The 115,343-nt window shown below is 55.1% G+C and carries 108 protein-coding genes, 1 other RNA gene and 1 other annotated feature; of the genes, 15 read left to right on the top strand and 94 right to left on the bottom strand.

Annotated elements, in window-relative coordinates; genetic code table 11:
• The first annotated feature begins 38 nt into the window (after positions 1-38).
• From QMG93_RS22165 to mtnB, 5 genes are read left to right on the top strand one after another with little or no spacing between them, the layout of a single operon-like run.
• Positions 39-1,286 (top strand): glutamate-5-semialdehyde dehydrogenase, encoded by a 1,248-nt coding sequence (locus tag QMG93_RS22165; protein ID WP_281940322.1) that lies wholly within the window; start codon positions 39-41, stop codon positions 1,284-1,286.
• Positions 1,287-1,332: 46 nt separating this feature from the next.
• Positions 1,333-2,199 carry a pyrroline-5-carboxylate reductase gene (gene proC / locus QMG93_RS22160; protein ID WP_281940305.1) on the top strand — a complete coding sequence of 289 codons (867 nt, stop codon included), beginning with the start codon at positions 1,333-1,335 and terminating at the stop codon, positions 2,197-2,199.
• A gap of 15 nt (positions 2,200-2,214) precedes the next feature.
• On the top strand, positions 2,215-3,513 hold the full coding sequence (locus tag QMG93_RS22155) for a 2,3-diketo-5-methylthiopentyl-1-phosphate enolase (RefSeq protein ID WP_281940303.1): 1,299 nt from the start codon (positions 2,215-2,217) through the stop codon (positions 3,511-3,513).
• Positions 3,510-4,178 (top strand): 2-hydroxy-3-keto-5-methylthiopentenyl-1-phosphate phosphatase, encoded by a 669-nt coding sequence (locus tag QMG93_RS22150; protein ID WP_281940301.1) that lies wholly within the window; start codon positions 3,510-3,512, stop codon positions 4,176-4,178. The genes QMG93_RS22155 and QMG93_RS22150 overlap by 4 nt, the downstream gene beginning before the upstream one ends.
• The gene (mtnB, locus tag QMG93_RS22145) at positions 4,168-4,812 is read left to right on the top strand and encodes a methylthioribulose 1-phosphate dehydratase (protein ID WP_036677417.1); all 645 of its coding nucleotides are present in this window, start codon (positions 4,168-4,170) and stop codon (positions 4,810-4,812) included. The genes QMG93_RS22150 and mtnB overlap by 11 nt, the downstream gene beginning before the upstream one ends.
• A gap of 107 nt (positions 4,813-4,919) precedes the next feature.
• Here mtnB and QMG93_RS22140 read toward each other — a convergent pair whose 3' ends face one another.
• From QMG93_RS22140 to pyrR, 11 genes are all read right to left on the bottom strand, one after another.
• Positions 4,920-5,804 carry an ABC transporter permease gene (locus QMG93_RS22140; RefSeq protein WP_281940298.1) on the bottom strand — a complete coding sequence of 295 codons (885 nt, stop codon included), beginning with the start codon at positions 5,802-5,804 and terminating at the stop codon, positions 4,920-4,922.
• Positions 5,801-6,754 (bottom strand): ABC transporter ATP-binding protein, encoded by a 954-nt coding sequence (locus QMG93_RS22135; protein WP_281940296.1) that lies wholly within the window; start codon positions 6,752-6,754, stop codon positions 5,801-5,803. Before QMG93_RS22135 ends, QMG93_RS22140 begins: the two co-directional genes overlap by 4 nt.
• A complete protein-coding gene (locus tag QMG93_RS22130; protein ID WP_281940294.1) occupies positions 6,751-7,875 on the bottom strand; it encodes a hypothetical protein in 1,125 nt (374 codons plus the stop codon). The genes QMG93_RS22135 and QMG93_RS22130 overlap by 4 nt, the downstream gene beginning before the upstream one ends.
• A gap of 14 nt (positions 7,876-7,889) precedes the next feature.
• Positions 7,890-8,408 carry a sigma-70 family RNA polymerase sigma factor gene (locus QMG93_RS22125; RefSeq protein ID WP_281940292.1) on the bottom strand — a complete coding sequence of 173 codons (519 nt, stop codon included), beginning with the start codon at positions 8,406-8,408 and terminating at the stop codon, positions 7,890-7,892.
• A 136-nt stretch (positions 8,409-8,544) separates the two neighbouring features.
• A complete protein-coding gene (gene pyrE, locus QMG93_RS22120; RefSeq protein ID WP_281940290.1) occupies positions 8,545-9,204 on the bottom strand; it encodes an orotate phosphoribosyltransferase in 660 nt (219 codons plus the stop codon).
• A 50-nt stretch (positions 9,205-9,254) separates the two neighbouring features.
• On the bottom strand, positions 9,255-9,977 hold the full coding sequence (gene pyrF, locus QMG93_RS22115) for an orotidine-5'-phosphate decarboxylase (RefSeq protein ID WP_281940288.1): 723 nt from the start codon (positions 9,975-9,977) through the stop codon (positions 9,255-9,257).
• Positions 9,978-10,094: 117 nt separating this feature from the next.
• Complete coding sequence (carB, locus tag QMG93_RS22110) at positions 10,095-13,310, bottom strand: carbamoyl-phosphate synthase large subunit (protein WP_281940286.1); 3,216 nt, start codon at positions 13,308-13,310, stop codon at positions 10,095-10,097.
• Positions 13,297-14,472: a glutamine-hydrolyzing carbamoyl-phosphate synthase small subunit gene (carA, locus tag QMG93_RS22105; protein WP_281940284.1), complete on the bottom strand. Its 1,176-nt coding sequence runs from the start codon at positions 14,470-14,472 to the stop codon at positions 13,297-13,299. Before carA ends, carB begins: the two co-directional genes overlap by 14 nt.
• 320 nt (positions 14,473-14,792) lie before the next feature.
• The gene (locus tag QMG93_RS22100; protein ID WP_281940282.1) at positions 14,793-16,076 is read right to left on the bottom strand and encodes a dihydroorotase; all 1,284 of its coding nucleotides are present in this window, start codon (positions 16,074-16,076) and stop codon (positions 14,793-14,795) included.
• 46 nt (positions 16,077-16,122) lie between these two features.
• On the bottom strand, positions 16,123-17,031 hold the full coding sequence (locus tag QMG93_RS22095; RefSeq protein WP_281940280.1) for an aspartate carbamoyltransferase catalytic subunit: 909 nt from the start codon (positions 17,029-17,031) through the stop codon (positions 16,123-16,125).
• Positions 17,028-17,609 (bottom strand): bifunctional pyr operon transcriptional regulator/uracil phosphoribosyltransferase PyrR, encoded by a 582-nt coding sequence (pyrR, locus tag QMG93_RS22090; RefSeq protein ID WP_281940278.1) that lies wholly within the window; start codon positions 17,607-17,609, stop codon positions 17,028-17,030. Before pyrR ends, QMG93_RS22095 begins: the two co-directional genes overlap by 4 nt.
• 402 nt (positions 17,610-18,011) lie before the next feature.
• Between pyrR and dapD the strand changes: the two genes are divergently transcribed.
• Entirely contained in the window at positions 18,012-18,725 is a 714-nt protein-coding gene (dapD, locus tag QMG93_RS22085) for a 2,3,4,5-tetrahydropyridine-2,6-dicarboxylate N-acetyltransferase (RefSeq protein WP_025853391.1), read from the top strand.
• Positions 18,726-18,801: 76 nt separating this feature from the next.
• On the top strand, positions 18,802-19,950 hold the full coding sequence (locus QMG93_RS22080; protein ID WP_281940276.1) for an N-acetyldiaminopimelate deacetylase: 1,149 nt from the start codon (positions 18,802-18,804) through the stop codon (positions 19,948-19,950).
• A 58-nt stretch (positions 19,951-20,008) separates the two neighbouring features.
• Here QMG93_RS22080 and QMG93_RS22075 read toward each other — a convergent pair whose 3' ends face one another.
• The 3 genes from QMG93_RS22075 to lspA are packed head-to-tail and all read right to left on the bottom strand — an operon-like array spanning position 20,009 to position 22,676.
• A complete protein-coding gene (locus tag QMG93_RS22075) occupies positions 20,009-21,172 on the bottom strand; it encodes an aminotransferase A (protein WP_281940274.1) in 1,164 nt (387 codons plus the stop codon).
• Between the two features lie 26 nt (positions 21,173-21,198).
• Entirely contained in the window at positions 21,199-22,152 is a 954-nt protein-coding gene (locus tag QMG93_RS22070; protein WP_281940320.1) for an RluA family pseudouridine synthase, read from the bottom strand.
• A 2-nt stretch (positions 22,153-22,154) separates the two neighbouring features.
• Positions 22,155-22,676 carry a signal peptidase II gene (lspA, locus tag QMG93_RS22065; RefSeq protein WP_281940272.1) on the bottom strand — a complete coding sequence of 174 codons (522 nt, stop codon included), beginning with the start codon at positions 22,674-22,676 and terminating at the stop codon, positions 22,155-22,157.
• 117 nt (positions 22,677-22,793) lie between these two features.
• On the opposite strand from lspA, the gene QMG93_RS22060 reads away from it, so the two are divergent.
• Complete coding sequence (locus QMG93_RS22060) at positions 22,794-23,564, top strand: TraR/DksA C4-type zinc finger protein (protein WP_281940270.1); 771 nt, start codon at positions 22,794-22,796, stop codon at positions 23,562-23,564.
• A gap of 7 nt (positions 23,565-23,571) precedes the next feature.
• Here QMG93_RS22060 and QMG93_RS22055 read toward each other — a convergent pair whose 3' ends face one another.
• The 39 genes from QMG93_RS22055 to QMG93_RS21865 all read right to left on the bottom strand — a co-directional run bounded on the left by QMG93_RS22055 (position 23,572) and on the right by QMG93_RS21865 (position 67,947).
• Entirely contained in the window at positions 23,572-23,898 is a 327-nt protein-coding gene (locus tag QMG93_RS22055) for a DUF5665 domain-containing protein (RefSeq protein WP_281940268.1), read from the bottom strand.
• 78 nt (positions 23,899-23,976) lie between these two features.
• On the bottom strand, positions 23,977-26,745 hold the full coding sequence (gene ileS / locus QMG93_RS22050; protein WP_281940266.1) for an isoleucine--tRNA ligase: 2,769 nt from the start codon (positions 26,743-26,745) through the stop codon (positions 23,977-23,979).
• 50 nt (positions 26,746-26,795) lie between these two features.
• Positions 26,796-27,065, bottom strand: a binding site (T-box leader).
• A 59-nt stretch (positions 27,066-27,124) separates the two neighbouring features.
• Positions 27,125-27,604 (bottom strand): DivIVA domain-containing protein, encoded by a 480-nt coding sequence (locus QMG93_RS22045; protein WP_253412881.1) that lies wholly within the window; start codon positions 27,602-27,604, stop codon positions 27,125-27,127.
• A 120-nt stretch (positions 27,605-27,724) separates the two neighbouring features.
• On the bottom strand, positions 27,725-28,507 hold the full coding sequence (locus tag QMG93_RS22040; RefSeq protein ID WP_281940263.1) for an RNA-binding protein: 783 nt from the start codon (positions 28,505-28,507) through the stop codon (positions 27,725-27,727).
• Positions 28,508-28,533: 26 nt separating this feature from the next.
• Complete coding sequence (locus QMG93_RS22035; protein WP_010491958.1) at positions 28,534-28,803, bottom strand: YggT family protein; 270 nt, start codon at positions 28,801-28,803, stop codon at positions 28,534-28,536.
• A 28-nt stretch (positions 28,804-28,831) separates the two neighbouring features.
• Positions 28,832-29,257, bottom strand: coding sequence for a cell division protein SepF (locus QMG93_RS22030; RefSeq protein ID WP_281940261.1), 426 nt, complete (start codon positions 29,255-29,257; stop codon positions 28,832-28,834).
• A gap of 29 nt (positions 29,258-29,286) precedes the next feature.
• Positions 29,287-29,976: a YggS family pyridoxal phosphate-dependent enzyme gene (locus QMG93_RS22025; RefSeq protein WP_281940259.1), complete on the bottom strand. Its 690-nt coding sequence runs from the start codon at positions 29,974-29,976 to the stop codon at positions 29,287-29,289.
• 78 nt (positions 29,977-30,054) lie between these two features.
• The gene (gene pgeF / locus QMG93_RS22020) at positions 30,055-30,915 is read right to left on the bottom strand and encodes a peptidoglycan editing factor PgeF (RefSeq protein ID WP_281940258.1); all 861 of its coding nucleotides are present in this window, start codon (positions 30,913-30,915) and stop codon (positions 30,055-30,057) included.
• Between the two features lie 98 nt (positions 30,916-31,013).
• Complete coding sequence (locus tag QMG93_RS22015) at positions 31,014-31,313, bottom strand: YlmC/YmxH family sporulation protein (protein WP_010491952.1); 300 nt, start codon at positions 31,311-31,313, stop codon at positions 31,014-31,016.
• Between the two features lie 417 nt (positions 31,314-31,730).
• A complete protein-coding gene (gene sigG, locus QMG93_RS22010; protein WP_010491950.1) occupies positions 31,731-32,513 on the bottom strand; it encodes an RNA polymerase sporulation sigma factor SigG in 783 nt (260 codons plus the stop codon).
• Between the two features lie 171 nt (positions 32,514-32,684).
• On the bottom strand, positions 32,685-33,407 hold the full coding sequence (gene sigE / locus QMG93_RS22005) for an RNA polymerase sporulation sigma factor SigE (protein ID WP_025853411.1): 723 nt from the start codon (positions 33,405-33,407) through the stop codon (positions 32,685-32,687).
• 148 nt (positions 33,408-33,555) lie between these two features.
• Positions 33,556-34,455: a sigma-E processing peptidase SpoIIGA gene (gene spoIIGA / locus QMG93_RS22000; RefSeq protein ID WP_281940253.1), complete on the bottom strand. Its 900-nt coding sequence runs from the start codon at positions 34,453-34,455 to the stop codon at positions 33,556-33,558.
• A 480-nt stretch (positions 34,456-34,935) separates the two neighbouring features.
• Positions 34,936-36,072, bottom strand: a complete 1,137-nt coding sequence (gene ftsZ, locus QMG93_RS21995; protein ID WP_281940251.1) for a cell division protein FtsZ — start codon at positions 36,070-36,072, stop codon at positions 34,936-34,938.
• Positions 36,073-36,121: 49 nt separating this feature from the next.
• Positions 36,122-37,369: a cell division protein FtsA gene (gene ftsA / locus QMG93_RS21990; RefSeq protein WP_281940250.1), complete on the bottom strand. Its 1,248-nt coding sequence runs from the start codon at positions 37,367-37,369 to the stop codon at positions 36,122-36,124.
• Positions 37,370-37,550: 181 nt separating this feature from the next.
• Entirely contained in the window at positions 37,551-38,492 is a 942-nt protein-coding gene (locus QMG93_RS21985) for a cell division protein FtsQ/DivIB (RefSeq protein ID WP_281940247.1), read from the bottom strand.
• Between the two features lie 249 nt (positions 38,493-38,741).
• Complete coding sequence (murA, locus tag QMG93_RS21980) at positions 38,742-40,010, bottom strand: UDP-N-acetylglucosamine 1-carboxyvinyltransferase (RefSeq protein WP_281940245.1); 1,269 nt, start codon at positions 40,008-40,010, stop codon at positions 38,742-38,744.
• 15 nt (positions 40,011-40,025) lie between these two features.
• Positions 40,026-40,931: a UDP-N-acetylmuramate dehydrogenase gene (gene murB, locus QMG93_RS21975; RefSeq protein WP_281940243.1), complete on the bottom strand. Its 906-nt coding sequence runs from the start codon at positions 40,929-40,931 to the stop codon at positions 40,026-40,028.
• Between the two features lie 197 nt (positions 40,932-41,128).
• Positions 41,129-42,202 (bottom strand): undecaprenyldiphospho-muramoylpentapeptide beta-N-acetylglucosaminyltransferase, encoded by a 1,074-nt coding sequence (locus QMG93_RS21970; protein WP_281940241.1) that lies wholly within the window; start codon positions 42,200-42,202, stop codon positions 41,129-41,131.
• A 9-nt stretch (positions 42,203-42,211) separates the two neighbouring features.
• Complete coding sequence (gene spoVE, locus QMG93_RS21965) at positions 42,212-43,309, bottom strand: stage V sporulation protein E (protein ID WP_281940239.1); 1,098 nt, start codon at positions 43,307-43,309, stop codon at positions 42,212-42,214.
• Positions 43,310-43,399: 90 nt separating this feature from the next.
• The gene (gene murD, locus QMG93_RS21960; protein ID WP_281940237.1) at positions 43,400-44,821 is read right to left on the bottom strand and encodes a UDP-N-acetylmuramoyl-L-alanine--D-glutamate ligase; all 1,422 of its coding nucleotides are present in this window, start codon (positions 44,819-44,821) and stop codon (positions 43,400-43,402) included.
• Positions 44,822-44,824: 3 nt separating this feature from the next.
• On the bottom strand, positions 44,825-45,787 hold the full coding sequence (gene mraY / locus QMG93_RS21955; protein WP_281940235.1) for a phospho-N-acetylmuramoyl-pentapeptide-transferase: 963 nt from the start codon (positions 45,785-45,787) through the stop codon (positions 44,825-44,827).
• A gap of 4 nt (positions 45,788-45,791) precedes the next feature.
• Positions 45,792-47,201, bottom strand: a complete 1,410-nt coding sequence (locus tag QMG93_RS21950; RefSeq protein ID WP_281940233.1) for a UDP-N-acetylmuramoyl-tripeptide--D-alanyl-D-alanine ligase — start codon at positions 47,199-47,201, stop codon at positions 45,792-45,794.
• Entirely contained in the window at positions 47,198-48,691 is a 1,494-nt protein-coding gene (locus tag QMG93_RS21945; protein ID WP_281940231.1) for a UDP-N-acetylmuramoyl-L-alanyl-D-glutamate--2,6-diaminopimelate ligase, read from the bottom strand. Before QMG93_RS21945 ends, QMG93_RS21950 begins: the two co-directional genes overlap by 4 nt.
• A 109-nt stretch (positions 48,692-48,800) precedes the next feature.
• On the bottom strand, positions 48,801-50,750 hold the full coding sequence (locus QMG93_RS21940) for a stage V sporulation protein D (RefSeq protein ID WP_281940229.1): 1,950 nt from the start codon (positions 50,748-50,750) through the stop codon (positions 48,801-48,803).
• A 75-nt stretch (positions 50,751-50,825) separates the two neighbouring features.
• Positions 50,826-53,219 (bottom strand): penicillin-binding transpeptidase domain-containing protein, encoded by a 2,394-nt coding sequence (locus QMG93_RS21935; protein WP_281940227.1) that lies wholly within the window; start codon positions 53,217-53,219, stop codon positions 50,826-50,828.
• 29 nt (positions 53,220-53,248) lie between these two features.
• Positions 53,249-53,674, bottom strand: a complete 426-nt coding sequence (gene ftsL, locus QMG93_RS21930; protein ID WP_281940225.1) for a cell division protein FtsL — start codon at positions 53,672-53,674, stop codon at positions 53,249-53,251.
• A 13-nt stretch (positions 53,675-53,687) separates the two neighbouring features.
• Positions 53,688-54,644, bottom strand: coding sequence for a 16S rRNA (cytosine(1402)-N(4))-methyltransferase RsmH (rsmH, locus tag QMG93_RS21925; protein WP_281940223.1), 957 nt, complete (start codon positions 54,642-54,644; stop codon positions 53,688-53,690).
• A 33-nt stretch (positions 54,645-54,677) separates the two neighbouring features.
• Entirely contained in the window at positions 54,678-55,115 is a 438-nt protein-coding gene (mraZ, locus tag QMG93_RS21920) for a division/cell wall cluster transcriptional repressor MraZ (protein WP_010491914.1), read from the bottom strand.
• A 119-nt stretch (positions 55,116-55,234) separates the two neighbouring features.
• Entirely contained in the window at positions 55,235-56,311 is a 1,077-nt protein-coding gene (locus QMG93_RS21915; RefSeq protein WP_281940220.1) for a DUF4349 domain-containing protein, read from the bottom strand.
• Positions 56,312-56,476: 165 nt separating this feature from the next.
• Positions 56,477-57,742, bottom strand: a complete 1,266-nt coding sequence (locus QMG93_RS21910; RefSeq protein ID WP_108531678.1) for an adenosylhomocysteinase — start codon at positions 57,740-57,742, stop codon at positions 56,477-56,479.
• 37 nt (positions 57,743-57,779) lie between these two features.
• The gene (bshC, locus tag QMG93_RS21905; RefSeq protein WP_281940216.1) at positions 57,780-59,417 is read right to left on the bottom strand and encodes a bacillithiol biosynthesis cysteine-adding enzyme BshC; all 1,638 of its coding nucleotides are present in this window, start codon (positions 59,415-59,417) and stop codon (positions 57,780-57,782) included.
• 166 nt (positions 59,418-59,583) lie between these two features.
• Positions 59,584-60,540, bottom strand: a complete 957-nt coding sequence (locus QMG93_RS21900; protein ID WP_054976806.1) for an ABC transporter ATP-binding protein — start codon at positions 60,538-60,540, stop codon at positions 59,584-59,586.
• A complete protein-coding gene (locus QMG93_RS21895) occupies positions 60,537-61,562 on the bottom strand; it encodes an ABC transporter ATP-binding protein (RefSeq protein WP_063184254.1) in 1,026 nt (341 codons plus the stop codon). The genes QMG93_RS21900 and QMG93_RS21895 overlap by 4 nt, the downstream gene beginning before the upstream one ends.
• A 16-nt stretch (positions 61,563-61,578) precedes the next feature.
• The gene (locus QMG93_RS21890; protein WP_216797439.1) at positions 61,579-62,493 is read right to left on the bottom strand and encodes an ABC transporter permease; all 915 of its coding nucleotides are present in this window, start codon (positions 62,491-62,493) and stop codon (positions 61,579-61,581) included.
• A complete protein-coding gene (locus QMG93_RS21885) occupies positions 62,493-63,428 on the bottom strand; it encodes an ABC transporter permease (protein WP_281940209.1) in 936 nt (311 codons plus the stop codon). The genes QMG93_RS21890 and QMG93_RS21885 overlap by 1 nt, the downstream gene beginning before the upstream one ends.
• 247 nt (positions 63,429-63,675) lie before the next feature.
• Positions 63,676-65,337, bottom strand: a complete 1,662-nt coding sequence (locus tag QMG93_RS21880; RefSeq protein WP_281940207.1) for a peptide ABC transporter substrate-binding protein — start codon at positions 65,335-65,337, stop codon at positions 63,676-63,678.
• A 403-nt stretch (positions 65,338-65,740) separates the two neighbouring features.
• Positions 65,741-66,136, bottom strand: a complete 396-nt coding sequence (locus QMG93_RS21875; protein WP_281940205.1) for a DUF3397 domain-containing protein — start codon at positions 66,134-66,136, stop codon at positions 65,741-65,743.
• Between the two features lie 37 nt (positions 66,137-66,173).
• Positions 66,174-67,157 carry a ketopantoate reductase family protein gene (locus QMG93_RS21870; RefSeq protein ID WP_281940203.1) on the bottom strand — a complete coding sequence of 328 codons (984 nt, stop codon included), beginning with the start codon at positions 67,155-67,157 and terminating at the stop codon, positions 66,174-66,176.
• A gap of 139 nt (positions 67,158-67,296) precedes the next feature.
• Positions 67,297-67,947 carry an RsfA family transcriptional regulator gene (locus tag QMG93_RS21865; protein ID WP_281940201.1) on the bottom strand — a complete coding sequence of 217 codons (651 nt, stop codon included), beginning with the start codon at positions 67,945-67,947 and terminating at the stop codon, positions 67,297-67,299.
• 302 nt (positions 67,948-68,249) lie between these two features.
• Between QMG93_RS21865 and QMG93_RS21860 the strand changes: the two genes are divergently transcribed.
• On the top strand, positions 68,250-68,480 hold the full coding sequence (locus tag QMG93_RS21860; protein ID WP_010491888.1) for a DUF2626 domain-containing protein: 231 nt from the start codon (positions 68,250-68,252) through the stop codon (positions 68,478-68,480).
• A gap of 59 nt (positions 68,481-68,539) precedes the next feature.
• Here the strand turns inward: QMG93_RS21860 and QMG93_RS21855 are convergent, their stop codons facing one another.
• Positions 68,540-69,667: a class I SAM-dependent methyltransferase gene (locus QMG93_RS21855; RefSeq protein WP_281940198.1), complete on the bottom strand. Its 1,128-nt coding sequence runs from the start codon at positions 69,665-69,667 to the stop codon at positions 68,540-68,542.
• Positions 69,668-69,756: 89 nt separating this feature from the next.
• Between QMG93_RS21855 and QMG93_RS21850 the strand changes: the two genes are divergently transcribed.
• The 3 genes from QMG93_RS21850 (at position 69,757) to QMG93_RS21840 (ending at position 72,490) form a co-directional block, all read left to right on the top strand.
• Entirely contained in the window at positions 69,757-70,701 is a 945-nt protein-coding gene (locus QMG93_RS21850) for a hypothetical protein (RefSeq protein ID WP_281940196.1), read from the top strand.
• A gap of 97 nt (positions 70,702-70,798) precedes the next feature.
• Positions 70,799-71,914 (top strand): hypothetical protein, encoded by a 1,116-nt coding sequence (locus QMG93_RS21845; RefSeq protein WP_281940194.1) that lies wholly within the window; start codon positions 70,799-70,801, stop codon positions 71,912-71,914.
• Between the two features lie 33 nt (positions 71,915-71,947).
• Positions 71,948-72,490 carry a hypothetical protein gene (locus tag QMG93_RS21840; protein WP_281940192.1) on the top strand — a complete coding sequence of 181 codons (543 nt, stop codon included), beginning with the start codon at positions 71,948-71,950 and terminating at the stop codon, positions 72,488-72,490.
• Between the two features lie 84 nt (positions 72,491-72,574).
• Here QMG93_RS21840 and QMG93_RS21835 read toward each other — a convergent pair whose 3' ends face one another.
• Complete coding sequence (locus QMG93_RS21835; protein WP_281940315.1) at positions 72,575-73,909, bottom strand: PhoH family protein; 1,335 nt, start codon at positions 73,907-73,909, stop codon at positions 72,575-72,577.
• 106 nt (positions 73,910-74,015) lie between these two features.
• Between QMG93_RS21835 and QMG93_RS21830 the strand changes: the two genes are divergently transcribed.
• Positions 74,016-74,543, top strand: coding sequence for a YhcN/YlaJ family sporulation lipoprotein (locus tag QMG93_RS21830; protein ID WP_281940190.1), 528 nt, complete (start codon positions 74,016-74,018; stop codon positions 74,541-74,543).
• A gap of 70 nt (positions 74,544-74,613) precedes the next feature.
• Here the strand turns inward: QMG93_RS21830 and QMG93_RS21825 are convergent, their stop codons facing one another.
• From QMG93_RS21825 to QMG93_RS21765, 13 genes are all read right to left on the bottom strand, one after another.
• On the bottom strand, positions 74,614-75,066 hold the full coding sequence (locus QMG93_RS21825; protein WP_281940188.1) for a pyridoxamine 5'-phosphate oxidase family protein: 453 nt from the start codon (positions 75,064-75,066) through the stop codon (positions 74,614-74,616).
• Positions 75,067-75,206: 140 nt separating this feature from the next.
• Positions 75,207-75,482 (bottom strand): hypothetical protein, encoded by a 276-nt coding sequence (locus tag QMG93_RS21820; RefSeq protein ID WP_281940186.1) that lies wholly within the window; start codon positions 75,480-75,482, stop codon positions 75,207-75,209.
• A 6-nt stretch (positions 75,483-75,488) separates the two neighbouring features.
• Positions 75,489-75,956, bottom strand: a complete 468-nt coding sequence (locus QMG93_RS21815; protein WP_281940184.1) for a hypothetical protein — start codon at positions 75,954-75,956, stop codon at positions 75,489-75,491.
• 27 nt (positions 75,957-75,983) lie between these two features.
• On the bottom strand, positions 75,984-76,256 hold the full coding sequence (locus QMG93_RS21810; RefSeq protein WP_036677256.1) for a YlaH-like family protein: 273 nt from the start codon (positions 76,254-76,256) through the stop codon (positions 75,984-75,986).
• Positions 76,257-76,334: 78 nt separating this feature from the next.
• On the bottom strand, positions 76,335-78,176 hold the full coding sequence (typA, locus tag QMG93_RS21805; RefSeq protein WP_281940180.1) for a translational GTPase TypA: 1,842 nt from the start codon (positions 78,174-78,176) through the stop codon (positions 76,335-76,337).
• 225 nt (positions 78,177-78,401) lie between these two features.
• Entirely contained in the window at positions 78,402-79,070 is a 669-nt protein-coding gene (locus QMG93_RS21800) for a TerC family protein (protein ID WP_281940178.1), read from the bottom strand.
• A 63-nt stretch (positions 79,071-79,133) separates the two neighbouring features.
• Positions 79,134-80,348: a tRNA uracil 4-sulfurtransferase ThiI gene (gene thiI / locus QMG93_RS21795; protein WP_281940176.1), complete on the bottom strand. Its 1,215-nt coding sequence runs from the start codon at positions 80,346-80,348 to the stop codon at positions 79,134-79,136.
• Positions 80,349-80,351: 3 nt separating this feature from the next.
• A complete protein-coding gene (locus QMG93_RS21790; protein WP_281940174.1) occupies positions 80,352-81,518 on the bottom strand; it encodes a cysteine desulfurase family protein in 1,167 nt (388 codons plus the stop codon).
• A gap of 101 nt (positions 81,519-81,619) precedes the next feature.
• A complete protein-coding gene (locus QMG93_RS21785; protein ID WP_281940172.1) occupies positions 81,620-82,348 on the bottom strand; it encodes a lytic transglycosylase domain-containing protein in 729 nt (242 codons plus the stop codon).
• A gap of 122 nt (positions 82,349-82,470) precedes the next feature.
• Complete coding sequence (locus QMG93_RS21780; RefSeq protein ID WP_281940171.1) at positions 82,471-82,890, bottom strand: hypothetical protein; 420 nt, start codon at positions 82,888-82,890, stop codon at positions 82,471-82,473.
• Positions 82,891-82,949: 59 nt separating this feature from the next.
• Complete coding sequence (locus tag QMG93_RS21775) at positions 82,950-83,159, bottom strand: DUF1540 domain-containing protein (protein ID WP_281940169.1); 210 nt, start codon at positions 83,157-83,159, stop codon at positions 82,950-82,952.
• Positions 83,160-83,207: 48 nt separating this feature from the next.
• Positions 83,208-84,350, bottom strand: a complete 1,143-nt coding sequence (locus tag QMG93_RS21770; RefSeq protein ID WP_281940167.1) for a glycoside hydrolase family 15 protein — start codon at positions 84,348-84,350, stop codon at positions 83,208-83,210.
• An 87-nt stretch (positions 84,351-84,437) separates the two neighbouring features.
• The gene (locus QMG93_RS21765) at positions 84,438-84,938 is read right to left on the bottom strand and encodes a YpuI family protein (protein WP_010491849.1); all 501 of its coding nucleotides are present in this window, start codon (positions 84,936-84,938) and stop codon (positions 84,438-84,440) included.
• 219 nt (positions 84,939-85,157) lie between these two features.
• On the opposite strand from QMG93_RS21765, the gene QMG93_RS21760 reads away from it, so the two are divergent.
• Complete coding sequence (locus tag QMG93_RS21760; protein WP_281940163.1) at positions 85,158-87,023, top strand: S8 family peptidase; 1,866 nt, start codon at positions 85,158-85,160, stop codon at positions 87,021-87,023.
• 76 nt (positions 87,024-87,099) lie between these two features.
• Here QMG93_RS21760 and rnpB read toward each other — a convergent pair.
• From rnpB to QMG93_RS21640, 24 genes are all read right to left on the bottom strand, one after another.
• An RNA gene (gene rnpB, locus QMG93_RS21755) (RNase P RNA component class A) lies at positions 87,100-87,519 on the bottom strand.
• 70 nt (positions 87,520-87,589) lie between these two features.
• The gene (locus QMG93_RS21750; protein WP_281940161.1) at positions 87,590-88,705 is read right to left on the bottom strand and encodes a Nif3-like dinuclear metal center hexameric protein; all 1,116 of its coding nucleotides are present in this window, start codon (positions 88,703-88,705) and stop codon (positions 87,590-87,592) included.
• Positions 88,681-89,445 (bottom strand): tRNA (adenine(22)-N(1))-methyltransferase, encoded by a 765-nt coding sequence (locus QMG93_RS21745; RefSeq protein WP_281940159.1) that lies wholly within the window; start codon positions 89,443-89,445, stop codon positions 88,681-88,683. Before QMG93_RS21745 ends, QMG93_RS21750 begins: the two co-directional genes overlap by 25 nt.
• Before the next feature lies 1 nt (position 89,446).
• Complete coding sequence (locus QMG93_RS21740; protein ID WP_281940157.1) at positions 89,447-90,004, bottom strand: hypothetical protein; 558 nt, start codon at positions 90,002-90,004, stop codon at positions 89,447-89,449.
• A 413-nt stretch (positions 90,005-90,417) separates the two neighbouring features.
• Complete coding sequence (gene rpoD / locus QMG93_RS21735) at positions 90,418-91,536, bottom strand: RNA polymerase sigma factor RpoD (protein WP_063184282.1); 1,119 nt, start codon at positions 91,534-91,536, stop codon at positions 90,418-90,420.
• Between the two features lie 51 nt (positions 91,537-91,587).
• Entirely contained in the window at positions 91,588-93,423 is a 1,836-nt protein-coding gene (dnaG, locus tag QMG93_RS21730) for a DNA primase (protein ID WP_281940153.1), read from the bottom strand.
• Between the two features lie 40 nt (positions 93,424-93,463).
• Complete coding sequence (locus QMG93_RS21725; protein ID WP_281940151.1) at positions 93,464-93,925, bottom strand: YaiI/YqxD family protein; 462 nt, start codon at positions 93,923-93,925, stop codon at positions 93,464-93,466.
• Positions 93,926-94,025: 100 nt separating this feature from the next.
• Entirely contained in the window at positions 94,026-94,838 is an 813-nt protein-coding gene (locus tag QMG93_RS21720) for a pyruvate, water dikinase regulatory protein (protein ID WP_281940149.1), read from the bottom strand.
• A 393-nt stretch (positions 94,839-95,231) separates the two neighbouring features.
• Positions 95,232-95,978 (bottom strand): DNA repair protein RecO, encoded by a 747-nt coding sequence (gene recO / locus QMG93_RS21715; RefSeq protein ID WP_281940147.1) that lies wholly within the window; start codon positions 95,976-95,978, stop codon positions 95,232-95,234.
• A gap of 52 nt (positions 95,979-96,030) precedes the next feature.
• Positions 96,031-96,174 (bottom strand): YqzL family protein, encoded by a 144-nt coding sequence (locus tag QMG93_RS21710; protein ID WP_082420751.1) that lies wholly within the window; start codon positions 96,172-96,174, stop codon positions 96,031-96,033.
• A 161-nt stretch (positions 96,175-96,335) separates the two neighbouring features.
• Positions 96,336-97,250 carry a GTPase Era gene (era, locus tag QMG93_RS21705; RefSeq protein WP_010491832.1) on the bottom strand — a complete coding sequence of 305 codons (915 nt, stop codon included), beginning with the start codon at positions 97,248-97,250 and terminating at the stop codon, positions 96,336-96,338.
• Entirely contained in the window at positions 97,250-97,666 is a 417-nt protein-coding gene (locus QMG93_RS21700) for a cytidine deaminase (RefSeq protein WP_216797376.1), read from the bottom strand. Before QMG93_RS21700 ends, era begins: the two co-directional genes overlap by 1 nt.
• A 21-nt stretch (positions 97,667-97,687) precedes the next feature.
• On the bottom strand, positions 97,688-98,386 hold the full coding sequence (locus QMG93_RS21695; protein ID WP_281940139.1) for a diacylglycerol kinase family protein: 699 nt from the start codon (positions 98,384-98,386) through the stop codon (positions 97,688-97,690).
• The gene (gene ybeY / locus QMG93_RS21690; protein ID WP_281940137.1) at positions 98,383-98,943 is read right to left on the bottom strand and encodes an rRNA maturation RNase YbeY; all 561 of its coding nucleotides are present in this window, start codon (positions 98,941-98,943) and stop codon (positions 98,383-98,385) included. Before ybeY ends, QMG93_RS21695 begins: the two co-directional genes overlap by 4 nt.
• The gene (locus QMG93_RS21685) at positions 98,940-101,225 is read right to left on the bottom strand and encodes an HD family phosphohydrolase (RefSeq protein WP_281940135.1); all 2,286 of its coding nucleotides are present in this window, start codon (positions 101,223-101,225) and stop codon (positions 98,940-98,942) included. The genes ybeY and QMG93_RS21685 overlap by 4 nt, the downstream gene beginning before the upstream one ends.
• A 20-nt stretch (positions 101,226-101,245) precedes the next feature.
• Positions 101,246-102,208 (bottom strand): PhoH family protein, encoded by a 963-nt coding sequence (locus QMG93_RS21680; RefSeq protein WP_281940133.1) that lies wholly within the window; start codon positions 102,206-102,208, stop codon positions 101,246-101,248.
• A gap of 255 nt (positions 102,209-102,463) precedes the next feature.
• Positions 102,464-103,645, bottom strand: a complete 1,182-nt coding sequence (gene yqfD, locus QMG93_RS21675; protein WP_281940132.1) for a sporulation protein YqfD — start codon at positions 103,643-103,645, stop codon at positions 102,464-102,466.
• 21 nt (positions 103,646-103,666) lie between these two features.
• On the bottom strand, positions 103,667-103,945 hold the full coding sequence (gene yqfC, locus QMG93_RS21670; protein ID WP_281940130.1) for a sporulation protein YqfC: 279 nt from the start codon (positions 103,943-103,945) through the stop codon (positions 103,667-103,669).
• A gap of 171 nt (positions 103,946-104,116) precedes the next feature.
• Positions 104,117-104,593, bottom strand: a complete 477-nt coding sequence (locus tag QMG93_RS21665) for a hypothetical protein (RefSeq protein WP_281940128.1) — start codon at positions 104,591-104,593, stop codon at positions 104,117-104,119.
• Positions 104,594-104,624: 31 nt separating this feature from the next.
• Positions 104,625-105,620 carry a flotillin-like protein FloA gene (gene floA / locus QMG93_RS21660; protein WP_281940126.1) on the bottom strand — a complete coding sequence of 332 codons (996 nt, stop codon included), beginning with the start codon at positions 105,618-105,620 and terminating at the stop codon, positions 104,625-104,627.
• Positions 105,621-105,677: 57 nt separating this feature from the next.
• Positions 105,678-107,075 (bottom strand): NfeD family protein, encoded by a 1,398-nt coding sequence (locus tag QMG93_RS21655; protein ID WP_281940124.1) that lies wholly within the window; start codon positions 107,073-107,075, stop codon positions 105,678-105,680.
• 130 nt (positions 107,076-107,205) lie between these two features.
• Positions 107,206-107,649 carry a GatB/YqeY domain-containing protein gene (locus QMG93_RS21650; RefSeq protein WP_010491814.1) on the bottom strand — a complete coding sequence of 148 codons (444 nt, stop codon included), beginning with the start codon at positions 107,647-107,649 and terminating at the stop codon, positions 107,206-107,208.
• A 12-nt stretch (positions 107,650-107,661) separates the two neighbouring features.
• Positions 107,662-107,835, bottom strand: coding sequence for a 30S ribosomal protein S21 (gene rpsU, locus QMG93_RS21645; protein WP_010491812.1), 174 nt, complete (start codon positions 107,833-107,835; stop codon positions 107,662-107,664).
• A gap of 129 nt (positions 107,836-107,964) precedes the next feature.
• Positions 107,965-108,309, bottom strand: a complete 345-nt coding sequence (locus tag QMG93_RS21640) for a histidine triad nucleotide-binding protein (protein ID WP_010491808.1) — start codon at positions 108,307-108,309, stop codon at positions 107,965-107,967.
• 345 nt (positions 108,310-108,654) lie between these two features.
• Here QMG93_RS21640 and QMG93_RS21635 point away from each other — a divergent pair, with 345 nt between their 5' ends.
• Positions 108,655-110,565 carry an FAD-dependent oxidoreductase gene (locus QMG93_RS21635; RefSeq protein ID WP_281940119.1) on the top strand — a complete coding sequence of 637 codons (1,911 nt, stop codon included), beginning with the start codon at positions 108,655-108,657 and terminating at the stop codon, positions 110,563-110,565.
• 86 nt (positions 110,566-110,651) lie between these two features.
• On the opposite strand, the gene QMG93_RS21630 is transcribed toward QMG93_RS21635, so the two are convergent.
• Complete coding sequence (locus QMG93_RS21630) at positions 110,652-112,823, bottom strand: stalk domain-containing protein (protein ID WP_281940117.1); 2,172 nt, start codon at positions 112,821-112,823, stop codon at positions 110,652-110,654.
• A gap of 73 nt (positions 112,824-112,896) precedes the next feature.
• Positions 112,897-114,768 (bottom strand): SbcC/MukB-like Walker B domain-containing protein, encoded by a 1,872-nt coding sequence (locus QMG93_RS21625; RefSeq protein WP_413789319.1) that lies wholly within the window; start codon positions 114,766-114,768, stop codon positions 112,897-112,899.
• Positions 114,769-115,343 lie beyond the last annotated feature (575 nt).

Here is a 115,343-nt window from a genome sequence, read left to right as displayed (position 1 = left end):
GGAGGAAGTTGAACATGACAACGGATCAAGCTCTAAACCTGAGCGAAGTGGTGCAAAAAGCGAAGCTGGCCAAGCAAGCCGCGCCGAAGCTCGGTTTGCTCAGCACCGGGCAAAAGAACGATGCGCTGCTGCGCATGGCGGACGCCCTCGTAGCGGAGGCCGAATCGATCATCGCGGCCAACGCCGAGGATCTACAGCGCGGACGCGAGAGCGGCATCAGCACCTCACTGCTCGATCGGCTGGCCCTGAACCGCCAGCGGATCGAAGCGATGGCCGACGGATTGCGGCAGGTCGTCGCGTTGCCCGATCCGATCGGCGATACGCTGGAGGCGTTCGACCGCCCGAACGGCCTGCAAATCCGCAAGGTCCGCGTGCCGCTCGGCGTCATCGGCATCATCTACGAAGCGCGCCCGAACGTAACGGTGGATGCGGCCGGACTCTGCCTGAAAACCGGCAATGCCGTCGTCTTGCGCGGCGGCTCCTCGGCGCTCCAGTCCAATAAACGGATCGTCGAAGTGCTCCACGAGGCGCTGAAATCGACCGACGTTCCGGCAGACGCGCTGCAGCTCGTCATGGACCCGAGCCGTGCATCGGTGGACGAAATGCTCAAGCTGAACGGCCTGCTCGACGTGCTTATTCCGCGCGGCGGCGCTTCATTGATTCAGAACGTCGTCAAAAACGCAACCGTACCGGTGATTGAGACTGGGGCCGGTATTTGCCATACTTATATCGACGCCAGCGCGCAGCCGGATATGGCACTGAAGATCGCCATCAACGCGAAAGTACAGCGGCCTTCCGTATGCAACTCGATGGAAACGCTGCTGGTGCATCGTGATTTCGCGGAACGACATCTGGCGAGCATCGCCGAGCAATTCGTGCAGCAAATGGTCGAGCTGCGGGGAGATGAGGAAGCGCAGCGGCTTGTGCCGACGGTGAAAGCGGCCTCGGAAGCCGACTGGGATACCGAGTATAATGACTATATTTTGAACGTTCGTGTCGTAAACGGACTGGATGAGGCGCTAGAGCATATACGCCGCCACGGGACGATGCACTCGGAATGCATCGTGACGGAAGACGAGGCGAACGCTGTGCGTTTCCTGCAGGAAGTCGATGCCGCAGCGGTGTATCATAACGCCTCCACCCGTTTCACGGACGGCTTCGAATTCGGCTTCGGCGCCGAAATCGGCATCAGCACGCAAAAGCTGCACGCTCGCGGTCCTATGGGCTTGCCGGCGCTGACGTCGAGCAAATACTGCATTGTCGGAGACGGGCAAATTCGCGGTTAACCCAGAAGATCGTATACACTTGCAAAGTTCGAAAGGAGCAGCCAATATGTCACAGATTTTATCCAAAAACATCACGTTCGTCGGCGCCGGCTCCATGGCGGAAGCGATCATCCGGGGACTCATCTCCGAGGCGGGCATGCAGCCGGAACAGCTTGTAGCCGTCAACCGGTCGAATGAAGCCCGTCTGCAAGAACTGAAGAAGCAGTACGGCATTCGATACGCCGCGGGAGCTGCCGAGCGAAACGATGCTATCGCTTCAGCCGATATCATCGTCTTGGCCTTTAAGCCGAGCGACGCCGCTCAGGGCTTGCTCGATTTGAAGCCGATGCTCCGCAAAGAGCAACTGCTCGTATCGGTAATTGCCGGACTTTCCATCGACATGATGGAAGCGATTCTCGGCGGCACCGGCTGGGCCATTGTCCGCACGATGCCCAACACATCCAGCACCATCGGGCTTGGCGCAACCGGGCTCAGCTTTTCCCGGGGCGTCTCGGACGCGCAGCGGCAGCTGGGCGAAGAGATGTTCCGCTCCGTCGGCATCGTATCGATCGTCGAAGAATCGCTGATGGAAACGATTGTAGGGCTATCCGGCTGCGGCCCGGCCTATATTTATTATATGATGGAAGCCATGATCGAAGGCGGGATGAGCGGAGGGCTAACGCATGAGGAGGCCAAGCGTCTGACCGTGCAAACGGTGATGGGTGCGGCCCGCATGGTCGAGCTGAGCGGAGAAGAGCCGGCCGAGCTGCGCCGCAAGGTGACGTCTCCGAACGGCGCTACGCATGCGGCCATCGAGACGATGGACCACTGCGGCTTCACCGATACGGTTTCCAAAGCGATACGCCGCGCCACGGAACGTTCGGCCGAAATGGGCGCGGCGATCAGCGCTTCCATCGCTTCCCATACCAAGTAAAGAAGGTGTCCGTTTGTGAGTCTTGCTATATCCTCAGCGTATTGCGTAGCCACCTACCGTTGTTATGACGAGAAAGCCGATTTTCATAAAAAAGCGACCGGCATCGCCGTCGGTCTGACCGTCGGAAGCTGGACCGAGCTGCCGGAAGCGCGCAAGGCGGAAATGGAAAAGCATCTCGGCCGTGTCGTCAGCGTGGACGTACACGAACCGTCGGCAGGCGAGCCCGCTTCCGCAAGATATGCAGATATTCGTATCGCTTATCCCGATATTAATTTCAGCCGCGATATCCCTGCCCTGCTTGTCACTGTTTTCGGGAAGCTGTCAATGGACGGCCGGATCAAGCTGATCGACCTGGCATTCTCCGAGTCGTTCTTATCCGCCTTTCCGGGACCGCGCTTCGGCATCGAGGGCGTGCGCAAGCTGCTTGGCATCCACGACCGTCCGCTGCTCATGAGCATTTTCAAATCGGTGATCGGCCACGATCTGCCCGCGCTGCGGGAGCAGTTTTATCAGCAGGCGCTCGGCGGCGTCGACCTGATCAAGGACGACGAGATTTTGTTTGAGAATCCGCTGACTCCGATCGAGAAGCGGGTCGAGCTGTGCATGCAGGCGGCGGCAGAAGCCGAGCGGGAAACCGGCCAGAAGCTGCTGTACGCGGCCAATTTGACCGGACCGACCTTCGGGCTCGTCGAACAAGCCAAAAAAGCGATCGACGCCGGAGCCAACGCGCTGCTCTTCAATGTGCTCGCTTACGGCTTTGACGCTCTCAGCGAGCTGAGCCGTCACCCTGACGTCAACGTGCCGCTGATGGCTCACCCGTCACTCGCCGGGGCCTTGTATCCGTCACCGTATCACGGCATCGCTGCGAACGTGCTGCTTGGCAAGCTCATGCGGCTCGCCGGGGCCGATCTGGTGCTGTTCCCTTCGCCGTACGGTTCCGTCGTTATGCCGAAGGAAGAGAACATGGCGATCAAGGAAGCGCTGCTGACAACCGAACGCGCCGATTATATTTACGGCGGGGACGGAGCACCAACGTCCGCGAACGGACAAGTTCCGCTTGCAGCGAGCTTCCCGGTTCCTTCGGCCGGCATTCATCCCGGACTTGTACCGCTCATCCTGCGGGATTTTGGCGGAGAAGTAGTGGTCAATGCGGGAGGCGGAGTACATGGCCATCCTATGGGCGCTGCTGCCGGTGGGCAAGCCTTCCGGCAGGCAATTGACGGCTGCCAGGCGAGTGTTCCGCTGCGGGAGTATGCCGCGGATGGGCATCCTGAGCTGCAAGCCGCAATTGACGCTTGGGGGATTAAAGAATGAGCAAGCAGCGGGTTATTTTTTGCGATTTCGACGGGACGATTACCGTCAACGACAATATCGTGGCGATTATGAAGCATTTTCAGCCCGAGGGCTGGGATACGTTGGTTAATCAAGTCATCTCCAAGGAAATCACGATCCGTGAAGGCGTCGGACGCATGTTTGCGCTTCTTCCGACCTCCCGCCGGCAGGAAGTCGTCGATTACGCGATCGGCAACGTGACGATTCGCAGCGGGTTCCGCGAGCTGCTGGATTACTGTAAGCGAGAGGACATCCTCTTCTTGGTGACAAGCGGCGGAATCGACTTTTTCGTCTATCCCGTTCTGTCGTCGTTTGCGATTCTAAAGGAGAACATTTATTGCAACGCGAGCGATTTCAGCGGCACGCATATCCGCATTCTGTGGCCGCATTCGTGCGACGCCGAATGTGACAACGACTGCGGTATGTGCAAAACGAGAATCATTCGCTCCTACCCGCGGGAGACGTATGAACGTATCATGATCGGCGACAGCGTAACCGATTTTGCCGGGGCGAAGCTGGCCGATACGGTATTCGCCCGCTCCCATCTGATCGAGCTGTGCCAAGAGCTCGGGTTGAATTACTATCCTTTTGAAGATTTTCACGACGTGATCAAGCGGTTAGAGGAGATGAAAGTGCGTGAGCTTTAGCGCTATTCGTTTGGAAGAGAAGCAGCAGGCGTTCGCCGAGCTGCGTGAGATTAAAACTCTGCTGGCCGCACGCGGCTGGTTTCCGGGAACAAGCGGCAATCTGTCGATCCGGACGGGGGAATTTTCTCCCGAGCAGTTTGCGTTTGCCATTACGGCAAGCGGCAAGGACAAGTCGGTCAACACGCCTTCCGACTACTTGCTGGTCGACCAATCGGGTCAACCGATCGAAACGACCGGCCTGAAGCCGTCCGCGGAAACGCTGATCCACTGCGAGATCTACCGTTTGACGGGCTGCGGCGCGATTTTTCATGTGCACACCGTGTTCAACAATCTCGTCTCCGAGTTGTATGCGGAACGGGGCAGCGTGCCGGTGGACGGCGTCGAGCTGATCAAAGCATTTAACATATGGGAAGAAGAAGCGCATATCGATATCCCGATTCTCCCGAACTACGCGGAAATTCCGCGGATCGCCGAATTGGTCGAAGGCGCGATCGTGCCCCGCATTCCCGGCATTCTGCTGCGCAAGCACGGCATTTACGCCTGGGGCGCCAATGCCTTCGAGGCGAAGCGCCACCTCGAAGCGTTCGAGTTTCTATTCGAGTATGCGTATCGCTGGGCTCTGCTGAAGAAGTAGACCGTTTCAATAACAACGCGGTTCTTCTCGGCTTAATCGCAAAAGCCCGTCTATTCCCCATCGCATTGCGTTGAGGTATAGACGGGCTTTTTTTATCGAAAAAGCATTCATAGGTCCTTTCTCCGAAACGACCACAAGCCGAGCAGCAGCATAACAAGCATATATCCGGCACTATACATTAGAAAGGCGTTTGACGGCACTTGGCCGACACCGAAAAAACCGAAAAGACTTCTAATATTCACCAGTCCTTGAAGCTCATTCACGGCAAACAGCTCCGCTTGCATCCGGTTTTGCAGCGAATCGGCCGGCATGACAAGCGACATAATTCCTGCGATGGTCAGCAGCGGCTTAATGGCTATATTTTGGTCAATTTGGACTGAGCCTGCCACTTTTTCGATCATGCCTCCGAGCCATCCCGCCCCGTAAAGCATCGTCATCAGCACGCCGTTCCCGGTGGAGGAAAAATGGCAGGAACCCAGCATCGATAAAGATACAAGCAATGGCACAACGAAAATAAACAAAGCGAACGAACGCGCTAGCGACACGATATCCCCGGGAATACCGGCATGAGCCCAAGCCACCAGCAGAATCGATATAAAAAGCAGCGCCGCGTAACCGATTCCCCAACTGACAAATCCGATCCATCGACCCATGTACCAGGATAAACGGGATAATGGCCGAGTCATTAAGGCCTGCAGTACGCCCTGCTCGGCTTCCCCTGCAATCACGGAGAACGAGCTGAAAATGGACAAAAAAGCAATGACGAACGAACCGAAAAAAAAGCCGAGCGACAAGATCATCGCGCTTCGTTCGTAAACGGCAATTATATATTGCACGTCCGACGGATTATAGGTGCCGTCATGCAAGCTTGCTCCGATGGTTTTGGCAACAAACCAGAAGGCGAACAAGAAAATGACGGTCATCAGCAGCGTCAGCAGCATGACGCGTTTGCGCAGCAGCTCCTTCCAAGTTGAGCCGATGATGGTAATCATTCGCGTTCCCCCCTGTGGCTCCGTCCGGCAACGGAGCTGACGAACCATTCGTCCAGCTTCGTTTTTGCCTTCTTTACTTCGTAGAGCGTCATCCCCTGTTCGATAACAAGCGCGTTCAACCAGCCGACCTGTTCGTCATCTTCCAGCTCCGCTTCCAGCCAGACCGAATCTTCTTCCGCTCCTATCTCAAGAAGACGTACGGTCAGGCCCGAGGCTTCCTGAAGCCAGGCCAGCAAAAACGGCGCAAACCCGCCGACACGAAGGTGCCAGCGGGATGTCTCGTGCAGCACGTCGGCCACGGAACCAACCTGCAGAATTTGACCGTTATTCAGCAAGGCCACGCGATCGCAAAGCAGCTCCACGTCCTCCAACAGGTGCGAGTTGAGAAAAATCGTTTTTCCTTGCGCCTTCATCAGCCGGAGCAATTCTCGTACGTCTCTCCGGCCCAATGGATCAAGCGCGGAGGCCGGCTCGTCCAAAAAAACGATAGGCGGGTCGTTTACCAAGGCGCAAGCCAAGCCGAGCCGCTGCTGCATTCCTTTGGAATACATCTTCACCCGGTCTTTGCCCCTCAGCCCGAGCCCGACGAGATCGAGCAGCTCCGGAATGCGTCGCTTCACCTCGGAAGCTTCGACGCCGCATAGCCGGGCATGCAGTTGCAGCACTTCTTCGCCGTTGAGCCAATCCTGGTACCGGTACAGCTCCGGCAAGTAGCCGAAATGCCTTCTCGCTTCCAACGAGCCGATCGGATGGCCGCAAATCGCACCGTGGCCCTGCGTCGGCCGGATCAAGCCGACGAGCATTTTCACAAAGGTGCTCTTGCCAGCTCCGTTCGGGCCGAGGAAGCCAAAGGCTTCCCCTTCCCCTACGGTAATCGTAATGCTGCGGCAACCGCGGCCGTTGCCGTAATCTTTCGTCAGCTCATGCGCTGTAATGGCTAGCCCGGTCAAGAGCCGATCAGCTCCTTCACTTTGCCAAGCAGTGCTTCGCGATCCGTGAGATATTCATAGCCATAAAGTTTGAAGAGTTGACCTTGCTTCACCCACATGGCATTGTAATAATTATGATTTTTCGTAGATTCTGTCATGATCAGCACATCCGTGCTTCCCACTTTGACCTTCTCGGTAGGCTGATTCGTGATGATAGGCAGCGGCACGTTTCCGGTAGTAAGCAGGTCCACGTTCTGCAAGTTCTGCTTCAAATTCTCCGGTAGCAGCGGGAACTGCAGAACCGCTTGCAGCGCTTCGGCCACTGGAATCGACGGATCGACTGATACGACCGGAATCGGCTCCTGGGTCAGAGAGTAGCTTCGTTCGCCGTTTTTCACGTTCAGATGGACTTTTTCGCCCGTTTCAAGCGTAATCGGTTTCCCGTCCACGGATTCAGGCAGCATCTGCTTCGCGCCAAGTCTGGACATTGCCCGGTTTACTTCGTCAACGTTCAACTTTAACGTCAGCGTATTGGAGGGGCTAACGTAAGGCTTATCTTGCTTCGCGTTGTAATCCTGAGGAAAGACGATACTGCGTCCCAGCATCTGCGAAAGCTCATTGGCCTCAAAAGATCCTCTTATTTTGCCGGATGTATTCGTGAATGCTCCAAGTTTGTTGATGTTTTCTTTCGTTTGTCCTTCCGGAAAAGCGCTGTTCAGCAAATACGTCAGATCGTTTTCCTGAACGACCGTCATTTCCTGCATCCGAAATTTATTCAATATGGAAGCCAGCGCTTCGTTGCCGATTGGCGTGCTCAGGAAAGCGGCCAGTACCAGCACCGCGGCCGAAACAGCCACCCGCTTCCTGCGCCGTTTGATCCAACGAACGAACGGATAAGTTTTAGTCGTCTCCGTTGTCCTGTTCGGTTCCAAAACAGGCAATGGACGACTATCGTCGGAAACAGCGATTGATTGTAACGATTCTGTCTCCCCGGCTTCTGCCAACGACGGATTTAATTTATCAGCTTCCTTTGCCCACTCCTCCCAACGAAGCGATTTCGGTTCGGAAGCAAGCCGCTGCTGAAGCTTCTCCCAAGCCGCATTCGTGGGGTCGGAATTTTTCCTTACAAATGACTCAGTCATATGCCGTGGTCCTCCTATTCAACTTGTGTTTGCAATTTCGCATGCCGTTTCAATCGGGCGGTCGCCCGGTTGATAAGCGTGCCTACAAGCGGTGCGCGAATTTGAAGCTTCTCGGCGATCTCCGCGTAACTGTAGCCGGAGAATCGAAGGAGCAATACTTGCCGGTCGCGTTCCGAAAGTTGGTCCAGCCAACCGCGCAATTCCTCGTGCTCAAACTGCTCCAAAACCGTCTCCTCGTTCGACTTGCCTTCCTGCTCCGTTACCCGGAGATGGAGCTCCTGCTTCTCCTGAAGCGCCCGTTCGCGAGCTCGCTTGGACATATGGTCGTAGGCGATCCGGGTCAGTACCCGATGAAGCCAAGCGCCGATCAATTGCGGATCGTCCGGCGGATTGCGGTATAACCGCAGAAATACTTCCTGGGCCAAGTCCTCGGCGGCTGCCTCGTCGCGGACTAACGCGATTAATTTTCGGCGCACCGACGGGTAATGCTTATAAAATATATGACGGAAATAATCGGAATCCGGATGTTCCAATGTGATGTCCTCCTTTCAGCTGCAGCTATACATAAGACAGGGGTCAGCTTTATTTTGTATCACCCGGTGAAAAAAGAAAAGCATCCAAACTCTTCCCTTTACCGTATCGGAAGAATTCGAATGCCATAAATTTTGTTTAGACTTTGCCGTATTCGCTCGGATTTTCACGCCATGCTTTCAGCGCTTGCAAATCCTGCTCTTGGATGCTGCCGTTCCGAAGAGCGACATCGAGCAGTATCGAGTAATTCGTCAGCGTCTCGAAAGGAATGCCCGATCCCGAAAAGGCCTCTTTCGCTTTCTCGAACTGATACGAGAAGATGCCAAGCACCCCAAGAGCCTGCGCCCCGGCTTCATTGACGGCCAAGGCCACCTTGAGCGAGCTGCCGCCCGTCGAGATCAAGTCCTCGATGACCACCGTCTTCTGGCCGGGCTTGATCAAGCCTTCGATCAAGTTTTCCTTCCCGTGGCCCTTGGCCTTGTCACGCACGTAAACCATTGGCAGACCGAGATTTTGAGCTACCCAAGCCGCATGAGGAATTCCTCCGGTTGCCGCTCCCGCAATGACTTCGGCATCCGGGAAATTGTCGCGGATGAGCGCAACGAAGCCTTCGGCGATCCGTTCGCGGATCTCAGGGAACGAAATGGTCAGCCGGTTATCGCAGTAGATCGGCGATTTCAGACCGGATGTCCAAGTAAACGGCTGCTGCGGACGAAGCGCCACGGCGCCGATCGCGAGCAGGTCGCCGGCAATTTGCCCGGCCAACTCCGGATTTATACGAATCGATGGGGTTGTCATTTGATTTCATCTCCTTAAAGGTGTTGATCTTCGTAAAAACTTCTCCGTCGCTAGATAGAGGCGATAATCGCTTCCAGCGCCGCTCTCGGGTCCGGCGCGGCAGTGATCGGACGGCCAACGACGATATAGTCTGACCCTTGGGCGAACGCTTGCTCCGGCGTCATGACGCGGGATTGATCGCCGATGTCCGCTCCCGCCGGACGGATGCCCGGCGTTACGGTCACAAAGCCGCTTCCGCACGTTTCTTTGATTCGAACGACCTCCAGTGGAGAAGCGACGACACCTTGCAAGCCGGCGGCTTGGGCCAATCGGGCATATCGGATCACCGCATCCTCTACAGTCCCTACGATGCCGATTTCTTCGTTCATGACCGCCTGGCTTGTGCTGGTAAGCTGCGTAACGCCGATGACGATCGGCTTAGGACCGGATGCGGCTTGGAGCGCTTTGTCCACGCCTTCCATCGCCGCCTCCATCATCTGCCTGCCGCCAGCCGCATGCACGTTGAACATGTCTACGCCAAGCTTCGTGATGCTTTCCGCGCCGCCTTTGACAGTATTCGGAATATCGTGCATTTTGAGATCGAGAAAGACGCTATAGCCCTTCTCTTTGAGCATCCGCACGAACGCCGGACCGGCGCTGTAAAACAGCTGCATTCCTACCTTTAAATAACACGGAATGCCTTCCAGCGACCGGACGAGCGACTCCGCCTGCTTCGCCTCGGCATAATCGAGCGCGACCATGATGCGCTTCGCCGCCGCTAAGTTTGTAGACACAAGTTACCGCCCCTTTTCTTTAAAATCGGGTGAATCTGAGACTCGTAGAAGGGCCTAATCAAGGGATTAGCACAGCATTTCCGCAAGAAGCGGAACGCTGTGCTAATGCAATTGTTGTTATGCGTGATTCGCAGGCATGGCCGTGGATTGGAAGTAGATGGACTCCAACACGTGCAGCAGCGCGCTAACCGTATCCAGCGATGTCATACAGACGACGCCGTTCTCCACCGCCTCGCGGCGAATCCGGAAGCCGTCGCGTTCCGGCGTTTTGCCCTTCGTCAGCGTATTGACGACAAAGTGCGCTTCGCCGTTGCGGATCAGGTCGAGAATGTTCGGCGAGCCTTCGCTCAGCTTGTTGACACGGTTCACCTGGAGACCGGCGTCCTCCAAAGCCTGTGCCGTTCCGCCCGTAGCGACGATGCGGTAGCCCAATCTTTCGAAGCCGCGGAAGATATCAATCGCTTCGGCTTTGTCTTTATCGGCAATCGTAGCGATAATCGCGCCTGTCGGCGGAATCTTCATGCCGGAGCCGATCAGGCCTTTATACAGCGCTTTGGCAAACGTTTTGTCGCGGCCCATGACCTCGCCCGTCGATTTCATTTCTGGTCCGAGCGTCGTATCGACACGGCGCAGCTTCGCGAAGGAGAAGACCGGTACTTTGACGGATACGAAATCGTCTTCCGGCCACAAACCAGTTTCGTAGCCCATATCGGCCAGCTTTTCGCCCATAATCACACGGGTTGCGACGTTGGCCATCGGAATTTTCGTTACTTTGCTGAGGAAAGGAACCGTACGCGAGGAGCGCGGATTCACTTCGATTACGTACACTTCGTTTTGATAGATGACGAACTGGATGTTGACGAGACCGACGACCTGCAGCCCTCTGGCGATTTTAGTCGTAATGTCGATAATTTTTTGTTTCAGCTCGGCGGATACCGTCTGCGGCGGGTATACCGCGATGGAGTCGCCCGAGTGAACGCCGGCCCGCTCCACGTGCTCCATGATACCCGGGATCAGGACCGTTTCTTTGTCGCAGATCGCGTCGACTTCAACTTCTTTACCAAGCATGTATCGGTCGATGAGTACCGGATGCTCCGGGTTGATTTTGACCGCGTATTCCATGTAGCTGAGCAATTCTTCGTCAGAGTAGACGATTTCCATCGCGCGGCCGCCAAGAACATACGACGGACGAACGAGCACCGGATACCCGAAGCGGGAAGCCATGCCGACAGCCTCGTTCACCGAGGTTACCGTACCGCCCGGCGGCTGTGCGATGTCAAGCTGACGCAGCAGCGCTTCGAATTTTTTGCGGTCCTCGGCCGCGTCGATGTTCTCCAAATCCGTGCCGAGGATGCGTACGCCCGCTTTCGAGAGCGGCGCCGCGAGGTTGATCGCCGTTTGTCCGCCAAATTGGACGATAACGCCGATCGGCTGCTCGCGCTCGATGACGTTCATGACGTCCTCGAAGAATAGCGGCTCGAAGTACAGCCGGTCCGATGTATTAAAGTCCGTAGACACCGTCTCCGGGTTGTTATTGATAATGACCGCTTCATAGCCGGCCTTTTGGATCGCCCATACCGCATGTACGGTCGAGTAGTCGAACTCGATCCCTTGACCGATCCGGATCGGACCGGAGCCGAGCACGACAACCTTTTGCTTCGTCGTTTCCTTGACTTCGTCTTCCGTCTCGTAAGTCGAGTAGTAGTAAGGCGTTGTCGCTTCGAATTCCGCGGCGCAGGTGTCGACCATTTTGTAGACCGGTTTCAGCCCCAGGTCGATCCGGTATGCGCGAACGTCCGCTTCCTGCGTCAAGCTCAGCCCTTTGTCAGCCTCACGACGCAGCTCGGCAACAGCGCGATCGGTGAAGCCTTTGCGCTTCGCTTCGCGGAGCAGCTCTTCGCTCAGCTCCGGCGCAAGCAGCTCGGCTTCGAAAGCGATCAAGCCTTCGAGCTTGTGCAGGAACCACCAATCTACCTTGGTCAAATCCTGTAATTGCTGCACGCTGTATCCACGGCGGAGCGCTTCGGCGATCAGGAAGATGCGCTCGTCGTCCGGCTTCACAAGCCGCTGCTCAAGCGTCTCTTGGTCCAATGTCTCCGCATCTTTCAAATGCAGGCGGTGCACGCCGATTTCAAGGGAGCGGACCGCTTTGTGAATCGACTCTTCGAACGTGCGACCGATGGCCATGACTTCGCCCGTCGCTTTCATTTGCGTGCCGAGCTTGCGGTTTGCCGCGGTAAATTTATCGAACGGCCAACGCGGAATTTTGGATACGATATAGTCCAGCGTCGGCTCGAAGCAAGCGTACGTCTGACCCGTTACCGGGTTGACGATTTCGTCGAGCGTGTAACCGATCGCGATTTTCGCTGCCATTTTGGCAATCGGGTAGCCGGTTGCTTTGGAAGCGAGTGCCGACGAGCGGCTAACCCGCGGGTTCACTTCGATGACGTAATATTGATAGCTGTGCGGGTCCAGCGCAAACTGCACGTTGCATCCGCCTTCGATATTCAAGGCGCGGATGATTTTAAGCGATGCGGAACGCAGCATTTGGTATTCGCGGTCCGACAGCGTCTGACTCGGCGCTACAACGATACTGTCGCCCGTATGAACGCCGACCGGATCGAAGTTTTCCATGTTGCACACGACGATACAGTTATCGTTCGCGTCGCGCATTACCTCGTACTCGACTTCCTTCATGCCGGCGATGCTTTTCTCGATCAGACATTGGCCGATCGGGCTGTAACGAATACCGGAGGAAACAGTTTCCAGCAGTTCTTCCTCAGTGGCGCAGATGCCGCCGCCCGTACCGCCGAGCGTGTAAGCCGGACGTACGATAATCGGGTACCCGATTTCATTTGCAAAATCGAGCGCTTCTTGCACGGTCGTTACGATTGTGCTTTCCGGTACCGGCTGCTCCAATTCGCGCATCAGATCGCGGAACAAATCACGATCTTCCGCTTTCTCGATTGCCGTCAGCTGGGTACCGAGCAGCTTCACGTTTTCGCGCTCCAGCACGCCGGCACGCGCCAGCTCAACCGCCATGTTGAGGCCGGTCTGTCCGCCGAGGGTCGGCAGCAAGCCGTCCGGACGCTCTTGGCGGATGATTTGGGTGACGAAGTCGAGCGTAATCGGCTCGATGTATACTTTGTCGGCCATGTTCGTGTCGGTCATGATCGTCGCCGGATTGCTGTTGATCAGAACAACTTCGAAGCCTTCTTCTTTCAGAGCTTGGCAAGCTTGCGTACCGGCATAGTCGAATTCCGCCGCTTGTCCGATGACGATCGGACCGGAGCCGATCACGAGAATTTTTTTGAGGTTATTATTTTTCGGCATAGTGGAGCTCCCCTTTCGATGCGGATACGGCCGTGCTGCCCGCTTTGTATGCCGCTGCGATCTGCGCCTGACGCGGAAGCTGCGGGTTGTTTTGCTTATGATCGCGGATCAGCTGCAGGAAGTCATCGAACAAGTAGCTCGAATCGAACGGTCCCGGTGCTGCCTCCGGATGGTACTGAACGGAGAAGGCCGGATATTTTTTGTGGCGCAGCCCTTCGATCGTCTTGTCGTTGTTGTTGATATGAGTCACTTCCAAATCCGTGCCCGCGATCGACTCTTCATTTACGGTGTAGCCATGGTTTTGCGATGTGATGTAGCAGCGGCCCGTAGCCAAATCTTTTACCGGGTGGTTACCGCCGCGATGACCGAACTTCAGCTTTTCCGTATCGGCGCCGCTCGCCAGCGCGAACAATTGATGGCCGAGGCAGATGCCGAAGATCGGGAATTCGCCGAGCAGCTCGGCGATCATTTTCGCTGCATGCGGCACGTCTTTCGGGTCCCCAGGGCCGTTGGACAGCAGAATGCCGTCCGGCGCGAGGCGGCGGATTTGCTCCGCGGTCGTGTCCTGTGGCACGACGACGACGTCGCAACCGCGCTTGGTCAAGTCGCGCAAAATGCCGCTCTTGGAGCCGAAATCGACGAGCACAACGCGTTCTTTCGTTCCCGGTGCGCTGAACACGCTCTTCGTGGAAACGCGAGACACTTGGTCGGTCATAAGCGGTGATGCTTTAAGCTGCTCCAGCAGCTCTTCCACACGCTTCTCGGAGGTGGTCAGGATGCCTTTCATGACGCCATGGTGACGGATACGGCGGGTCAGCATCCGGGTATCGATACCGCTGATGCCGATAATTCCGTATTCTTTAAGCAAGCTATCCAGCGAGTACTCGGCTCTCCAGTTGCTAGGCACCATTTCATGCTCGCGAACGACAAACCCGTGAATGAACGGGCGGATCGATTCGAAATCGTCGCGCGTGATACCATAGTTTCCGATCAGCGGGTACGTCATTGTCACGATTTGTCCGCAATAGGACGGGTCGGACAATACCTCTTGGTATCCTGTAATGCCTGTATTGAACACGACTTCGCCAACCGAGTCGCCGGTGCTTCCGAATGCTTTGCCGGTAAACAGCGTACCGTCTTCCAACAACAATCTTGCTTGCATCTGCTGTCATCTCCTTATGTGGTATTCATCCCCCTAAATCCCCCTTTTCAAAGGGGGACCCCAAGGGAGCTGCCCCTGGACCCCTCAAGTTGTCGCACAAGGGGGTATGTAGCTTTGAAAGAGCTGCGACGGGGGATCGCGTTTGTCCGGACGCGCGGAGGCTGACGCCCCCGAGGCCAGCCGGACACGCTTTACGGTGCTGCGCGCAGCGATGTGCGACCCAATCAAGCTGTTCTTTCAACTTCTATAAATAAGGAACTCTGTTCCTTTATTTCCCTAACTATAGGTTCCCCTCGCAGTGGAGGTCTACTCGCCTTTTCCTACTCGGACCAGACGACGTTTCCGCCAACGATGGTCAAGGTCGGCCAGCCTTTCAGGCCCCAGCCCGTGAACGGCGTGTTGCGTCCCTTGGAGAGGAATTCCGCCGGATCGACCTTCTTTTCCGTTTCGAGGTCGATCAGCGTCAGATCGGCAGTTTTGCCGACCTCGATCGTTCCCCAAGGAAGTCCGAATACTTGCGCCGGCAGCTTGGTCATTTTATCGAGCAGAAACTCCAGTGTCCATTGTCCCGTAGCGACGAACTTCGTGTACAAGAGCGGGAAGGCCGTCTCGAAGCCGACGATTCCGAACGGGGCAAGCTGCATGCCGCGCGCTTTCTCTTCCTCACTGTGCGGAGCGTGGTCGGTGACCACGATGTCGATCGTGCCGTCGATCAGGCCCTCGATGCAGGCCTGCACGTCGCGCGGAGTGCGCAGCGGCGGGTTCATTTTCCAATTCGCATCCATCCCCGGAATGTCTTCGTCGGACAGCAGCAGATGGTGCGGGCACACTTCGGCGGTTACTTTAATGCCGATCTGCTTCGCTTGACGGATCAGGCGGACCGACTGCTCCGTGCTGACGTGGCATACATGGTAGTGAACCCCTGTCGCTTCGGCGAGCAGAATGTCGCGGCCGACATGAATCGCTTCGGATTCGTTCGGAATCCCTTTGAGTCCGTGCTTGCGGGCAAACGCTCCTTCGCTAACGGCAGCGCCTTCGACCAGTGTGTTGTCCTCGCAGTGCGCAATAACCGGCATACCGATCGAGGCCGCTTTGGCCATCGCATCCTTCATCATTTGCGCGCTTTGCACGCCTACGCCATCATCCGTGTAGCCGATGACTCCGGCTTCCTTCAAGGCATCGAAGTCCGTGAGCTCGCGGCCAAGCTCGTTTTTCGTGATGCAGCCGTAAGGCAGGACGCGCACGATGCCTTCGGTCTGAGCCTTATTCAGCACGTACTGCACCGTTTCTACCGTATCGATGACCGGCCGCGTGTTCGGCATGCAGGCAATCGTTGTGAAACCGCCGCGCGCCGCGGAGCGAGTACCCGACGCGATATCTTCCTTATATTCGAAGCCCGGTTCGCGCAGATGCACGTGCATGTCGATGAGTCCCGGTGCCAGCAGCTTACCTTGGGCGTCGATAACCTGATGTCCGGCCGTATCCGGCAAGGCTTCCCCTGCGTCGACGATTTGCTCGATGCGCTCGCCATTCGCGAACACATGCTTTTTCTTTAATTCATTGCCTCCAGCCGACACGCTGGCATTCAGTATCCAAATTCCCATGGGAACCTCCGCTTCGTTTCATCTTCGTAGTAGGTTAGGATTCGGTTTAGCTTAGCGCCCGCTCGATGACCGCCATCCGGATCGGCACGCCATGGCTCATTTGCGTAAAAATTTTCGATTTTTCGCATTCCACCAGCTCATCGTCGATTTCCACATTCCGGTTGAACGGAGCCGGATGCATGATGACCGCGTGCGGCAGCATGCGGGCGGCGCGTTCTGCTGTCAACCCGTAGGCGGCGCGATACTCCTCCGCCGATCCGAACAGCGAGCCTTCATGCCGTTCGAGCTGCACGCGCAGCATCATAACCACGTCGGCCTTCAGCGCCTCGTCGATCGAGACGTAAGGCGCATGCTCCGCAAGCTCGGCGGCCTGCATGACCGGCGGCGCGCAGAAGCTTACTTTGGCTCCCAGCGTTTGCAGCGCCCACAAGTTTGAACGCGCCACGCGGCTGTGCTGGATGTCTCCGACGATCGCCACATGAAGGCCGCGGATCTCGCCGAACTGCTTGCGCATCGTATACAGATCAAGCAGCGCCTGCGTCGGATGCTCGTTATTGCCGTCACCCGCGTTGATCAGCGGGACTTTGATTTTTTGCGCCAGCTCGGCCAGCAGCCCGTTGGGCTTCATGCGGATGACGCCGGCGTCGATGCCCATCGATTCGAGCGTTCGCACCGTATCGTAGATCGATTCACCCTTCTGTACGCTGGAGACGGCTGCCGCGAAGTTGAGTACTTCCGTGCCGAGCCTTTTCTCCGCAACCTCGAAGGAGAATCTCGTTCTTGTGCTGTTCTCAAAAAACATGTTGGCGACAAAGCGCCCTTGCAGCTGGTTCGTCACTTTTACCGGATGCTGTTCCCAGTGGGCCGCACGATCGAGGATCGCGTTCAGCTCTCCGGCGCTAAGTCCTTTGGTGCCTAGCAAATGTTTTTCCGACTGTACTTGAAGCTGTGTCATTCGTTTGGCCTCCTCTGTCCTGTGATGACGACTTGATCCACCCCATCCACTTCATTCACCTGTACTTCGATGCTTTCGAGCCGGGACGTCGGAATGTTCTTCCCTACGAAGTCCGGACGAATCGGCAATTCCCTGTGCCCCCGATCCACCAGCACCGCCAATTGAATCATTTGCGGCCGGCCGAGATCCATCAGCGCATCCATGGCTGCCCTTACCGTGCGTCCCGTGAACAGCACGTCATCGAACAAAATGAGCTTTTTGTTGTGAACCTCCAGACGATCGTTCACCTGTTCGCTTCCCGGCGCATCTTCCCGGGTTCCCGATACGGTCGCTTCCAGCACGCCGCTCCGGTCGTCCCGGTATTTGGTCACATCCACTTCGCCGATGGGAGCAGGTATGCCCTCGATCTCCCGGATTCGGTCGGCCACCCGCTTTGCAAGGTAAATCCCCCGTGTCCGGATGCCGATTAACATGCAGTTTTCGAAGCCCTTGTTTTTCTCCAAAATCTCATGGGCGATACGAGTCAAAGCCCGCCGTATCGCGGTTTCATCCATTAACACATGCTCAGCAGACTCCAACGGTCAGGCAACCTCCTTCACCAAAGCTTTCGCGATTTTGACCATAAAAAAACCTTGCCGTATCGGCAAGGTTTGCGCGCACAAGAACAGAACAGGTCACACCGGGACGGACACACCTCACCGGCATCTATGCCGTCGGCGCATCCGCTTGGACCGTTCGATTCGTCGTTCACCTTGCCAGCCTCACGGGACTGTTTTTAAAGGTGCTATTCAGTTACAAGCATTATGCCATGTTCGACACCCGATGTCAATACTCTCCGAATAGCATCCGATTCGACCGGCCAAGGATTGCTAGGGCATGCGTTTTATGCTATAAAAGATGTAGTTCGTGATCTTCGGGACAACGGATCATGCCCGTTTTTCGTTCACGGTATCACTACATAAGGAGCTGGAATCCCGTTTATGTCGATCGAAATGAATACGGAAGATGTCATTAATCTCATTAAAACAAGCAAGAAAAAGACTCCGGTTAAAGTATATGTTAAAGGCGACCTGGAATCCATCTCCTTCGGAGACAATATTCAAGCGTTCATCTCCGGTAAGAGCGGCGTGCTGTTCGGCGATTGGGCGGAAGTAAAAAGCGTGCTGGATGCGGAAGCTGGCAAAATCGAAGACTATGTCGTCGAAAATGACCGCCGCAACTCCGCAGTACCGCTGCTGGACCTCAAAAATATCAATGCCCGCATCGAGCCGGGCGCGATTATCCGCGACATGGTCGGCATCGGCGACAACGCAATTATCATGATGGGAGCCGTGATCAACATCGGCGTAACCATCGGCGAAGGCACGATGATCGATATGAACGCCATTCTCGGCGGCCGCGTGAAAGTCGGCAAAATGTGCCACATCGGAGCAGGCGCCGTTCTCGCGGGCGTAATCGAGCCGCCTTCCGCTCAACCGGTCGTGATCGAAGACGACGTGCTCGTCGGAGCTAATGCCGTTATTCTCGAAGGCGTACGTGTCGGACAAGGTTCCGTCGTCGCTGCAGGCGCGGTCGTCGTGGAAGACGTACCAGAATTCAGCGTCGTTGCCGGTACTCCTGCCCGCGTCATCAAAAAAGTGGACGACAAAACGAAGTCGAAAACGGAAATTTTGAAAGACCTGCGCAACCTGTAATTCAGCGCATTCAAGGCTCGGCGATCAGACGCCGGGCCTTTCTCTTCATTCCCTCATCAAAGGAGGCACCAGCACCATGTCCGTAGCCGTCAACCCGAGCCGCTTTGTCCAAATTCGCAGAGATTTGCATAAAATCCCGGAGCTCGGGTTTCAAGAGTTTAAGACCCAGCGGTATTTGCTCGATTATATCGCATCCTTGCCGCAAGAGCGGATCGAAGTCCGGACTTGGCGAACCGGCATTATCGTGAATGTAAAAGGAACCGCACCCAAGCGCCGGTTCGGCTACCGCGCCGACATCGACGCATTGCCGATTACGGAAGACACCGGGTACGACTTCCGCTCGGAGCATCCCGGCTTTATGCACGCCTGCGGGCACGACCTTCATATGTCCATCGGCCTCGGCATCCTGACGCATTTTGCACAGCAGCCGATCCATGATAATCTGACCTTTATTTTTCAGCCCGCGGAAGAAGGTCCCGGGGGCGCCAAGCCGATGCTCGAATGCGAGGAGCTTCGGGACTGGATGCCTGACGAAATTTTCGCCTTGCATATCGCCCCGGAATATCCGGTAGGCACCGTGGCTACCAAACCGGGCATCTTGTTTGCCAATACGTCCGAGCTGTTCATCACCCTCACGGGCAAAGGCGGACATGCGGCTTTCCCGCACAACGCGAACGATATGGTAATTGCCGCGTGCCAGCTTGTGGGACAACTGCAGACCGTCATTTCCCGCAATGTGAATCCCCTTGATTCGGCGGTTATTACGATCGGCAAAATCGACGGCGGCACGAAGCAAAATATTATCGCCGAGACAGCCCGCCTGGAAGGAACGATCCGGACACTCTCGGCCGAAACGATGTCGCTCGTTAAGTCCCGCATCGAGGCGCTCGTCGCCGGAATGGAGACGGCTTTCGCCTGCAAGGCCGAGATCGACTACGGGGCCAATTACCGGCAGGTGTTTAACGAAGCGGAGGTGACGGGCCAATTTATGAACTGGGTTCGAGATACGAACCATTCGGTGCCGCTTCAATTGATCGAATGTACCGAAGCCATGACCGGGGAAGATTTCGGTTATTTTCTCGAAGCGATTCCCGGATTCATGTTCTGGCTCGGCGTCGGGACCCCTTACGGGCTGCATCATGCGAAGCTGGAGCCGGACGAACACGCCATCGACCTGGCCATCGACCTGATGAGTCGCTTCCTGACTTGGAAAAGCGAACATTAACAAAAAAGCTTCACGTCACCGTCTCTGTCACAGAGAACGGGATGAGAAGCTTTTTTTCCTATAGTCGGCTTACGAATACCTTCAACCGCTCCATCGCCCGCTCCAAAACGTCCATGGAATAAGCGTACGATAGGCGGATATAGCCTTCCCCAAGCGTGGAAAACGCATCTCCCGGCACAACGGCCACCCGCTGTTCGTCCAGCAGTTTCATGGCAAAATCCATGGAAGACAAGCCAAAGCGCTCAATTGAAGGGAACAAATAAAACGCTCCCTCCGGCTTCGCCAGCTCGAAGCCCATCTCGACGAGCCGGTCATAGACGAAGTCCCGCCGCTTCACATACTCGGCTCTCATCGGCAGCGCATCGTCGAGTCCCGCCGTCAGCGCTTCGATGGCTGCATACTGGCTGATCGAGCTCGCACAGGTGACGTTGTATTGGTGAACCTTAACCATGTGCTGCGTCAAATAAGCCGGGGCAAACGTAAAGCCGATTCGCCACCCCGTCATCGAATGCGATTTCGACAATCCGTTAATGACGATGGTACGCTCCCGCATCCCAGGCAGGGAGGCAATGGAACGATGAGGCCCGTCGTAGATCAGCTCGCTATAGATTTCGTCGGAAATGACGAACAGCTCTCGCGATTCAAGCAGCCGCGCGATATCGGCAAGCTCCTCCGCACTCATGACCCGGCCGGTCGGATTGGACGGATAAGCCAAAATGACACACCGCGTCTTATCGGTCAAGTACGGCTCCAGCACTTCCGCCGTCAGCTTGAACCCAGTGCCGCGGGTATCCGCATAAACCGGCACGCCACCGCATAAACGAATGAGCGGCTCATAGCCCGGGTAGATCGGACCTGGCAGGATCACTTCGCTTCCCGGCTCCAATATCGTGCGAAGCGTAATATCCAGCGCTTGGCTCGCGCCTACGGTAACGAGCACTTCCTCCAGCCCTGAATAGCTGAGCCCGTATTTGCGTTCGAGGAACGCCGCTGCGGCCTTCCGGAGCTCCGGTAGACCCGGATTCGGCGTATAGGTCGTCCGATGCTCTTCGATGGCCCGCTCGGCCGCACGCATAATGTGATCCGGCGTCGGCAAATCGGGCTGGCCGATCGTCAGCGTGAGGGCGTCTTTATAATTCGCAACCAAATTGGAAATTTTTCGGATGCCGGAGATTTGAATCTCCTTGACACCCGGGTTAATTAAGCGCTCAAGCTGTTCCATAACGTTCCCCCATGTCCCTGACCTTGTTACCTTGTACGCAGCACTTCCAGAAGCCGCTGCATATCGTCCGGAATCGGCGCTTCGAACTGCAGCTCCGCTCCCGAGCGCGGATGCTCGAATCCGAGCACGGCCGCGTGAAGCGCTTGTCCCTCCATCAGGACCCCTTTGCTCTTGGAAGGACCGTACGCCGGATCTCCCACAAGCGGATGTCCGATGAATTTCATATGCACCCGAATCTGATGCGTACGCCCCGTCTCCAGCTTCAGCTCCAGCAGCGTGTAATCGCCGAATCTCTCCAATACGAGAAAATGCGTCACCGCATGCTTGCTGTTCCGTTCGGTGACGGTATAAAGCTTCCGGTCCTTCGGATCGCGCCCGATCGGCGCATCGACGGTGCCGTTCTCGTGCGGAACGTTGCCATGCACAAGGGCAAAATATTTGCGATTGACCGTATGCGCCTTCAGTTGGGCAGCCAGCCCCGAATGAGCCAGATCGTTTTTTGCTGCCATCAGCAGACCCGACGTATCCTTATCGATACGATGAACGATGCCGGGCCGAACGACGCCGTTAATCCCGGACAAATCCTTGCAATGATACAAAAGCGCGTTGACGAGCGTTCCGCTGTAATGTCCGGGCGCCGGGTGCACGACCATGCCCCGTGGTTTATTTACGACGATAACGTCTGAATCTTCATATACAACGTCCAGCGGGATCGGTTCCGGGGTAAGCACCAGCTCTTCCGGCTCGGGCATGACCAGAGTCATGGCATCCCCTTCGGATAGCTTATAGTTCGGCTTTACCGCGCGGCCGCCAACCTTCACGCAGCCGTCCTTGATCCACTGCTGCACTTGCGTGCGGGACACTTCTTCCTCCAGCGCTTCCGTAATGAACTTATCGATGCGTTCTCCGGCGTCTTCCGGTTCTGCCGTCCATTCGAATCGCTGATCCTGCTCCGACCATCCTTGCTCGGTCACATTCATCATTACGCGTCCCCGCTTTCCAGCTTGTTGGCGGCGTTTTGCTTCGCTTCCTGGCGCCAGCTGATCAACGAATCAACGAAGATCAAGGCGACTCCGACGACGATGGCGGAATCGGCAACGTTAAAGATCGGGAACGGATAGTTCACCGGGATGCCGAAGAAACTGAAGCGGAAGTGAAAATCGAGAAAATCCACAACTTCGCCGAACAGCGCACGGTCGATAAAATTGCCGAGCGCCCCTCCGAGCAGCAAGCTCAGAGCAAAAGGCAGCAGCTTCTTTCCTTCTTTTCGCGTCTTCTGCAAATACCAGATTACCCCAACCGCTACAAGAACCGTAATCGCCAGGAAAAACCAACGCTGATTTTGCAAAATGCCGAAGGCCGCTCCGGCGTTCCGATGGGAGGTGATTTGGAAAAATTCGCCGATAACCGATCGCGATTCCCCTAGCTCCAACCGGCTTACGATAAGCCATTTGGTAGCCTGGTCCAACAGGAGAACGATGAAAGCGTAAATGTAATATCTCAAAATAACAACTCCTTATTGGGCTTGCTGACAACCTGCATACATTTACCTAGCTAAAAACAACGGGCGGCGCGAAACATAACGATACATGCTTGCTTTAATCAAAAGGAGGCGCTTTTCTTGACTAACCTTCCGTTCGAATCCGGTTCATCCGGTCCGCTTACCGGGCAGCAGCTGCAAGCGCTCAAAGCCAAGCTGACGGAAGAAAAGCAATGGCTGGAGCGGCACTTGGAATCGCGTGAGCATATGGGACTCGGCGATTCCATGCGCGTCCAGACCGGAGAGCTTTCCAACTATGACAACCATCCCGGCGATTTGGGCACCGAGATGTACGAACGCGGCAAAGATATCGCCCTTCACGAAAATGCCGAGCACCAGCTTACCGACATCAACGAGGCTCTGGCGCGTATGGAATCGGGAAAATACGGCATTTGCCGGGTATGCGGGCAGCCGATTCCGCACGAACGACTGGAAGCCGTCCCTACAACGGCCTACTGTGTGGAGCATGTACCCGACCCCGATATGTCCCAACGCCGGCCCGCGGAAGAAAAATTTCTTGACCCGCCGTTCGGAAGAACAAGTCTCGACGAACGCGAAGGGCAAACGCAGTTCGACGGCGAAGACGCCTGGCAAATCGTCGAAAGCTGGGGAACGTCCAATACGCCGGCGATGGCCGACGATCCGAACGAGTCTGACAGCTACAACGAGATGCAGATCGAAGCCGACGAATCCGAAGGATATGTCGAACCGTTAGAAAGCTTCCTGGCTACCGACATATACGGCCGTCAGGTTACGGTTGTCCGCAATAAGGCGTACCAACACTATATGCGCAGCGGCGAAGGAGACGGCTTGCTCGAACCCGAGGAAGAGGCTGAAGATCGTTTTTCGTAAGGCTGAGTTAGAATGTCCTTCTTCCTTCCAACTGGTACTGCACATGCTTGACAATATCGGCAATATAATTCCCGATAATAGGCAAATTTAGCACGTTAAGCGCCTGAAGTAGATACAGGATGGTCGAAGCGAATATGGTAAAACCGATCGCAATGCCTACGCCGCGCGAAATCCCGGCAAGCAGGTTGGTCCAAATTAAGCGAATCGGACTGTTCATCAGCAGAACGTAGTCGGCAATTTGCGTCCGTTCGATGTTCGCAGCAATGTCACTCACTTTGTTGTGGACCTGCTCAAGCAGCTTTTCCTGGTCGTCCTTTTTCGTCGTCTGTTCCATTGCGCAACCCTCCCGGGGTTCAAGTAACGAGCTTTCCATGGGAAGAGCTTCACTTCCCATGGATGGCTCGCTAGCCCCTCAGCCTGCAGCGCCGGCTTTCAACACTTCCGAGCAGCGTTTGCACAGCGTCGGGTGCTCGGAGTCATGACCGACCTCCGGCGTAACGATCCAACAGCGTTCACACTTCTCCCCATCGGCCACAGCGACTTTTACGGCAAGCCCCTTGAACGTTTGAGCTCCCTCTGGTGCTGTCTCCTCCGGATGATGTACTGTCACCGCCGAAACGATAAACAGCAGATCCAACCGTTCGAAGCCGCCGAGCAGTTCGTACGTCTCCGCACTAGGGTACAGATGTACCGAGGCGCTGAGCGAATTGCCGATCAGCTTCTCCTTCCGAGCTTCCTCCAGTGCTTTCAGCACATCGTCGCGCACGCCGTTAAATTTTTCCCATTTTTGTTCCAGATTCGCATCAAACAAGCTTGCATCGACCGTCGGCAGCTCCGCTAGCTGTACACTCGGCAGTGTCGTGCCCGGAATGTATTTCCATACTTCGTCAGCCGTATGCGGCAAAATCGGAGCAATCAACTTAGTTATTGCCGTCAGCGCATCGTATAATACAGTTTGCGCCGCTCTGCGTGCCGGATCGGACGGAAGGCTGGCATACAACCGGTCTTTCAAAATATCGAGATAGAACGCGCTCATATCGACCGCGCAGAAATGGTTCACGGTCTGATACACCACGTGGAAATCGTAATTGTCGTAAGCCTTGATGACACGATCCGTCATCCGATGCAGACGCAGCAGCGCGAACCGGTCCAGCTCGCTCATTTGTGCTACGGCTACGCGGTCTTTGGCCGGATCGAAATCCGACAGGTTGCCAAGCAAAAAGCGCAGCGTATTGCGGATTTTCCGGTAGCTCTCGGCAATCTGGTTCAAAATGTTGTCCGAGATACGCTGATCCGCTTGGAAATCGGTCGAAGATACCCACAAGCGCAAAATATCGGCGCCCAGCTTGTTGCACATCTGGTTCGGATCGATCGTGTTGCCGAGCGATTTGGACATTTTGCGACCTTCGCCGTCCAGCGTAAAGCCGTGGCTCAAAATGCCTTTATACGGCGCTTGTCCTTTGACCGCAACGCCGGTAATTAAGGACGAGTTGTACCAGCCGCGGTATTGGTCCGAGCCTTCCAAATACAGATCGGCCGGCCATTGCAGCTCCTCCCGCGCTTCGAGCACCGCCGAATGGCTGGAGCCGGAATCGAACCATACGTCCATAATATCCGTTTCTTTGCGGAAATGGTCATGACCGCATTTCGGACAGACGGTGCCCGCCGGAAGCAACTCCTTCTCTTCACGCAGGAACCACGCGTTGGAGCCTTCCTTCTCAAAAATCGAAGCGACATGCTCAATCGTCGTCTCATTGACCAGCGGCTCGTTGCAGCTGCGGCAGTAAAAGATCGGAATCGGCACGCCCCACGCCCGCTGACGGGAGATACACCAGTCGCCGCGGTCGGCGATCATATTATGAAGTCGAATCTCGCCCCACTCCGGCGTCCACTTCACCCGTTTGATTTCGTCCAGCATCGCTTGGCGGAACTTATCTACCGATGCGAACCACTGCTCAGTCGCCCGGAAAATAACCGGCTTCTTCGTCCGCCAGTCATGCGGATATTGATGCTGAATAAAGCTCATTTTCAGCAGATGGCCGCTTTCCTGAAGCTTTTCCGTGATTGCTTTATTGGCTTTATCGTAAAACAACCCTTCGAAGCCCGGCGCTTCCGCGGTCATATGCCCTTGGTCATCCACCGGACACAAGACGCCCAGACCGTATTTTTGCCCGATTACGAAGTCGTCTTCCCCGTGCCCCGGAGCGGTGTGTACGCAGCCCGTCCCGGCTTCCAGCGTCACGTGCTCGCCTGTCATCACGAGCGACGTCCGATCGTAGAACGGATGGCGGCAGAGCACATGCTCAATCTCGCTGCCCTTGAACGTCTGCAGAACGTTCACATCGGTCCAACCGATTTCCTTCGACGCCGCTTCGAGCAGTCCTTGCGCCAGTACGAACTTCCGGCCTCCCGTTTCCACCAGAACGTAGTCGAAATCCGGATGGACGCTGATCCCAAGGTTCGCCGGTATCGTCCAAGGCGTCGTCGTCCAGATGACGATGGCGGCGTCCGCAGGCAGCTTGCCTTTGCCGTCCTGTATGTCGAAAGCTACGTAAATCGAAGCCGACGTCTTATCACGGTATTCGATCTCGGCTTCCGCCAGCGCGCTTTCCGAAGAAGGCGACCAGTAAACCGGCTTCAATCCTTTGTAGATATAGCCTTTCGTCACCATCCCGCCGAAAACGCGGATTTGCTGCGCTTCGTACTCAGGCAGCAGCGTAATATACGGGCGATCCCAATCGCCGCGGATGCCGAGACGCTTGAACTGCGCTTTTTGCTTCTCCACCCACTGCAAAGCGTAGTCTTTGCAGTAGTCGCGGAATTCCGGCACGCTCATTTTTTTCCGGTCGACTTTGCCGCTGTTGGTGATGGCCTGCTCGATCGGCAAGCCGTGCGTATCCCAGCCCGGCACGTAAGGTGCATCGTAGCCCTGCATCGTTTTGAAACGGACGATAATGTCCTTTAAAATTTTGTTCAGCGCGTGGCCGATATGAATGTCGCCGTTCGCATACGGCGGTCCGTCGTGCAATACAAACTTCGGTTTGCCCTTGCGGCTCTCCTGCACTTGACGGTAGATGTCCATCTCGTCCCAGTGCTGCTGCATTTTCGGTTCAGCCTGCGGAAGGTTGCCGCGCATCGGAAAGTCCGTTTGCAGCAGGTTTAGCGTTTTTCCATAATCCATTGAATGTCTCACTCCTAACTGAATTTACAACAAAAAAAGACCTCACATCCCTAAGGGACGAGAAGTCTCGCGGTACCACCCTGATTAAGACGACCAAGCGTCAAAGCAAATCGCCGTGATCTTCACGGTCGCTGCCCTGCTCGAAGTCTTCGCTCCATTGATCGATAACGGGATCAGCCGATGCTCTTTACTTCCGGAACGAGGTTCAAGAGATGCTCCTGGGGGATATTCCTTGACCGCCGAAGTCCGGGCTCGCACCATCCCCCCGGTTCGCTGGCCTCCGCTGGACGTCAAGTACTCGTCCCAGTCATCGCTTTGATTCATGTTAACTTATACAGGGAGTATAGCGGAAATGAGCTTCCACGTCAACTTGGGCCAATCAAGGCTGCTCGATCTCCATCCGGTCGAGCGAGCTCCAATCTTCCTTGCTAAGAAGCTCCAGCTGCGCCTCGATGAGCGTGCGGAACCGGGTCCGGTAAATCGACGCCTGCTTTTTCAGCTCCTCGATTTCTACCGATACTTTACGCGCTTTGGTCAGCGATTCGTTAATGATGCGGTCGGCGTTTTTCTCCGCTTCTTTAATAATCAGCTGCGCTTCTTTCTTCGCGTTATTTTTCACTTCATCTGCAGCTTCCTGCGCGATAATGATCGTTTTGCTAAGCGTTTCTTCGATATTGGCAAAATGGTCCAGACGCTCTTGAATCGCGGCCAACTGATTTTGCAGCTCTTTATTTTCACGGATCAGCGATTCGTAATCTTTAATGACCTGATCCAGAAATTCGTTTACCTGATCTTCGTCATATCCCCGAAACGAGCGGCTGAACTCCTTGTTATGTATATCGAGCGGTGTTAAAGCCATTGCTGCACCTCCTGCAAATTTGGCAAAAAAGCTTTGGTCCTATGTTGTCCGCGCATGCGTAATCCTATATTCGACAGTTGCTGGCATATTCCTGCATTGGCAAACAAAAAAAATCGGCGTTCACGCATATTTGCCGATTTTTAAACGGTATCTCCCTTTTTTGCTTACCCCTTCGACTTCCAGCACTTTGAAGCGTCCGAACCCTTGAAGCGATACGACGTCCCCCTGCTTCAGCGGCTTGCTCGGATCTTCCTCCTGCTTCCAGTTCACTTTGCACCGCCCGGCTTTAATCGGAACAAGCACTTTGGCCCGGCTCAGCCGGTATACGTCGCTTGCGATGCCGTCCAGACGAAGCGAAGCGACCGATAAAAACATCTCGTCCAGCTTCGTTTCCGTCGCCTTTAGCCTATCCAGCGGCAGCTGCTCCGTGCGCACGTGCAGCCGGTGCACCTGACTCAGATTGAGCCGGATATAATCGGCAATTTCCGAAGCCACGAGAAAATGACAGCCATCTTCCCGCACATAAATATCGCCGATTTTATCGCGCTTGATGCCAAGTCCGAGGATCGCTCCCATGAAATCGCCGTGGTCCAGCTCCTTCAGTTTCTCGTCCTCGGAGGTAATTTCAATGAGGTTGATCCCCATCTCTTCATCGTCCAGCACGCGATAATCCGGAGCGACCAATGCCCGCTTCCGTTCCGCGCCCGGATGGCCGCCGTCGAATCGCACCTGCACGTCCGGGTTCCGGTTGGCAAGCGTGGTCAGGATGAAAATCTGCCGCGGGTCCAAAAAATCGGTCAGCTTGACCGTATGCTGCTCGGCCCGCTCTACCCATTCCGCCGCCTTATCGACAAAGCGGTGTTCGTCCGGATGGAAGTGGGCATATAGTTGTTCCTGCATCATCGGTTTAAGTCTCCTGCAACTTTAAACTAGGGAATAATGAAACGGAGAACCGCAACGATTCCTTCTCCTACGAAACGCAGCGCAATCAACGCGATAATCGGCGAAATATCGATCATCCCGCCGATCGGAGGAATGAACCGGCGGAATACGGACAAATACGGCTCACAAAGCTTCCCCAGTATTTCCCCAATAAAGCTTTCTCGCGCGCTCGGCAGCCAGGAGAGCAGAACGTAGGCGATGAGCACGTACTGATAAATCGAAATTAAAGTGCGAATGTAATCTTCAATGTAGTACAAGCCGTTCACCTCGTTCTTTCTAAGTACGCTATTCTTCGTTATGGTTCATCATTTCCGAAATCGAACCGTGAATTTCCACGGTATCCGGAGTGCACAAAAAAATGTTCGGTCCGATCTTCGAGATGGAACCGCTGAGCGCATACACAGTACCGCTCAGGAAGTCGACGATCCGCGTTGCCTGATCAGGCCGGACCCGGTGCAGATTGACGACGACAGGCCGGCGTGAGCGCAAATGGTCGGCAATTTCCTGGGTTTCCTCGTAAGACCGTGGCTCGTTCAAGATGACCCGCACGTTTTTTTGCGAATGGATGCTGACGATGTTCCCCTTATTTTTACGCAATTCCTGCGCCGGGGTTTCAGCTTCTTCGTGATGCTCTACGACGCGCTCGCGCTCCACGACTTCTTCTTCTTCCTGCAAGCCCAGAAAGTTCATGAATTTATTCATTACGCCCATATCCTTTCCTCCTCGGAGTTTCATCTCTGTCACTCTTTACCTACCAAGACCGAACCAAGACGCACCCAAGTCGCTCCTTCTTCAATGGCCACTTCAAAATCGTTCGACATTCCCATCGATAAACCGGTCACCTCGTAGTCGAGCACGGCCTCCCGGTTCAGACGGTCCCGCCATTCGCGCAACCCGCGAAACACCGGGCGGGTCGCCTCGGGCTCCGCTTCGTAAGGCGCCATAGTCATCAGACCGGCCACACGGATATGCTTCATGCTCCGCAGCTCCGCCGCGAAATCAAACAGCTCGCCGGGCTCCAAACCGTATTTCGTCTCTTCTCCCGACACGTTCAGCTGAATAAAGCACGGAACCTCGATTCCGAGGGCCGACGCCTTCTTCTCGATTTCTTTGGCCAGCGACAGCCTGTCCAGCGAATGAATATACGCGAATCGTCCGACGACGTCCTTTACTTTGTTCGTTTGCAGATGTCCGATGAAATGCCACACGCCTTCGCTGCCGAATGCTTCCCATTTGGCAGCAGCGTCCTGCCAGCGATTCTCGCCGACATCCGTCAGTCCGCTCCGCAGCGCTTGCCCCGTCGTTTCCAGAGAAACGTACTTCGTCACGGCGATGACTTGCACCTCCTCGGGGCTTCGTCCCGCGCGGGCGCAAGTCGCGGCAATGCGCTTGCGGACTTCTTCGATTCGTTCCTTCAGTTCTACAGTCATAACGTCAATTCACCTCGCTTTCGGCCTGCCTGGCTATGGGACGGCCCCCGGTGTTATCAAGCCGGAGTCCCCCAGCCTCTATTCCCGCAGTCCGATCCATGCCGCCATTCTACCAGTCTTTCCGCCTTCCTTGCGGTGCGAGAAAAACAAGTCGGTACGGCAGCTTGTGCATAAACCACTTATTTCGATATGAGACGGCATAATTCCTGCTTTTATCATAATTTGTCGGTTTATTTGTTGCAAGTTCAACTTGTATTTGCCGTTGGGCTTTTTCTCGTAGAACGGCGAACGCCCGGATTCGTCCGCGCCGCCGCCCGGTGCAACCTGCTCCAGCACCTTGTCCATTCGCGCAATAACGGCATCGTCCACCTCGTAACAGCATGCGCCGATGGAAGGGCCGATGGCGGCCTTCACGTCCCGGGACTTGGTGCCGTATGCCGCGCTCATCGTCTCCAGCGTCGCCTTGGCGATTTGCAATGCGGTCCCCTTCCATCCTGCATGCGCCAACCCTACCGCCTTGCGGACCGGATCGTAAAAATACAGCGGCACACAGTCCGCAAACAACGCGTGCAAAAAGACCCCCGGTTCGTTCGTGACAAAACCGTCTTTGCCCTGCAGCGCCTTCTCCCGGGAATCGTTGCCCGCACCGCGTTGCCCTTTGCCGACAACCTGAATTTCCTTCCCGTGCACCTGCTCCGCGTATGTGCACGATTCGAACGGCAGCTCGAGCGATTCGGCCAGCAATTTTCGGTTCGCAACCACATCTGCGGGCGCATCCTCCACGTGAAGCCCGCAGTTCAAGCTGCCGAAAGCTTCGCGGCTAACCCCGCCGCGTCTTGTCGTAAACCCGGCCGTAACGGCCGGACAGGCGTTCATGAAACGCTCCAGCATAAGCAATTCACAGCCGTTTTCGGCTTGTCGGATTACAAAAGGTTCCATGGGTCCGCCTCCCGTCTTTTTACTACTCAGTATACACGAAGCGAAAAAAAAGAACACCCTTGTTCGTCAGGGTGAATGCACGCCTCTCTTCGTTTGCCTTATCCGCGGGACTGGCGGTTGTACTCATACACGTTATCCGCCGGCTCCTGCTGCCGGAAAGCCCGAACGTCCTCCAGCTTGACCAGGACGACGTCCATACCGATTTTGACGATGTTGCTCCAAGGGATAATCACATCGGTTCCGCCGCCGAACAATCCGAAAAAACGGGAGGAATTCGGGACGACGATCGCCTCGATTCGTCCTTGCCGGAGATCGAGCTCCAAGTCGCTGATTTGGCCCAGCTTTTTGCCATCGACGATATTGATCACGTCTTTGGTCTGGAAATCGGATATTTTCACGCTGTCACCACCGGGGGAGACATATTGCTGAACGATTTTGGAAGCTTCGTTGGCGGCACGTCTGCGAGTGAAACGTAATCCGCTTCGGCTCAAACACAGCCTGAAAAAAACTCCCTGCGGATCACTTTTCACCCTACCGCAACAAGCAACGAAAGTTTTAAAAAGACGTCTCAGCAAATGCCCTTTTTTATACTATATGAGCAACTTGGGCAAAATGTCCTCGCCAGGCTATAAAAAAAGCTTTTTATCGAAGCCTTTTCGAGGAAGATACATTCGTGTTTTAACGGAAGCTTTTCTTGCGATATAGAATTCAATCAGCTCCGCTGATAACTTATAAATTCTATATCTATAAAAAAAGACCGTGCCCGCAGCGTTATAGCGAGTCGGTCGGATCTTCGCAGGTCGGGCAAGCCCCCGTCAGTTTTTCACATGCTTCTGCATCTGGGATATGGCCGATTTCTCGAGCCGGGATACTTGCGCTTGGGAAATGCCGATTTCGTCGGCCACTTCCATCTGGGTCTTTCCGTCGAAAAAGCGCATGGACAAAATCATTTTCTCGCGGTCGTTCAGCTTTCGCATCGCTTCCCGGAGGGCAATGCCCTCGATCCACGATACGTCTTTGTTCCGGTCGTCGCTGATCTGATCCATCACATAGATCGGATCGCCGCCGTCATGATAGATCGGTTCGAAAAGCGACACCGGGTCCTGTATGGCATCGAGCGCAAACACGACATCTTCCTTCGGTACGCCGAGCGCTTCCGAAATTTCGTAAATGGTGGGCTCCCGCGAATTTTGATTCGTCAGCTGATCACGCACCTGAAGCGCCTTATAAGCGATATCGCGCAAGGAGCGGGACACGCGGATCGGGTTGTTGTCCCGAAGGTAACGGCGGATCTCTCCAATAATCATCGGAACCGCGTAGGTGGAAAACTTGACGTTCTGGCTTAAATCGAAATTATCAATGGCTTTCATCAGTCCGATACAGCCTACTTGGAACAGGTCGTCGACAAATTCCCCCCGGTTGTTGAACCGCTGGATCACGCTCAGCACGAGCCGGAGGTTGCCGTTGACTAATTTCTCTCTTGCAGATCGTTCGTTATTCGTTTGCAGGTCCACGAATAGTTCACGCATTTCCGCATTGGTCAAAACCGGTAGCTTTGCCGTATCGACGCCGCATATTTCGACTTTGTTTCGGGTCACCGTGATTACCTCCCAAGGAGAAACATTACTGTTAATTATCTCCTCGGAATGCTTTTTTATGCGGCTCCTTCGGGCTCTCTACCCGCCCCATCGCCACCCGAAAATCGTTCAAAACCAGTTCCGGCAAGGACGGTTTCGCTTTCATTGCCGATAAAAAAAACTTTTTCCAGTTTACACCATCTTGTTGAATTCTTTGCGGAGCCGTTTGATGATGCGCTTTTCAAGCCGCGATATATACGACTGGGAGATGCCGAGCATGTCCGCGACGTCCTTTTGCGTCTTCTCTTCACCGTCCTGCAGACCAAAGCGCAGCTCCATGATGATCCGTTCGCGCTCCGACAGCTTGTCAAGCGCCTTATGGAGAAGCTTGCGGTCGACCTGCTCCTCGATATTGCGGTAGATGGTGTCGTTTTCCGTCCCAAGCACATCCGACAGCAAAAGCTCGTTGCCGTCCCAATCGATATTGAGCGGCTCGTCGAACGAAACTTCGGTCCGAATTTTACTGTTACGCCGCAAATACATCAAAATTTCGTTCTCGATGCATCGCGAGGCGTACGTGGCGAGCTTGATTTTTTTCTCGGGATCGAACGTATTGACCGCTTTGATCAAGCCGATTGCACCGATCGATACGAGGTCTTCGATATTGATGCCTGTGTTCTCGAATTTACGCGCGATGTAAACGACGAGCCGCAGATTTCGTTCGATCAGCATGCCACGGATGGCCGCATCTCCTGAAGGAAGCTTTTCCAGTAAATATTCTTCCTCTTCGCGTGTGAGCGGGGGCGGCAGCGCTTCGCTTCCACCGATGTAGTAGATTTCGTCCGACTTGAGCCCCAGCACCAGCAGCAGGCGAAAATACATAATTTGCAGCATCAGCTTCCACTTGACCATCATGTTTACGCTTCCTCCCATTCGTACCGTTTTAATAGCCGGACATCCCCAGTCTGAAAACAACTTTCTTGCGGTCAAGCTTCGTTCTTCCTTTACAAGCACGGCCTTGAGCTGCGGCAAGCCAGGCGGTTGATATCGGGTCCTGCTCGTGTTACATGTTGATTAACGAAGGATGAATGATGGCCTGATAAGCGTTATCCGAACTGAGGCGGCCGCCGTCCAGTCCGATCAGCACTTTGTTCGCCTCGATCTGCTCGCTTCCCGTTGTGATAACGACCCGGTCCGGCTTGAGCGCCAGCATAAACTGCGTATTCCGGTTCACCCCCCGATACGGCACCAAGCGCAAGCGGTCCTGCCAGACAAAGGGCTCGGTACCGATCGACGTCACGAGCTGATCCACTTCGGCCCGGCGGATTTTGACCAGCCAAGCTTCGGGAATGCGCTCCCCCCACTGTGCCGCTTCCATGACCATGACCGGCGTTTTCGTCAGCGGATCGTATAGCTGGTTGCCCGTATCGATAAGTCCGGTGCAACTGGAAGCGAATTCGTCGATATGGACCTCCACCTTGGCCAAGAATGAGGTCAGCTCCTGCTTGCGCCTTAAGGCTTGCAGGACATGCCGGCATAGCCATAACGCCAAAGGAAAGGAAAAGGCCAGCATCGTCAGCGTGACTCCCAGATCATGGCTGAACAAGATGCCATTAACGATTTCGCTCGAGGATTGCCAAAAGTAGGCGCACCCGAAAACGGCACCGGCTGCCATGAAATTGATGACGTAAAATGCGCCAAGGTTCCGCAAAAAATGCTGCAATCCCCCGAATCCGAAGGCGGTCAGCAGCATCAGCAGAGAAAGCGCAAATTTTAGCGCAAACGTAAACAGAAACGATAACGGCGGAAAAAACAGCATCACCGCATAGCTGCCTCCGATGGCTGCGGAAAGCCCCAACCGCCACGGGCGGTAACGGAGCTTGCGCGACCAGGCCGTCGTCCAGAGCAGCGCGCCGTCGATCAGCACGTTCATGAGGAAAATGACATCGATGTACACGACCATCTTCGTTACCTCCCGCCCAGCTTGCCGCCCGCTTGCCGCGAATGAGACAAGTATATCCCAATCGTATTTCAAAGTCTGTCTAAACATGCCGAGGGGGTGATACTATTTTTGTCGAGAGGAGGGGGTTGGGAGGAGTGAGTTTGAGGGAGCGGAGTTGATGAAGGGAGAGGGTGATCAGCGGTCGTGTGGCTGCGAGCAGTCGTATGTGCCTTCGGCCGCTGTTGAACTCGGGTTCTATTCAACTTACCTTTCGGTAAGAACCCGAGTTCAAAGGCGGCACGTAAACTCTACGGCACATACGCTGCTCTCCGCCACACAAGCTGATCTAGTGAGGATCCACTCCTCCCAACCAAAGGAGAAGTAGATATGTATGCCTCCCGGTCGGTGAGGAGGCAAAAAGACAAAACAAAAAAAACAGCCGCCTCTAGGGATAGAGGCGGCTGTGCATTAAACAATATAGTAACAATATGGATTAGTTCATTATTTGTCGAAGCCGTTGCGGTTGCGGTTGCGAAGGAAAGCCGGGATGTCGAGCTGGTCGTTCGACGATTGGCCTCCGAACGGACGGAGGTTGCCAAGACGGTTGTCTACAGGCTCCTGCGATTGGCTGGCAGACGCCGTTGTACCGGTTGCTGCCGGCTTCTTGGCTGGTGATGCCGCTTCGCGATGCTCGAAACCGGTGGCGATAACGGTCACCCGAATCTCGTCTTTCAAGGTTTCGTCAATAACCGCACCGAAAATCATATTAACTTCCGGGTCGGCAGCATCCGCCACAATATCAGCCGCTTCGTTGACTTCGTAAAGCGACAGGTTGTTGCCGCCTGTGATGTTGAGCAGCACGCCGCGTGCGCCGTCAATTGACGTTTCAAGCAGCGGGGAGCTGATCGCTTTCTTGGCGGCTTCTGCCGCACGGCTTTCTCCCGAAGCGTAGCCGATTCCCATCAACGCCGAGCCGCGCTCGGTCATGATCGTCTTTACGTCGGCAAAGTCGAGGTTGATCAAGCCGGGAACGGCGATCAAGTCGGAAACCCCTTGAACCCCTTGACGCAAAACGTTGTCCGCCGCAAGGAACGCTTCCAGCATCGGCGTTTTCTTGTCTACGATCTCAAGCAAACGGTCGTTCGGAATAATAATGAGCGTATCGACTTTTTCTTTCAGAGCGGCAATCCCCTGCTCTGCTTGCCGAGCACGCTTCAATCCTTCAAAACGGAACGGACGCGTCACGACGCCGACGGTCAGCGCGCCGCACTCTTTGGCGATTTCGGCGATAACCGGCGCAGCGCCTGTTCCTGTACCCCCGCCCATACCGGCGGTAACAAAGACGAGGTCGGAGCCTTTAAGCGCATTGGCGATTAGCTCGCGAGACTCCTCGGCCGCCTTCTTCCCGACCTCGGGATTTGCCCCGGCCCCGAGACCGCGCGTGAGCTTGTCCCCGATCTGCAGCTTCATCTCCGATTTGGCGAGATGCAGAGCCTGCGCGTCGGTGTTTACCGTTATAAATTCGACTCCTTTCACGCCGGTGTCAATCATTCGGTTAACAGCGTTGCTTCCGCCGCCGCCGCAGCCGATTACCTTTATCTTGGCAAACCCTTCCATGTCCATATCAAATTCAAACATACTAGCGTCTTCCCCCTCATTAGGCTTTCATCGTGCAAGCTACCCGAGTTTAAATAAATTCGCTTAACCAATTTTTGAAACGTTCCATGGCCGAGGGCTTTTGCTCTTGACCGGAAGACGCTTTTTTTGTCGTGACCAGCTTCTTGACGCCGGAGCTTTGTTTGGAATGCCGCAAATATTTGGAGGCGTACTGGATAATCCCTACGCCGCTCGTGAAAGCAGGGTCGCGCACGCCAATAAACTCGGGAACGGCAATACGAACGGAAGAGGCCAGCTCCACTTGGGCGATATTCAACACGCCGGGCAGAGAAACCGTCCCGCCGGAAAGCACATAACCGCCCGGCAGATCGGTGAAGCCAAGCCGCTGAACTTCCAAGAGGATCAGGTGAAATATTTCTTGTACCCGGGGCTCGATGATATTCGCCAGATCGACCTGCGAAAATTCCTTGTCCACATTGCTGCCGATCCGGTTAACCTTGAACACTTGATCAGGCGCTGCATGCTCTACGATGGCGCATCCGAATTTCAGCTTGATCTTCTCGGCGATGTCCGCTTGCGTCCGCAAGCCGTAAGCGATATCGTTCGTAATGAACTCCCCGCCGATCGGAAGCGTCGATGTCGCAACCAGATTGTTCTCGTTAAAAATGGCGATCGTCGTAGCGCCCGCCCCGATATCGACCAGTACGGTTCCGACCGCCTTTTCGTCCTTCGACAAAGCCAGATGGCCTGCGGCCAGGGACATCAAGATAAGTCCGGCTACTTTGAGTCCGGATTTCTCCACGACACGGAGCAAGTTATGTATCGCCGTTTTCGTACCGGTAACGATGGTCGCTTCGACTTCCAGTCGAACTCCGATCATGCTCCGGGGATCGTGAATCTGATCCGTTCCATCCACTACGTATTGGTTCGGCACAACGCCGATAATCTCGCGTTCGGGAGCCAAAGGAATCACTTTCGCCGCCTGAATGACCCGTTCGATGTCATCGTCGCCGATTTCGCGGTCTTCGTTCGAAACCGCCACGACCCCGTGACTCGATTGCAGCGCAATATGATTGCCGGAAATTCCAACGTACACTTCCGATATTTGCACTCCGACCATTCGCTCGGCATGATCCACTGCGCTCCGGATCGACTGGACCGTTTGATCGATATCCACGATCGCTCCTTTGCGAATTCCCTGCGAGTCGGCAGATCCAACTCCAATTATATTAATGGCGCCGTTAACGACTTCCCCAATAATAGCACGAACTTTGGATGTACCGATGTCCAAACTAACAATGATGTCATTGCTGCTCAACCCGTGGCACCTCCTGTAACATAATTTCGATATGAGCCTTGGTCAGCAAAACCTCCTGTAGATATTCCACACGGCTCGGCAATTCCCTCTTTTTTAGCTCATTTTTTTTCACGGCCAGGCTTAAATTATACCATAATTTCAATTCTAGCACTATTCTAGCAGGTTGAGTAGAGTATTTTGCTTAGTTACGGGCTTTTTCCTGACCCTCCTGCCTCTTTTCGTCAGCGGACGACGATGCGGTATCACGCTTGTCCGTCTCTTTGGAAGCAGAGGTTTCATCATTCTTGCCGTCCTTGCCTTCCTTACTATCCTTGTTGTCTTTACTATCCTTGTTTACTTTTCCATCTGTGCCGTCTTTCGTATCCTTGGCGTTCGTTTTGCCCGAATCCTTTTCAAAAGGTGCATGCGTATCCGCTTCGAGCATTGTAATCACGCCCCCCGATATTTTACTACTTTGCAGGCTGGCGATGTAAGAATCCAAATATTTCATCTTTTCGGGCAAATACCCGATCGTCGTCTGCACTTCATATTGGGAGCGGGTGTACATTTTGATTTTGTCCGGATAGGAATCCGTGGGAGATGGCTTGATCTCGGACACGTCGGAGAAGTACGAGGCCGGCAGCTTGGACATGACCAGACAGAGCTTAACCTTGAGCGGATCGTCCTTCGGCCATCCCGTCAAGATCGGCTTGTCCAGCGCAACGCCCTGTACCGTTACGGGCACAACGCTGGCATCGGCGAGCAGCGCCTCGATCTGGCTGTTTTCCCCAACTTGATAGGCTACCTTCGGGTACTCGTGCACCTGAATGATCAGGCGACCCGGGAACTTTTTGGACACATCGACCGATTCGACCATCTTTAGCGCTTTGACCTGCGATTCGACTTTGGAGGATGAGACGGAAAAGAAATGGTCCCCCACTTTGACGGCGGCCGCTTGGGCGATTTCCTCCTTGGATACCAACTGCTGACCTTGTATCTCAATCTCCGTTATTTTGCTGAGCGACGATTGGAAGAAGAGAATCAACAGAAGCGTAATAAAAAAGATAAATAAAAACAGCAGAAGCTTCTTGCTGCTCCGGCTTTTCGGATTCGGTTTCTTGATCACTGGGAGTCTGTCTTCCATAGGTGCCTCCTCTTCTGAACGCAACAAAGCCCGCATGGCAGGCTCTGTACGCTTTCGTGCCGGGCAGCTTGTCCCGGACAGGACGAGAGCCTCCGCTGGCTGGGCCGGAACGGCCGTTTCGCCCGCATTTGCCGCTATCGCCCGCACTATAATGCAAATCAAATACGGAATATGTAAACCGCAGGGTATCCCTTCTCCCATGGAAAAAGGGATATTCCAGCGGCTGTGGTCATATGGATGTATAAAGTGCTACTCCGTAGGCACCGGCGTCGTACGATGAATGCCCGCCCCAAGGGACGCGAGCATCAGTTCAATCCGGTCGTACCCCCGGTCGATATGATGGATTTGTTCGATGACGGTTGATCCCTGAGCCGCCAATCCGGCGATGACGAGCGCAGCGCCGGCGCGAAGGTCGGTCGCTTCCACGGTGGCGCCATATAGCCTAGGCACCCCCCGAATATAGGCCGAGTTCAAATCTACCCGGATATCCGCTCCCATGCGTGACAGTTCGTCTACGTGCTTGAATCGTCCTTCAAATACGGTTTCCTTTACGATGCTTACCCCGTCGGCAAGGCTGAGCAGTACCATGATCTGAGATTGCAGGTCCGTGGGGAACGACGGGTAAGGCGAGGTAACGATCCTCTCCACCGATTTCGGCCGGCCGAGAGCGCACACGCTCATTATATCACCGTTAATTGTGATTTGAACACCTGCCCGCTTGAGCACATGAATGGCGGAGGTCAGATGCGCCGGACAAACCTTCTCCAGCGTCACATTTCCTCTTGTAACCGCAGCGGCAATCATCAGCGTGCCGGCTACGATGCGATCGGGAATGATCCGGTAAGTACAGGGGGTTAGTTCCGATACGCCTTCGATGGTGATCGTATCCGTACCGGCTCCGATAATACGAGCGCCCATGGCGTTCAAAAAGTTTTGCAAATCCTGAATCTCGGGCTCTCGTGCCGCATTGGTAATCGTCGTCATCCCCCGGGCCATTGCGGCAGCCATCATGATGTTTTCGGTCGCGCCCACGCTCGGATAATCGAGCACGATTTCCGCACCCTGCAGTTCATTGGCCGTACATACGATCTGGCTGCCGCTTTCCTCGATATGCGCTCCCAGAGCTGCCAGCCCTTGCAAGTGCAAATCGATTTTTCGCTCGCCGATCGCGCAGCCGCCCGGTTGATACAGCTCCACGCGTCCGAGACGGGAAAGCAGCGGGCCCATCAAAAAAATGGAGGATCGCATTTGGCTCATCAGGCTTTCGGGAATATGAAACTGATGAACGGCGTTCGTACTCACGGTTACATTATCCCCGACCAACTCCGCCCTGCATCCCAGCGCCCGCAAAATGCCGAGCATCACGTGAATGTCCGACAAATCCGGCACATTCTCAATGGTGATCGTTCCTTCCGCCATGATGCTGGCTGCCAGAATGGGCAAAGCGGCGTTTTTCGCACCGTGAATTCTGATGGCTCCCGAGAGAGGTTTCCCGCCTTCGATAACCAACTTTTCCAAAGTCCCACCTCCGATTTACCGCTCACCCACCACCAATACTTCAGGTACAAGGCAGACGCCGAACTTCTCATTCACGGCAGTCTTGACTTGTTCGATCAGGGTGAGCACGTCGTGGGCCGTCGCCTGCCCGGCGTTGACAATGAAGTTGGCGTGCAGCGGCGATACTTCGGCTCCGCCGACCCGAAGGCCTTTAAGTCCGGCTTCCTCGATCAGCTTGGCGGCGAAGTGTCCTTGAGGATTGCGAAAGACGCTTCCGGCGCAAGCAAGCTGCAGCGGCTGCGTCCGCAGCCTCCGGTCTTTGTAAGACGCGAGTGTAGCGGCAATCTCCTTGCGGTCCCCATACCGCAGCTGGAATACCGCCTCAGTCACAATCCCCGGCTTCGTCTGCAGAATCGAATGTCGGTAGGCATAAGCCAAATCCTCATTGTTCAGCGTCACCAACTCCCCTGTCGGGAGCAGTACTTCAGCCCGCAATAAGATGCGTGACACATCAGACCCGTGCGCCCCGGCGTTCATGTAGACGGCGCCTCCCACAGTTCCCGGAATGCCCCCCGCGAACTCCAGGCCGGTCAATCCTTCCTTGCCCGCCATCACCGACAGCTTAATGAACGAATAGGCTCCGCCGGCATAGACGAGTTCCCCTTCGAACCTTACGGTTTCCAGAGCATCCCCGAGCTTTATGACTACACCCCGTACCCCTTTGTCGGTTACAAGCATGTTGGAGCCCCGCCCCAGCGCCATCCATGGAGTCTGGTGCCGGTTCAGCAGCTTTACCGCATCGATAAGCTGCGATTGTGTACGTGGAATGAGCAGAATGTCGGCCGGACCTCCGATTTTCCATGTGGTGTAAGGGGCAAGCGGTTCGTTCAGCCGCAACTCGCCGCAGGACCCGTTCAGCAATTCCGTTATGACCTGTTGCATGGGAAAACCTCCTTCACAGAACGACGCGGCGTCCGGCTTTCCGGGAAACAAGCTCCGGAATCAAGGATTGGCGGCGCGCGCAGAGCTTCTGCTTTCTTGCGCCCGGACGGCGCGCCGCTTCGCCAAGTGTCTGTCACGGTATAGTGTAGTTTATGTGAAACGTATCAGAGTGTGACAATCGCCTAGTGTAAAATTCACTAGGCGCGAGGTAAACAATAGGCTTCTATCAGCTTCACGACGTGATCCGTGCCGTTGCCGTACGGATTCAATTCCATCCGCTGCCGAATTTCATCCTGCTCCGCAGACAGGCCGCAGAGATTGGAGATCAGCGACTCCGGATTCAGCTCCTCTTCAAACAATACTTTACCGTAGCCCATGCCCCGGAACGATTCCGCGTTAAGAATCTGGTCTCCTCGGCTCGCCTGGCGGGTCAAGGGGATGAGCAGCATCGGCTTGCGCAGCGCAAGAAATTCGAAGATGGAGGTGGAGCCTGCCCGCGAGACGACCAGATCGGCGCAGGCGAGCAGATCCGGCAGCTCGTCCTTTACGTACGCATACTGCCGGTAGCCCCGGATGCGGTCGAAGGAGGGATCGGTATTTCCTTTCCCGCAAATATGAATGACCTGAAACCGCTCCAGCAGCCCCTCCAGCGATTCGCGAACCGTTTGGTTGATCCGCTGGGCGCCCAGGCTGCCGCCCATAATAAACAGGACCGGCTTTTGAGAATGAAAGTCGTTCATTTGCAGACCACGGGACGCCTTCCCTCCCAAGATCTGCTCGCGGATCGGAAGACCGGTGCGTTCCGCTTTGTCTCCGCGGACATACTTCAACGTTTCGGGAAAAGTCACGCAAATACGGGAGACGAGGGGCGTCGTGATCTTGTTGGCAAGGCCCGGGGTATAATCGGACTCATGCGAAATGACGGGAATCCCCCTCAGTTTGCTGGCAACGATAACCGGCACGGTCACGAAGCCGCCCTTGGAAAATACGATATGGGGCTTAATTTTGCCCAGCAGCCGGTAAGCCTGGCCGACGCCTTTCAGCACTTTGAACGGGTCTTTAAAATTTTTGGCGTCAAAGTAACGCCTTAGCTTGCCCGAAGAGATATGATGAAACGGAACCCCTTCGTGCTCGATAATTTCTCTCTCGATTCCATCCTTGGAACCGATATATTCCATGTCCCAGCCGAGCTGGCGCAGCCTGGCCATGACCGCCAAATTCGGCGTCACATGACCGGCCGTACCGCCGCCGGTGAAGACGATTTTTTTCATAAAGGAAGGTCACCTCGAATACCGGGAAATGTTCAATAGCACGCCGATCGAGGTCAGCATCAGCGTTAGCGACGAGCCGCCGGCGCTGATTAGCGGCAAAGTAATGCCTGTGACGGGAAACATGCCGATCACGACGCCGATGTTGATGATGACCTGCACGGCGATCATGCCGACGATGCCCGTCGCAAGCAGACTGCCGAACGTATCCGGCGCGGTAATCGCCGTACGCAGCCCCCGCCAGATCAGCAGGGTGAACAGCAACAGCACGAAGGAACCGCCTATAAAGCCGAGCTCCTCTGCAATAATCGAAAAGATAAAGTCCGTTTGCGGCTCGGGCAAATAACTGTACTTTTGCCTGCTCATGCCCAGACCGAGGCCGACCAGTCCCCCGGGACCGATCGCGTAAAGCGATTGAATCGCTTGATAGCCCGCGCCAAGCGGATCCTGCCACGGGTCGAGAAAAGCGGTAATCCGCTTCAGCCGATAGGGCGCCGCAATGATCAAGCCGACGAACCCGAGAATCCCGACCAGTCCGAGATACGATAAATGCAGCAGACGGGCTCCCGTCGTATAGATGATCAGCAATGAGGCGCCGACCAGCACCGCGCCCGTTCCCAGATCTGGCTGCAGCATGATGATTCCGAAAGCGAGGCCGACGAGGCCAAGCGGCGGCAGCAGCCCCCGGGTAAAATGCGTAATGGAGCTCTGCTGCTCGGACAACCATTTGGACAAAAACACGATCATGCCCATTTTCATAAATTCGGACGGCTGAATCCCGAACGAGCCGATCCCGAGCCAGCTGCGCGCCCCTCCGCGAACGACCCCGATGCCCGGAATAAGCACAGCAACTAGCAAGATGAAGCAGACGATCAAAATGATTTTGGCATATTTTTTCCAGATCCAATAATCGGCGTTCATCGTAAAAATCATCGCTGCGATGCCGAGCGCCGCAAACAGCGCTTGACGTTTCAAATAGTACAGCGAGTCACCGAACTCGCGAAACGCAAGCACCGCGCTGGCGCTGTACACCATAATCACGCCTACGGCAAGCAGCAGCAGCGTGGAGCCCAACATCATCCAATCCGGAGTCGAACGTGCTTTCACCATACCGCCCACACCTCTACCTCTCGGTAATCTGGGAAGGGACCTTTCACGCCAGATCAGCGCTGCCGGCTGACAGGGCTTGTTCCCCCCCTTTTACAGGTTATGCACGGACTCCTTAAACATGCTTCCCCTCTCCTCGTAAGAGGAAAACATGTCCCAACTTGCGCAGGCGGGCGAGAGCAGAACCACGTCGCCGGGTTTCGCCAGCATCTGTGCCTGCCGTACCGCTTCCTCTACCGTTTCCCGTGCACCCTTAGCAGCAGTATCGACGGTTTGAACCCGGCTCATGCCTGCGAGGCGTGCCACACGGACGATTTTTTCCTTTGTCTCTCCAAAGGCGACAAGGCCTTTCACCCGGCTCTGGAACGCAGGCAGCAATTCCATGTAATCCGATCCGCGATCGAGTCCCCCCGCAATCAAAACGATGTCCTGCTTGAACGATTCGATCGTTTTGATCGTTGCCGTAGGATTGGTCGCTTTGGAATCGTTATAAAAGAGCACGTCGCCCTTCTGCGCCACATATTCAAGCCGGTGCTCCACACCGCGGAACTCCTTCAGCACCCGGGCGATTGTCTCCAGCTTCACACCGGAAGCGACGGCCATGGCGCTGGCTGCCAGCGCGTTCTCCACGTTGTGGCTGCCCGGTATTCCGAGCTCCCGTACCGGCAGGATGCGGTGAGCTTGTCCGTCTTTATCGCGGTAAACGATCGTATGTACCGTGTGTTCGTCCCCGGCGGCAAGCGGAGGCTGCACGAACAATCCGTAAGCCAGCTCCTCGCGTACGGAAAAAGGCAGCACCGAGGAACGAATCGAGTCAGCCGTTTGGCGGCAGACCGGGTTGTCCCAGTTTAGCACGGCCGTGTCCGCTTCCGTTTGGTTCGCAAACAGCTTCGTCTTGGAGACGACGTAATCGTCCATCGTCCCGTGATAATCGAGATGCGTCTCGTACACGTTTAGTAGTGCACCCACGGCCGGACGGAACGCACGCGTTCCTTTGAGCTGAAAGCTGCTCAGCTCGACCACCATCCGGTTGTCCGCTTCGGCTTCCAAAGCGGCTTCCGTCAAGGCGCGTCCGATATTGCCAGCCACGATCGGCTTTAATCCGCCCGCTTCGAGCATGAGACCGGTCCAAGTCGTCGTGGTCGTCTTGCCGTTGGAGCCGGTTATGGCGATCATCGGCGCTTTGCAAATATGATAGGCGACTTCGACCTCCGTCACCACTTCGATTCCCAGCTCGGCCGCCCGCTTTACAGGTTCGATCGTGTAGGGAATGCCAGGATTTTTCACGACGAGCGCAATGCCCTCGTGTATAAGCCCTTCGGGATGGCTCCCGCAATCAACAGAAATACCCAGAGCCTCCAACTCGGCGGCCTCAGGGCATAAATGGCGTTCTTTCTTATCGTTGACGGCGACGACCGCGCCGTTCTGGTGAAACAATTTGGCGACTGCAACGCCGCTGCGCGCAAGACCTAGAATGACGACCTGACGGCCGCGGTACTGAGCGGGATGCTCCATGACCTACAACACCTCGTTAATATAAAGTCCGATACCGGCTAAAATCAACCCCGCCGTCCAGAACGAAATGACCACGCGCCACTCCGACCAGCCTGTCAATTCGAAATGATGGTGAATCGGGCTCATTTTGAACACCCGTTTCCCCCTCGTCTTGAAGGAGACGACTTGAATGATGACCGATAAAATTTCGACCACAAACACGCCGCCGATCAGCGCCAGCAAAATTTCCGCTTTGGTCAAAATCGCCACGGCCGCCAATCCTCCCCCGATGCCGAGCGAGCCGGTATCCCCCATGAACACTTTGGCAGGGTGAGCGTTGAATACCAGAAATCCGAGCACGGCGCCGACCATCGCGGCACAGAAGATCGCAAGATTCGGCTGCGAGTTATTCAAAGCAATAATGGCATAAGCGCCGAACGCGATCGCGCTGGTTCCGGCTAGCAAGCCGTCCAGGCCGTCCGTGAAATTCACCGCGTTGGACGTGCCCAGCAACAGGAAAGCGACGAACGGGAAGTACAACCAGCCGATATCAAACGAAAAACCGATATAAGGGATCCGGATGTCCGTGTTGTGTCCGGTCTGCACCAGCAAAATACATACGATGATCGAGACGGCGAGCTGCCCGAGCAGCTTTTGTCTGGCCGTCAAGCCGAGCGAGCGCTTGAACAAAATTTTAATATAATCGTCCAAAAATCCGATAAAACCGTATCCAAGCGATGCGATAATGAGAATGAGCGTCTCGATGTTTTTTTCTCCGAAACGCAGCACGGCGAGCGCCAGCGCCAGCATGATGATGATCCCGCCCATCGTCGGCGTGCCCGCTTTCTTCTGATGCGCTTGCGGCCCTTCGGTACGAATCTGCTGCCCGAATTTGAGTCTGCGAAGAAGCGGAATGAATAAAGGTCCCATAATGACCGCAAGCAAAAAGGCCACGCCGAGCGTGATCATGACAATTTGAAAATCCACCGGACTATCCCCCCAATTGCATTAAAAACGATGCCACCTGCTCCATCCGCATACCGCGCGAGCCTTTGATCAGCACGACGTCGCGCGCTGCGGCAGTCTGACCGAGCGCACGGGCCAGGTCCTCTTTATCTTCAAAATGCCGGACGCGCTCCGCCGGAAACCGCTCCCTCGCTCCCTCGGCGATATGCCGGGCAAGCGGGCCGTAAAGATATACCGCCTCAACCGCGTCGGGATTAATGAAACGGCCGATATCCCGGTGAAATTCCGCCTCTTCGGGACCGAGCTCGAGCATATCGCCGAGCACCGCGAATTTGCGGCTATAGCCTGTCGCCTCATGCAGCAGCGAGAGCGCGGCCCTCATCGAAGTCGGAGAAGCGTTGTAGGCGTCATTCCACACAGTCAAGCCAGAAGGCGCCTGCGACACTTCGATCCGCATTCCGGTAACGACCAGAGATTGCAAGCCCTCGGCCATCCGCGCCGCATCCAGCCCGAAATACTTCCCGACGGCGATCGCCGCCAGCGCGTTGACCGCATTATGTCCCCCGAGCAGCGGAATATAGAAAGGAACTTCCGGATCGGTGTTGACGACAAAGTGCGTTCCTTTTGCATCAAGCTTCATTTCCAGAGGGTATAAATCGTTGGTCACGCCCGCTCCGAAGCGGACTTTGGCATAGCCGTCCGTCTTCATTCGTCCGGGCTGGGCCAACTCCGGCAGAACCTCCTCTATCAGAGGCTCATCCCCATGATAGATCAGTGCGCCGCCGGGCAGAAGTCCGGCCAAAATTTCCGTTTTGGCTCGGGCGATTTCGGTGCGTGAGCCGAGCTGCAGCAGATGCGCATCTCCGATATTCGTGATAACGGCAAGCTCCGGCTCGGCGAGCCGGGACAGCAGCTCGATCTCGCCCCTCCCGCTCATGCCCATCTCAAGGACGGCGATCTCGGTATCCTCATCCAGCTCCAGCAAGGTGAGCGGAAGACCGATATGATTGTTATAGTTCCCTGCCGTTTTATGCACACGGAATGCCGTGGCCAGAACGGCTCCCGACATATCCTTTGTCGTCGTTTTGCCGTTGCTGCCGGTGATGCCGACAACGCGTACCTTCAGCTGACAGCGATAGGCTTGGGCCAGACGCTGCAGTGCCGACAGCGTATCGTCCACGAGAATCAGCGGCTTGCCCTGCGGCGGGTTGTGACGGTCCATCTGCCACAGCGCTGCAGCAGCGCCCCGTTCGAAAGCGGCATCGGCAAACTCATGCCCATCGAACGACTCTCCGATCAGCGGCACATACAAGTTGCCTTCCACGAGAGTGCGCGTATCCTTCGAAACGCCGCGAATCACGGCATCGCCGGGAGTTCCTTGCGCCAAGGCTCCTCCGGCCATGACGGCAATCTCGGCCAACGTACGTCTGATCACTGCAACCGTCCCCTTATCGCGTTTTCCGCTACCAGCCGGTCGTCAAACGGATGCTTGACACCTTGGATATCTTGATACGTTTCGTGCCCTTTTCCCGCAATCAATACTACATCCTTAGAGGTTGCCCGGGCAATCGCTTTTTGAATGGCCTGTCTACGGTCGGCGATCAGCTCGTAACGCTCTTTGTCCCAGCCGGCTTCGACAAGCCCCGGTTCGATATCCCGCAGAATGCTTTCCGGATCTTCGGTGCGCGGATTGTCGGAAGTGACGAAGACGTAGTCGCTGTATTTGGCGGCTACGCCTCCCATCAGCGGACGTTTGGCGCGGTCGCGGTCACCGCCGCAGCCGAATACGCAATAAACTTTGCCTTCTGCAAATTGCCGGATCGTCGAGAGCGCATTTTCCAAGCCGTCCGGCGTATGGGCATAATCGACCAGTACAAGAGACTCTTGCCCCGCATCCACAATCTCCATCCGCCCTTCGACGGAAGTCATGCTGCCGAGGCTGGCGACAATCTGCTCCAGCTCGATCCCTTCCGCCAGTGCTGCGGCGATGGCGCCGAGCACGTTGTAGACGTTGAACCGGCCGACCAGCCGCATCTTCACCTCGGCCGTTCCACGGTAGGTGACACAGCGAAACTTGGTGCCCTTGGCGGTTATTTCTATGTTCTCCGCCCGCACGTCGGCAGCCGGGTTGTCTATGCCATATACGATCGTCTGCGCCGTCGTATGGTTGGCGAAGTAGTCGGAGGCCGGATCGTCTCCGTTCAGCACAGCATATTGCCGCTGATCGGCTGCCGGCGCGAACTCGTTGCCGAGCCTGGAGAACAACAGTCCCTTGGCTTCCCGATACCGCTCCATCGTTTGGTGATAATCCAGATGATCCTGCGTTAAGTTCGTAAATAAGCCGGTACGGAACCGGCAGCCTTTCACCCGGCCCATATCAAGGCCGTGCGAAGAAACTTCCATGATACAATAGTCGGTTCTCGCATCGGCCATATCGCGCAAAATACGCTGAAGCTCAATCGCCTCTTGCGTATTGTTCTTTTCGTTCGGATGTCGGACAGCACCGATTTTCACATGGATATTCCCCATTAATCCGGTTTGAAAACCTTGGTCCGATAATATTTTTTCCAATAAGTACGTCGTCGTCGTTTTGCCGTTCGTTCCCGTCACGCCGATGAGCTTCAGCTCCCGGCTCGGGTATCCATAGAAATGGCAGGCTAATGCCGCCATGGCGTAGCGCACCTGTTTCACCAGCAGCACGGGGACGTCCGCTTCAATCTCCCGTTCCGCAACCAAAGCTGCAGCTCCCTGCGCTACCGCCTGCCCGGCATAATCGTGACCGTCCGTCTTCAGGCCGGGTACGCAAAAAAACAAATCTCCGGGCCGGACCTTACGAGAATCGGCCGCGAGACCGTGAATATGGGTATCGCCGTCACCGATCATCCGGCTGACGGCAAGCTGGGCTGCCAGTTCCTTCAGTTGCATGTTGTGTCCCCCTCCGTTTTTTGCACATGGTATCATTATGGACAAAAAAATGCGTGCTGAAAAGCCCATTTCCCCAAATGTTACCGTACTCTCATCAATGCGTCAGCCTTCACTGCGCCTGCGGTTTGCTGCTTTCCGGCGGGCTCGCATCGGACAAGTAAATCCGGATCGTCGAGCCCTGCTCCACCCGGGTTCCAGCTTTCGGAACCTGGCTGATTACGGTACCGCCTGTGCCGGATTTCGACAGTTGAAAATTCATGTTCATACTTTCGTAAATCTCCGTGATGCTCATGCCCACCAGATTCGGCACTTCCACGATTTTCGTATCGCCGTACACGTATTTGCGGTCCATTTGATCTTTGCGCGGCGGAACCTTCATATAACGAAGCGTGTCCTCCATAATTCCCTTGACGAGCGGAGCGGCAACCAAGCCGCCGAACTGGATGCCCTGAGGGTTGTCGACAGCGGCGTACACGACGACTTTCGGATCGTCGGCCGGAGCAAATCCGATAAAGGAGACGATGTGCTCGCTCGCGGAATAGCGTCCGTTCACGACCTTTTGCGCCGTCCCCGTCTTTCCTCCTACCCGATAGCCGTCAATGAACGCATTGCGCCCGGTTCCGTTCGCCACGACGCTCTCGAGCGTCTCCCGTACCTGCTTGGAGGTCGCTTCGGAGATCACCTGGCGCACGAGCTCCGGCTTCATTTCCTCGACCAGCGCTCCGTTATCCGGGTTATACCAGGCCTTCGCTACATGGGGCTTGAACAGCTTGCCGCCGTTCACGGCTGCGGATACGGCCGTAATTTGCTGAATCGGCGTGACGGAGACTCCTTGCCCGAACGAAGTGGTGGCCAGTTCGACCGGACCGACCCGCGACGGCTTAAACATAATTCCGTTCTCTTCGCCGCCGAGATCGATCCCCGTTTTTCTACCGAACCCGAAGTTATAAATATACTCGAAAAGCTTCTCTTTGCCAAGTCTTTGACCCATCACCACAAAGCCCGGGTTACAGGAATTTTCTACCACCTGCAGAAACGTCTCGCTGCCATGCCCGCCTCGCTTCCAACACCGCAGCCGGGCGCCCGCCACCTCAATCGCGCCCGGGTCGAAAAACCCTTCCGTCAAGTTAACCTTTTTCTCCTCTAATGATGCCGCAAGCGTAATTATCTTGAAGGTGGAGCCCGGTTCGTAGGTCATCCAAATCGGCAAATTCCGGTTGTAGTTCTCCACCGGATACGCCTTATAGTTACCCGGCTCGTAGCCCGGCCTCGACCCCATCGCCAAAATCTCTCCGTTATTCGGGTCCATAGCAATGGCGATGACATGGTTCGGCTGATATTTGAGCATCGCCTGATCCAGCTCGCGTTCCATAATCGCTTGAATGTTGCTGTCGATCGTGAGCTGAAGGTTCAGGCCGTCGAGCGGCTTCTTGTACTCGTCCGTCGATCCGGGCATCGACTTGCCCGCGGCGTCGGCCAAATACGAGATGCTCCCGCCTATACCCGTCAATGTCCGGTTATACTTCAATTCTATGCCCGTCAATCCTTGATTATCAATCCCGGTAAAGCCGAGCACATGCGCAGCCAGACTCCCGAACGGATAATATCTCTTGTTATCCTCCGTCACGACGATGCCGGGAAGCTTCATATCGCGGATTTCCCGGGCTTTTTCCTGCGTGATTTTGCGGCCGGCCGGCTTGATATAGGCGCTGGACGCTCTCGTCGTCAACTGCTTGTAAATCTTCTCCTGACTTGCGTCCAGCGCTGCCGCCAACTTGGCCGCCGTTGCCCGAGGATCCTGAACTTGCGCCGGAATGGCCATCACCGTAGGCGAACTTATGTTGTAAGCGAGCTGCGCCCCGTTCCGGTCCAGGATCTCCCCCCGCTTGGCCGTCACGGGAATGTCGCGGCGCCACGAATCTTCCGCTTTATCCGATAGCTCCGGCCCGAGCCAGATTTGCACGTATGCAAGCCGCACCACCAAGGCCAGAAAAATCGCTGTTCCGACAATCAGCGCGGCGAACAACCGTCGGCGAACCGTTACGTTCGATGCCCTCATGCCCGCTCCTTCCCCTTCCTGAAAGAGAATCGTTTCATATCATCCCTATTCAGGACAACCAGGGGTTAGAACAAGCTATGGCTGCGCCGACGCCGTTTTTTTGGACCCGCCGTCGGCGGTTTGCTTGACAGAGTCGGTATTTTTCTTGCTTGTGCCCGACTTACCGCTATCGCCCGTTGTCTTGGCCGAGGAGGAATCCGCCTTCGCGGTTTTATCGGATTTGCCCGATTTATCCGACTTATCGGATTTGTCCGTCTTGCCGGCTACCGCGGTTTCCTGCAGGTCCTTATACGATTTCAGCTGCAAAGTGAGCACCCGCGACTCGCCGGAGCCTTCCAGCGCCTGATCCGACACGTACCCTTCGCCGGTCGATTGGCATCGCACCTTGAGGAAGGAGCATACCTCCAGCGCATCGCGAAGCGATTTCCCGGACAAGTTAGGCACCGGAACATCCTCGCCTTCCTGCATCAGTACATACATTCGCTGCGCCCCGCCGATTTCGGTACCTGGCAGCGGAGATTGGGCGATGACCTTCGGTCCTTGACCAATCGGCTCGACGGAAACGCCGAACTTGTTCATCGCCGATTTGGCATCATCCAGCGATTGGCCGGTCAGATCCGGCATCTTGCCTTGCGGCGCTTTCTCCGTCGGCTGGGAGGTCTGCTGCACGGTGGTGCTCGGCGCAATACCCATATACCGCAGCGTTTGCGATACGATTTCTTTGAAAGCCGGGGCGGTTACATCGCTCCCCAGATGATAGTTGCCGCCGAGATCGGGATCGTCCGCCATAATGGCTACCAAGATTTGCGGGTCCTCCAGAGGCGCGTAGCCGATGAAGGAAACCATCCATCGTCCTTCAGCATATTTGACTTGACCCGGCAGCACGAAGTTCGCGGTACCGGTCTTGCCTGCTACCCGGTAGCCCTCGATATATGCCTTGCGTCCCGTTCCTTTCTCCTGGTCCGACACGACCTGCTCCAAATATTCGCCAACCTGTTTTGCCGTCTCCGGCGTTACGGCCTCGCGGATAACCTTAGGGTCGTACTTCTCGATGACTTCGCCCGTATCCGGGTTCGTGATCTGCTTGATGACATGCGGCCACATCAACTTGCCGCCGTTCGCAATCGCAGCGTAAGCCGCTGTCTGCTGGATCATGGTGCTGGTTAGCCCTTGACCGTAGGTCGCCGTTGCGTATTCCGGCGCATACTGCATTTTGACCCGGCCCGCAACTTCACCGGGGATATCGACGCCCGTCTTGGCGCCGAATCCGAAATTATCGATATACTGCCGCAGCTTGTCTGGCCCAAGCTTCTCGAGACCAAGCTTTACGAACGCTACGTTACTTGAACGTTTCAGACCTTCAAGGTACGAAATTCTGCCCCAACCGACGACGTTGTGGTCGTGCAGCTCACGGTCCGCTACGATGATTTTGCCGGACTGATATTTGTCTTCCGGAAAAAACACGCCTTCCTGCACCGCTGCCGCCAGGGTGACAATCTTGAACGTCGAGCCGGGTTCATATTGCGAGGCCACGGCATGATTAATGAAATCCGATTGATTTTTCGTATCACCATATTTGTTCGGGTTGAACGTCGGCATGTTCGCAAGCCCAAGAATTTCCATCGTCTTCGGATCGACCGCGATCGCGGTCAGGCTTTTCGGATGCCATTTGTCATACGTCTTCTGCAGTGCATTCTCGATGTAAAATTGAATATTTTTATCGATCGTCAGCTGTACGTTGCTGCCGTTCACCGCCGGCTGATACCGGCTCTTCGAACCCGTCAGCTCAACGCCATAACGGTCTTTCTCGTAATTCAGAAAGCCCGGAACGCCTTTCAAATACTTGTCGAGCTGCGCTTCGATCCCCATCACGGGCTTGCCTTCTTTGTTGCTGTAGCCGATCAGATGGGCAGCAAGCTGGCCAGCCGGGTAAAACCTCTTAATCTCAGGCAGAAGTACAATACCGATCGGCGTTTTCTCTTTCGGAAACTTGGCCTGCAGATCTTTAACAAGTTGATTGATTTTATCGGCCTTCTCCGAGTCGATCTTCCAGCCTTCGTTGCGGATTTCGATCTGGTCCATCGCCGTCCATTCCCGCTTGGCTTCAAAACGCTTGCGTATTTTGTCTTCCAGCGCCGAGACACCGGCCGGATCGCCGGAAGGCGCTAGAATCGCCGCCAGACCTTTTACAACTTCTTCCTGATTGTTGTTATCTTTAATCGTCCGGGGAACCAGAGCCAGCGTGAACGCCGGGGAATCTTCCGCAAGCACCTTGCCGTTCCGGTCCAAAATACTTCCGCGGACCGGCTGAATGACCTTCTCCTTCGACCACTGTTTTTCTTTAACCTCCGTAACCAAATTGGCTCCTTCGACGACTTGCACCCAATAGACACGGGTTATCAGAACAACAAAAAGGAGGGTGAACCCCCCTCCGATGATTAACGAACGCAATTTTACCTTTTTTGTCATCGTATATCCTCCCTATTCCAACGGACGGATCAGGGTTGATCCTTTGTTTTTTTGGAAGCGACGCTTTGCCCGGAGGTCCCTGAAGTTTTCCCTCCCTGCGGCTTCGTTTGATTCGGATCGGCTACGCTGTAGCCGCGGCTGCGGGCTTCTTCCTCAAGACGCTGATGGTCAGAGAGCGCGTCCACCTTTTGCTTAAGAACGCTGTTCTCCGCTTCCAGATTGGCAATTTTCTTCTCAATGGTTTGAATGCTGGAGCTTATCTCGTAAATTTGCGCATAACGCCAGATGATGACACCCGCAACGACGACGCAGACGGCAACCGTAAACAAATAGAGCAGCTTTTCTTGTACCGGCAACGTTTTGTTCCGGTATACGATCTTTTTCGTTTCCTTGACTTTGACTTTGTTCTCGGTCCGCTGTTCGACTGCTAAATTCCCTTGAATATAAGCCGGCAAGATGCTTTCCCCCTCAGTTCGTCAGTTTTTCCGCGATTCTCAGCTTGGCCGAGCGGGCGCGCGGATTCGCTTCGAGCTCTTCCGTTCCGGCTTCGATCGGCTTGCGGTTCACCAGTTTAACGATACCGGCAGATCCGCATACGCACATAGGAAAGTCGGGCGGGCATGTGCATTTGGCTACATATTTGGCAAACGTTTGTTTACATATCCGATCTTCGAGCGAATGAAAGGTAATGACCGCAGCCCGGCCTCCCGGGGCCAGACAGCGGATGGATTGCTCCAGCGCGTCCTCGAAGGCGCCGAGCTCGTCGTTTACGGCGATCCGCAGCGCCTGAAAGCTGCGCTTGGCCGGATGCGGTCCGGTACGCCTCGCCGCGGCGGGAATCGATTCCTTGATCAAATCAACGAGCTGTCCCGTCGTTTCGATCGGCGCCTTGGCGCGAGCCGCGCCTATTGTCGCTGCGATGCGGCGAGAAAACTTTTCTTCCCCGTACTCGAATAAAATTTGCGCAATCTCCTGCTCCGACCATTCGTTGACGATGTCTCTCGCCGTCAGCGGAGCCGTCCGATCCATCCGCATGTCCAACTCGGCGTCATGATTGTAGCTGAAGCCGCGGTCAGCCTCGTCGAGCTGTGGAGACGACACGCCCAAATCGAACAAAATCCCGTCCACCTGCGGACGGCCGTCTCTCAAAGCGCGCGGTACTTGGGCAAGCTCGCGCTCCAAATAGCGAAAGTTGCTGCGAACCAGCTTCACCCGGTCCATAACCGGAGCGAGCCGCTCCCTGGCATTGGCAAGCGCCGCGTCGTCTTGATCGAAGGCGATAAGCAAGCCCTCCGGCCCGAGACGCGAAGCAATCTCGAAGCTGTGCCCCGCTCCGCCAAGCGTACAATCGACATAAACGCCATCCGGTTGTATATGTAATCCTTCTACTGCTTCCTGCTTAAGTACGGTCACATGATGAAACATCCCGCTGCTCCTCCTACGCCGGCTTTTCCCGGGTTATAGATCAAAGTTAAAATCGACCAGTTTCTCCGCAATTTCGGCGAACGATTCCTCCGATTGCTGGAAGTAGTTTTCCCAGATCGACTTGCTCCAAATCTCCACCCGATTGGAAACGCCGATAACGACACAATCTTTCTCCAGCTTGGCGTGCTCGATCAGATTGTTCGGCAGGTTTACCCTGCCCTGCTTGTCCAGCTCGCATTCGGTGGCGCCGGAGAAAAAGAACCGGGTAAAGGCGCGAGCGTCAGACTTCATGAGCGGCAGCGCTTTGAGCTTCTGCTCCAGCACCGCCCACTCGTTCATGGGATAAACGAATAAACATTGGTCCAGGCCGCGAGTGACGATGAATGATGTTCCCAGGGCTTCGCGAAACTTGGCCGGCACGATCATCCGGCCTTTTTCGTCAACAGTATGTTGATACTCCCCCATGAACACCACTCGCCACCCCCTTTCCTCCACTTTACCCCACTTTCCACCACTTGTACAGTAATGATTCGTCACGTTAACAAAAAATCCTGCTTCGTCAAGAGACGACCGCAGGATTTTTTTTCGGGTTATTCTGTTTTTTCCCGGGGTGGTTCCTCATTCTCCCCGGCTTGCTCCGGAAGGGACAAACGGTCAGATGGCTGCGCTTCCGACGGCGGGTTATCCCCGGCCAGCCGCGTACGAATCTCCGCCAGCTTCTCCTTGCGCCGTTTGCGTAGGAGCCAGACGGGAATACCGATCAACACCAGCAGCAGAATCACCGGCAGTGCTCCCGCCAGAAAGACGAACAACCACTGAAGCAAGAAGCCGAGCACCGCCAGGCTTCCGTTCAACGCTTCTGACGCCCGCTGCCCTAGCGGCCCTTGACCGCGCGCCTGAATAACCTCGGCAGAGCTGTTTTTTTGCGTCAGCTTCAGCTCGATGGTCGACATGGCTACGTTTTGCTCCAAGTACCGCATACGCCCTTTAATTCGCTCGATTTCTTCCTGAACCTTGCCGAGTTCGTTGGAGAAAGCAAGCAGCTCATCGGTCTTCGCAGCCTTTTCCATAAAAGCGATCAGCCGGCTCTCCACCACCTGCTTTGCCTTCAAACGCGCGGAGAGATCGACATACTCCTCCGTCACATCCTGACCCTGCAAGTTTTTCTGCAGCGTCGGCTGAATCTGTTCAAGCAGCGCCAGCAGCGATTGGAAGCCGGTCGCCGGCACTTTGATGACGAACGTACCGCTTTTCTCCAAACCGGAAGCGTTCTCGTTGAACTGCAAAATGTAGCCGCCCGACTGCTTGACCGCCTCCTGTATTTTCGCTTGCGCCTCTTGATACTTTTCCACCTGCATGACCAAATTTGCTTTGTAGATGATTTTGCGGTTGAACGCCTCCGATGTCTCAGGCGCCGTTTCTCCCGTCAAGCTTGCGCCTGCGGCGGGCTTTACCGCATTCGAATCGGCCGTCTGGCCGGTTGAGCCAGCAGGACTTGCTCCGCTATTTTGCGCCATTTTCTGATCGCCCACAGCCAACTTCTCCGAGTCCGTTGAAACGGCACTGCAGCCTGCAAGCCATCCGGCCAACAGCAGAACCGCCCCGGCTCCGCGCATCAGCCGCAGCAAGTGCAGCTTCGGCGCAGCTCCTTCCCTTACCTTTCGCATATTGCCTCCCCCTTCTTTGTCTGAATCCCCACAGCTACTGAACGCTGCGTTATTCCCTAGACGCGAGGAAGGTTTCCATTGTTTCAATTTTATGACAACTCCCAACAAAAAAAATCTCCCCTTGACACTCCTGCATCAAAGGGAGATTCGATAGCCGGCTGCGGATTAATGCTCCGCCCAGCTGTCCAAGTATGCTTTTTGCTCATCGGTCAGCGTGTCGATGCCAATGCCGAGCGAAGCCAGCTTGAAGCGGGCCACTTGCTCATCCAGCTCGTAAGGCACATTGACGACTTTGCGGCCGATTTGCTTGTAGTTCTCGTTCACGTACTTCAAGGACATCGCCTGAAGCGCGAACGTCATGTCCATAATTTCTGCCGGATGCCCGTCGCCTGCAGCCAGATTGACAAGACGTCCCTCGGCCAAGATGTAAAATTTGCGACCGTCTTGAAGCGTATACTCCTCGATATTGCGGCGAACCGTACGTACGGACACGGCCAGGGCCTCCAGCTCCGGTTTGTTTACTTCCACGTCGAAGTGACCGGCGTTGGACAAGATGGCTCCGTCCTTCATGACTTTGTAATGCTCCCCGCGGATGACGTCCCTGTTGCCCGTAACCGTTACGAAGAAATCGCCCACCTTGGCCGCTTCGCTCATCGGCATCACCGCAAAGCCGTCCATGTAAGCTTCAACCGCTTTGATCGCGTCGATTTCCGTCACGATGACATTTGCGCCGAGCCCTTTAGCGCGCATGGCCACGCCCTTGCCGCACCAGCCGTAGCCGACAACAACGACCGTTTTCCCTGCAACGACAAGGTTCGTCGTCCGGTTGATGCCATCCCAAACGGATTGGCCCGTACCGTAACGGTTATCGAACAAGTATTTGCAGAATGCGTCGTTGACCGCAACCATCGGGAATTGAAGCTGGCCGTCCTTCTCCAGCGATTTCAGGCGAAGGATGCCCGTCGTCGTTTCTTCTGCGCCCCCACGCACGTTCTTCAGCAGATCTTTGCGCTCGGAGTGGAGAATGGTCACCAAATCTCCGCCGTCGTCAATGATCAAGTCCGGCTCGGTTTCAAGCGTCTTGATCAACAGCTCCTTGTATTCCTTCGGCTCCGGATTGTATTTCGCAAATACGGTGATGCCGTCCTCTACCAACGCCGCGCATACGTCGTCCTGTGTGGACAGCGGATTGCTGCCGCAAATGGTTACTTGGGCGCCGCCGGCTTGAACCACTTTGGCCAAATAGGCCGTCTTGGCTTCCAAGTGAAGCGATATGGCGACTTTCAGCCCTTTAAACGGCTGTTCCTTCTCGAATTGCTCGCGGATGCGGTTAAGCACCGGCATGTGAGCATTCACCCAATCGATCTTCAAATGTCCTTCCGGTGCTAGCGCAATGTCGCGGATAATGCTGCGGTCGATCGTACTTGCCATCGGTAACGTCCTCCTTGGATCATGAATTCTCTACGTATTACATGTAACATATACGATGCTTCCCGTCCAGTGGCAAAGGTACTTCCACGAGTTCCCTTATCCAACCGTTGCCGTATTTGTTCAAATAGGCTAGCAAATTGTACACCCGCTCCTGCGGCTTGCTGTCAGGCAGCAAGGAAAGCCCGATGCGGGCAAATTGCCGAAGCCCCGCCTCATACTGCGCACGAAGGCCGTCATCCGCTTTGTGCTGCAAGAAATCGATTTGCTCGATAATTTTCCCCAGATTCGTTTCGCCTAATTTTTGCAATCCGGGATTGATTGCGGCCATCGCTCCGATCAACGGCTCGTAGCTGGCGCGAAACTGCTCTTTCACCTCGGCAAAGCGAGCATCCAGTTGAAGCTGGTCTTGCTCCCGAAGCCAGGCCTGCTGCTTCTCATCCAAGCGGTATAGCGCATCGTCGATGGCAAGCCCGTACTTCTGCATGTTTTTCTGGATCGTGCCTTCCACAAGCGTAAAGCCCAGACGCGGTAGAACGATCGGCATCCGCATGCCCACCGTATGAAACGCTTCGCGCGTCAAAGCCCAATAAGCAATCTCAGACGGTCCCAAAACAGTTCCGAGCACAGGGAACAAATAGTCCTGCATCAAAGGCCGCGTCATGACGTTGTTGCTTAGCCGCTTCGGGGCCTCCTCCGCCCATTGCAAAAGCTGCTCCCGGCTGAAGCGGCGTTCCCCCTTGCGGTCGGTATAGCCTCCCTCTCCATCCGTGTAAAGCAGGATGCGCTCGCCATGTTCGTCGAAGACGAATAAGTTCGCGCCGTTGCCGGAAACTTCAGCTTGCGGTACATATCCCGCTGCCCGCAGCTTGTCTTGCCCCCGCAGAAGCGCTTCGTTAATCGAACCGCTTTGCTCCGCCAGTAGGCGGAACATCGGGCTTTCGAGCCGCCGCAGCTCCGGGTCGTCCGAATCGACCAGTACGAGCCCGTCCCGTCCAAACCAAGCAGAGAGAAGGCGCGCAAAGCTGTCCGTCAAGGAGACGGCCCCGTCGATCGACGAACGCAGCGCTTCCATCAAGCCCTCCTTGAACTCCGTAGGCATAAGCGTCTGCTCAAGGACAGCCAGCGCCTCGTCCCACTGTTCCGGCGAGATTGGCGTCCGGCTGACGGAGGTGCGCAAGCCGGTCGGATGCTGCAGCTTGATCTTCTGGAGCTGCTGATCCGCCGTCAGAACCGTCACATGGTTCACTTCGTCAAAATCATGATCCTCCCCGGCAATCCAAAATACCGGCACCACCGGCCGGCCCAGCTTCTCCGAAGCTTCGCGGGCCGCCCGAATCAGCGTAATCGCCTTGTATATAACGAGCAGCGGTCCGGTAAACAAACTGGCCTGCTGGCCTCCTACGATACACAGCGTACGGGAATCCTTAAGCAGCTCGATCGAACGAAGCGCTTCTGCCGAAGCCCCCGCCCGTTCGTTGAACCGGCGCAGCGTTTCCGCAAGCCGCTGGCGATCAGCTCCATGAATCCGCTCGCGGTCGATCCAAGCCGCACGTGCCTCCCAACAGACGGCATCCGAAGGATTGTAATCGAAAAACGCGCTTATTTTTTCGAAACGGTCCGAATAATCGCCTGCCAAAGGTTGGCCGGAGTCCCACTGCATTATTTCTATCCGCAATCCGCCCGCCACCCTTCCTTTTAAAATGTAAGCTGCTTCCGGTTTGTAAATAACATGAGCATTACTATTTTACACGTGATCCGGGAAATCGTCAAAAGGTGGGGGAACTGATATGGATCGTTTCGTTATAGTTAAAAAGCCCCTGCACATGCAGAGGCTTTCAAGGTTAATATAAATGGCAGGCCGTAAAGTGACCGGGTTGGACTTCTTTAAACTCCGGCATACTTGCCGCGCATTCCGGCATCGCCTTCGGGCAGCGTGTACGGAACGGACAACCGCTCGGCGGGTTCAGCGGGCTCGGAATTTCGCCTTCCAGAATGATCCGCTCGCGCGTACGCTCCACTTCCGGGTCCGGAATCGGGATCGCGGACAAGAGCGATTGCGTGTAAGGATGCAGCGGATTCGCATACAGCTCCTCGGAAGTCGTTACCTCGACCAGCTTGCCGAGATACATAACACCGATACGGTCGGAAATATGCTTCACCATCGCAAGATCGTGCGCGATGAACAAGTAAGTCAGACCGCGCTCTTTTTGCAGTTTCTTGAACAAGTTGACGACCTGCGCCTGAACGGATACGTCCAGCGCGGAGATCGGCTCATCCGCGATGATGAACTGAGGCTCGATCGCCAGCGCCCGGGCAATGCCGATCCGCTGACGCTGTCCGCCCGAAAATTCATGCGGGAAACGGCTCGCATGCTCCTCGTTCAAACCTACCGCATTAAGCAGCTCGCTAACGCGCTGCTTGCGCTGTTTGCCGTCGGCAAGACCATGAATATCGAGTCCTTCGGCAATAATGTTGCCAACCGTCATCCGCGGGTTCAAAGAAGCGTACGGATCTTGGAACACCATCTGCATATGACGACGGAACTCTTGCAGCTTATTTCCGCGCAGCTTATGCACGTTCTCGCCATTGAACAGCACTTCGCCACCCGTCGCTTCATAAAGACGGATGATTGTGCGTCCGGCCGTCGATTTACCGCAGCCGGATTCGCCTACCAAGCCGAACGTTTCGCCGCGGCCGATCGAAATATTAAGCTTGTCGACGGCTTTTAATGTCTTGCCGCCGCCCAAGTGAAAGTGTTTTTGCAAATCGCGTACTTCCAAAATCGGATTGCCCTTCATCGTGCCGCACCTCCAGCTTCTACAGGTCGCTCTACTTTAGGCGCATCGGGATGCAGGAGCCAGCAGGCTGCCGAATGCGTCTCGGAAAGCTTCGTGTGCTCAGGATCGACTTCCAGACAGGCTTTCATGGCGTAGGGACAACGCGCTGCAAAAGCGCAGCCTTTCGGCGGGGCGAACAAGTCCGGCGGCGTTCCCGGAATCGGCACCAATTCGCCGTCCTTGTCTTGGTCCAGACGCGGAACGGAACGAAGTAAGCCCCACGTATACGGATGTTTCGAATCGTAGAACAGCTCGTCTACGGTGCCCTGCTCCACAACTTTGCCGGCGTACATGACAATGACGCGCTGCGCCATTTCCGCAACGACCCCAAGGTCATGCGTAATGACGATAATCGATGCTTCCGTTTGCTCGGACAGCTTCTTCATCAGTTCGATAATTTGCGCCTGGATCGTCACGTCAAGCGCCGTTGTCGGCTCGTCGGCAATAAGCAGCTTCGGATTGCAGGCAAGCGCGATGGCAATCATAACGCGCTGGCGCATCCCGCCCGAAAATTCGTGGGGATATTGAGTGATCCGGCCTTCCGGGTTGGAAATGCCGACCATTTTCAAAATCTCTACTGCACGCTTCCGCGCCTCGCTTGCGCTTAAGCCCTGATGCTTAATGAGCCCTTCGGCGATCTGTTTCCCGATCGTCATCGTCGGGTTAAGCGAAGTCATCGGGTCCTGGAAAATCATCCCCATTTCGGAGCCGCGGATTTTTTCCATTTCTCTATTTGAAATTTTGGTAATTTCCGTTTTGCCGTCGAATTTGATCGATCCGCTCTTGATCATGCTCGGAGGCGTCGGAATGAGCCGCATAATCGTTTGGGCCGTAACCGATTTGCCGCAGCCGGATTCGCCTACTATGGCGAGCACTTCCCCTTTTTTGAGGTCGAAGGAAACGCCGCGAACGGCTTGCACTTCACCGGCATAGGTGCGAAACGATACTTTGAGGTCGCGAACCTCCAATATATTTTTGCTCATGATTTGGGCACCCTCCTTACTTCCTCATCTTCGGATCGAGCGCATCGCGAAGGCCGTCACCGAGCAGGTTGAAGCTCATCAGGATCAAGCTGAAAACAATCGTCGGGAAAATAACCCGATGCGGGAAATAACGGATCGAGTTGGCACCGTCGGACAACAGCGAACCGAGCGAAGCGAGCGGCACGCGGATACCGAGACCGATAAAGCTCAGGAACGCTTCGACGAAAATAGCCGAAGGAACGATAAACGTAATTTGTACGATGATCAAGCTAAGCGCATTCGGTACCAAGTGGCGGAAAATAATGCGCGCGCCTCCTGCGCCCAGCGTTCTGGCCGCAAGGACGTATTCTTGCTCCTTCAAGGTCAGAACTTGACCGCGGACTAGCCGCGCCATCGGCACCCAGCCGGTGATGGCATAAGCGATGATGATCGTCATAAAACCAGGTCCGATAACGATGATCAGCAAGATCGAGATCAACAGAAACGGGATGGAGTGAATGATTTCGATAATACGCTGCATAATATCGTCCACCCGGCCGCCGTAGTAGGCCGAAACGCCCCCGTAAATCACGCCGAATACGAGGTCGAGCAGCGCGGCAATAATCCCGATTGCCAAGGAAATCCGCGTCCCCCACCATACGCGCACCCACAGGTCCCGGCCGAAATCGTCGGTTCCGAACCAGTGTGCACTGGATGGCGGTAAATTTTTAATATCGTAGTTTTGCGTCGCGTAATCGTAGCTCGAAAAAATCGGTCCGAACGTAGCCAGCAAAATCAAGATGACAAGCGTTGTCATGCCGAACATGGCCAACTTGTTTTTCTTGAGCCTTCTCCACGCATCCTGCCAGTAGTTCATGGAAGGGCGGACGACAGCTTCCCGGCCGACTTGCTCTCGGACAACCGGCTGGAACAGGTCTTTGGACATCTGCATTACTTGCTACCTCCCTTAACCAAACGAATGCGCGGGTCGATGAAACCGTAGATAACATCGGTAAGAAAAAGCACAATGACAAGGATAAACGCATAGAAAATGGTCAATCCTGTAATCATGGTGTAGTCGTTGGAATAAATGGATTGAACAAAGTGCTTCCCTAATCCCGGCACGACGAAAATTTGCTCTACAATCAGCGTACCGGTGATCAGACCGACAAATACGGGACCCAGCACGGTAACAACCGGAAGGATCGCATTACGGATCGTATGCTTAAGAACGATGGCCGGCTGGGACAAACCTTTAGCTTTCGCCGTTTTGATGTAGTCCTGATTCAGCACGTCAAGCATAGACGTTCGCATGAGCCGGGCAAGAATGGCAATCGTACCGAACGATAAAGCAATGGAAGGCAGTATCCTGGATGACGCTCCTGTCCACATCCCCGGAGGCAGCCAGCCTAGCTTCACCCCGACAAAATAAGACAGCAAAGGCCCAAGAACGAAGGATGGAATCGAAATACCGACAATTGCCGTAAACATCGCTGTGACATCAAGACCTTTGTTATGATTCAAAGCTGCAATAATGCCGAGAATCAATCCGACCGTAATGGCAATCGCGAGCGCCCACAAACCGAGCTCCAGCGAAGCCGGGAATGCTTGATGAATAATGTCCGTGACTTTGCGCGTCGGGAACTGGAAGGATACGCCCAAATCGCCATGGAGTACGTTATTCATGTATTTCAGGTACTGCTTCCAAATCGGTTGATCCAAACCGTATTGAGCATAGAGCAGTTTTCTTTGCTCAATCGTCAATTTTTGCGAATCTTCCCCGAACGGATCCCCTGGCAAGTTTTTCATCAACACGAATGTGAAGGAAACAACCAACCACAAGGTAATTACCATATAAACCAGACGACGCAGCAAATAGCGAAGCATGGCACACCTCCTGAACTAATTCAAACAAGGACAAGCAGCAAGGCTCGAAAAGGCTCGATTGGAAACAGCCGAACTGCTTCGCAAGCATAGACCGCTCCAAAGCAAGACTATGTTTGCGAAGCAGCTCCGCTTCCTCCGAACAGAGGGCAGTTGCGTACAGAAAAAATCGGAGCCGTTCCAAAGATCAGAACGGCCCCCTCGTTGACGAATCAGCCACTACTTACTATGGTTCATCGGGAAAAACGGATTACTTAATGGAAACCCACTTCAGTTCCCATTCTTTGGACATAGGAGGCAAAATCAGGCCTTCTACGTTCGGTTTCTTCGCGTAAGGTCTCGTACGGAAGTAGAGCGGAGAAATCGGAAGATCAGCCATCAGCTGCTTCTCGGCATCGATCAGCATTTTGGAACGTTTCGCCAAGTCGACTTCTTTGTCTGCGCCTTTAACCAGATCGTCATACGCTTTGTTGTTGTATGCCACATAGTTGAAGGATTTGTTGTCGGACAACCACATGTCGAGGAACGTCATCGGATCGTTATAATCGGCGCCCCACAGTGCGAACAGAGCGTCGAAATTGTTTTCTTGCATGTTTTTCACGCGCAATGCGAATGGCAGCGGCTCGCCGTCAACGTCAACTCCGAGGTTCTGCTTCCATTGAGCTTGAACGAACTCAATCGTCTTTTTCGCGCCTTCGGTATCGTCAGCCGTCAGCTTGAACTTCGGCAAGGAAGTCATGTTCAGCTCTTTCAAGCCTTCAGCCAGAAGCTGCTTCGCTTTTGCCACATCGAAGGCAGGTTCAGTATCACCCGCTACTTTACGGAATTCCTGCTTGTTGCCGTCAAGAACGGTTACTGGAACCAGACCTGTCGAAGGAATGGACGTTCCCCCGTTGACAACTTCGTTGTAAGCTTTGCGGTCAATCGCCATGCCGAGAGCTTGGCGGATTTTCACGTTCGCAAACGCCGGGAACTTCGAATTGTGGAACATCAGGTAACCTGTTACGAATTCTTTCTTCAGCGTCAAATCCGGCTTGCCTTGGTAAGCTTTGGCCTGCTCGCCGCGAAGCTCCGTCAGGTCCACTTGGTCCGTCTCGTACATGTTAAGAGCCGTGTTAGCGTCTTTAACCACGTTGACGGTTACTTTGTTCAGTTTCACGTTTGCAGCATCCCAGTACTTGTCATTTTTGACGAGAACGATTTGCTGCTCGTGATCCCATTTTTCCATTTTGAACGGACCTGCACCGATAATTTTGTCGGCATCGGCGCCGTTTTTGTCGCCTTGTGCCTTGACAAAATCGCCCTTTTGCGGGAAGAAAAGCGGGTTAGCCAATTGGTCGGTGAAGAACGCAACCGGTCTTTCCAGCGTAATTTCAAGCGTTTTATCGTCTTTTGCTTTTACGCCCAGCTCTGCTTTTTTCGCTTCCACTTCTTCCGGCTTCGCTTTATTCAATGCAACGCCACCTTTGATCCAGGAGAGCATCGTTGCGTATTTCGCTTTTGTCGCCGGGTCCAACGTACGTTGGTAAGCCCATACAAAATCGCTTGCTTTCAACGGGGAGCCGTCGGCCCATGTCAAACCGTCGCGAAGTGTGATCGTATACACGAGGCCATCCGGGGAGATATCCGGAAGCTTTGCTGCCAGACCTGGTTGCGGCTTGCCTTCCGCATCCAGACGGTACAGACCTTCGTTCACCGCGTTAAGAATTGTAAAAGAAGGATTCGTCGTTGCCATGGAGCTGTCGATTGCCGGCGGTTCTGCCGCGAGGTTGATTCTAATTTCTTGAGCCGGAGCTTTTTTATTGTCTGTGCCCCCCGCTTGTTGGTTATCTGCGTTGCCCGAGCAACCCGCAACGGTTGTGCCAAGCATAGCTGTAACCGATGCGAGGACGAGAAGCTTGTTATACTTCATAAGACTGACTTCCTCCTTTTTAGTTTATGTAATTATATGTTAATTCTTGTCGTGTTATATAACATGACATAGAATTCACACCTTACATGACACCCTTTGATGATATAAGATTCCAGCGGAAAAGTAAAGACCCTGTTGAATGTAACCGTTACCAAATAGAAATTATACAACCACGGGTTAATAAAATCTAGTGTTATTTTTTGTTTTTGCCCATTTTCTGTAGTTTTTAGTATTATTATATCACTTTTTGTAGTTTAATCACAAAAAAATAAAGAGCCTTTTGGGTTAGACTCTCAAAAATGGGAGCATTTTATTCGTTAATCGCTACAATACGGATTTGTGTTCCGTATGCAGCCCCGCCCGATGTCCTCCATCAAATTAAGTACGCTCATCTCTTTACTCTTTACGAGTTGATCATATATTTGCCGATGCCGATGAACAGCAGGAGAACATAGCAGGCCGTCAGCAGCACAAAACCAAGCCGTCCCAGCGTTCTGGCGATTTTGATCAAATCGATCTTTCCCTTAAGCCGGTTTTGCATATTTCCAAGCAAGCCGGCGGCAACGAGAAACAGCAGCACGATCGTCCACAGCAGCATTCCCGAATCGAACAAATTCCGGCTCATGAACGCAACGGAGCCGATAAGGAACAACGTGGTGATATCCATGCTGAGATGCGTCGCTCTGCGCTTGTCTTTCGTATAATAGTAAACGGCAACCCATACAATGAAAAAAGCTACGAACGGAACGAGCGCAAGAAACGTATAAAGCTGCTGCAGCCATCCAAACAATGCACTCAAGCGATATCACCCGATTTCAATCGATAATGTTCGGCCGTCAGGGCCGGTGCCCGGCTTCCGCGGCCTTGATCAGCCGGTATACGGTAAGATGCGTCGGAAGCTCTATTTCGCTACGGTTCGCCTCCCGCAGCAATCCTCCCGTAATGGCGTCGATTTCCGTAAGACGGCCAGCCGTCATGTCCTGAAGCATAGAGGACCGGTTGTTTGCGGTCCGCCGGCATACCTCCAGCAACTGCTCCCACAGATCCGGCTCCAGCCGGATGTCAAGCGCACGCGCCAGAGCAACCCCTTCATCGTACAAAGCACGCATCAGCTCTCCGGCTCCCGGCAAACTCAGAAGCTCGCCGTTTGGCACCCGCAGCAAGGCGGTGAGCGGATTGATGACGGCATTAATAAGAAGCTTTTGCCAAATACGGCTAGAGATGTTTTTCGACACGGATGCGCTAAATCCTGCCAATTGCAGCCAATAAACCAGATTTTTTTGCATGATTTCCGAGACTTCGGCCCTTTCGTCTCCTACTGCGCCTACCCAGGTCATGCCGCTCCCCGTATGAACGGCTTCCCCGGCGGTGGAGATCATCGCGCCTTCCGTCGTCACAGCTGCGAGCAGCCGTTCCGCAGGTACATACGCAGCCAGCGTCTCCAGATGCCCGATGCCGTTCTGCAAGCAGACCATCCATGCCGAGGATCCCATGCGCCGGCCAAGTTCGAGCCCAAGCTCCCGGGTTATAGCGGACTGCTTCACGGCTAGCAGGATAACATGCGGCCCGCTTCCGTCCTTTCCCCCGAACGCTTCCTTTTCCTCCCACAGCCGAACGCGGGGAAAAGCCGTAATTACTGCCCGCGCGCTTTTTTCCTCCGATCCGGAAACGGCATCCATCAAGCGCAGTCCGGCAGCTTCGATTTCAGCTTTCCGTTCGGCCCGGCGGACGACGACCTCAACCTCGTGCCCCGCTTTGGATAATCTGACCGCAAACAACGTTCCGAGCGCCCCTGCTCCAATCACCGTAAAACGGCCCATCGTCTTTCTCCCCCGTGCGCTAAAAAGTTTGTACAGTCTATCATAGCAAAAAATGGCGGGGTACGCACAAAAACCCCGGAACCGGCAGCCCATGGCAGCCCGATTCGGGGGCTCTTCCTTTTTTATGAGACGGTTCCGGTTATTCGATCCGTTCCAGATTCCCGTTTTCATCCATTTTAAAGCGTGTTTTGCTTTCCTCTTCTTCCTCCGCCAAAAAAGCAAGCTTGCGGGCCCGGTCCATAATCTGGATAAGCGCTTTGTAATCGTCGTTCACGACGCGGTAATCGGTCGAGACGTCACTGACCTGCCGGCTGAGCTCGTCATTAAGACTGCGCAGCCGCTCAAGCTCATCCTGCTTGTCGTTCAGTTCTTTCTCAAGCTGCCTTACGTGCCGCACCATTTCCTGATAGCTTCCTTTCCACTGCCGCAGGAAACGGATAACGGCGTCGATCGACAACTCTTCTACGATCCCGTCGCTGCGCACCGCGCCTTCCGAAGCCAAAGGGCCGCCCATGCCGCTGCCCGCAACGGATGCGAACGCGCTCGCATGCTTGCGGTGTTGGTTCCTTTTCTGGCGCTGCGCTTTGGCGATCTGAATCGCCGCCTCGTATTTCTTGCGGACGAAGCTGTTCCAGCGGAAGCCGCAAGCGGCCGCGGTTCTACCTATTTTTTCGCCCACTTCTTCAAAAGCGGACAGCTGTGTGCTGCCTTCGCGAATATGTCTTAACGTCACCTCCGCCAATATCAAATCGTCTTCCTCGCTCCAAGCGTCTTGTCTGATTGCCGTCATCAAGCCGTCCTCCTAACCCCTATAGGTTCATCCGCATCTATGTTCGTGATGCATAAAGTGCTGCGTTACTTTATCTCTATGCCCATGGTAGAGTTCATAGAATACTTTTCTAGTAATTTGTATTGCCAATTTTCAAGGCGGTCATACATCGTTTGGGCGGATTTGGGCAACGATATGTTGTGAAGGGCTAAAAATTTGACTAAAATTCGTCACGGATTGGGCGTTTACACGCAAGAGGGCTTTCGCTATAATGGTGGGTAGTACATAAGTATCGAACGTGATCAAAGAGAGGGGGATACAGGATGGATCGCATGTTTCGCGTTCTCGGCTTCTGGACGCTTGTAATCGGGCTCATGGCGTTGGCCGGCGACTTTATTCCGATGGCGCTCATCTTTTTCGCCCAGACGGCGATTTTCACGCTGTTAGGATACATGAAATTGTCCGAACGTGCCTACATATTGATTTTTTGGGGCTACATGATTGTTTCGTTTACAGGGTTTACCTACTGGTCATTTTTCAAAATGTCCATCTAATCCTGCCAGTTCGGAAAAAAGTAAGCGAATACGGAGACAAGAAAGGCGAACCGCAAGCTTCAGTGCGGTTCGCCTTTTTTTTGAATCAAAACCTTGAACAGCTCGCTCATCCGGTCGCTGAGGAGCAGCTGCCGAATGGCCCGATTGCGCCGGGCTTGCGGCGAGAACGGGTCCCGGGCGTCATGATCGCTCAGCTCGTCAAGCAATCCCTGCTCCAGCAAAAATTGCTTCTGGCTGAACAGGTCCAAAGGCTCCAGACCCGCTTCCTTCCCGGCATCGATCAACGCGCTGAAATTGACATGGGCGGTCATATCCTGTTCGCCTGGGAACTGCAGCGGCGTATCGGAGGCCTGGTGCTTTCGGTAGCACAGCAGCGTTCCGTTCATCCGGTGCGGAGCGTAGAGCTCTTCCCTGACGTGCCCGTAGTCGATCGTCAGCAGCACACTGCCGTTCCCCATGCTGCCGGCAACCGTCCGCAGCCAGCGCAGCGCGTCCAAATTGATCTCGAATCGCTGCCCCATCCTCGGCGGAATCGCTTCCTTGCGGATAAAGGCCTCAAGCTCGCCTCTCGATAACGGTCTTTCCACCTCTGTCAGGCAGCTTCGTTCATCATCCCAGCCAACCAGAATTTCGCGCCATCCGGCTTCGCGGCTAACGATTCGGTACACCGGAAAGGCGTCCGGCAACTCGTTAGACAATACCAGCGTGTTGTGCCAAGGACCTGCCTCGTGCCATTCCTCGTCTGTGAGATAGCTCACAAGCGCCCTATGGGGCGCTAGCGCCTCCGATTGAAGGCTCCGGTGCATCGGGCTTCTTTCGACGCTCACGAAGCGCAGCCGCGCATACAGCGCAGGAGAGCCGCTTCGGATGGCGTCAAGCATTTGTCTCGCTAAGGTTCCGTCGCCCCCTCCCCACTCCGTTAAGCAAATATCGCCGCTCCGCGTCTCCGCAAAGCTTCGAAGGTAGGAGGCGAGCATGTCGCCTAGCACGCTGCCGACCGAAGCGCTCGTATAAAAGTCGCCCGCCCGGCCGATTTTGCGATTCGAATTCATATAATAGCCCAAGCTCGGATGATACAAGCACAAATCCATATAGTCCCGGAACGAAATCGCCCGGTCCTGCTGCATCTCAATCTGTTCCCGAATTGCTTGCAGCAGCGGGGAATCGTTCGCCTGCTCCGTTTTCATGCGCCTACCGCCTCTCGCCAAATTACTAAAGACAAAACCTCCCCTACTCGCTATAATAGGATGAGAAAAATAGGAGAGGAAGCAGAGCCTTGTTTAAACCAAGAACGATCTTTTGCGCGGCCCTTATAAGCTGCACCGTTCTGCTCACGTCCGCCTGCACCGATCATCAGCAGGTGAAGCAGGATTTGATGCAAGCCGTCGCCAAGCAGGAGCAAATCCAAAGCTACCGATATGCCGGGGAAGCGGAGCTGAAGCTGGACGCTTCTTTATTTTCGGGCTCGCAACCGGTAACTGCCGCTTTGCTAGGCCTGGTCAAAGACAGCAAATTCGAATACAGCGGGCTCGTTTCGCTCGCAGATCCGGTCCGAATGGAAGCCTCGGTCAAACTTACGCCGAAAGGCGCGGCTTCGCCCATCGAACTGCCGTTTCTTCTTAAAGATAACAAAATGTATCTGCAGATGCCAGCCATTACGAAAACAGACGAATATTTGATGCTGCCGCTGGACAAACAAGCGGACAAGCTCAAAAACACCGGAAGGCTGAGCGCTTCCCTGACGGGCAAGCTGCTGGAAGGGGTCAACCCGAACTGGCTGGAGCCTGGCAGCAAGGACGAAAAGCTTGCCGACGGCGAGCCGGCGAAGCGCATTACGCTTACGGTGACGGACAAGAACAAGCAGGAAGCGGCAAAATATTTCGCCACCGCACTGCCGTCGGTGCTTAACGAGCTGATGACCAGCGGACTGAGCGGATCGGGACAAACCGGGGAATGGAAAACTTCGCTGGAGCGGATCAAGATCGAAGCTCCTACGACGTTAAGTATCCTGATCGACAATCAAGGTTTTATCCGCGAACAAACCGGAAAGCTTTATTTTTCGGTCGAAGGCGGAAACGATACGAAAAACAGCGTGGAATGGACGTACAAGGTGCAAGAGATCAATCAGACGCCTGCCTTTACGAAAGAAACGCCGAAGCAGGTAAAACATGCGGAAGACATTTTACGATTGCTCCCTAAGCCTCAAGCGGGCAAAAAGTAACGTGACGGAAGCCCTTCCATGGCACAGCGCCGTGGAATTTTTTTGTCATGTTTTTCCCATTCCTATGATAATCTTTAGTTGAAAGGACGGGAGGGACATGCGTGTGAATATACGCCAATGGGCTATCCTTGCGCTTTTCTCGGTATACGGATGTTTATCCGCCTTGTGGCCCTATTCCGCATATGCGGAAAGCGGACAAGCGGACAGAAGCTTGCTGCAGAAAGGCTTGACCATCTATGAGATCGATCAGGAGCTAAACCGCATTGCCGACCAGGAAATCAAGCTCCAGGCACAGATGCAGAGCGCAGAACAGCAAATTCGCGAAGCGGAGCTTTCCACAAGCGAGGCGAAAATTCACGCCGCCAAAGTCGTCCGCTCTTACTACATGGGCGACCGCGATTCGCTGTGGGCGCTGCTATTCTCGGTAGGTTCGTTCTCCGATGCGGTTTCGGTGCTCGACTATTTGCAAATGATTCTGCGCAACGATAAACAAGCGCTGCAGCGTCATACGGATGCATGGCAGCGGCTGGCCTCGGTTAAAAAAGAGCTGGCTGAAGCCCATACCTCCCTGCAGCGGACGAAAGAGCGTTACTTGCAGCAGCGTGAACGGCTCACCGCACTTCAGAAAGAAGTAGATGCCCAGCTCGCCGATAGCAAGGAACAGGCGGCGCTGCTACAGCAGCAAATGCTTGAGCTCAATAAGCTGTGGGAGGACAAGGGCATTCCGCTGTTCAAGACGTACTTCCAAGCGCTTGCGGGTGCGATGCAGCAGCTTCCAGAGCTGGTGACGTCCGGTGGCGGTAAGAACAAGAGCGGCAATCTGGTCATGAACGGAGTAAATTATACGTTTCAGATGACGGACGGCGAATTAAACGATTTTTTGCGCAAAAAAAATGAACGGTTCCGCAATCTGACGTTTCACTTCTATCCCGATCAAGTATCGGCCTCCGGGCAGGAAGGCGATATTGCCGTCATGATCCGGGGAAGCTACGAGATGGCCTTAATGGATGACGGAAGCGGAAAACCGTTTATCCGGTTCCGAATTTTGGAAATGCAGTTTAACGGCTTTTCCCTGCCTGCCACGACGGTGGAGGAATTCGAAAAAAGCTTCGACCTGGGGATTTACCCCCAAAATATCGCCTCGTTTTTGCAGGTAACCGGCGTCCGGCTGGAGGAAGGAAAGCTAAGCATCATGCTGAAGCTGGCCTTATAATTTCTAAGCTGATCCGCCCCGAAGAAGAGGAGCGTGAAAACGTTGACGAAGCCCGTGCTCAAATATGCGGCAGCTCTGGATATCCCCGAAGACAAGCGTGCCGGCTATTATGCCCAGATTGTTAAAGCGTTGGCCGAAAAGACTGCTTTGTTTGATCGGGACAAGGAGCTGATGATTTTTTCGTCCCCGGAAGAGCTGGAGCAGCTTATGCCTATTTTGGAGCAGTATGCCATTCCGTCCGAGGAACTAAACGTGCTTCTGCTGCCGGCTCCGGTCACGACGTATCCGGCCTTCGGCGATTACGGCTTCGTCAGCCGTCTGGAGAACGTTTATCTGTATGCAGAGCTCGTCGCCTTATGCCGGCTGCGGGCTGCGACGGAGGCAAACGATGCGCTTGGGCGGGCCTTCGAGCCGCAGCAGGCAAAAGCGCAGCTTGAGGAGCATTTGCTTGCTGCTTGGCCGGAGCCGGGAGGCGGCTCTGCCTTCGCCATCGAAGCCCAATTGGCCGAGCTTGCGGAAGGCATTGCCCGCGCCTACGGCGGCACTGTGGAATGGATTTATTCGCCCGAACAGTAATGCCTGATCTGTCTATTTAACGAAAAAACGGTGGTGCAGCGATAGATTGATTTCTATCGTTGGCATCACCGTTTTTTTGTCTTCCTACAGCAAATCGGCGGCTAGCTGCGCCAGATGCGAGCGCTCCCCGCGCTCCAGCATGATGTGTCCGCTGATCGTTTGCTCCTTAAAGCGCTCGACAACATACGTAAGGCCGTTGCTTGAGGCATCCAGATACGGATGGTCGATCTGCTCGGGATCGCCCAGCAGGACGATCTTACTGCCCTCGCCGACACGGGAAACGATCGTCTTGACCTCGTGCTTGGACAGGTTCTGAGCTTCGTCAATGATGATGAACTGGCCGGGAATGGACCGTCCGCGGATGTAGGTCAGCGCCTCGACTTGAATGCTGCCGAGCCCCGCCAATATTTTATCGATATCGCCCGGCTTTTTCGTATCGAACAAATACTCCAAATTATCGTAGATCGGCTGCATCCACGGCCGCAGCTTTTCTTCTTTTTCTCCCGGCAAGTACCCGATGTCCTTGCCCATCGGAACGACGGGACGGGCAATCAGCAGTTTTTTATACTTTCTTTCGTCCTCGACCTTTAATAAGCCTGCAGCAAGCGTCAGCAGCGTTTTCCCCGTGCCTGCTTTGCCCGTCAGCGTGACCAGCGGAATATCGTCGTTGAGCAGCAGCTCCAAAGCCATGCGCTGCTGAGCATTCCGCGCCGCGATTCCCCAGATCGGGTCATTGCTAAGGAAAAGCGGCTCCAGCTTCTTCCCGTCGGCATTCACTTTAAGCAGCGCCGACTTGCTGGTGCCCATCTCGTCTTTCAAGATGACGAATTCGTGCGGATGAAGCGTATAGCCGAGCTGCAGCGAATTGGTACTTAAATAGCGGTACGTGTAAAACTCGTCGATGACCGAAGGGTGCACCAACAAGGTCAAATGTCCGGTGTAAATGTCTCCGGCCACATTAACGACCCGGTCGGTCAAATAATCTTGTGCCGTAATGCCCAACACGTCGGCTTTGATCCGGACGAGCACGTCTTTGCTGACCAGAATAACCGGCTTCGGGTCGGATTTCTCCTTCTCTTCCAGCAAATAATTAAGCGCTACCGCCAAAATTCGATTGTCGTTCGTCACTTCGGCGAACACTTCCTGCAGCTTCGCGAAGCTCCGATGGTTCAGTTCCACCTTCAGGCTACCGCCGCCGGGAAGCCCGATGCCTTCAAACAGCCGGCCGTCGCTGCGGAGCCCGTCGAGCATCCGGGAGATTTGGCGCGCATTGCGCCCCAGTTCGTCCGCGTTGCGTTTCTTGGAGTCGATTTCCTCCAATACGACCGCCGGAATAATAATATCGTTATCTTCAAAAGCGTAAATCGCGTTCGGGTCCTGCAGCAGCACATTGGTATCCAGCACATAAATTTTTTTCATCATGAGTCCCTCCCAGGTTCGGTGTTTGGTTCGGCTCAATACATAGGAATTTTCCCGTCAGGACAAACTAGCCAAAGCCGATGACGAAAAGAAAGGACGATTGCTGATGAAATTGTTTGTCGTGACCCTCTTGATGTTGTCCGCTGTCGTGTCAGGATGTAACCAAGCACCAAAAAATGGAGCTGCCCCCTCGCAGACCGCCGATTCGAACCGGCAAGTACAAGTGAAGCAAACGGCACCGCAGAAAAAAGAAATTCAGGACCCCCGCGCCGTAGCCAACAGACTAGAGCAAATCGCTGTCAGCGTGCCGAATGTGGAGAGCGCCAATTGCGTTGTCTTCGGCAATACGGCCGTCGTGGGAATCAACGTTCCGCCTGCCATGGATCGCGCGAAAGTCGGAACGATCAAGCTATCTGTCGCGGAGGCGCTCAAAAAAGATCCATACGGAGTGGATGCGCTAGTAACCGCGGATATGGATTTAAACCAGCGCTTGTTGAACATCAGACAGCAAGCGATGAACGGCAGGCCAATCAACGGCTTCGCTGAGGAGATGGCGGCCATTATCGGCAGAATCGTTCCGCAGATGCCGCGTGACGTAAATCCGCTGCAATCTCAGCCGCCCGCTCAAAGGTAACCCGCAAGTTCCAGGCAGTAATCTGTAACGTTCTTTGAGGTGGAAAAAAAGCCTAGGACGACTAACGGTCTTAGGCTTTTTGCATCGCGTCGAACACCTGCGTGTCCAGCTTCTCAGCGGCACGATTGTCGTACGTTTTTTCATATTCAGGCGCAACGGAAATGCGCGCTCCGTAAAACATCGCATCGCGCACCGAAGCAATGTCAATATCATAGCAAGCCAGCTTGAACGGAACCCCGTCAAGAGCTTCGGCAACCTGACGCGCGCTTCCGTAAATCACGAAGACGGAGCCGGCGCCGATAACCGTCAAATTCACATGCGCATGCTGCTTGATGTTCGTCAAAATGCGCGAACGCTGGTCGACGGCAAAACGAACCGTCGTCCGGTCTTTAGCGAATAGCCACGAAATGGCGTTTGTCGCAGGCGAACCGGTTTCATGATCGATCGTACTTAAGAGAGCAAACGAATCCTTTTGGAGTAGATCGAAGAGCTGTTCCGTCAAGGCTGTGATCGTTTCGGCCATAGGCTCCCCTCCTGTAAAGGTTTGTCTCCGAATCTAAGACCATTATAGCATACGGGGTAGGTAACAGCTACCAGCAGTTATCACGGACACTCCCTTCGGACAATGATATTTTATTGTATCTCGCCGTCCGGGGTTATATGTCAATCATTGTATTTCGGATTGGAGTTAATGTCCGTTAAAAGCTGTTCGGCGAGCTCGCGGTCGAACCTTCTCGTATGGAAGACGCCTCCAGCCTCTTCGTACTCCACGGTATAGGTCTCTTCGTCGGCCGTGCGGACGAACCGTTCGAGATGATGATCCTCCCGCAAAATCGCTTCAAAAAAATCTCTCGTTTCCGATGCTGCCAGGTCGTCCGGCCGGGCCTCCGCCACAATGCTGATCTGCAGCCAATTGAACACCGCATCCTGTAAATTCACAAGCTCTCAGTCCTCTCTCAGCAAAATCACTTGACGGCCGCCTGCCGTCCATGTCCGCATGACATTCAGCCAGCGCTCCGCCTCCGGCTCGGCTTCAGCTTGCCGGAGCAGCGCTGCCGCTTCCCGTGCCGTCAGCATCCGGTTCAAATACGCTTCGGCACAATGGGACAGCCGCCAGGTCGGATGTTCATCCGCATCATCGGTCATGGCTTCCGAAGGCTCTGCTGCGGTGGACAATCGAATATCGCCGGATTGCACGAGTGCAAAGGGGAGCTCCTCCGTACCGCAGACCTCGCCCGACTCGTCCTCCGGCAACAAATGCGCTTTGAACATCATCAGCAGCCGCGGATGGATTCGTCCCATCGTTTCCAGGAAACGCATCCTGAGGCCCTCGGGCTCAAGCCGAAGCCGTTCTCCGCCGAGCAGAGCCGTTTCCCCGTCCCACGACAAGGGGACTAGCCAGAAGTCCGACATTGCTAAGCACCTCCATTAAGCAAGCCCTTACGATTTGCGGTTTTCCCGATCCTGAACGTAGTAGCGAATCCGCACCATGAGCATCAGGACGACCGCGACGGTCAGGCTCAGCACGATCGGCAGCCCCGCCAGTTGAAAGAACAGCAGCATCCCCGATCCGAGAGCCAGCATTAGGTAAATGATAGCGTCTTTCAGAATCGGCAGTTTCCGCGTCTTGAATACTTTATTGTACACGTAAGTAATCAGCACGAAGATGATGATCCAGGTCACAAACGGATGCGCCCTCAGCCATTCGAGCATCGGAATCCTCCTTATGTAGACTTGCAAAGAAAGCTCCGATTGCTCAGAGCTTTCCCGCGTCTTCTTTATTGAGTTGAATTAAGCGTTGGCTTCCGCCATTTTACGCTGCTTTTCGAAACGCTCGCGCTCGCCTTTGTTCAATATTTTTTTGCGGAGGCGGATCGACTTCGGCGTAATTTCGCAGTATTCGTCGTCATTCAAATATTCGAGCGCCTGCTCCATCGAATAGAGCCGCGGCGTTTTCATTTTGACCGTATCTTCCTTCGTTGCCGAACGGACGTTCGTCAACTGTTTTTCTTTGCAAATGTTGACGATGATGTCGTTATCGCGGTTGTGCTCGCCAACGATCATGCCTTCGTAGACCTCCGTGCCTGGTTCCAGGAACAGCGTACCGCGGTCTTCGACCGATAGCATGCCATAGAACGTGGAAGTACCTGTTTCGCTTGAGATCAGCACGCCTTCATGTCGTCCGCCCACGCCGCTGCCCGCATACGGACCGTAGCTGTCGAACGCGTGGTTCATAACGCCGTAGCCTCGGGTTAGCGTCAGGAAGTAGGTCCGGTACCCGATCAAGCCGCGGGCCGGAATGAGAAACTCCAGACGAACGTTGCCGGAGCCATTATTGATCATATTGACCATCTCGGCTTTACGCGTACCGAGGCTTTCCATAACGGAGCCCATGCTGTCTTCCGGCAAATCGATGATCAGCCGCTCGATCGGCTCCATTTTTTGGCCGTCGATCACGCGAATGATGACTTCCGGCTTCGATACTTGCAACTCGAATCCTTCGCGGCGCATATTCTCGATCAAAATGCCGAGATGCAGCTCGCCGCGGCCGGATACGACAAACGCGTCGGGGCTGTCCGTTTCATCGACGCGAAGGCTGACGTCGGTTTCCAGCTCTTTGAACAGACGCTCGCGCAGCTTGCGGCTCGTTACCCATTTTCCTTCACGGCCTGCAAATGGGCTGTTGTTCACAAGAAACGTCATCTGGAGCGTCGGTTCGTCGATCTTGAGCACCGGCAGAGCTTCCGGGTTCGCCGGATCGGCCAGCGTTTCTCCGATGTTGATGTCCTTGATTCCGGAGATCGCGATGATATCGCCCGCGCCTGCCTCTTCGATCTCAATGCGCTTCAAGCCCTGAAAGCCGAAAAGCTTCTCGACACGCGCCTGCTTCACTTGCCCTTCGCGGTTGATGACCGCAATCGGCTGACCTTGACGCACCGTTCCGCGGTTTACGCGGCCGATGGCGATCCGGCCCAAGTACTCGTTATAATCCATCAGCGTGACAAGGAATTGCAAAGGCTCCTCGACGTTCTCGGTTGGCGCCGGAATGTGGCTGACGATCGTATCATAGAGCGCCTGCATGTTTTCGTCCAGCTTTTCCGGATCCAAGCTGGACATTCCCATAAGACCCGATGCGTAAACGACCGGGAAGTCAAGCTGATTGTCGTCCGCTCCCAGCTCGATGAACAAATCGAGCACTTCATCGACCACTTCGGCCGGTCTGGCGTTCGGACGGTCGATTTTATTGACGACGACGATCGGCGTCAGATGCTGTTCCAGCGCTTTGCGCAGCACGAATTTCGTCTGCGGCATCGTTCCTTCGAAGGCGTCGACGACAAGCAGTACGCCGTCGACCATTTTCATAATCCGTTCCACTTCGCCGCCGAAGTCGGCGTGGCCCGGAGTATCGACGATATTGATCAAGAAGTCTTTGTATTGGATGGCTGTATTTTTCGCCAAAATGGTAATGCCGCGTTCCCGTTCGATATCGTTCGAGTCCATGGCGCGTTCCTGCACCGCCTCGTTCTCCCGGAACGTTCCGGATTGCTGAAGCAGCTTATCCACCAGTGTTGTTTTGCCGTGGTCGACGTGGGCGATGATGGCGATATTACGAATTTTGTCTCTCGAATGCATGTAGTCTCAAAATCCTCTCTTTGAATTTGGCTCAATGTCGTGCTCCTTGTTGCCGGAGCGCAGCCCGTTCACAAAAGTAGCGTCGGACGTAAGCGCCGACGCTACAATTCACACTTTATTATACGTGCAGATGCCGCAAAACGCAAGATAGCTTGCGGGATTAACCGATTATTTACAATGCCTTTTCATGGTTGAAAAACGATGTTCCGGTAGCCTGCCGGCCTTCTAGGTATGCCGCTGCCGCGGCCGGAACACCCATTTCTTAAGCACGCCGGACGCAAGTACGATCAATGTCGTGGCGATCGGCAGCACATAATGCGAAATATCCCCGAACAGTCGGGTTGCCAGCTTCTCGTCAGCAATAAACATTTCCCCTGCGGTATAGCCAAGAATACCGGCTCCCAAATAAACGAAAATGGGGTACCGTTTCAGTAAATTGACAACCAAGGTGCTCCCCCAGACGATAATCGGAATGCTAAGCCCGATCCCGAGAATGATTACCCCGACCTCTCCCTTCGCTTTGGCCGCAATCGCCAATACGTTGTCAAGGCTCATGACGAAATCGGCCAAAATTATCGTGCTGACCGCTTTGCCGAGGGTTGCCGCTTGCTTCACGTTGGAATGATCCTCCTCATCGATCAGCAGCTTGATGGCAATCCACAGCAGCAGCACCGAGCCGAGCGCTTGAATAAATGGCACCTTTAAGACATAGACGGCAATGACGGTCAGCACGACCCGCAGGGCGATCGCCCCGAAGGCCCCCCACCAAATCGCCTGCTTTCGCTGATGCAAAGGCAAATTTTTACTCGCCAAAGCGATGACGACGGCATTGTCGCCGCTCAGCACGATATTGATCAGCATAATTTGCAGAAACAAAATGAACCAATCCAGCATAGTCGTTACCCTCCATCTCATTCAATTTGATCTGGAGTCCGGCGAACGATGGCATAGGATAAGCTAGAAAAATGAGGAGAATCGATCTTCTTGTTCCGTCCGACGGTCCGTATCTATCCATAGGGTTTCCGTATTACGCACCGCTTCATCCATCTCTTCCTGCAGCCAAGACATTCCCTCTTCGATGCTTTCGACAACCTTCAAGTTCGGGTTGGTGCTCGGACTTGGCGGCAAAAACAACGTGCAGCAATCCTCATACGGTAAAATAGACACTTCGTATGAATCGATCGCCTCCGCGAGGCGGATGATTTCCAGTTTTTCCATACAAACGAGCGGACGGATCAGCGGAAGGTGCACGGCACGGCCGATGGCATTCATGCTGGCCAGCGTTTGACTTGCCACTTGTCCCAAGCTTTCCCCGGTCACGATGGCGCCCGCCCCGTTCGCCTCGGCCAGCTTCTCAGCGATCCGCATCATGGCTCTGCGCAATATCGTGATCAGCAGATTTTCCCGATACGCTTCGTGAATCTTGGTCTGTACGCTCGTGAACGGCACCATGTGCAGCTTGATCGGCCCGGCATATACGGCCAGCTTCCGGACCAGTTCCTTCACTTTCTCTTGCGATCTTTCGCTGGTATAAGGGTAGCTGTGAAAATGGACGGCTTCGACCGCCAAACCTTGGCGCATGGCCAAATATCCGGCTACCGGACTGTCAATGCCCCCGGACAGCATGAGCACCGCTTTACCGTTCGTACCGAGCGGAAACCCGCCTGCGCCCCGGTCTACTTGGCTGTATACGAGCGCTTGGCGTTCGCGTAGCTCGACTTTCAACTCCGCTTCCGGCCGGTGCACGTCCACTTTCAGGTCGGGCATCGCCCTTAATACGAAGCCTCCGACAAGCCGGTTCATTTCCTGCGAATCGTGTGGGAAGCTTTTGTTCACGCGGCGCACGCTGACCTTGAACGTCCGCGGCTGCGACTCCATGGCCCGCATCGCCAAAAGCGCCGTTTCCTGCACACGCTCCAGCTCCAGTTCAGTCGTAAGTACGGGACTAAACGATACAACGCCGAATACCGTCTTGAGCGGTTCGCGCACCGTTTCGTAAGGCGTACCGTTCAAATGCAGCGTGATTCGCCCGAATTCTTTTTCATACTTGATGGCTCCCCAAGGACGTAATACCCGTTTCAGCTGCTGCAAAACCGCTTGCTCGAACCGGTGGCGGTTGCGTCCTTTAAGCGTCAATTCCCCCAAACGGAGGACGACCTGTTGCGGTGTCATAAGTTACCTCCGTTCGTTCTTTCCGGCGATGGCCGGTTTTAACTCTTCTACAAGCTCTTTAAGCACGCGGCAAAAGCGGTCCGCATCGTCCTCGGTCTGCTGAAGCGAGTAGCTGAGCCGGATGCCGCTGACCGCGACCGCCGGGTCCGCCCCCATAGCCGACAGCACGCGGCTGGGCTTCTCCGCTCCCGAAGAGCAGGCCGAACGGGTCGACACATAAATGCCGTGCCGCTCCAAGGCATGCACGAGCACCTCGGACTTCATTCCGGGAAACGAAAAATGGACAATATGCGGCGCCATGTCCTCCGGCCGCTCCGAGCCGTTCAACACAAGCTCCGGAATTTGGCGGATTCCCTCGGTCAAACGGGCACGCAGTCTGGCCGTATGCGCCGCAAAGGCAAGCTGCTCCTGAACGGCCATCCGCACCGCCTTAGCCATCCCCACTACAGCCGGGACATTTTCCGTTCCCGAACGAAGTCCTTCCTCCTGCCCGCCTCCGAACAGCAGCGGCTGCAATTCAACCCCGCGCCGGCAGTATAAGAACCCGATGCCCTTCGGACCGCGAAGCTTATGGGCGGCACAGGACATCAGATCGATGCCGTGCCGCTTCGGGTCGACTGGGAGTTTCCCGATAGCTTGTACGGCATCGACGTGAAACAGGGTCTTGGGGCGGCTGCGCAGCAAGGCGCCGATCGCTTCAATCGGTTGAATCCGGCCCATTTCATTGTTTACATGCATCACGCTGACCAGAATCGTTTCGTTCGTCAATGCTTGCTCAAGGTCTGTCAGCCTAATTTCACCTGTAGCATCCACCGGCAAATAGGTGACTTGAAAGCCCTCTTCTTCCAGTTTACGAAAGGTTTCGTAAACTGATGCATGCTCGATGGACGAAGTGATCAAATGATTGCCCCGGGACCGGTATCGGTAGGCCGCTCCGCGGATAGCCAGATTGTTGCTCTCCGTTCCGCCGGACGTAAACCGGATCTCATTCGGGTCGCAGCGAAGAGCGTTCGCGATCGTTTCCCGCGAACGGCCTACAAGCTGCTCGGCTTCCAAGCCCAGTTTATGCAAGGACGACGGATTGCCGAAGTGCGATTTCATCACTTCGGTCATGACGCCGATGACTTCGTCATACATAGGCGCCGTTGCCGCGTAATCCATATACAGCATTTGTCATTCCCCTTTTTCGCAGTCTCTACTTCGTCCAGGAAGAAAATAAGACCAATAGTCGGCTCCCGCAAACGGAGTGCCTACGATTGGTCTCGCTCATTTCATGCCTCGTAGTGCTCTTTCAACGCCAATACTTTGCGTACGTACTGCTGCGTTTCGGCAGGCAGCAGATGCAGCTTTTCGGCTAAATCCTGATCGTTTCGAATGCCGAGCCGATCCAGCCTTGTAGGTCCTGCATTGTAAGCGGCGAGCGCGGTACCCAAACTGCCGCTGTATTTAGAGAGCAGGTTGGATAAATAACGGGTTCCGCCGTGGATGTTTTGCGCCGGGTCGAACGGATTGTCCACTCCCAGCCCTTGGCCGGTTGCGTCCATCAATTGCATCAAGCCCTTGGCTCCTGCACCGGAAACGGCGTTGGCATTAAACGACGATTCTGCATGGATGACCGCTTTCACTACGCTGGGCTCAACGCCAAACCGGCGGCTAGCTTCCTCAATCAGCGGCTCATAGGCCGACGGCTTCGTATTAACCGAGGCGAACTTCTTCGTGAGCGCGCCTGCGGAAGCGGCGGACACCCCGCTTAGCATGGCCGGTCCCCAAGCTTGTCCCGGGACGAGCCCGGCTCCCGCGGACATGCCAGCCGCACTCTGGGGCGAAGCCGGATCCATGCCGGCCAGCATCCCGTTCAATATGGAGGCAAAGTCCGTATTATCGCTTTGCTCGGTAACGGAATTTCTACCCGAGGTCAGCAAGCTTAGTTGGTTCATTACCTGGAGCTGCAGCAGCTCTTTAATCGTATAGGGATCAATAGCTTTTGTCGATAAGTTCATCGGTTGCGGAAGTCTCCTTATACCGGGATTCTTTTCCCATTGTACACTTTTTTGGGCGGTTCAGCCACTACAAAATTTATAAGAAAAACGGCAGACCGTTTGCCGGCCTGCCGTCTCCCGCCTCAAGCGTATAGAGGAACCAAAATGAAATAACCGGCCAGCGCGATCAAACCGATGACGATCGACCATGTACCCAGCGAACGCTCGCCCAGCATATAAGCAAACAGCCCTAATAGGGCTGACGCCGAGCCGAGCAGCGCCGGATAAAGAAACCACGCCAGAATAGACAGCACGAGCGCCGTGTATCCGAGCCAGCGGTAAGACGTTTCCGCCCCTTCCTCCGCACCGTTTTCCCTTACGGCCACAGGGTGCATAATGCGGGATCTCTTCTCCCGCGAACCACCGCCGGGATAAGTGAGCTCCGCGGCGAATTCCTCACGCGTTTTGCGGCCGGTTTCCCTCCGAAGCTGCTCGTGCTTGAACTTCTGCAGCGACCTGTCATCCCGAACCGAACCGGGATGTCTTCCGAGCTTCCGTTTCATTCGGTCCCCTTCCCTTCCTGAGAGAAATGAACGCTTGACACTTCCGAAAAAACCGGTGCTTATTTCGATTTTTTCGGCTCGAAGGTGTGACAACAGGTGTTCTGCGAGCCGGCGGCCCGGTCTTGATGATCTTCGAACTCGGCTCCGAACTCGGCGTCGTACTTGACGTCCGCATGCTTGTCGATCTCGATCATAATCGTGTTGGCGTTGCAATTGTTTCCCTGCGCCCAATATTCGCAGTTGGCGACGCTGCATTTGACATCTGGCATCGTAATCACCCCTTTTTCAGCTTTCCCGCATCGAAAAGGGGATATACTCTAGGCCTTGGCCCGCAGCTTGTAATATAGCACCATGAACATCGCATGCGACCACAGCAGCGGCGTTGCCGGAGGCCCCCAGCGGCGAACCCAATCGTCATAGGCTTCCTCGCTGCCATCCGGACGCTTCACCTGCTCCGGAAACCTGCCCATTCCGTCCGCCTGCGCTGCGATCCACTCCAGCGAACGCCCGGCTTCCTCCCGGTTCCCTACCCTCAGTTGGACCAATCCGTACCAAGCCGCCAGCAGCAGCCACTCTCCCCCGCCGTAGTAAGTGTCGCTTGCGTAACGGCGGACGCCTCCGGTCTCCGAGCGCAGCTCACTTTTGATCGCTTCGATCGTTTTATGCATAACTGGATGCTGCGGATCGAATACGCGGAACGGCTCCGCCAGCCACAGCAGGCTCGCGTCCACTCCGGCATAGCCCGTTACATAAGCTGTGGAATCCCCTTGAGGGACAGGCGTAATGTTTTTAACAAAATGGCCGTTTTCGGAATGTACGCCATTCTGCAGCAGAAAATCCTTTATTTCCGAGGAAATATGATGCAGCTCCGCATTGCCGTCTAGCCGGGCAACTCCCTCCAGCCCGCCATAAATGCAGGCCAGCGTCGAAGGGTGCACGTGCTCGCCGTACTCTTCCCAGCAATCGAAGTTCGGATACCGCCAAAACGCGCGTAAATAATTGACCGCGGCATCCACGCTAGTCCGGTACGAAGCCGGAATCCGGTCCGATCCGACCGCGCGAAGGTGCTCCGTCAATCCCCAGAGCCAAGCCCCGTAGCCGTCCAGCTGAAAATGCCCCCATTCCGAGCTCGTATCGTCCCGGCCGTCCAGATGATAACGGGTATGTAAAAATTCGTGAAGCGCCACGTGCTCCCCTCTGGCTTGTTTGTCCGTCAAATAGCGGATATGATCTTGCTTGGAAGCGATAATCCGGTTGGCCCAATCATAAAATAAAGCCGCGCTGTCATGCTCTCCCGCCGTATCCATAGCGTATGCGACGAAGCTGCCGTCCCTTAACCAGCCGTAGGCATAGTGCGCAAAAAGCGGACAGGCCACGTATCCCCCTTCCGAATGCTGGTTTAGCCGGATCAGCCGTATGGACGCTTGTACCAGCTCTTCCTCATTCATCTTTGGCCGCATCAGAGAACCCCTTCCTTTAGCTTAATGAAACAAAAAGAGATGCCCGCATCGAAGCATCTCTTCACAATATGTCTCGGATCGGACGAATTATACTTTTTCGCCCTGCATCCGTTTTTGCGTAATATAGTCGGTTTCGTAATAAGCCAAATCTTCGCGGAGCGTTTCAAAAATTTTGGACAGCTCGATCGTCAAGTCGCGCACGTCGCGTACAGGCTTTTTGCGGAAGCGGATGGCATCCTGACCGGTATAAGCATAACGGCCGTCTTCGGAATAGCATTCATTTTTCGGATAAAAAAAGCTGTTCACGCAGCTATGATAAACGTCGTAAAGTACTTTTTCGGCATAATCCACATTAAAATTCGGACGGCGCAGCGCCACACCGAGTTTCTCGTACGCCACCTCGGAGAACACTAACAAATGTCTCGTATCGGTCAAATACCCTTTATAAAATTCTTCCATCGCTTCGTCGTTATCCGTATTCAGCTGCTGCAAAGAATGTCCGTTCAGGAATTGTTCCATTTTGGCGATTGCCTCGCTCAGCTTGGTCCTTGTCGTTTCACAAAGAGTTTTTACATGAAATACTGCCATCGCTTAAAAGACCTCCTCAACTTAAAAAACAGAACGGTATGGGCAAAACGACCTCTCCATTCCATCGTACCACAAAACGCATGTAAAAGTAATATGAAAAACATCCAGACCGCCTTTGTTTCGGACTGCTCCTTTTTGGATAACTTTGCTGCTTTTTAAACGGCCCGTGAAGGGGATTCTAATTGACGTACACAATGTTCCGATCAGGAGGCAAGGCCCATGTGGAAATATGCTTTATCAATCGCTCTTGTTATCGCCGGGGTAGCGATTCTTTTCCCCCGCGGCGATCAGGCCCCCGCACCCGAGAGGGTTACACCTGCCGCCGAGCTGAAAATGAAGCAAACGATGCTGAATCAGGATGTGGCCCGCACGGACGAGCTTTGCCGCAGTCAGTGCAGCCTGGAATTGCATCGGATCGTTCAGGACACGCAGGCGCAGACGGACGGCAAAGCACGGGAAACGCTGCAAGCGACCCAAGCGGCTCATCCGCATATGGAACGTCTGGTGCGCACCAAACGTGACCAAACCTTGGACCAAGGCATCGCGGCAGGTACGCTGAACGAGGCGGTGGCAAAAGCTTCGCAGCCATACATGGAAGAAGCGAAGCGGCAGGTTGACAACGGAAAGACGTATCAATCTCCGCCGTTTCAAGCGGACGGCAGCACGTATTTCGTTCTCGGCGTTCCGGGGGCGGATGGCGCATCCGGAATCGTCGGCGCCGTACGCCAGCAAATTCTCGCTCAGGTGGCCGATCACCAAAAGAAAAATTTACGAATTGAGCCGTACCCTGCGCAAGGCCGCTACAAGATCGAATCGGTCGATTCGAAATCGCTTCAGAACGTGCAGGTTCGCCATCCCGAAGATAACCAGGGAACGAGCCATTATCACACGAATCAAGTCGTCGTCAAATTCAAGCAGCCGCCATCCGATAACGACCTTGCCCGCATCCGGCAAGAAATTGGCGGAGGCCATGTCCACAAGCTCGGCTATACCTACGTCTTCGAATCGCCGGGCATGGAAGCCAAGCAGCTCATGGGCTATTTCGGAAAATGGGACGTCGATTACGCCGAGCCGCATTTTCTTTATTTGACGAACGACATTGCGCCTGTTCCACACCCGAATTCGGCAGCGGTAATTACGCCTAACGATTCGCTGTACCGGCGGTACCAATGGAATTTGCCGCAGATCGAAACGGAGGCCGGCTGGAACGTCTCCAAAGGCTCGACGGACGTCATCGTCGGGGTCGTCGATACCGGGGTCGATGGGAACCATGCGGACTTGAAAGGCCATTTGATGGCCGGCTACAATGCCATTCAGCCCGGGGCCAGACCGGCCGACGATGTCGGACACGGCACACATGTGGCCGGAGTCATCGGGGCCGTCGTGAACAACAACTTGGGCGTCGCCGGCATGAGCTGGTATAACCGCGTCTTGCCGGTCAAAGTGCTGGATTCCAGCGGCGCGGGCAGCACCTATGCCGTTGCGCGGGGCATTATTTGGGCAACGGATAACGGGGCCAAGGTCATTAACATGAGCCTCGGCAACTATGCGGACGCCCAGTTCCTGCACGACGCCATCAAGTACGCCTACGACCGCGACGTCGTCCTGATTGCCGCTAGCGGCAACGATAACACGGAACGCCCCGGTTATCCGGCCGCCTATCCGGAAGTGCTCGGCGTGGCCGCGGTGGACGCGAGAAAGCAGAAGGCGGCATTCTCCAACTACGGCGACTATGTGGGCGTAGCCGCCCCGGGCGTCAACATCGCCAGCACGTATCCGAACAACCAGTATGCGGCACTGTCCGGGACTTCGATGGCCAGTCCGCACGTTACCGCGCTGGCGGCGCTCATCCGTTCGGTCAATCCGAAGCTGAAAAATACGGAAGTGGTACGGATCATCAAAGAAACGGCGATGGATCTAGGGCCGGCCGGGAAAGACAAATATTTCGGTTACGGCCTGATCGACGTGGTCGCTGCGCTCAAGGCAGCGGATCCCAGGGCTTCCGGCCAAGCGGCCGCCGCCCCAGCGGAGACGGCTCCGAAGCAGCCGGGATGGCCGGACTGGATGCAGCGTTGGTTTAGATGATAATAAAGGATGAAAACAGCAAAAAACCGCCTCCTGAGGCGGTTTTTTGCATGAAGATCTATTGCGTAAGCGGCTGAAAGAAAGTTTGCCGTAAGCCGGGTTCTGTGCTTCCGGTGGTCGTAGCGGGTGCCACCCTGCCACCATTGAAGCGACAATCATCTATCTAGGCCGTCCATTGCTGAACGGCTCAAGCGACCAACCCGAACGCGTCTCGGGCAAAGACTGTCCCTTGCGGGACATGCGTTCCTCTAGGTCTTGCTCCAAATGGGGTTTACCAGGAACTATGTCACCATAGCTCCTCGTGGTCTCTTACACCACGGTTCCACCCTTACCTGTGCCGGCGGCGATCAAAGATCGCATGCACGGCCATCGGCGGTCCGTTTCTGTGGCACTAGCCTTCAGCTCGCGCTGACTGGACGTTATCCAGCATCCTGCCCTATGGAGCCCGGACTTTCCTCTCGTGGCGAACGCCACCAGCGATTGTCTGTCAAACTTTCCTTTGCAATAGATGCATCTGCTAGTATACAAGGAATCGGAGCAAAACTCAACTGCCGGATTCCGGCAAATTACACGAACCGGAACGGTTCCGTATCGATTTGCGAAGCGATGACCACCGTATCCCACTTTCGCTCCTCCAGCTTACGCCGCAAGTGGTCGGCGACACCGCGCTTCATGATTTTCTCCACATTGTGTCCCGGATCGATCAGCGCGATACCGGCGGCCAAGGCGTCATGCGCCGTATGATAATCGATATCGCCGGTGATCAGCACATCCGCCCCTGCGAATTGCGCATGCTTCACGTAGCGGCTGCCTGATCCCCCAAGCACGGCCGCTTTGCGCACGGTCCGCGAGAGATCGCCGACGACGCGCAGCATCGGCACGTCGAATACCTGCTTGACCTGCTCGCACAGCTCCTGCAGCGTTACCGGCTTCGGAAGCTTACCGGCGCGGCCGAGCCCGAATGTTCGCGTCTTCAAATCGAGCGAATATAGATCGTAAGCGACTTCTTCATACGGGTGCGCCTTCAGCATCGCCTGCACGACTCTGCGTTCCACGCTCTGAGGGACGATCGTTTCGACGCGTATTTCCTGCGCCGTCTCCAGCTTCCCGGGCTGGCCGATAAACGGATTCGTACCATCTTCCGGCTTGAACGTTCCGAGGCCTTCGATATTGAAGCTGCAGTGGCTGTAGCGGCCAATGCCGCCCGCTCCCGCTTCGAACATCGCCTGGCGTACCGCGTCAGCGTGCGTCGTCGGAACGAAGACGACGAGCTTTTTCAGCTTATCGGTATGTACTTCGTCAAGCGGCTGCGTATCGGTCAGGCCGATCGCTTCCGCCATCATGTCGTTGATTCCTCCGTCGGCCACATCCAGATTCGTATGAGCGATATAGACGGCGATGTCGTGCTTGATCAGCCGTTCGTAAAGCCGGCCTGCCGGCGTATCCGTCTGAATGTGAGGCAGCGGACGGAAAATGACTGCGTGATGTGCAATAATCAGATCGGCTTGCTCGCGAATCGCCTCGTCTACCACTTCTTCCGTCACGTCAAGGGCAACAAGCACCTTGCGGATTTCCTTCTGCAGCGTGCCGATTTGCAGCCCGATTTTATCGTTCTCCACGGCGTACGATTTGGGCGCGAGCTCTTCCATCAATTGAATTACGGCTTGGCCTTTGGCGTACATGCAGCTAAAACCTCCTCGATTCGTTTCATCTCGGCGCGGAATTCCGCTTCCTTGCTGCGGGATGCTTCCGTTTCAGAGCCTGCCAGATTATCACATATTTTAAGCAACTTATCCAATTCATAAGTCCATTTCTTCGCCCAGACGGCCGAAGCCTCCCGCACCAAATACGGCCCCATGCTCAGCAGAACCGCACGATCTGCGGTCATTCCGTTCGCCAGGGTCAACGGTTCATACAGCGATTTCGGATCTGCCCCGGACTCCGCTCCGGGAACCGCGATCAAAATTTCATAGATTTTTCCGTCTTCCTCCAAAATGTGCTCTCCGGTCAAAAACCAGCCGTTGCCGAGGAGCCATTCCCGAACCGCCGCCTCACCGACATTCGGCTGAAGCACCAAGCGGCGCACGCCTTCCAGCTTCGCTTTTCCCGCTTCCAGAATCGAAGCGATCAGTACTCCGCCCATTCCCGCAATCGTGATGACATCCGCCTCGCCCGGCGCGATGACGGCCAGACCGTCGCCCAGCCGGACGTCAATGACCTTCTCTAGCCCCGATGCGCGCACCTGCTTCACGGCTGCGTCGTACGGACCGGGATTTACCTCGCCCGCAATCCCTCGTACAATCGTACCTTGCTTTGCCAAATAAGAGGGGAGCAGCGCATGGTCCGAGCCGATGTCCGCCAGACGGCTGCCCGCAGGAACCTCCTGTGCAATTTTACCCAATCGTTTTGATAATCGTATCATCTCAGACAACCCATTCTGTCCATTTTTTTCTCCATACAAACAGCAAGGAAGCCTCTGTCACAATCTTGACCAACAGCATCCATTGCAGTGTTATTTCCCCGTACTGCTCGGCATACAGCATACCATACAATTCAGGCATATACCAAACAATCAAGCTGAGCAAAAAGAAGACGAGTCCCATATGGCGGCTCTTCTCGTGAACCATCCATCCCATCCAGCAGAATAGTATGCTGAGCGGCACCCAGCTCAGCTCCAGCGTAACCCAACTGATCGAATCAAGCTGATAATGAAGCAGCCAGCCGTAGCAAAATACAAGGCTTACCCATCCGCCAAGATGGAACGGCACATGCCTTGCGAGCAGGCCCGTGACAATCCACACCAAGCTGCATAGAAACACGTAGGTAACGACGAAAACGGACGATTGCATCCCGTGGAGCTTCATCAGATAAACGCCGATAAAGAGCAAAAACAACGAAGCCATACCGATCAAAATTTGCGAGCCCATCGGGTCCTTTTCCCGCTTGTACCCTCCATAGCCGTAACAGCATGCAAGAAACAAAAGCGAGACCCCTATTTGCATTGGTAATTGAAAAGCGTTAAAATGAAGAACAGTAAAAGAAAAGGCGCATGCAACAACCAAAACAAGAACCCATATTTTCCAATTGCTGTCGCTTATTTTAGACGCCGTAATTCCAAATAGTCCACCAGAGCTTCCCGGTTTTTCTTGATTGTCTTCCAAGTAAATATTTAGCAAAAAGTCGCAGTACTGCTCAGGCAGCAGCTTGCTTCGCCGCCAATTCTCAATTTCGCGGATAATCGTTTTCTTTTTATCATCCATAGCTTATAGGATCCTCCGAAGCCCGTCGTCGCTTAATACATAGGAAACATGATACATAATTCATTCATCGGCTTGGAGCCCGCAAAAAATTAGACCTTCCCGCAGGCGGCGGAAAGGTCGTAGTGACAGACTAATTATTCAAGAAAATCTTTCAACCGCTTGCTGCGGCTCGGATGACGAAGCTTGCGCAGCGCCTTGGCTTCGATCTGGCGAATCCGTTCCCGGGTAACCCCGAATACTTTACCGACTTCCTCCAGTGTCCGCGTCCGGCCGTCATCGAGTCCGAAGCGCAGCCGAAGCACGTTCTCCTCGCGCTCAGTCAACGTATCGAGGACATCCTCCAGCTGCTCCTTGAGCAGTTCGTAAGCGGCAGCATCCGCCGGAGCCAGCGCTTCCTGATCTTCGATAAAATCTCCGAGGTGCGAATCGTCTTCCTCGCCGATCGGCGTTTCGAGCGATACGGGTTCTTGCGCGATTTTCATAATCTCACGCACTTTGTCCGTACTTAGATCCATTTCCTTCGCAATTTCCTCCGGCGTAGGTTCGCGCCCCAGCTCCTGCAGCAGTTGACGGGATACCCGGATCAGCTTGTTGATCGTCTCCACCATATGTACCGGAATCCGGATCGTACGCGCTTGGTCGGCAATCGCGCGCGTAATGGCTTGACGAATCCACCACGTGGCATACGTACTGAATTTGAAGCCTTTGATATGGTCGAACTTCTCAACCGCCTTGATCAAGCCCATATTGCCTTCCTGGATCAGGTCGAGGAACAGCATCCCCCGGCCGACATACCGCTTGGCAATACTGACGACCAGACGCAGGTTCGCTTCCGCCAAACGGCGTTTCGCCTCTTCATCGCCCTGTTCGATCCGTTTCGCCAGATCGATCTCGTCCTCTGCGGAAAGCAGCGGAACCCGGCCGATCTCCTTCAAATACATCCGTACCGGATCATTGATCTTAATGCCAGGCGGCAAGGACAAATCGTCGTCAAAATGGAACTCGTCGTGCTCATGCTCCATCGGAGTCAGTTCGTTGTCATCGTCCGATTCGTTCCCGACATCGATCCCCATCTCTTGAATTTGCTCAAAAAATTCATCGATTTGCTCCGGGTCCTGATCGAACGGCGCGAGCTTCTCCATAATTTCTTTGTACGTAATTGCCGAACGTTTCTTGCCTTGTTCGATCAACTGTTCTTTTACTTGTTCGAGCGTCAACTCTGTCTCTAGTTCCGTACGTTGATCGTTCGCCATAATCCAACTCCCTCCTCCCTGGAATACACCCCGGCACCGTCTCGAGACGAATCAGGATGATTTCAACTGCTTTTCCAAGGATATAATCTCACTGCCTAGTTGCAGGGCTTTGGGAATATCACCCAAACGTTCTGCTTCCTTGATTTCTTCTCTTTTTCGTTCCAATGTCTGCAAGAGCGGGAACTTTTTGATTTGCCGGATGTAATCGTCGATTACGGCATCGTTGATACCGCTACGATTGTCTATTAAGGTTAAGGAGCTAGCCAAGCTCTCAAGCTTGTCATCCTGCAGCATGCCGATGAACGTGCTGGCGTTGGGCTCGAATCCTTGTGCGTAGTAAGCGTACAAGTAAGCGGCGAGCGCCGCATGAGCTTCCATATTGAAACCGTCTCCCAGCTGACGCTCGACATAACCGGATATGTCCCGGTCCAGCATCATGACGGCAAGCAGTTGACGCTCTGCATTCTGATAGGCAGGGACCATCGAAGGGGGTTGCGCGCGAAGCCTTCCGTCATTCATAACATTATTCCACGAATTGTCTTTATTATCCCCGGAACGGTCCTTTTTTTCGGCTTGTAGCCTGATCTCGTTCAGATTTTGCATCGCGGATTCAAACGTTAGGTGAAATTCGGAACTAAGCTCTCTCACATAATGCTCTCTCTCAATGGGTGAAGTCAGTCCTGCGATCAAGCGGAGCGCTTGTTGAATGTAGCGAAGCTTTTCTCCATCCTCCTGCAGTTTATAATTTTTACGATAATAAAAAAGTTTATATTTGATCGACGGTACGGCGGTTTCGATAACCTCTCGTACGAATCGTTCAGAACCGTGAGCGGAAATATATTCGTCCGGGTCCAACCCGTTCGGCAGCATGGCAATTCTTACATTACACCCTGCATTTTCCAGCAACGGGATGCTCTTATAGGCTGCGGATTGTCCGGCATTGTCCCCGTCGTAAGCGACGACCACCCGTTCCGCAAGACGCCTGATCGCTTCCGCATGCTCCGGTGTCAGCGCCGTTCCCATGGTCGCCACGCCGTTATGCACTCCAGCCTCCCAAGCGCGAATGACATCCATATAGCCCTCGAACAAAACGAGTTCCTGGCTTTTCCGGATTTGGGGCCTGGCAGCATTTAGATTGTACAGCGTACGGCTCTTATGGAAAAGCATCGATTCCGGACTGTTCAAATATTTGGGCTGTACGTCGCCCATCGCTCTTCCTCCGAAGGCGATGATATGCCCTTTCCAATCGCGAATCGGAAACATGACGCGGTCTCGAAATTTGTCGACATACCCGCTTCCGTCCTGCTTCGCCGAGATCAGCCCTCCTTGCTCCACCAGGGGCAGCGGAAACTGCTTCTTATCCAGCAGATTCGTCAGCGTATCCCAGCGCGATGGCGCGTAGCCGATGCCGAACGTTTCGATCAGCTTATCGGTCATTCCCCGGGCGTGCAAATACTGCTTCGCCTCTTTGCCCTGCTCGGTGTTGTGCAGAAGATATTCGTACAACTTGCCGGCAAGCTCATGAGCTTCGATCAGTTTCGCCCGGTCCGCGTGCTCCTTCGTTTCGGCTTGGCCTTGCTGCGGCCCGAGTCCGATGTCGAGCTTCGCTTCATCGGCTAATTTTCGGAGTGCCTGGCCGAATGACAGCCCTTCGACTTCCGAAACGAACCGAATGGCGTTCCCGCCTGCTCCGCAGCCGAAGCAGTGATAAATCTGCTTTTCGGGCGTGACGGTAAAGGAAGGTGTCTTCTCTGAATGAAAAGGACAAAGACCTTTAAGGTAATGTCCCTGCTTCGTCAAATGAACGTGTCTTCCGACGACTTCGACAATATCGTGGGCTTTCAAGACCGCGTCGATGACTTGCTCGGGAATGCGTCCGTTACTCATCCTATCCACCTTCATTCAAATTAACACGTATAGGTATTCGCTACTTTGCCCGATTCTCCTGCAAGCCCGACAAAACTTTTGTCAAAGTTTGTAGAAAGGCTTGGCGGTCCTCGTCGGTGAACGCTTTGGGCCCTTTCGTATGCTTGCCTCCGCGGCGCTGTTTCGCCTGCTCGTGCCTTCGTTCCAGCAAAAAATCGATCGTCTGTTCATTGTACGTTTGGCCGCGATTCGACAGCGCCAGCGCTTTTTTGCCAAGCGCCAAAGCGGCCAGCCCGAAATCCTGCGTAACCAGCACATCTCCGGGCGCGATACAATTGACGATATACAGATCTACCGACTGATCCGACCGGTCCACTTGAACGATATCGACGCCGTCCATCGGCTGCAGCCGATGATCGAACGAGGCGACCATCAGCACCGGGAATCCGAAACGTAAGGCCGTTTGCGCGATTTCCGTCTTCACCGGGCATGCGTCGGCATCCACTACAATTTTATACGTCATAGTTCCCCGCCGACTGTAAATTTCAAGACTGAAGCATTACCGTAATATTATATACGATGAAAGGATAAAAAATCCTGCTTCCTTTCCTCAAAATAGACCGCTACCGCGAACGGTACATATCGATGATGATGCTGGCCGTTTCTTCGACCGCCTTGTTCGAAACGTCGATCACCGTGCAGCCGATTTTTTGCATAATCTTATCCGCATACTCCAATTCCGCGTGAATCCGCTCAGTGTTTGCGTAGGTGGCATTCCCCGGCAAACCCAGCGTTTTAAGCCGTTCGGTGCGGATGACATTCAGCTTGATCGGGTCGATCCGCAGACCGACAACCTTCTTCCCGGACACCGTAAACAACTGCTCGGGAGGCTGAATTTCCGGGACAAGCGGCACGTTGGCCACCTTGAATTTCTTGTGTGCAAGGTACATGGACAGCGGGGTCTTCGAGGTGCGGGATACTCCGACAAGCACGATGTCCGCCTGCAAAATCCCGTTAAAATCCCGGCCGTCGTCATACTTGACGGCAAACTCGACAGCTTCCACTTTTTTGAAATAATCCTCGTCCAGCTTATGGATCATGCCCGGCTGATGCCTTGCCTCCTGATCCAGCGTTTGCTCCAGCGTCCGTATGATCGGACCGAGCAGATCGATGTAAGGAATTCTGTAGCGCTCCGCCTGTTCGATCAAATAATCCCGCAGCTCGGGAATGACAAGCGTAAAAACGATCGCGCCGCTGCGCTCAATCACCGTCCGGATCATCCGGTCGATATCCGACGTATCGATCAGGAAAGGCACCCGGCGAATATCCACCTGCTGAGGATGAAACTGCACGGCCGCCGCCCGAACTACCGCTTCTCCCGTCTCTCCCGCCGAATCCGATGCTACAAACACTACCGGCTTAACCGCCCGTTCCATGCGAACCCGCCTTTCTCCTGACTTTTTTACAGAGATGAGCTGTGCTGCTGTTCCCTGGTTTCAGTGCAATCTGCGCACAAATTTCGCAGCTTCGTGTAAATTTGCGACCGTACGCGGTCCCTCGGCGCATCAGATTTTGGCCGAAGTCCCTCTTGTCAGGCTGCAACAAAGGCCGATCATTAGGAATGGATCGGCCTGTCTATTACTACTACGTTGCAGTGGCAAAAAATGTTTCAAGACTTCGGTTAATCCTGCCCCGGAAAAAGAGCTTCTCTTTCCGGACAGCAAAAAACCCCGCTGACAAAGTCATGGCTTAGACTTCGTAACAAGAGGTTTTCTAATGGATGTATCATATTATAATAGCAAACGGGCAAAAACATGTCAATTATTTAGCTAAACTCCGTATTTGTCCATTTGATCCAAAAAATCTCGCGATTTCAGCTTCAGTCCGACATGTGTATCAAAGTAGGCCCGTAAAATCGTCTTAAGCAGCTGTTTCGTCTGCGGCTTCACGTCGATTTGACCGAGCCGGCGCACGTCCATTTGAATGAACAACCGAAGGAGCTTATAAACCCCGGGCGTCAACGGAATAGCCTGCGGGTCCCGCAGCTTGCAGCGCTCGCACAGCATTCCGCCCATGCCGACGCTTATAGCGAACGGTTCCGCATTCTCGCGGCAAACGACGCATTGCTCTAGCTCAGGAGTATATCCGGCCAGGACGAACATTTTCATTTCGTACAGATGATCGATAATTTGCAGATCCTTGTCGTCCTGGATTGCCTGCAAGCTGGCTTTCAGCTGATCGTATAAAAAAGGCTGCCCCTCTTGATCTCCCAACATCCGGTCGGTCAGCTCCGACAGATAGGAAGCATGGGCAGCCTTGTGCAGATCTTCCCTTATTTTATGAAAAGGCTCGATAATTTCCGCATGATTGAGCGTGCCGAGCTGCCCGGATTTGAAAAACAAGTAGTCGCCGCAAGTAAACAACTGGGCGGACGACCCGTAACGGCTCTTCACTTTTTTGGCTCCCCGGGCCACGACGCTCAGCTTTCCGTGCTCCCGGGTAAACAGCGTAATAATTTTGTTGCCTTCCCCATAGTCCATACTTCGGATGACAATCCCTTGAACTCTGTACTGCACCTTACAGCCTCTCCCTGCGTTACCGCACCGGTAACCTGATATTGGGCGAAACTTACTGTACCCAATCGGAAGCGTCCAAGGCGTCCTCTTCTTCCGGCTCCGCCTCGTCGCCGTCCCGGGTATTCACTTCTTTGTATAGCAGGTAAGCATCCACATCTCCGGTCATTGAAAAGTACTTCCACGAAAAGTCTCTCATGGTACATCCTCCCCTTGATGACATGACTACAACCTGTTTCTAGGATTAGGATGGATCGATCCGATGCGAAGTATGCTCTGCAAAAACTGCCATGTATTCTTTGCCTAGTTATGATGGATTAAACGCGGCGGAGCCCGATTGAAACAGCTCCGAACGCCGGTCTACTCATGCCGGAAGCCGAGATCCCGCAGGACCCGGTCCTGATTGCGCCAGTCCTTCTTCACTTTGACCCACAGCTCCAAGAACGTCTTCGAGCCGAGAAGCGCTTCGATATCGGCCCGCGCTTTTTGTCCGACTTCTTTCAACAGCGCGCCCTTCTTGCCGATGATGATGCCTTTCTGCGAGTCGCGTTCAACGTAAATAACAGCCGAAATATGAACGACGCCGTTGGCCTCCACGCGCATGTCTTCGATGGACACCGCGATTGAGTGAGGAATTTCTTCCCGGGTCAGATGCAGGATTTTCTCCCGGATCAGCTCCGCGCACACAAATTGCTCCGGATGGTCCGTCACTTGATCCGCCGGGTAATACTGCGGTCCTTCCGGCAAAAATTTGATGACCTGCTCCAAAAGCGTATTGACGTTATTGCCGTGCATCGCCGAGATCGGCACAATTTCGGCAAACGGGTACAAATCCTTGTAGGTCGTAATGACCGACAGGAGCGCTTCCGGGTGAATCTGGTCAATTTTGTTCATCACCAGAATGACCGGCGTTTTCACCTTTTTCAGCGTCTCGATAATGTACCGGTCCCCGCCGCCCAAGCCTTCGACCACATCGATCAAAAACAGAATCGCGTCGACTTCGCTAAGCGCGCCTTCTGCGGCCTTTATCATATAGTCGCCGAGCTTCGATGACGGTTTATGAATGCCGGGCGTATCCAGAAAGACGATCTGCGCCTGGTCGGTCGTATAGACGCCGTGAATTTTGTTCCGGGTCGTCTGCGGCTTATCGGACATGATGGCAATCTTTTGGCCGATCACCTGGTTCATGAGCGTCGATTTGCCGACGTTCGGCCGTCCGATAATTGCCACGAAGCCGGATTTGAATTTAGAGTCAGCCTTGCTGTTCGAAGACATTAATCAATCGTTCCTCCGTCCAAATCTAAAGATGTGAATGCGCCGGGAAGCAGCTCGGCTACGGTCGTCTCGCTGATATCCCCTTTCAGATTAGCCAGATATACCGGCATATCCGGAGGACACAGCTCGACCAGCACCTGCCGGCATACGCCGCAAGGCGAAATCGGCTGAAGCGTATCCCCGATAATTGCCATGGCCCGGAACGACTTCGCCTGTTCCCCGTCCGCGATCGCGCGGAACAACGCCGTGCGTTCGGCGCAGTTCGTCGGCCCGTAGGCAGCGTTTTCTACATTGCAGCCCAAATGAACCCGCCCTTTGGAATCCAACAAAGCGCTGCCGACTTTAAAATGGGAATAAGGTGTATATGCTTGCTCTCTCGCCGTTCTGGCCAATGCGATCAATTCCGTTTTTTCCAAGAGAAGCGCCCCTTTCACAACCTACATGGGATATAAATAATAGGCGAGTACCGTGATGAATCCGCCAAGCAGCGCACCGAGCAGCAGCGAGCCGAAAGGCCGCTTGCGTTTGTCGTGAAGCGCCAACAGCAATACCATGGCCAAAAAAAAGCCCAGCAAAGCGACAAGCGTATCTTGAACCCGGCAGGCGATCAAGGCGGCGACCGCAAAAGCGACGGCGGTCAGCAAGCTCGGCTTCACCCAATTTCCTTTAGAGGAAAAACGGGTCTGCACCGCAATCACTGTCAGGATGACCAAGCTAAGCAAAATCCATACCATTCCTGCGGTGATGGGATGGCCTCCTGCCCGGCCGGTTTGAATGAGCCGTTCGATCGGATCGAAAAATACGATCATTCCCGTTACGGCGGCAAAGGCTGCCGTGACTAGTACAGAGGCGGCGGCCACGTCCTTGGCGATTTTCGCCAACGGATGCAGGTCCGGCATCGCCAGATCGACCGCCTTTTCCACGGCGGTGTTGATCAATTCCGTCACGATCATGAGCGTCACGGCAAGTAAAATGAATAAAATGTCCGTCTTCGGCAGGCCAAAGAACAAGGCAAGCGCCAAGATGACCAACGCGGCGAAAAAATGAAATTTCATATTCCGCTGGGTCGCAAGAGCGTATTTGACGCCTTCGTAAGCGTACCGAAAGCTGCGCTGCCATTTGACCGGCTGCTTCACCGCGTCAATCCCGCCTGCTGCAAAATCTGCTCCTGCTTGCCGAACATGACCTTCTCTTCTTCTTCATCCTGATGATCGTAACCGATCAAATGCAGGAAGCCGTGAACGAATAGAAATCCGAGCTCTCGCTCCACGGAATGGCCGTATTCGTCCGCCTGGGCGATCGCCCGCGGCACCGAGATGATAATATCGCCGAGAGGCTCTTCATAGCCGTCCTCGTCTTCATCCTCGTCCTCCGCCGTCCCGGACTCTTCTCCGCCCGCCTCATCCGCGTAGTCCACTTCTTCGAAGCCGTCGTCGCCATAAATGATCTCGATCTCGTCTTCGCCCATTTCCCGCATGGCGAACGACAGCACGTCCGTCGGCTTATCCAGTCCCCGGTACTGCTTGTTAAGCTCTTGAATGGCCTCGTCGTCGACGAACGTCAACGCCACTTCGCCATCCGGCACCTCTTCCTGCTTGCCCGCAAGGCGAAGCAGCGTTTCCAGCTTCTCGATGAGAGCCGGTGTAATCTCGTAAGCGGTTTGCTCGCTGTTCCATGAAAGCTCCAGGCTCATGGCTTCACCTCTTTCTTCGTTTCCGACATCTTCGCTTCGGGCTTCGTCTTTTCCTGCTTCCCCGCCGTCTTCTGCTCCGGCATATCCGCGGGATATTCGATTCGCGAGTGGAAAATGCCAAGCAGCGTTTCGTTCAAAATCTTAACGATCTGATCCAGTTCCTTGATAGTCAGATCGCATTCGTTAAACTGGCCGTCATCAAGCCGGTTCTTGATAATTTTGCGCACCATCGAGTCGATCTGTTCGACGGTCGGATTGCGCAGGGAGCGGACGGCCGCCTCGACGCAGTCGGCGATGCCGACGATCGCCGCTTCCTTTGTCTGGGCTTTCGGGCCGGGGTAGCGATACTCCGCCTCCTCCGGCGGCTTTTCCTGACGCTCTTCGGCGAGCTTTTTCGCTTTATGATAAAAATATTGCAGCAAGGTTGTGCCATGGTGCTGCTCCGCAATATCGCGGATCGGCTTCGGAATGTTATGATCCTTCAGCATTTCGACGCCGTCGCGCGCATGGGCGACAATGATTGATTTGCTCAGCGCCGGTTCGATTTTATCGTGCGGGTTTTCGTTATGCGACTGATTTTCGATAAAATAACTCGGCCGCTTCGTCTTCCCGATATCGTGATAATAGGCTCCGACCCGGCAGAGCAGCCCGTCGGCGCCGATCGCGCCGGCCGCGGCTTCCGATAAGTTGCCGACCATGACGCTGTGATGGTAGGTGCCGGGCGTCTCCGTCAGCAGCTTGCGCAGCAGCGGATGGTTCGGGTTGGAAAGCTCGACCAGCTTGAGCGGCGACAGAATGCCGAAGGCGACCTCGAAAAACGGCAGCAGGCCCATAACGAACACAGCGGTTAGCAGCCCACTTCCTAAGGCGAAGGAAGCGGCAAACAGCGCATTATTTCTCGTTTCGTGATCTTCAAGCAGCAGCAGCGCGCATACGAGCGCCAGAGCAAAGAGCGAGACCATGATCCCCGCTTTCAGGATTGAGGAGCGCTGGCTTGCCCGCTGGATCGAGAAGATCGCCGCAAACGAGCTGGTCAAGGTCAGCAAGCCGTATTTGAATTCGAACGACTGCAGATGATCCGAGTTAAAAATGACGCTGGAAATGACGCTCAACACGACTGCGGTCACAAAGGCAAGATGCGAGTTGAGCAAAATCGTCACCATCATGGCTGCCATCGCCGTCGGGGCCAGGTAGCCGATATACGGATAATCCAAATTTTGCAGCAGCGAGAACAGCTTCATCCCGGCAATCGTCAAGACGACAATCAGCACATACATGAACAGCTGGGCGTTATTATGATTAATCGGGAGCGAGCTTTGTCTGACATACATATACAAAAACAGGCAGCATAAGACGATAAATAAAAAGAGTCCGAGATTTGGCCAAGAGCTGGCCTCGGATTTCAGCAAATCGAGCGAAGCCAAACGTTGATACAGCTCTTCCGTTACTTTTTCGCCCTTGGGAACGAGCACTTCGTTTTTGTTGATCATCACCTGCTTGACATTGTCACGCGCGTGCCCCTTGGCTTCCTCGGTTCCTTTTTGGTCGTAAAATTTATTCGGCGAAAGCGCCGCCCGCACGAGCTCCTGAACCAGCTCGCGTGCATTGTTCTTGGTCAGCGTCGAAGAATTCACCAATTCCGGCACCTTGACTCTGGCCGTCTGCGAATCCGTAATCTGATCGCTCATCAGCTTGATGACGATCTCTTTGGCCACGGGCTCCATCGCCGTCAGATCTTCTTTGGTGAGCCGGGGAATTTTGTAAAACGATTCCTCCGGAATCCGGTACTGCTGCTCGCGGATGTTTTTGCGCATTTCCGCCAGCAGCAGGTCGTTGTATTGACCGCTGTCCGTGAAACCCTTGACCTGACGGTCCAAATGGTCCTGAATGATCGTCGGAATGACCGTTTTGTAAATATTGACTTTGTCGGCGACGGAAACCTCACCGTCACTGTTGATCTGCTGAAGCTTCTCAAAAATCGCTTCGATCGCCACTTCGTTGCGCAGCGAGGCGATCTTATATACCGGCTGCACCCGTGCGGCCGCTTCTTCCTTCGCTTTTTCCGTTGCGACTTCGTTGGCAATTGCCCTGGGGGCCAGAATATCCTTTTCCGTAACGCTTCCCAACTGGATGTCATACGTCTGCGGAACAATCCGGTGCAGCATAGCGACGTAGAACACGGCAGCAAGCGCTAAAAACAGAAGAAAGCGCACGATGGCGCTGTATCTCCAGCCGGCAAGCCGGTATTGAAATTTGCCTTGAATGGAAACGCGGTTGTTCATGACGAAAGGTCAGCCCTTCCTCAGCCTTCTTTGTCCTCATTATAGGCCATGATGATTTTTTGCACCAACGAATGTCTGACAACGTCCTGCTCCGCAAACTGGATAAATCCGAGCTCTTCGATGTTCGCCAGGATGCGCTGCGCCTCCACCAGCCCGGACGATTTGCCCCGCGGGAGGTCGATCTGCGTTACGTCGCCGGTAATGACCATCTTCGATCCGAATCCGAGACGCGTCAAAAACATCTTCATCTGCTCTGGCGTCGTATTCTGCGCTTCGTCCAAAATGATGAACGAATCGTCGAGCGTCCGGCCGCGCATATAGGCAAGCGGAGCGATCTCGATAAGGCCGCGCTCCAGCGATTTGAGCACCTGCTCCGGCCCGAGCACGTCGTTAAGAGCATCATACAATGGACGCAAATAGGGGTCAACCTTTTCCTGCAGGTCGCCGGGCAGAAAGCCAAGGCTCTCGCCCGCTTCGACCGCGGGTCTCGTCAGTACGATCCGCTTCACTTTGCCTTCCTTGAGCGCGGAGACGGCGAGCACGACGGCGATGTACGTTTTGCCCGTACCGGCCGGTCCGATCCCGAAGACGATATCTTTTTTCTTAATTTCGTTGACGTACTGCTTCTGCCCGATCGTCTTGATGCGAATCGGCTTGCCTTTGTGAGTAAGGGCGATTTCGCCTTTAAACAAATCGAGCAGTTGATCGGCCTTCATGTCTTTGGCCAGGTCGATCGCGTAATGAATATCCCGCTCCGTCAGCGCGTATTGGTTGCGAACCAGCTCCAGCAGCACGGTGAACAACTGCTCGAGGCGCGCCGTATCGGCCGCCTGGCCTTGGATGACGATCTCTTCCTCGCGGGTAAAGATGGCGGCCTGCGTATGCTGCTCGATCAGGTGCAAGAATTTGTCCTGCGGCCCGAAGAGCGAGAGGGCTTCGGCCGTATTTTTGAGTGTGACTTTTGCGGTGGTCTGTTGATCCATGTACAGGGCTTAATCTCTCCTCCGGGTTTTCGGCAGGAAGGCGATTCATTCACCAGAGTGGCGCGGTGCTGCGAGCAAGACATTGCTGCCTCCGGCCGCTCTTGAATTCGGATTCTATGAATATATAAATGATCGGGGAGAATCCTAATTCAAAGGCGGCACGTAAACTCTACGGCAGCAATGTGCAGCTCTCCGCCCGCACTACGTTGATGAAATAAAAAACCTTCCGGCCGTAAACCGCTCCGTCAGTAGTATTTATGGGACGATTGGTTGTTCGGTTGCGATCGGTTCTTCCACTTCCAAAAGTACTTCCATATAAACTTTACCATTCTCCGCCTTTTCATGCAAAATTTTTTCCGAAACGACACGCGATTCGTTACCCGCCGCCGACAAAATTTGCGCTTTGGCCTGCTCCATGCCCAGCTCCGAGGCTTCCTTCGGGTCAATGGCCTGCTCAATAATTTGTACCTCCAGCAGCTTTTCGCTGAGCCAGCCGATCGGGAGCGTGTAGCCCCGCCAGCTGAGCGTTTTCCGTTCGGGGATGGATTCATACTGCTCGAACGAAATTTTCCCGTAGCCGCTTAGCTGGAGGCCGCGGCTGCCCAGGACAAGGTACGAGCGGTTTTTCGTTTCGCCGGTATAGGTTTTGTACTGGAGCGTAAGCGGCACTTCGACGGTCGGCTTGTACCACACAATTCCCTTAACCTTCCCCGCGGCGACAACGTTCTGCTGGTTCGTCTCGACGCCAATGATGCCGGATATCAGGATGTCCCCTTTACGCACATACGTATTCGGCTTAACCAGAGGCCTTCCCTTTTCGGCGAAAATTTCGGTGACCAGTGCGCTCTTGGAAGCGACCAGATGCCTCGGGCTAAGCAGCGGCGGTTTATCGGGCACGGTCGATTCGACGACCTTAATAATGACATGCGTCCCGCTTACCTCTACACCGACCCAAGCGGTGCCCGGCAGATTCCGCTGCAGCGCCCGGGACAGCTCGGCCGGGTCTTTCAAGCGGAACTTCCACTGCAGCTTGTAAACGCCTTCCTGCTTCGCGGCTTGCAGAATCTGCTCCTTGCTCAGCTTCTCGTTGCCTTCCACGCGAACATGCCATACGAGCGAGGACAGCACATAGATGCCGATAACAAAAGCAAGCACGCCCAGAGCAAAAAATTTGCGTTTCTCCAGCTTGTCTATCCAAAAAGGAAGCCCTTGTTTCTGGCGAATCCGGGTTCGGGAGCCTGTCTCCTTCAGTAGCGGGCGAAGCCGGAAAAAGTCGCGGATCGTGATCGACAGCTCGGCTTTATTTTCCGCCGTGTACCGGATGTCCCAGACGGCCATCTGCCGCTCCGTCATGCGGTTTAGCAGCTTCTCAAGCTGCCCGCCTTTCACTTCGATTCGAACAAAGCCGCGCAGGCGCTGGATATACGAAGATTTCACGATCGACTTCTCCTTTCCGGGCTACGGAATATATTTGATATCGCGGATCATGCCTTCGATGAATACTTCTTCCGTCAAAATGGCGCGGATGACAAGCTCCGAGCCGTACACCTCCACCCGCCCCGTCGTGAGCGCCAGCTTGAGCACCTCATTGGAAAATTGCAATACACCGCGGTGATTTTCGATATAAAGCTGCCGGTTCCCGATCATCGTCATACGGGGCAAGTCCATCACGACATCCTGCGGCAGGTCGAGTAATTTGGCGGTAAATTGATTGAATCGGCGGGTCAGCTTTCGCATAGTCAACCTCCTCCGCAGTCCAAAAAGCATAACACGGCTATTTACACCTTATGCCGAGAATTGGAAAATATGACCCGGAACGCGGCATGCTCCTCCTTGCGCCAAAACAAAAAGCGCCTTCCCGCGAACCCCGGAAACCGGGATCGAAAGGAAGACGCTTCGTATGAAGTCTTAACGCCGGAAGGGGCGTTTGGCCCGTGGAGGGCCGAGAATCTCGGCCCATAGCACGCCGCGCGCCGCATCCTGCGGCGTCAGGCTGCCGAAGGCAGCGGCTGCCGCGTTTTCGCCCGTGCCCTGCGGCTCGGCGAAAGGAGACGTTACAGCAGCCGTAGAAGGCTGCTCGGACGCCGATGCAGCCGCAGCGCTAGCCTCGGGCAGAGGCGCCGGACGCGACCGGCGGCGGTCCATTTCGGCCGGACGCGCTTGGACCGGCTGCGCCTTGGGCATCGGCTTCGCCATGCCCGGCCAGCCGGAGCCGTCGCCGCCGAAGGAAGGCATGCCGCCTTTCGGCGTCCTCCCCTGCGGCTGCGGTACGCCTCGCCCACCCTTACCGCCGGTCTTTAATTTTCTCACGATACTGCTTAGTACAATATACAAAATAACCACGACAAACCAGTTGCTCATAATCAGATCCAAGATGGTGCGCATCGGTTATCCCGCCTTTCTGCCCGGCTGAAGGCTATCCGGCATTGTCTCCGTCTTTGCCCGGATCGTTCATTTTGCCGAGGCTGGAGCGCATTTGCGTGTCCGCGTCGATATTCTTGAGGTTCATGTAATCCATGACGCCGAGCTTGCCTTCGCGCAGCGCTTCCGCCATCGCGAGCGGCACTTCGGATTCGGCTTCCACAACCTTCGCTTTCATCTCTACGACCTTCGCCTTCATCTCCTGCTCTTGGGCGACAGCCATTGCACGGCGCTCCTCCGCCTTCGCCTGCGCAATCCGCTTGTCGGCTTCCGCTTGCTCCGTTTGCAGGTGCGCCCCGATGTTTTTACCTACGTCCACATCCGCAATATCGATGGACAAAATCTCAAACGCCGTACCGGCATCAAGCCCTTTGCCCAGTACCGTCCGGGAAATCATATCCGGATTTTCAAGCACGTCCTTGTGCGAGCCGCTGGAACCTACCGTGGTGACGATCCCTTCGCCGACGCGGGCGATGATCGTTTCTTCCCCTGCGCCCCCGACCAGCCGGTCGAGGTTGGTGCGTACCGTCACCCGCGCGATAACCTTCACTTCAATCCCGTCTTTGGCCACGGCGGAGACGACCGGCGTCTCGATCACTCGCGGGTTGACGCTCATCTGTACGGCCTGAAGCACGTCGCGGCCGGCCAGATCGATCGCCGCCGCACGCTCGAATTCCAAGTGAATGTTGGCGCGGTGCGCCGCGATTAACGCATTGACAACGCGGTCGACATTACCGCCCGCCAAGAAATGGCTCTCCAACTGGTTGATGGTTAAATCCAGTCCGGCCTTGGTCGCCTTGATCATCGGATTGACGATCCGGCTCGGGATGACCCGGCGCAGCCGCATCGCCACGAGCGTAATGATACCGATCCGTACCCCGGACGCCAGCGCGGAAATCCACAGCATGACCGGGACAAACGTAAAAAATACGGACAGCGCGATGATCGCAACGGCCGCCAGCAAGAAAATTGAAATAAGAGATGTATCCATCGTACAAATTCCTCCTTTGTTGTAAGTCCATCGACGTACCAGCAAAGCGCGTTCAGCTTACGCTTCCTTAACTTCCTTGACAACGACACGGACGCCTTCGACATGCGTGACCTTCACGGTTCGGCCGGATTCGACAAAATCCCCCACCGTGACGACATCGACGCGCTCGTCGCCGAACAATACGGTCCCGGCCGGCCTGAGCGGCGTAACCGCCTTGCCTGTCCGGCCAAGCAGATCGCTGCGGGAAGACGCGGAAACGTAGCCTTTGTCTTCGGTGAGCTTTTCCCCCAATACAAACCGGTTCCAGACGCCGCGATGCTTAAAAATTTTCACGACAACAGCCACGACGACGACCGCAACGACGAAAGCAATACCCAGATTCATCGCGGCCGCTTTCGTATTGTAAGCGGCTAGCACGACGCCGCTGATCAAGCAGGCAGCACCCAGAAGGCCCAAAATCCCGAAGCTGGATACAAACACCTCAATCAATAGCAGCAAAATGCCCGCGATGAACAGAGCGATCTCCTCAAACCCGGCGAATCCGGCGATATAGTGTCCGAAAAAGTATAGCCCGAAGCCAAGTACGCCGACGATTCCGGGCAGCCCGAAGCCGGGGACGAACAGCTCGATCGCGATGCCGGCGATCCCAATGATTAGCAGCAGCGTCGACACCCAAGGCTGAGTCACGTACCGGGCGAACGATTCCGCCAGGCTCGGCTCCAGCGTGACGAGCGGATGCTCCTCTCCGCCGATGAACTGTACGACCTCCTGCAGGCTTCCGGCCATTTTCTCCGCATAACCGACTTTAAGCGCTTCCTCCGCCGTGAGCGTCAAAATTTCGCCCTTAGGCACCGTTCGGCCGATCTCCGGCATAGCGACGCCGACATTTTTATCAACCATCGCTTCGGCGATTTGCGTCTTCCGTCCGCGCAGCTCCGCAGCGGCCTTCATCTGGCCGGACCAGTACGATACCACTTTGACGCTTTCGATTTCATTCCCGGCCCCGTCCACAACGGCAGCCGCGCCAAGCGAGCTTCCCGGCTCCATGGCGATTTTGCCGGCATTCAGCGCAATGTAGCTGCCTGCCGAGATGGCTTTGCCGTGCACGTAAGCAATTGTCGGAACCGGGCTGTTTTTGATCAGTTGACCGATTTCCTGCGCCGAATCGACGCGGCCGCCAAGCGTATCGACGTCCAGCACAACGTAATAGGCGCCCATTGACTGAGCTTCCTGCAGCGCCCGCTGCAAAAAGGTCTGCAGCCCGTTCTCTACCGTTTGATGCACCGGTATCACGACGACCGGGGCAGCTTTCGGCGGCGCGGATGACGATTCGGCGCTCGCGGGTTCCGCAGGCAGAAATCCGGTTAGAGCGGACAGCAGAACCGCCGCTGCGAGAAGAAAGACAAGCGGAAGTCGAAAAAGCAGCGCTGTGCGCTTATTCCCGAGTGAATGCACAAGATGACCTCCTTTTCGCGCGTTTTGCAATGCTTCCAAGAGGTACTACGCGTGAGCGGCGAGTTTGATTCACAAAACTGCAACAAAAAAAGAAAAACACTCCAATAAGTAGGAGTGTTTCCCGCTGTTGTTAAGACAATAACTGTTGGACGAACTGATTGACGACCTTGCCGTCTGCTCGTCCTTTAACCTTTGGCATTAATGCGCCCATGACTTTGCCCATGTCCGCTTTGGAAGAAGCCCCCACTTCTTGGATGGTCTGCTGTACAATGGCTTTTACTTCTTCATCGGTGAATTGCTGCGGCATGTACTCCATCAGTATGGCGACCTCGGCCTTTAGGTTCTCCGCCAAATCGTCACGACCGGCCTTTTCAAATTCTTGGAGGGAATCTTTGCGCTGTTTGATCTCGCGATTCAAGACGTCAAGTACTTCTTGTTCATCTAAGGTTTTACGCTGATCTATCTCAAGATTCTTGATAGCTGCACGAACCATACGGATTACGGAGAGTTTAAACTTGTCTTGACTCTTCATCGCAAGCTTCATGTCATCGTTTAGTCTGTCGCTTAAGCTCATCGATTAAGCCTCCTAGAACTTTCTCTTGCGAGCAGCCTCTGACTTCTTCTTGCGCTTCACGCTTGGCTTCTCATAATGCTTGCGTTTTTTGACCTCCGCCAAAACGCCATCTTTGGCGATGGAACGCTTAAAGCGACGAAGTGCAGCATCTATAGTTTCGTTCTTGCGAACTCGAGTTTCTGACACCAGTTTTCCCTCCCTCCGAACAGACCGTCCAAGACGAAAAAAGACATTCATCAAACTTCATTATAGGTGATAAGGAAACTGGGTGTCAACCTATCCGGAACAAAACTTCAAAAATGAGCCGCACCGGGTTTAGCGGGCGTTGAGCGGCCCCAGTTTTTCTCCGCCAAGCAGGTGATAATGAATATGGAATACCTCCTGGCCGCTGTGCTTGCCGCAGTTGTTGATCAGACGGTAGCCGGATTCGGCAACGCCCTGTTCTTTGGCGATTTGCTGCGCCGCGCTGTGGATTTCTCCAAGCAGATGCCAGTCGTCCGCTCCGACGTCGTTCATCGACGCGATATGTTTTTTGGGAATGATTAAAATATGTACGGGAGCGGCCGGATAAATGTCGTGAAAGGCAACGACATGCTCGTTTTCGAACACTTTTTTCGAAGGGATCGATCCTTCGACGATTTTGCAAAAAATGCAGTCCACGTTCTCCCCTCCTTCCCATATCAGGTACAGGCTTGTCTCTTCCACTATACCCGAAAACTTGGCAAAAAGAAAATTCGCCGCGTCAAAAAGTCAAGAACGCGATTTTTGGCATCATTCGGCTTGTTTTCCTAATAAAACATTGTTTTTTTGCGCGGTTCCGTCCAATGTGACCTGATCGTTCTCAAAATGTGATCTATTTTAACGAAAATAAGCATCGATTTAAGCCAGAAAACAGGGATTCATTTGTAGACTATCGGTCTAATATTATCTATAATACTAAACGGAACGATTCAATTGCTTGGCAAACGGTGCTAACCAAAGGGGGTTTTAAGGGTGGACCGGTTCATGAGAGCGTCGACGCGAAAAAAACGCGACTACCTGATGGATGTCGCCCTGAAGCTGTTTGTGGAACGCGGGTACGAGCATGTGTCGGTGGACGACATCATCGCGGCGACCCGGACGTCCAAAGGAACGTTCTACCATTATTTTGAAGGCAAAGACGAAATTTTACGGGAAATCCCGAGAAAACAAACGGAGCTTATTCAAGCCTGGTGCAGCCGCACGCCTTCGCAGGTGCGGTCGCTCGAAAGCCACGTCAACCGGCTGATGCTGGATTTGGCCGAAGCGCTGGGCGCCTACAGGCGGCTGATCCGCAGCTGGATCGCCCTGTCGATGCAAAACGAAGGCCTGAAGGCTGCCATGGAAGAGCTGAAACGAACGCTGTACGAAAGCTTACTGCGCTGGCTGCCCGAACCGGGCAAAGCCAAAATGTTGACCACCACTTATTTCGGCACGGTCATGCTGTGGTGCACGGTCGAGGAAGAGACGGATTTGACCGAGCGGATGCGGGAGCAGCTCGCTTGGGTTTGGACAGGGCTTCGCCATAACAAGGAAGCGGAACCGATTCTACTGGAAGCAGAACGGAAAGGAGAACACAACATGAAGGTTGCTATCATCGGAGGAGGGCTTGCGGGGTTGACCGCAGCCGCTTATTTATCGGAGCATCAAGGAATCGAGGGCGTCCTGTTCGAGCGCAGTCCGCAATTGGGCGGACGGGCGTTTACTTATGAAAAAGCGGGCTTTACGCTGAATTACGGCGCGCACGCGATTTACGGCATCGACCGCCATACCATCGGCGATATGGAACGCGAGCTGGGACTATCGTTCAGCTCGAAGCAGGTGGACAAACGGAGGGTCATGTATTACAAAAACGAACAGCTGACGCCGGCCCCGCTCGACTTCGTCAACCTGATGCGGACGGAGCTGCTGAATCCGCTCCAAAAGGTGCGCTTCGTCGGGGAAATTACGGCGATCATCGCCAATATTCACAACGTGCGCAATTACGATACGCTGGGCGATTACCTGGCACAGTCGGACGCGGACGAAGACGTGAAGGAGCTGTGGGAGCATCTTGTCTGTTCGAACTTCTTCATCACGCCGGAAGAGGCGCGGAAGGTGTCTGGCGCGGTGATCAGCGAGTATTATCACAACCTCTTTTTGTCGGGCCGCCCGGTTAACTACGTGCTCGGCAGTTGGGCCGTCATTACGAACCAGCTCAAGCAAAAAATCGACCTGACCTCCCGCTGGGAAATTGCGCTGCGCGAAGGCGTAGACGGCATCCGTTACGCGGACCGCAAGTTTTGGCTGCAGACGAAAACCCGCGAGCTCGAATTCGACCGCGTTATTTTCGCCATGCCGGTACAGCAGGTCTGTAAGCTGCTCAAGGACACGCCGTGGGAGCCGTTCATGGCCCCTTACGAGGACAATACGGCGACGGAGGTCATGGTATACGACATCGGCATGAACCGCGTTGTGGCCCGCCCGTTCAGCTACATCAGCGACATGGACAACAAGCTGTTCATCAGCGATGTCTCGGCGACCGACCATACGCTCGTTCCGGAAGGCGGACAACTGCTGCAGGGCATCGCGTACCTGAACGACAGCTTCGAGGGCGAAGACGAGCGCAAGGCGTATCTCGATAAAAAGACCGAACAGATGGAAGCGTTGTTCGATCAGCACTATCCGGGCTGGCGCGAAGCGACGGAAGTGAAGCGCGTTTCGAAAAAAGCGATGGTGTCGAGCGTTAAAAATATCGCAAGCAACCGACTGCTGCCGAACCGGATCGAGAACGTGCCGTTCTACTTCTGCGGCGACGGCTGTCAAGGCAAAGGCGAGCTTGCGGAACGCGCCTTCTCCAGTGCGCGGCTGGCGGCCAAAGCGATCCTGGAGGAAACTCCACAGCTTCAAAGAGCATAATCGGATTATAGGCGTGCGAATAAAAAAGCTCGAATGGGCTCGGTTCCGCGAAAGGCGGAATCGGCCGTTCGAGCTTTTTTGTATTTTTACATCAGATCGTTCCAAAGCTTGGTTAGCTGCTGCCCCACCCAACCAAACCATGCGCCGACGGCCTGAAGCGGGCCCGGCTTGGCGTCGGGCGTGGCCTTGCGCTCCGCTGAGAGAGCAGTGACAGTGGACGAGGACTTGACCGCGGTACGCGAAACCGGGAGCTCCCGTAATGCCGTTCCGCTTTCCGCCCCCGATCCGGTGCCGATTCGCACCGTTCGCGTCTGCCCGTCCCACTCGACCTTGCCACCGAACGCTTCGCCGATAAAACGGGCCGGGACCATCGTATGACCGTTGACCAACCGGGCGGGAGCTTCAAGCGGGAAAGCTTCGCTGTTTATGCTCGCGGCGCCGCTGCCGATCGTCACGGAGACGGTCGTCGAGCCTTTTTGCCCTGTGGCCGTGCGGGTCGCCTCGTTCCAATCCACCTTCGCCCCCATCGCTTCGAAAATCGCGCGCAGCGGCGTCAGCGTGTTGCCTTCGATCAGAACCGGAGGCTGCTCGAACGGCAAGGCTTTTCCATCCACATCGACGGAAATTCTGGAGGTGATCGGAAACGAGCGGGAGCCGCTCTTCTGGCCTTCGCGATTATAGACTGCGAGTTCAATAACCGAACCCTCAGGAATCGCGCCGGCTATCAAGTCGATTCCGAATGGCGGGGCGGTCTGCGTCGCAAGCAAGGTTCCGTTCAAATAATACTCAAGTTTGCCGATGTAGATATCGGGTATTTTGACGAACGGAATAAGCTTGGCCGCCCGCGCGACAGCGCCATCCTTCCCCAGCGGGACGAATCCTGCGTGATCGGAAGGCTTCGCTCCTTGCTCCACCTTGGACAAGTAATACGGTGAAGAGATAAGCTGCTTATACAGCTTGAGCATCGCCTCGTTGTCGCGAAGCAGGTAATTGTTCTTCGATTCCTTCATATCCAAGTTAACGTTAAAATACGTAATTGACTTGAGCCGCGGGTATTTGAAGGGCATCACTTCGTACAATCGCTGGAGGTTCAAAAGCCCGTAGTCGGTAAACGACTCCTGCGGCAGGTTGGCATAATGGGAGACGGCCGTTTCGCTGATCATCAGCGGCTTGCGGTCGGCGTATGTTTTGTACAAATGATCGAGCCGCTCGATGGGACTCGTCGCCTGCATATTGCCCTGCTGCGGATCGCCGTTCTCATAAGGCTCCGTATACATGCTCACGCCGACCCAGTCGACGTAATCGTCGCCGGGATAATAAGCATCCATCGAATACATCGGTACGTCGCCGGGGCTCCATACCATCGCGACGTTCGGCGCTTCCTCGGCCATGATGTCGTGAACCATTTTGAATTTATCGATATATTTTTGCGGATCGCCGTGCCAGACGACCCAGTCGCCGTTCATTTCGCTGGCGTAACGTAAAAAAATCGGAATGCCGGCGGCTTTCGCTTCCTTCGCCCATTGACGAACGACATCGTCCGTTACGGCGTCCAAGCCGTTTGCCGGCTCCCAACCGATCTGCAGCGCAGCGCCGACCTGCTTGGCCCGGGCCGCATGCTGCTTCGGAAACGGCTTGCCAACTTGCGAATAAGCGAGGTACAACGCATGTTTCTTGCCGTACAAGCTTTCCGAGCGGTCAAAATAATTCTGCATCCCCGGGTCCCGCTCGGTATACATGCCGATGTACATGCCGTACTCCGGCTCAAATTTCGCCAGCCTGCCGTTCTTCGGGGCCGCTTGCCGCCGCAGCGCTTCGGTATCCTGCGTCCCGATGTACGCGTCGATGGTCGTGCGGATCTGCTCCGCCCGCTGCAAGTCGACCGCTCCCCAATCTTTTCCCGCCTTCAGCCAATAGTCGTTCTCCTGCTCGTAGTAACGGATCGCCTGTTCGTAATCTTTTACGGCATCGAAATGCTGGTTGAGCTTGCCGCTGAACAGCGCGGCATTCTCCCAATCTCCGGCCGCCGCATAATGCTCCACGAGAAATTTCCAGTGCGGCACGGCTGACGCCGCATCTCCTTTGGCCACTGCGGCATCCGCCGCCTTCCAGCGGTCCCAGATGGCGTCGGCCTGAACCGGCAAGCCTTGTCCGAGGAGTAAGCCCGCGCCCACGACGGCGGCAAGCAAGCGGCGTGCGCTGCGGCGGTTCATGCCGTGCTCCTTCGGACGGTACGGCTTGCGATTGGTGATGGTCATTCCTGTTCCCCCTTGCACTGCGGCTTGTTCTATTTATTATATCATTAGCTATGACCGTCCGCGTAGAAGTATGCTACATCGTTTCCAGCGTCACCCGGCTGCCTCGCCCGTTCGACTCGGCGGGGTGAACGACCAGCCTGCGCGGCAGCCGCGCTCTCAGCTCGGGCACATGGCTGATAACGCCGACGGTCAGCTTGTCCAAATGCAGCTTTTCCAGTGCAGTGATGACCGTATCGAGCAGTTCCTGATCCAGCGTGCCGAACCCCTCGTCCAAGAAGAAAAATTCGAGCGGATGCTCCCCCTTCAGCTGAATTTGCGTCGAAAGAGCGAGCGACAGTGACAGCGAGGTCAGGAATGTTTCGCCGCCGGACAAAGTCGTCACCGGTCGCCTCACGCCGCCGTTCGCGTTGTCGCGGATGACGAAGCCGCCGCCGGAGTCGACCTCGATCGCATATTTTTGCCGCGTCAGCTGACCGAGTCGTTCCGATGCCGCGCGGCTGACATGCATGAGCTGCTCCTCCGCCAAAAATTCGACGAAGGCGTTGCCGCGCAGCACGCCTTGCAATTTGCCAAGTAGGGACAGCTCCTGCTGGCTTTTCTCCCGCTCCGCCTCCAACTCGCTCCACCGGGCATGCTTCGCCTGCAGCTCCTCATGGTCCCGTTCCGCCTTGGCCGTCGCCTGCAGCGCCGCTTCGTCCTCGGCCTTGCACCGGGCCAGCTCTTCCTCCAGCGAGGTCCACTCTTCTTCGGTGACCTGGCGGCCCGCCAGTTCGGCATCGAGCTCCGTTTGCCGCGCGGCGAGTTGGTGCTCCTGCTTGCCGTGGGCTTCCACTTCGGCAGCCCATGCCTGCTGCTGCTCCGGTTCAACCAGCGCCTGCGTCACTTCGTCTGCCGTCGCGAAGCCTTCTGCGGACGCTTGCTGCGTCCATTCCGCTTCCGCTTCTTCGTAGGCGAGCCGCGCCGATTCAGCCGCCTGCCGCGCCGCGGCTTCCGCCTTCGCTTCGGCCTGTTGGCGGGCCTGCGCTTCTTCGAGGAGCTGAATAGCCCGCTGCGCTTCGGCGCGCAGCTTGTCCAGCTCCGCCTGCGCCTTGGCAGCCAAAGCGGAAGCGTCTTCGTCTCCTACCCAAGCCCGCAGCCGCTCCGTTTGCTGTCCGGTCTGCTGCTCAAGCGCTTGCCGTTCCGCCGCCAATCGGACGAACTCTTTTTCCGCCTCGTTCAGCTCCTGCTGGAGCTGCTCCATCCGGTTCCGCTTCTCGTCCAAAAACTCTACGCTTTTGTCCAAGCGGCCGCGCAGCTCCTCCGCCAGTTGGTCCTGACGCTTCAACCGTTCTGCAAGCTCTTCCAGCTCATCCGCCTGGAGCTCCGCAAATTTGACCTGCCAGCCGGCACGGACGGCGTTCAGCGCTTCACGGGTCTCGCCCGCTTTCACCGCGTGGGTGTCGAACAGCGTTTGCGCCGTTTGCTTGCGCGCTTGGCCGTCATGCCGCTGCTTGTCCAACTGCCGCTTGTTTTGCAACAATTCTTGAAGTTTCGCTTGCAGCTGCTGAATCTGGCGGCTGACACCAGCAGCCGACTCCGCCGCTTCGCGCAGCGTCTCTGTGATCCGTTCGCCGGGGAAGCCGGGTGCGGAAGATTCGGTTGTGGAAACGGCTGTAGCGGCCACTTCGCCTAGCGCAGCAGGTAACCCCTGGGGTTCTTCCTCCACCGCCTGCCGCCACTGTCTTTCCAGCGCTTCCAGCGACTGCAAGTGACCTTGGACTGCAAACCAGCTTTCGCGGGCTTCGTTCTGCTGCCGTTCCAGCATCGCCGCTTCGTCTTGCGACGCGGCCGGGTTTCCGGCCATGGCTTTCCCCGCCTGCGGCAGCGCCGGATTCGGATGCGCCACGGAGCCGCAAACCGGGCAAGCTTCGCCGTGATGCAGGTGCGCCGCTAACGCCTCGGCCATCGCCGAAAGCTCCGCTTGCTGCTGAGCTTTACGGCGGCTTGCGATTTCCTCCGCGATGCGGCTCTCCAGCCCCGTCAGCCGCCTCTCCGCCTCCCGCGACGCCCGATAAGCCGCAAGCAGCTCCTGCGACCATTCCTCCGCAAGCCGCTCCCATTCCCGCTGCGCCGCTTGCAGCGACGCCTCCGCTTGGCTCAGACGCTGCAGCTCCGCCTGCAGGCGGTTCGTTTCCGCCTGCTGCTCCGCCTCCAGCTTCGCGAGCCGCTCCAGCTCGCGCTTCTCCTGCAGCGCCTCCTGCAGGCGTTCGCGGTGCGCGGCGGGCACCTCCGCCCGCTTCAGCTCGTCGCGCAGCTGCGCTTGCCGCTGCAGCGCCTTTTCGCGCAGCTCGCGCTCGCGCGTCTGCTCCGCGCGCAGCGCCGCCAGCTGCGCCTCGCGGCGCCCGCCTTCGGCGGCCAGCGCGGCCAGCCGCTCGCGCGCCGCGGCGAGCTCGGCTGCGAGCTGCGCGGCCTGGCGCAGCTGCTCGAGCCGCGCGGCCAGCGGCGCCTCCTGCGCGGCCAGCGCCTCGCGCGCGGCAGCGT

This window comes from Paenibacillus tyrphae, from assembly GCF_027925525.1.
Classification (GTDB): Bacteria; Bacillota; Bacilli; order Paenibacillales; family NBRC-103111; genus Paenibacillus_G; species Paenibacillus_G tyrfis_B.
The sequence above is the reverse complement of the archived record's forward strand: the minus strand, read 5'-3'. Positions and strand labels throughout refer to the sequence as shown.

Bases quoted from the DNA above. Each gene is read 5' to 3' on its own strand.
- proC (WP_281940305.1), top strand. From the start codon at position 1,333: ATGTCACAGATTTTATCCAAAAACATCACGTTCGTCGGCGCCGGCTCC.
- QMG93_RS22150 (WP_281940301.1), top strand. From the start codon at position 3,510: ATGAGCAAGCAGCGGGTTATTTTTTGCGATTTCGACGGGACGATTACC.
- QMG93_RS22140 (WP_281940298.1), bottom strand. From the start codon at position 5,804: ATGATTACCATCATCGGCTCAACTTGGAAGGAGCTGCTGCGCAAACGC.
- QMG93_RS22130 (WP_281940294.1), bottom strand. From the start codon at position 7,875: ATGACTGAGTCATTTGTAAGGAAAAATTCCGACCCCACGAATGCGGCT.
- pyrE (WP_281940290.1), bottom strand. From the start codon at position 9,204: ATGACAACCCCATCGATTCGTATAAATCCGGAGTTGGCCGGGCAAATT.
- carB (WP_281940286.1), bottom strand. From the start codon at position 13,310: ATGCCGAAAAATAATAACCTCAAAAAAATTCTCGTGATCGGCTCCGGT.
- carA (WP_281940284.1), bottom strand. From the start codon at position 14,472: ATGCAAGCAAGATTGTTGTTGGAAGACGGTACGCTGTTTACCGGCAAA.
- QMG93_RS22100 (WP_281940282.1), bottom strand. From the start codon at position 16,076: ATGGGAATTTGGATACTGAATGCCAGCGTGTCGGCTGGAGGCAATGAA.
- QMG93_RS22095 (WP_281940280.1), bottom strand. From the start codon at position 17,031: ATGACACAGCTTCAAGTACAGTCGGAAAAACATTTGCTAGGCACCAAA.
- dapD (WP_025853391.1), top strand. From the start codon at position 18,012: ATGTCGATCGAAATGAATACGGAAGATGTCATTAATCTCATTAAAACA.
- QMG93_RS22080 (WP_281940276.1), top strand. From the start codon at position 18,802: ATGTCCGTAGCCGTCAACCCGAGCCGCTTTGTCCAAATTCGCAGAGAT.
- QMG93_RS22075 (WP_281940274.1), bottom strand. From the start codon at position 21,172: ATGGAACAGCTTGAGCGCTTAATTAACCCGGGTGTCAAGGAGATTCAA.
- QMG93_RS22070 (WP_281940320.1), bottom strand. From the start codon at position 22,152: ATGAATGTGACCGAGCAAGGATGGTCGGAGCAGGATCAGCGATTCGAA.
- QMG93_RS22055 (WP_281940268.1), bottom strand. From the start codon at position 23,898: ATGGAACAGACGACGAAAAAGGACGACCAGGAAAAGCTGCTTGAGCAG.
- ileS (WP_281940266.1), bottom strand. From the start codon at position 26,745: ATGGATTATGGAAAAACGCTAAACCTGCTGCAAACGGACTTTCCGATG.
- QMG93_RS22045 (WP_253412881.1), bottom strand. From the start codon at position 27,604: ATGGCTTTAACACCGCTCGATATACATAACAAGGAGTTCAGCCGCTCG.
- QMG93_RS22040 (WP_281940263.1), bottom strand. From the start codon at position 28,507: ATGATGCAGGAACAACTATATGCCCACTTCCATCCGGACGAACACCGC.
- QMG93_RS22030 (WP_281940261.1), bottom strand. From the start codon at position 29,257: ATGGGCGTAATGAATAAATTCATGAACTTTCTGGGCTTGCAGGAAGAA.
- QMG93_RS22025 (WP_281940259.1), bottom strand. From the start codon at position 29,976: ATGACTGTAGAACTGAAGGAACGAATCGAAGAAGTCCGCAAGCGCATT.
- pgeF (WP_281940258.1), bottom strand. From the start codon at position 30,915: ATGGAACCTTTTGTAATCCGACAAGCCGAAAACGGCTGTGAATTGCTT.
- sigE (WP_025853411.1), bottom strand. From the start codon at position 33,407: ATGATGGTCAAGTGGAAGCTGATGCTGCAAATTATGTATTTTCGCCTG.
- spoIIGA (WP_281940253.1), bottom strand. From the start codon at position 34,455: ATGGTCGTGTACATCGATGTCATTTTCCTCATGAACGTGCTGATCGAC.
- ftsZ (WP_281940251.1), bottom strand. From the start codon at position 36,072: ATGTTTGAATTTGATATGGACATGGAAGGGTTTGCCAAGATAAAGGTA.
- QMG93_RS21985 (WP_281940247.1), bottom strand. From the start codon at position 38,492: ATGGAAGACAGACTCCCAGTGATCAAGAAACCGAATCCGAAAAGCCGG.
- murB (WP_281940243.1), bottom strand. From the start codon at position 40,931: ATGCAACAGGTCATAACGGAATTGCTGAACGGGTCCTGCGGCGAGTTG.
- QMG93_RS21970 (WP_281940241.1), bottom strand. From the start codon at position 42,202: ATGAAAAAAATCGTCTTCACCGGCGGCGGTACGGCCGGTCATGTGACG.
- spoVE (WP_281940239.1), bottom strand. From the start codon at position 43,309: ATGGTGAAAGCACGTTCGACTCCGGATTGGATGATGTTGGGCTCCACG.
- murD (WP_281940237.1), bottom strand. From the start codon at position 44,821: ATGGAGCATCCCGCTCAGTACCGCGGCCGTCAGGTCGTCATTCTAGGT.
- QMG93_RS21945 (WP_281940231.1), bottom strand. From the start codon at position 48,691: ATGCAACTGAAGGAACTGGCAGCCCAGCTTGCCGTCAGCCGGATGATC.
- QMG93_RS21940 (WP_281940229.1), bottom strand. From the start codon at position 50,750: ATGAGGGCATCGAACGTAACGGTTCGCCGACGGTTGTTCGCCGCGCTG.
- QMG93_RS21935 (WP_281940227.1), bottom strand. From the start codon at position 53,219: ATGACAAAAAAGGTAAAATTGCGTTCGTTAATCATCGGAGGGGGGTTC.
- rsmH (WP_281940223.1), bottom strand. From the start codon at position 54,644: ATGTTTCATCATGTGACCGTACTTAAGCAGGAAGCAGTAGAAGGATTA.
- QMG93_RS21915 (WP_281940220.1), bottom strand. From the start codon at position 56,311: ATGCGAAAGGTAAGGGAAGGAGCTGCGCCGAAGCTGCACTTGCTGCGG.
- QMG93_RS21910 (WP_108531678.1), bottom strand. From the start codon at position 57,742: ATGGCAAGTACGATCGACCGCAGCATTATCCGCGACATTGCGCTAGCA.
- QMG93_RS21900 (WP_054976806.1), bottom strand. From the start codon at position 60,540: ATGAAGGGCAATCCGATTTTGGAAGTACGCGATTTGCAAAAACACTTT.
- QMG93_RS21895 (WP_063184254.1), bottom strand. From the start codon at position 61,562: ATGAGCAAAAATATATTGGAGGTTCGCGACCTCAAAGTATCGTTTCGC.
- QMG93_RS21890 (WP_216797439.1), bottom strand. From the start codon at position 62,493: ATGCAGATGTCCAAAGACCTGTTCCAGCCGGTTGTCCGAGAGCAAGTC.
- QMG93_RS21885 (WP_281940209.1), bottom strand. From the start codon at position 63,428: ATGCTTCGCTATTTGCTGCGTCGTCTGGTTTATATGGTAATTACCTTG.
- QMG93_RS21880 (WP_281940207.1), bottom strand. From the start codon at position 65,337: ATGAAGTATAACAAGCTTCTCGTCCTCGCATCGGTTACAGCTATGCTT.
- QMG93_RS21870 (WP_281940203.1), bottom strand. From the start codon at position 67,157: ATGGGCCGTTTTACGGTGATTGGAGCAGGGGCGCTCGGAACGTTGTTT.
- QMG93_RS21865 (WP_281940201.1), bottom strand. From the start codon at position 67,947: ATGACGGCAATCAGACAAGACGCTTGGAGCGAGGAAGACGATTTGATA.
- QMG93_RS21860 (WP_010491888.1), top strand. From the start codon at position 68,250: ATGGATCGCATGTTTCGCGTTCTCGGCTTCTGGACGCTTGTAATCGGG.
- QMG93_RS21855 (WP_281940198.1), bottom strand. From the start codon at position 69,667: ATGAAAACGGAGCAGGCGAACGATTCCCCGCTGCTGCAAGCAATTCGG.
- QMG93_RS21845 (WP_281940194.1), top strand. From the start codon at position 70,799: ATGCGTGTGAATATACGCCAATGGGCTATCCTTGCGCTTTTCTCGGTA.
- QMG93_RS21835 (WP_281940315.1), bottom strand. From the start codon at position 73,909: ATGAAAAAAATTTATGTGCTGGATACCAATGTGCTGCTGCAGGACCCG.
- QMG93_RS21830 (WP_281940190.1), top strand. From the start codon at position 74,016: ATGAAATTGTTTGTCGTGACCCTCTTGATGTTGTCCGCTGTCGTGTCA.
- QMG93_RS21825 (WP_281940188.1), bottom strand. From the start codon at position 75,066: ATGGCCGAAACGATCACAGCCTTGACGGAACAGCTCTTCGATCTACTC.
- QMG93_RS21815 (WP_281940184.1), bottom strand. From the start codon at position 75,956: ATGTCGGACTTCTGGCTAGTCCCCTTGTCGTGGGACGGGGAAACGGCT.
- QMG93_RS21810 (WP_036677256.1), bottom strand. From the start codon at position 76,256: ATGCTCGAATGGCTGAGGGCGCATCCGTTTGTGACCTGGATCATCATC.
- typA (WP_281940180.1), bottom strand. From the start codon at position 78,176: ATGCATTCGAGAGACAAAATTCGTAATATCGCCATCATCGCCCACGTC.
- QMG93_RS21800 (WP_281940178.1), bottom strand. From the start codon at position 79,070: ATGCTGGATTGGTTCATTTTGTTTCTGCAAATTATGCTGATCAATATC.
- thiI (WP_281940176.1), bottom strand. From the start codon at position 80,348: ATGACACCGCAACAGGTCGTCCTCCGTTTGGGGGAATTGACGCTTAAA.
- QMG93_RS21790 (WP_281940174.1), bottom strand. From the start codon at position 81,518: ATGCTGTATATGGATTACGCGGCAACGGCGCCTATGTATGACGAAGTC.
- QMG93_RS21785 (WP_281940172.1), bottom strand. From the start codon at position 82,348: ATGAACTTATCGACAAAAGCTATTGATCCCTATACGATTAAAGAGCTG.
- QMG93_RS21780 (WP_281940171.1), bottom strand. From the start codon at position 82,890: ATGAAACGGAAGCTCGGAAGACATCCCGGTTCGGTTCGGGATGACAGG.
- QMG93_RS21775 (WP_281940169.1), bottom strand. From the start codon at position 83,159: ATGCCAGATGTCAAATGCAGCGTCGCCAACTGCGAATATTGGGCGCAG.
- QMG93_RS21770 (WP_281940167.1), bottom strand. From the start codon at position 84,350: ATGCGGCCAAAGATGAATGAGGAAGAGCTGGTACAAGCGTCCATACGG.
- QMG93_RS21765 (WP_010491849.1), bottom strand. From the start codon at position 84,938: ATGGCAGTATTTCATGTAAAAACTCTTTGTGAAACGACAAGGACCAAG.
- QMG93_RS21760 (WP_281940163.1), top strand. From the start codon at position 85,158: ATGTGGAAATATGCTTTATCAATCGCTCTTGTTATCGCCGGGGTAGCG.
- QMG93_RS21750 (WP_281940161.1), bottom strand. From the start codon at position 88,705: ATGTACGCCAAAGGCCAAGCCGTAATTCAATTGATGGAAGAGCTCGCG.
- QMG93_RS21745 (WP_281940159.1), bottom strand. From the start codon at position 89,445: ATGATACGATTATCAAAACGATTGGGTAAAATTGCACAGGAGGTTCCT.
- rpoD (WP_063184282.1), bottom strand. From the start codon at position 91,536: ATGGCGAACGATCAACGTACGGAACTAGAGACAGAGTTGACGCTCGAA.
- dnaG (WP_281940153.1), bottom strand. From the start codon at position 93,423: ATGAGTAACGGACGCATTCCCGAGCAAGTCATCGACGCGGTCTTGAAA.
- QMG93_RS21725 (WP_281940151.1), bottom strand. From the start codon at position 93,925: ATGACGTATAAAATTGTAGTGGATGCCGACGCATGCCCGGTGAAGACG.
- QMG93_RS21720 (WP_281940149.1), bottom strand. From the start codon at position 94,838: ATGGAACGGGCGGTTAAGCCGGTAGTGTTTGTAGCATCGGATTCGGCG.
- QMG93_RS21710 (WP_082420751.1), bottom strand. From the start codon at position 96,174: ATGAGAGACTTTTCGTGGAAGTACTTTTCAATGACCGGAGATGTGGAT.
- era (WP_010491832.1), bottom strand. From the start codon at position 97,250: ATGTCTTCGAACAGCAAGGCTGACTCTAAATTCAAATCCGGCTTCGTG.
- ybeY (WP_281940137.1), bottom strand. From the start codon at position 98,943: ATGAGCCTGGAGCTTTCATGGAACAGCGAGCAAACCGCTTACGAGATT.
- QMG93_RS21685 (WP_281940135.1), bottom strand. From the start codon at position 101,225: ATGAACAACCGCGTTTCCATTCAAGGCAAATTTCAATACCGGCTTGCC.
- QMG93_RS21680 (WP_281940133.1), bottom strand. From the start codon at position 102,208: ATGGATCAACAGACCACCGCAAAAGTCACACTCAAAAATACGGCCGAA.
- yqfC (WP_281940130.1), bottom strand. From the start codon at position 103,945: ATGCGAAAGCTGACCCGCCGATTCAATCAATTTACCGCCAAATTACTC.
- QMG93_RS21665 (WP_281940128.1), bottom strand. From the start codon at position 104,593: ATGCGCACCATCTTGGATCTGATTATGAGCAACTGGTTTGTCGTGGTT.
- floA (WP_281940126.1), bottom strand. From the start codon at position 105,620: ATGGATACATCTCTTATTTCAATTTTCTTGCTGGCGGCCGTTGCGATC.
- QMG93_RS21650 (WP_010491814.1), bottom strand. From the start codon at position 107,649: ATGAGCTTAAGCGACAGACTAAACGATGACATGAAGCTTGCGATGAAG.
- QMG93_RS21635 (WP_281940119.1), top strand. From the start codon at position 108,655: ATGAGAGCGTCGACGCGAAAAAAACGCGACTACCTGATGGATGTCGCC.
- QMG93_RS21630 (WP_281940117.1), bottom strand. From the start codon at position 112,823: ATGACCATCACCAATCGCAAGCCGTACCGTCCGAAGGAGCACGGCATG.
- QMG93_RS21625 (WP_413789319.1), bottom strand. From the start codon at position 114,768: ATGGCCGAGGCGTTAGCGGCGCACCTGCATCACGGCGAAGCTTGCCCG.